Source organism: Micromonospora sp. RL09-050-HVF-A (genome assembly GCF_019374995.1).
GTDB classification, from domain to species: Bacteria; Actinomycetota; Actinomycetes; order Mycobacteriales; family Micromonosporaceae; genus Micromonospora; species Micromonospora antibiotica.
Map to the genome: position 1 here is coordinate 5425269 of NZ_JAGKQP010000002.1, position 114938 is coordinate 5540206.

The 114938-nt window shown below is 72.7% G+C and carries 101 protein-coding genes and 2 pseudogenes (2 of these 103 cut by a window edge); 53 read left to right on the forward strand and 50 right to left on the reverse strand.

The features are described 5' to 3' along the window. The 3 genes from J7462_RS24140 to J7462_RS24150 form a co-directional block, all read left to right on the forward strand. Positions 1–80 carry the 3' end of a cytidine deaminase gene (locus tag J7462_RS24140; protein WP_219466959.1) on the forward strand. 631 nt of this gene lie to the left of the window's left edge, so 80 of the gene's 711 nt are visible here — the last part of the coding sequence; its start codon lies off the left edge, out of view; its stop codon occupies positions 78–80. A 52-nt stretch (positions 81–132) separates the two neighbouring features. Continuing rightward, on the forward strand, positions 133–1413 hold the full coding sequence (locus J7462_RS24145) for a thymidine phosphorylase (RefSeq protein ID WP_219466964.1): 1281 nt from the start codon (positions 133–135) through the stop codon (positions 1411–1413). A 135-nt stretch (positions 1414–1548) separates the two neighbouring features. Beyond that, on the forward strand, positions 1549–2229 hold the full coding sequence (locus tag J7462_RS24150; RefSeq protein ID WP_208568640.1) for a DUF4272 domain-containing protein: 681 nt from the start codon (positions 1549–1551) through the stop codon (positions 2227–2229). Positions 2230–2324: 95 nt separating this feature from the next. Here J7462_RS24150 and J7462_RS24155 read toward each other — a convergent pair whose 3' ends face one another. Next, the gene (locus J7462_RS24155) at positions 2325–3386 is read right to left on the reverse strand and encodes a putative RNA methyltransferase (RefSeq protein WP_219470654.1); all 1062 of its coding nucleotides are present in this window, start codon (positions 3384–3386) and stop codon (positions 2325–2327) included. A gap of 215 nt (positions 3387–3601) precedes the next feature. Between J7462_RS24155 and J7462_RS24160 the strand changes: the two genes are divergently transcribed. Then, a complete protein-coding gene (locus J7462_RS24160; protein WP_208568638.1) occupies positions 3602–4678 on the forward strand; it encodes an adenosine deaminase in 1077 nt (358 codons plus the stop codon). Between the two features lies 1 nt (position 4679). Here J7462_RS24160 and J7462_RS24165 read toward each other — a convergent pair whose 3' ends face one another. Then, positions 4680–5090 (reverse strand): uridine kinase, encoded by a 411-nt coding sequence (locus J7462_RS24165; RefSeq protein WP_255597883.1) that lies wholly within the window; start codon positions 5088–5090, stop codon positions 4680–4682. A gap of 385 nt (positions 5091–5475) precedes the next feature. Here J7462_RS24165 and J7462_RS24170 point away from each other — a divergent pair, with 385 nt between their 5' ends. From J7462_RS24170 to J7462_RS33750, 5 genes are all read left to right on the forward strand, one after another. After that, positions 5476–9120: a nitrate- and nitrite sensing domain-containing protein gene (locus J7462_RS24170; protein WP_308291012.1), complete on the forward strand. Its 3645-nt coding sequence runs from the start codon at positions 5476–5478 to the stop codon at positions 9118–9120. Beyond that, positions 9117–9521 (forward strand): roadblock/LC7 domain-containing protein, encoded by a 405-nt coding sequence (locus J7462_RS24175; protein ID WP_067304724.1) that lies wholly within the window; start codon positions 9117–9119, stop codon positions 9519–9521. Before J7462_RS24170 ends, J7462_RS24175 begins: the two co-directional genes overlap by 4 nt. A gap of 96 nt (positions 9522–9617) precedes the next feature. Next, entirely contained in the window at positions 9618–9995 is a 378-nt protein-coding gene (locus tag J7462_RS24180) for a DUF742 domain-containing protein (RefSeq protein WP_088643989.1), read from the forward strand. A gap of 1 nt (position 9996) precedes the next feature. Further along, positions 9997–10590 (forward strand): ATP/GTP-binding protein, encoded by a 594-nt coding sequence (locus J7462_RS24185; RefSeq protein WP_088643912.1) that lies wholly within the window; start codon positions 9997–9999, stop codon positions 10588–10590. Positions 10591–11262: 672 nt separating this feature from the next. Next, positions 11263–13212: a DUF4573 domain-containing protein gene (locus J7462_RS33750; protein WP_374197589.1), complete on the forward strand. Its 1950-nt coding sequence runs from the start codon at positions 11263–11265 to the stop codon at positions 13210–13212. A 302-nt stretch (positions 13213–13514) separates the two neighbouring features. Here the strand turns inward: J7462_RS33750 and J7462_RS24195 are convergent, their stop codons facing one another. Beyond that, positions 13515–14516, reverse strand: a complete 1002-nt coding sequence (locus J7462_RS24195; RefSeq protein ID WP_219466972.1) for a DNA primase — start codon at positions 14514–14516, stop codon at positions 13515–13517. Between the two features lie 140 nt (positions 14517–14656). Between J7462_RS24195 and J7462_RS24200 the strand changes: the two genes are divergently transcribed. Then, a complete protein-coding gene (locus tag J7462_RS24200) occupies positions 14657–14998 on the forward strand; it encodes a PadR family transcriptional regulator (protein ID WP_208568633.1) in 342 nt (113 codons plus the stop codon). Positions 14999–15008: 10 nt separating this feature from the next. Here J7462_RS24200 and J7462_RS24205 read toward each other — a convergent pair whose 3' ends face one another. The 10 genes and pseudogenes from J7462_RS24205 to deoC form a co-directional block, all read right to left on the reverse strand. After that, positions 15009–15677, reverse strand: a complete 669-nt coding sequence (locus J7462_RS24205) for a permease prefix domain 1-containing protein (protein WP_219466975.1) — start codon at positions 15675–15677, stop codon at positions 15009–15011. A 103-nt stretch (positions 15678–15780) separates the two neighbouring features. Continuing rightward, positions 15781–17639, reverse strand: a pseudogene (gene cydC / locus J7462_RS24210) (thiol reductant ABC exporter subunit CydC). Positions 17640–17703: 64 nt separating this feature from the next. Continuing rightward, positions 17704–19425, reverse strand: a complete 1722-nt coding sequence (gene cydD, locus J7462_RS24215; RefSeq protein ID WP_219466981.1) for a thiol reductant ABC exporter subunit CydD — start codon at positions 19423–19425, stop codon at positions 17704–17706. Then, positions 19422–20429, reverse strand: a complete 1008-nt coding sequence (locus tag J7462_RS24220) for a cytochrome d ubiquinol oxidase subunit II (protein WP_219466984.1) — start codon at positions 20427–20429, stop codon at positions 19422–19424. Before J7462_RS24220 ends, cydD begins: the two co-directional genes overlap by 4 nt. Positions 20430–20439: 10 nt before the next feature. Beyond that, complete coding sequence (locus tag J7462_RS24225) at positions 20440–21693, reverse strand: cytochrome ubiquinol oxidase subunit I (RefSeq protein WP_219466987.1); 1254 nt, start codon at positions 21691–21693, stop codon at positions 20440–20442. 218 nt (positions 21694–21911) lie between these two features. After that, the gene (locus J7462_RS24230; protein ID WP_219466989.1) at positions 21912–22817 is read right to left on the reverse strand and encodes a M56 family metallopeptidase; all 906 of its coding nucleotides are present in this window, start codon (positions 22815–22817) and stop codon (positions 21912–21914) included. A 75-nt stretch (positions 22818–22892) separates the two neighbouring features. Next, positions 22893–23357: a BlaI/MecI/CopY family transcriptional regulator gene (locus tag J7462_RS24235; RefSeq protein ID WP_308291014.1), complete on the reverse strand. Its 465-nt coding sequence runs from the start codon at positions 23355–23357 to the stop codon at positions 22893–22895. 101 nt (positions 23358–23458) lie between these two features. Continuing rightward, positions 23459–24283 carry an aldehyde dehydrogenase family protein gene (locus tag J7462_RS24240; RefSeq protein ID WP_219466992.1) on the reverse strand — a complete coding sequence of 275 codons (825 nt, stop codon included), beginning with the start codon at positions 24281–24283 and terminating at the stop codon, positions 23459–23461. Further along, positions 24276–25700: an aldehyde dehydrogenase family protein gene (locus tag J7462_RS24245; protein ID WP_208568670.1), complete on the reverse strand. Its 1425-nt coding sequence runs from the start codon at positions 25698–25700 to the stop codon at positions 24276–24278. Before J7462_RS24245 ends, J7462_RS24240 begins: the two co-directional genes overlap by 8 nt. Before the next feature lie 5 nt (positions 25701–25705). Then, on the reverse strand, positions 25706–26665 hold the full coding sequence (deoC, locus tag J7462_RS24250) for a deoxyribose-phosphate aldolase (RefSeq protein WP_219466994.1): 960 nt from the start codon (positions 26663–26665) through the stop codon (positions 25706–25708). Positions 26666–26884: 219 nt separating this feature from the next. On the opposite strand from deoC, the gene upp reads away from it, so the two are divergent. Beyond that, on the forward strand, positions 26885–27517 hold the full coding sequence (gene upp / locus J7462_RS24255; protein ID WP_208568623.1) for a uracil phosphoribosyltransferase: 633 nt from the start codon (positions 26885–26887) through the stop codon (positions 27515–27517). 267 nt (positions 27518–27784) lie between these two features. Continuing rightward, complete coding sequence (locus J7462_RS24260; protein ID WP_208568622.1) at positions 27785–28468, forward strand: GPP34 family phosphoprotein; 684 nt, start codon at positions 27785–27787, stop codon at positions 28466–28468. A gap of 209 nt (positions 28469–28677) precedes the next feature. On the opposite strand, the gene J7462_RS24265 is transcribed toward J7462_RS24260, so the two are convergent. Both J7462_RS24265 and J7462_RS24270 read right to left on the reverse strand, forming a co-directional pair. Beyond that, positions 28678–30354, reverse strand: a complete 1677-nt coding sequence (locus J7462_RS24265; RefSeq protein ID WP_219467004.1) for a phospho-sugar mutase — start codon at positions 30352–30354, stop codon at positions 28678–28680. A 92-nt stretch (positions 30355–30446) separates the two neighbouring features. Further along, positions 30447–32588, reverse strand: coding sequence for a serine/threonine-protein kinase (locus tag J7462_RS24270; protein ID WP_219470661.1), 2142 nt, complete (start codon positions 32586–32588; stop codon positions 30447–30449). 230 nt (positions 32589–32818) lie between these two features. Between J7462_RS24270 and J7462_RS24275 the strand changes: the two genes are divergently transcribed. Next, complete coding sequence (locus J7462_RS24275; RefSeq protein WP_219467006.1) at positions 32819–34402, forward strand: methylmalonyl-CoA mutase; 1584 nt, start codon at positions 32819–32821, stop codon at positions 34400–34402. Positions 34403–35074: 672 nt separating this feature from the next. Then, entirely contained in the window at positions 35075–36337 is a 1263-nt protein-coding gene (locus J7462_RS24280) for an amidohydrolase (protein ID WP_208568617.1), read from the forward strand. Here the strand turns inward: J7462_RS24280 and J7462_RS24285 are convergent. Continuing rightward, positions 36294–37310, reverse strand: coding sequence for a DUF4349 domain-containing protein (locus J7462_RS24285; protein WP_219467009.1), 1017 nt, complete (start codon positions 37308–37310; stop codon positions 36294–36296). The genes J7462_RS24280 and J7462_RS24285 overlap by 44 nt on opposite strands. Before the next feature lie 121 nt (positions 37311–37431). Between J7462_RS24285 and J7462_RS24290 the strand changes: the two genes are divergently transcribed. The 4 genes and pseudogenes from J7462_RS24290 (at position 37432) to J7462_RS24305 (ending at position 41041) form a co-directional block, all read left to right on the forward strand. Continuing rightward, positions 37432–38061: an MBL fold metallo-hydrolase gene (locus J7462_RS24290; protein ID WP_219467010.1), complete on the forward strand. Its 630-nt coding sequence runs from the start codon at positions 37432–37434 to the stop codon at positions 38059–38061. A 3-nt stretch (positions 38062–38064) separates the two neighbouring features. Continuing rightward, positions 38065–39089: pseudogene (locus J7462_RS24295) on the forward strand (hypothetical protein). 31 nt (positions 39090–39120) lie between these two features. Beyond that, positions 39121–39870: a hypothetical protein gene (locus J7462_RS24300; RefSeq protein ID WP_208568668.1), complete on the forward strand. Its 750-nt coding sequence runs from the start codon at positions 39121–39123 to the stop codon at positions 39868–39870. Positions 39871–40084: 214 nt separating this feature from the next. After that, on the forward strand, positions 40085–41041 hold the full coding sequence (locus J7462_RS24305) for a GNAT family N-acetyltransferase (RefSeq protein ID WP_208568613.1): 957 nt from the start codon (positions 40085–40087) through the stop codon (positions 41039–41041). A 140-nt stretch (positions 41042–41181) separates the two neighbouring features. On the opposite strand, the gene J7462_RS24310 is transcribed toward J7462_RS24305, so the two are convergent. Beyond that, positions 41182–41637 (reverse strand): gamma-glutamylcyclotransferase, encoded by a 456-nt coding sequence (locus J7462_RS24310; RefSeq protein WP_208568612.1) that lies wholly within the window; start codon positions 41635–41637, stop codon positions 41182–41184. Positions 41638–41743: 106 nt separating this feature from the next. On the opposite strand from J7462_RS24310, the gene J7462_RS24315 reads away from it, so the two are divergent. Further along, positions 41744–43147, forward strand: coding sequence for an NAD(P)H-quinone dehydrogenase (locus J7462_RS24315; RefSeq protein ID WP_219467012.1), 1404 nt, complete (start codon positions 41744–41746; stop codon positions 43145–43147). Between the two features lie 120 nt (positions 43148–43267). On the opposite strand, the gene J7462_RS24320 is transcribed toward J7462_RS24315, so the two are convergent. After that, complete coding sequence (locus J7462_RS24320; RefSeq protein WP_219467021.1) at positions 43268–43600, reverse strand: helix-turn-helix domain-containing protein; 333 nt, start codon at positions 43598–43600, stop codon at positions 43268–43270. Between the two features lie 54 nt (positions 43601–43654). Beyond that, complete coding sequence (locus J7462_RS24325; RefSeq protein ID WP_219467023.1) at positions 43655–44290, reverse strand: DedA family protein; 636 nt, start codon at positions 44288–44290, stop codon at positions 43655–43657. Positions 44291–45117: 827 nt separating this feature from the next. On the opposite strand from J7462_RS24325, the gene J7462_RS24330 reads away from it, so the two are divergent. Continuing rightward, positions 45118–45396 carry an excalibur calcium-binding domain-containing protein gene (locus J7462_RS24330; protein WP_208568609.1) on the forward strand — a complete coding sequence of 93 codons (279 nt, stop codon included), beginning with the start codon at positions 45118–45120 and terminating at the stop codon, positions 45394–45396. Between the two features lie 319 nt (positions 45397–45715). Beyond that, the gene (gene thrS, locus J7462_RS24335) at positions 45716–46930 is read left to right on the forward strand and encodes a threonine--tRNA ligase (RefSeq protein WP_219467025.1); all 1215 of its coding nucleotides are present in this window, start codon (positions 45716–45718) and stop codon (positions 46928–46930) included. Between the two features lie 51 nt (positions 46931–46981). Here thrS and J7462_RS24340 read toward each other — a convergent pair whose 3' ends face one another. The 4 genes from J7462_RS24340 to J7462_RS24355 are packed head-to-tail and all read right to left on the reverse strand — an operon-like array spanning position 46982 to position 51741. After that, entirely contained in the window at positions 46982–49015 is a 2034-nt protein-coding gene (locus tag J7462_RS24340) for an ABC transporter ATP-binding protein (protein WP_219467027.1), read from the reverse strand. Next, a complete protein-coding gene (locus J7462_RS24345) occupies positions 49012–50745 on the reverse strand; it encodes an ABC transporter ATP-binding protein (protein ID WP_219467029.1) in 1734 nt (577 codons plus the stop codon). The genes J7462_RS24340 and J7462_RS24345 overlap by 4 nt, the downstream gene beginning before the upstream one ends. Further along, positions 50739–51263 (reverse strand): MarR family winged helix-turn-helix transcriptional regulator, encoded by a 525-nt coding sequence (locus J7462_RS24350; RefSeq protein ID WP_219470663.1) that lies wholly within the window; start codon positions 51261–51263, stop codon positions 50739–50741. Before J7462_RS24350 ends, J7462_RS24345 begins: the two co-directional genes overlap by 7 nt. Before the next feature lie 31 nt (positions 51264–51294). Next, complete coding sequence (locus J7462_RS24355) at positions 51295–51741, reverse strand: DoxX family membrane protein (protein WP_219467032.1); 447 nt, start codon at positions 51739–51741, stop codon at positions 51295–51297. 85 nt (positions 51742–51826) lie between these two features. On the opposite strand from J7462_RS24355, the gene J7462_RS24360 reads away from it, so the two are divergent. Next, positions 51827–52396 carry a TetR/AcrR family transcriptional regulator gene (locus J7462_RS24360; RefSeq protein WP_219467034.1) on the forward strand — a complete coding sequence of 190 codons (570 nt, stop codon included), beginning with the start codon at positions 51827–51829 and terminating at the stop codon, positions 52394–52396. Positions 52397–52740: 344 nt separating this feature from the next. Here J7462_RS24360 and J7462_RS24365 read toward each other — a convergent pair whose 3' ends face one another. Then, positions 52741–54180 (reverse strand): GuaB1 family IMP dehydrogenase-related protein, encoded by a 1440-nt coding sequence (locus J7462_RS24365; protein WP_219467038.1) that lies wholly within the window; start codon positions 54178–54180, stop codon positions 52741–52743. Between the two features lie 156 nt (positions 54181–54336). Then, a complete protein-coding gene (locus tag J7462_RS24370) occupies positions 54337–56088 on the reverse strand; it encodes a biotin carboxylase N-terminal domain-containing protein (protein WP_219467042.1) in 1752 nt (583 codons plus the stop codon). A 132-nt stretch (positions 56089–56220) separates the two neighbouring features. On the opposite strand from J7462_RS24370, the gene J7462_RS24375 reads away from it, so the two are divergent. The 3 genes from J7462_RS24375 to J7462_RS24385 all read left to right on the forward strand — a co-directional run bounded on the left by J7462_RS24375 (position 56221) and on the right by J7462_RS24385 (position 58785). Further along, positions 56221–56937 (forward strand): PadR family transcriptional regulator, encoded by a 717-nt coding sequence (locus J7462_RS24375; RefSeq protein ID WP_308291015.1) that lies wholly within the window; start codon positions 56221–56223, stop codon positions 56935–56937. Positions 56938–57052: 115 nt separating this feature from the next. Further along, positions 57053–58012 carry an ATP-binding cassette domain-containing protein gene (locus tag J7462_RS24380; protein WP_219467060.1) on the forward strand — a complete coding sequence of 320 codons (960 nt, stop codon included), beginning with the start codon at positions 57053–57055 and terminating at the stop codon, positions 58010–58012. A 17-nt stretch (positions 58013–58029) separates the two neighbouring features. After that, the gene (locus J7462_RS24385; RefSeq protein WP_208568600.1) at positions 58030–58785 is read left to right on the forward strand and encodes an ABC transporter permease; all 756 of its coding nucleotides are present in this window, start codon (positions 58030–58032) and stop codon (positions 58783–58785) included. Between the two features lie 216 nt (positions 58786–59001). On the opposite strand, the gene J7462_RS24390 is transcribed toward J7462_RS24385, so the two are convergent. From J7462_RS24390 to J7462_RS24400, 3 genes are read right to left on the reverse strand one after another with little or no spacing between them, the layout of a single operon-like run. Next, on the reverse strand, positions 59002–59655 hold the full coding sequence (locus J7462_RS24390; protein ID WP_219467063.1) for an O-methyltransferase: 654 nt from the start codon (positions 59653–59655) through the stop codon (positions 59002–59004). A 9-nt stretch (positions 59656–59664) separates the two neighbouring features. Further along, a complete protein-coding gene (locus J7462_RS24395; RefSeq protein WP_208568598.1) occupies positions 59665–60321 on the reverse strand; it encodes a nucleoside triphosphate pyrophosphatase in 657 nt (218 codons plus the stop codon). A gap of 9 nt (positions 60322–60330) precedes the next feature. Continuing rightward, positions 60331–61485 (reverse strand): S8 family serine peptidase, encoded by a 1155-nt coding sequence (locus J7462_RS24400; protein ID WP_219467066.1) that lies wholly within the window; start codon positions 61483–61485, stop codon positions 60331–60333. 974 nt (positions 61486–62459) lie between these two features. Here J7462_RS24400 and J7462_RS33435 point away from each other — a divergent pair. Beyond that, on the forward strand, positions 62460–62717 hold the full coding sequence (locus J7462_RS33435) for a hypothetical protein (RefSeq protein WP_219467069.1): 258 nt from the start codon (positions 62460–62462) through the stop codon (positions 62715–62717). A 148-nt stretch (positions 62718–62865) separates the two neighbouring features. On the opposite strand, the gene J7462_RS24410 is transcribed toward J7462_RS33435, so the two are convergent. Continuing rightward, entirely contained in the window at positions 62866–63333 is a 468-nt protein-coding gene (locus J7462_RS24410) for a hypothetical protein (RefSeq protein WP_219467072.1), read from the reverse strand. 209 nt (positions 63334–63542) lie between these two features. Continuing rightward, positions 63543–63755 carry an acyl-CoA carboxylase subunit epsilon gene (locus J7462_RS24415; RefSeq protein WP_219467074.1) on the reverse strand — a complete coding sequence of 71 codons (213 nt, stop codon included), beginning with the start codon at positions 63753–63755 and terminating at the stop codon, positions 63543–63545. A 91-nt stretch (positions 63756–63846) separates the two neighbouring features. On the opposite strand from J7462_RS24415, the gene J7462_RS24420 reads away from it, so the two are divergent. Next, entirely contained in the window at positions 63847–66045 is a 2199-nt protein-coding gene (locus J7462_RS24420) for a serine/threonine-protein kinase (RefSeq protein ID WP_219467077.1), read from the forward strand. Between the two features lie 91 nt (positions 66046–66136). Beyond that, positions 66137–66370 (forward strand): hypothetical protein, encoded by a 234-nt coding sequence (locus J7462_RS24425; RefSeq protein WP_219467080.1) that lies wholly within the window; start codon positions 66137–66139, stop codon positions 66368–66370. Positions 66371–66469: 99 nt separating this feature from the next. Here J7462_RS24425 and J7462_RS24430 read toward each other — a convergent pair whose 3' ends face one another. Continuing rightward, positions 66470–67222 carry a GH25 family lysozyme gene (locus J7462_RS24430; RefSeq protein WP_219467083.1) on the reverse strand — a complete coding sequence of 251 codons (753 nt, stop codon included), beginning with the start codon at positions 67220–67222 and terminating at the stop codon, positions 66470–66472. 163 nt (positions 67223–67385) lie between these two features. Next, positions 67386–67931 (reverse strand): Uma2 family endonuclease, encoded by a 546-nt coding sequence (locus tag J7462_RS24435; RefSeq protein WP_308291017.1) that lies wholly within the window; start codon positions 67929–67931, stop codon positions 67386–67388. Between the two features lie 101 nt (positions 67932–68032). Here J7462_RS24435 and J7462_RS24440 point away from each other — a divergent pair, with 101 nt between their 5' ends. The 4 genes from J7462_RS24440 to J7462_RS24455 all read left to right on the forward strand — a co-directional run bounded on the left by J7462_RS24440 (position 68033) and on the right by J7462_RS24455 (position 71384). Next, positions 68033–68776 carry a M50 family metallopeptidase gene (locus J7462_RS24440; protein ID WP_219467086.1) on the forward strand — a complete coding sequence of 248 codons (744 nt, stop codon included), beginning with the start codon at positions 68033–68035 and terminating at the stop codon, positions 68774–68776. Positions 68777–68915: 139 nt separating this feature from the next. Then, a complete protein-coding gene (locus tag J7462_RS24445) occupies positions 68916–69908 on the forward strand; it encodes a ketopantoate reductase family protein (protein ID WP_219467089.1) in 993 nt (330 codons plus the stop codon). A gap of 70 nt (positions 69909–69978) precedes the next feature. Then, complete coding sequence (locus J7462_RS24450) at positions 69979–70470, forward strand: SigE family RNA polymerase sigma factor (RefSeq protein ID WP_208568590.1); 492 nt, start codon at positions 69979–69981, stop codon at positions 70468–70470. Further along, positions 70470–71384 carry a hypothetical protein gene (locus tag J7462_RS24455; RefSeq protein ID WP_219467092.1) on the forward strand — a complete coding sequence of 305 codons (915 nt, stop codon included), beginning with the start codon at positions 70470–70472 and terminating at the stop codon, positions 71382–71384. Before J7462_RS24450 ends, J7462_RS24455 begins: the two co-directional genes overlap by 1 nt. A gap of 150 nt (positions 71385–71534) precedes the next feature. Here the strand turns inward: J7462_RS24455 and J7462_RS24460 are convergent, their stop codons facing one another. Continuing rightward, a complete protein-coding gene (locus J7462_RS24460) occupies positions 71535–73115 on the reverse strand; it encodes an acyl-CoA carboxylase subunit beta (RefSeq protein WP_219467094.1) in 1581 nt (526 codons plus the stop codon). 111 nt (positions 73116–73226) lie between these two features. Between J7462_RS24460 and J7462_RS24465 the strand changes: the two genes are divergently transcribed. Together J7462_RS24465 and J7462_RS24470 are read left to right on the forward strand one after the other, a co-directional pair. Beyond that, a complete protein-coding gene (locus J7462_RS24465; RefSeq protein ID WP_219467098.1) occupies positions 73227–74102 on the forward strand; it encodes a biotin--[acetyl-CoA-carboxylase] ligase in 876 nt (291 codons plus the stop codon). A gap of 116 nt (positions 74103–74218) precedes the next feature. Then, the gene (locus J7462_RS24470; RefSeq protein WP_208568586.1) at positions 74219–74791 is read left to right on the forward strand and encodes a PH domain-containing protein; all 573 of its coding nucleotides are present in this window, start codon (positions 74219–74221) and stop codon (positions 74789–74791) included. Positions 74792–74862: 71 nt separating this feature from the next. On the opposite strand, the gene J7462_RS24475 is transcribed toward J7462_RS24470, so the two are convergent. After that, positions 74863–75624, reverse strand: a complete 762-nt coding sequence (locus J7462_RS24475; RefSeq protein WP_219470669.1) for a GtrA family protein — start codon at positions 75622–75624, stop codon at positions 74863–74865. Between the two features lie 62 nt (positions 75625–75686). Beyond that, entirely contained in the window at positions 75687–76226 is a 540-nt protein-coding gene (locus tag J7462_RS24480; protein ID WP_208568665.1) for a GtrA family protein, read from the reverse strand. Between the two features lie 369 nt (positions 76227–76595). On the opposite strand from J7462_RS24480, the gene J7462_RS24485 reads away from it, so the two are divergent. From J7462_RS24485 to J7462_RS24495, 3 genes are all read left to right on the forward strand, one after another. Then, positions 76596–78437, forward strand: coding sequence for a phosphoenolpyruvate carboxykinase (GTP) (locus tag J7462_RS24485; protein WP_219467102.1), 1842 nt, complete (start codon positions 76596–76598; stop codon positions 78435–78437). A 78-nt stretch (positions 78438–78515) separates the two neighbouring features. Next, on the forward strand, positions 78516–79376 hold the full coding sequence (locus J7462_RS24490; protein WP_219467105.1) for a hypothetical protein: 861 nt from the start codon (positions 78516–78518) through the stop codon (positions 79374–79376). Between the two features lie 113 nt (positions 79377–79489). Beyond that, a complete protein-coding gene (locus J7462_RS24495) occupies positions 79490–80260 on the forward strand; it encodes an isoprenyl transferase (protein WP_208568582.1) in 771 nt (256 codons plus the stop codon). Positions 80261–80322: 62 nt separating this feature from the next. Here the strand turns inward: J7462_RS24495 and otsB are convergent, their stop codons facing one another. The 3 genes from otsB to J7462_RS24510 all read right to left on the reverse strand — a co-directional run bounded on the left by otsB (position 80323) and on the right by J7462_RS24510 (position 82193). Beyond that, positions 80323–81147, reverse strand: coding sequence for a trehalose-phosphatase (gene otsB / locus J7462_RS24500; RefSeq protein ID WP_208568581.1), 825 nt, complete (start codon positions 81145–81147; stop codon positions 80323–80325). Between the two features lie 89 nt (positions 81148–81236). Then, entirely contained in the window at positions 81237–81590 is a 354-nt protein-coding gene (locus tag J7462_RS24505; RefSeq protein ID WP_219467108.1) for a hypothetical protein, read from the reverse strand. Between the two features lie 162 nt (positions 81591–81752). After that, positions 81753–82193, reverse strand: a complete 441-nt coding sequence (locus J7462_RS24510) for an XRE family transcriptional regulator (protein WP_208568579.1) — start codon at positions 82191–82193, stop codon at positions 81753–81755. A 265-nt stretch (positions 82194–82458) separates the two neighbouring features. Here J7462_RS24510 and J7462_RS24515 point away from each other — a divergent pair, with 265 nt between their 5' ends. The 6 genes from J7462_RS24515 (at position 82459) to J7462_RS24540 (ending at position 87877) form a co-directional block, all read left to right on the forward strand. Beyond that, the gene (locus J7462_RS24515) at positions 82459–82803 is read left to right on the forward strand and encodes a hypothetical protein (protein ID WP_208568578.1); all 345 of its coding nucleotides are present in this window, start codon (positions 82459–82461) and stop codon (positions 82801–82803) included. A gap of 31 nt (positions 82804–82834) precedes the next feature. After that, positions 82835–83239 (forward strand): hypothetical protein, encoded by a 405-nt coding sequence (locus tag J7462_RS24520; protein WP_219467110.1) that lies wholly within the window; start codon positions 82835–82837, stop codon positions 83237–83239. 369 nt (positions 83240–83608) lie between these two features. Then, positions 83609–85024: a PhoH family protein gene (locus J7462_RS24525; RefSeq protein WP_219467112.1), complete on the forward strand. Its 1416-nt coding sequence runs from the start codon at positions 83609–83611 to the stop codon at positions 85022–85024. Between the two features lie 287 nt (positions 85025–85311). Next, positions 85312–86010, forward strand: a complete 699-nt coding sequence (locus tag J7462_RS24530) for a transglycosylase SLT domain-containing protein (protein WP_208568575.1) — start codon at positions 85312–85314, stop codon at positions 86008–86010. 111 nt (positions 86011–86121) lie between these two features. Continuing rightward, a complete protein-coding gene (locus J7462_RS24535) occupies positions 86122–86775 on the forward strand; it encodes a rhomboid family intramembrane serine protease (RefSeq protein ID WP_208568574.1) in 654 nt (217 codons plus the stop codon). Positions 86776–86908: 133 nt separating this feature from the next. After that, positions 86909–87877, forward strand: coding sequence for an NAD(P)/FAD-dependent oxidoreductase (locus tag J7462_RS24540; protein ID WP_208568573.1), 969 nt, complete (start codon positions 86909–86911; stop codon positions 87875–87877). A gap of 130 nt (positions 87878–88007) precedes the next feature. Here the strand turns inward: J7462_RS24540 and J7462_RS24545 are convergent, their stop codons facing one another. Continuing rightward, positions 88008–88694: a TetR/AcrR family transcriptional regulator gene (locus J7462_RS24545; protein WP_219467115.1), complete on the reverse strand. Its 687-nt coding sequence runs from the start codon at positions 88692–88694 to the stop codon at positions 88008–88010. A 141-nt stretch (positions 88695–88835) separates the two neighbouring features. On the opposite strand from J7462_RS24545, the gene J7462_RS24550 reads away from it, so the two are divergent. Then, positions 88836–89789, forward strand: coding sequence for an NAD-dependent epimerase/dehydratase family protein (locus J7462_RS24550; RefSeq protein ID WP_219467117.1), 954 nt, complete (start codon positions 88836–88838; stop codon positions 89787–89789). 75 nt (positions 89790–89864) lie between these two features. Here J7462_RS24550 and J7462_RS24555 read toward each other — a convergent pair whose 3' ends face one another. Beyond that, positions 89865–90836 carry a DMT family transporter gene (locus J7462_RS24555; protein ID WP_219467119.1) on the reverse strand — a complete coding sequence of 324 codons (972 nt, stop codon included), beginning with the start codon at positions 90834–90836 and terminating at the stop codon, positions 89865–89867. Continuing rightward, complete coding sequence (glpX, locus tag J7462_RS24560) at positions 90833–91864, reverse strand: class II fructose-bisphosphatase (protein ID WP_208568569.1); 1032 nt, start codon at positions 91862–91864, stop codon at positions 90833–90835. The genes J7462_RS24555 and glpX overlap by 4 nt, the downstream gene beginning before the upstream one ends. Positions 91865–92022: 158 nt before the next feature. On the opposite strand from glpX, the gene J7462_RS24565 reads away from it, so the two are divergent. Both J7462_RS24565 and J7462_RS24570 read left to right on the forward strand, forming a co-directional pair. Next, positions 92023–92733 carry a DUF4245 domain-containing protein gene (locus J7462_RS24565; RefSeq protein ID WP_219467123.1) on the forward strand — a complete coding sequence of 237 codons (711 nt, stop codon included), beginning with the start codon at positions 92023–92025 and terminating at the stop codon, positions 92731–92733. A 287-nt stretch (positions 92734–93020) separates the two neighbouring features. Then, positions 93021–93866, forward strand: coding sequence for a hypothetical protein (locus J7462_RS24570; protein WP_219467125.1), 846 nt, complete (start codon positions 93021–93023; stop codon positions 93864–93866). 87 nt (positions 93867–93953) lie between these two features. Here the strand turns inward: J7462_RS24570 and J7462_RS24575 are convergent, their stop codons facing one another. The 3 genes from J7462_RS24575 to J7462_RS24585 are packed head-to-tail and all read right to left on the reverse strand — an operon-like array spanning position 93954 to position 97257. Next, entirely contained in the window at positions 93954–94868 is a 915-nt protein-coding gene (locus tag J7462_RS24575) for a PLP-dependent cysteine synthase family protein (RefSeq protein WP_219467126.1), read from the reverse strand. Position 94869: 1 nt separating this feature from the next. After that, positions 94870–96273, reverse strand: a complete 1404-nt coding sequence (locus J7462_RS24580) for an EamA family transporter (RefSeq protein ID WP_219467128.1) — start codon at positions 96271–96273, stop codon at positions 94870–94872. 12 nt (positions 96274–96285) lie between these two features. Then, the gene (locus tag J7462_RS24585) at positions 96286–97257 is read right to left on the reverse strand and encodes a serine O-acetyltransferase (protein ID WP_219467131.1); all 972 of its coding nucleotides are present in this window, start codon (positions 97255–97257) and stop codon (positions 96286–96288) included. 333 nt (positions 97258–97590) lie between these two features. On the opposite strand from J7462_RS24585, the gene J7462_RS24590 reads away from it, so the two are divergent. Next, positions 97591–99009, forward strand: coding sequence for a PLP-dependent aminotransferase family protein (locus tag J7462_RS24590; protein ID WP_219467133.1), 1419 nt, complete (start codon positions 97591–97593; stop codon positions 99007–99009). Between the two features lie 39 nt (positions 99010–99048). Further along, on the forward strand, positions 99049–99786 hold the full coding sequence (locus tag J7462_RS24595; protein WP_219467136.1) for an alanyl-tRNA editing protein: 738 nt from the start codon (positions 99049–99051) through the stop codon (positions 99784–99786). Between the two features lie 7 nt (positions 99787–99793). Here J7462_RS24595 and J7462_RS24600 read toward each other — a convergent pair whose 3' ends face one another. Both J7462_RS24600 and xseA read right to left on the reverse strand, forming a co-directional pair. Beyond that, positions 99794–100006 carry an exodeoxyribonuclease VII small subunit gene (locus tag J7462_RS24600; RefSeq protein ID WP_219467138.1) on the reverse strand — a complete coding sequence of 71 codons (213 nt, stop codon included), beginning with the start codon at positions 100004–100006 and terminating at the stop codon, positions 99794–99796. Continuing rightward, positions 100003–101229, reverse strand: a complete 1227-nt coding sequence (gene xseA / locus J7462_RS24605; protein ID WP_219467152.1) for an exodeoxyribonuclease VII large subunit — start codon at positions 101227–101229, stop codon at positions 100003–100005. Before xseA ends, J7462_RS24600 begins: the two co-directional genes overlap by 4 nt. Positions 101230–101408: 179 nt before the next feature. On the opposite strand from xseA, the gene J7462_RS24610 reads away from it, so the two are divergent. Both J7462_RS24610 and J7462_RS24615 read left to right on the forward strand, forming a co-directional pair. Then, positions 101409–102395: a 4-hydroxy-3-methylbut-2-enyl diphosphate reductase gene (locus J7462_RS24610; protein ID WP_219467161.1), complete on the forward strand. Its 987-nt coding sequence runs from the start codon at positions 101409–101411 to the stop codon at positions 102393–102395. Positions 102396–102599: 204 nt separating this feature from the next. Then, positions 102600–103067, forward strand: a complete 468-nt coding sequence (locus J7462_RS24615; protein ID WP_208568558.1) for a hypothetical protein — start codon at positions 102600–102602, stop codon at positions 103065–103067. An 81-nt stretch (positions 103068–103148) separates the two neighbouring features. Here the strand turns inward: J7462_RS24615 and J7462_RS24620 are convergent, their stop codons facing one another. After that, positions 103149–104300, reverse strand: a complete 1152-nt coding sequence (locus tag J7462_RS24620) for a DNA recombination protein RmuC (RefSeq protein ID WP_219467163.1) — start codon at positions 104298–104300, stop codon at positions 103149–103151. Between the two features lie 53 nt (positions 104301–104353). Between J7462_RS24620 and J7462_RS24625 the strand changes: the two genes are divergently transcribed. Further along, positions 104354–105139: a hypothetical protein gene (locus J7462_RS24625; protein ID WP_219467166.1), complete on the forward strand. Its 786-nt coding sequence runs from the start codon at positions 104354–104356 to the stop codon at positions 105137–105139. Positions 105140–105294: 155 nt separating this feature from the next. On the opposite strand, the gene ppc is transcribed toward J7462_RS24625, so the two are convergent. Together ppc and J7462_RS24635 are read right to left on the reverse strand one after the other, a co-directional pair. Further along, complete coding sequence (ppc, locus tag J7462_RS24630) at positions 105295–108081, reverse strand: phosphoenolpyruvate carboxylase (RefSeq protein ID WP_219467167.1); 2787 nt, start codon at positions 108079–108081, stop codon at positions 105295–105297. Positions 108082–108245: 164 nt separating this feature from the next. Next, entirely contained in the window at positions 108246–109268 is a 1023-nt protein-coding gene (locus J7462_RS24635) for a hypothetical protein (RefSeq protein ID WP_219467169.1), read from the reverse strand. 83 nt (positions 109269–109351) lie between these two features. Here J7462_RS24635 and J7462_RS24640 point away from each other — a divergent pair, with 83 nt between their 5' ends. Further along, positions 109352–110392, forward strand: coding sequence for a S66 peptidase family protein (locus tag J7462_RS24640; protein ID WP_219467171.1), 1041 nt, complete (start codon positions 109352–109354; stop codon positions 110390–110392). Positions 110393–110667: 275 nt separating this feature from the next. Here J7462_RS24640 and J7462_RS24645 read toward each other — a convergent pair whose 3' ends face one another. Then, entirely contained in the window at positions 110668–111564 is an 897-nt protein-coding gene (locus tag J7462_RS24645) for an AraC family transcriptional regulator (RefSeq protein ID WP_219467173.1), read from the reverse strand. Between the two features lie 151 nt (positions 111565–111715). Between J7462_RS24645 and mfd the strand changes: the two genes are divergently transcribed. Beyond that, positions 111716–114938, forward strand: the 5' portion of a protein-coding gene (mfd, locus tag J7462_RS24650; RefSeq protein ID WP_219467176.1) for a transcription-repair coupling factor. 425 nt of this gene lie beyond the right edge of the window; only the first 3223 of its 3648 coding nucleotides appear in the window; it begins with the start codon at positions 111716–111718; its stop codon lies off the right edge, out of view.

Genomic DNA, 114938 nt, shown 5'->3' on the forward strand with positions numbered 1-114938 from the left:
TGGACGCGGAGGGCACCATCTTCTGGGCCGGCGAGGGTGAGCCGCCGCTGGAGATCCCGGCCCGTTGGGCCGCCTCCTGACCCGTCCGGCCCTCACGCCGGTTACTGCAACGACTTCAGAAGGAACTCAACGGTGAGTGCTTTTACCGCGGTCGACGTCATCCGGGCTAAGCGGGACGGGGGTGTGCTCAGCGACGGTCAGATCGACTGGGTGGTCGACGCGTACACCCGGGGGCTGGTGGCCGACGAGCAGATGTCGGCGCTGGCCATGGCGATCCTGCTGCGCGGCATGACGGCGGCGGAGATCGCCAGGTGGACCGCCGCGATGATCGCCAGCGGGGAGCGGCTGGACCTGTCGGCGGTGGCCCGGCCGACGGTCGACAAGCACTCCACCGGCGGCGTCGGCGACAAGATCACCCTGCCGCTCACCCCACTCGTCGCGGCCTGCGGCGGTGCGGTGCCGCAGCTCTCCGGCCGGGGGCTCGGGCACACCGGCGGCACGCTGGACAAGCTGGAGTCGATCCCCGGCTGGCGGGCGGCGCTGAGCAACGACGAGTTCATCGCCCAGCTCCGCGACGTCGGCGCGGTGATCTGCGCGGCCGGCGCCGCACTCGCCCCGGCCGACCGCAAGCTGTACGCGTTGCGCGACGTCACCGGCACCGTGGAGGCGATCCCGCTGATCGCCAGCTCGATCATGAGCAAGAAGATCGCCGAGGGCACCGGGGCGCTGGTCCTCGACGTCAAGGTCGGCTCCGGCGCGTTCATGAAGAACGTGGCCGACGCCCGCGAGCTGGCCCGGACCATGGTGGCGCTCGGGGACGCCCACGGGGTGCGCACGGTCGCCCTGCTCACCGACATGTCCACCCCGCTCGGTCTGACCGTCGGCAACGCGATCGAGGTGACCGAGTCGGTGCAGGTGCTCGCCGGTGGTGGCCCGGCCGACGTGGTGGAGCTGACCCTGGCGTTGGCCCGGGAGATGCTCGACGCGGCCGGTCTGCCCGACGCCGACCCGGCCGCCGCGCTGCGCGACGGGCGGGCGATGGACGCCTGGCGGGCGATGATCCGCGCCCAGGGTGGGGACCCCGACGCCCCGCTGCCGACGGCCCACGAGACCGAGGTGGTCCGGGCCGACACCGACGGCTACGTCGAGTCGGTCGACGCGTACGCCATCGGGGTGGCCGCGTGGCGGCTCGGCGCCGGCCGGGCCCGCAAGGAGGACCCGGTCAGTGCCGCCGCCGGGGTGGTGCTGCACAAGCGGCCCGGCGACCCGGTGCGGGTCGGCGAACCGCTGTACGAGCTGCGCGCCGACGATGCGACCCGACTGCCGGCGGCGGCTGCGGAGGCCGCCCGCGCGGTGCGGGTGTCGACCGTCGCGCCGACGACGTCGCCGCTGGTCATCGAGCGGATCGGCTGACAGGTCGTCACACCTGGCGGCCGGTCGACCGACAGGGGTCGGCCGGCATGGTGCCGGTCGCAACGGAACGCTATCCTCCCTGGTCAGGGGGACCGAACGGCGGTGACGCCGCGTGAGCAGACAGGGAATCCGATCGTGCTGGTAGCCGCGCCCGATCCCCGCGAGGTCCGCGAGGCGAGCCTCGACGAGTTGTCCCGGCTGCGCCTGCCCCTGCCACCGACCCAGTTTCCCCTGGTCTGGGAGCCGGGCGACGAGATCGAACTGCGTCCCACCGTGGAGATCGAGGCCCGCATCGCGGTGCTGCACCTGATCCTGGCCCGCTGCTTCGGGATGCCGGCGCAGACGGCGATGAGCTGGTTGCTCGACTCCCACCTGGTCGACATGGTCACCCCGCCCGAGTGGCAGTTCGTGGTGGGCGGCAAGGGCGACCACCGCTCGTTCGTCCTGCACCACGACGCGCTCTTCTCGCTGTCCTGGGTGCTGGGCCTGAGCAAGCAGCTCGACCCGACCATCCCGGTGGACGAACGGCTGGTGGAGCGGATGCCGTACCTGGCCGGGGGGGAGACCTTCGGCCAGTGGCGGGCCCGCATCCTGGCCGCCCCGCAGCACCCGGCGGACGCCGCCGCCCTGCTCGACCTGCACTACTGCCTGGACTGGGCGTACCTGGAGGTGGAGAAGTCGGGGCACCGGCTGCCCGGCCTGGTGGACGCGAACGCGATCGGCCAGCGCCGGTGGGCGTTGGAGTGGGCGGTGATGCTGCGCGGCCCGTACCACGACGAGCCGCCGGGCTGGGAAGAGGTCGACCTGTCCACCTGAGCCGGTGGCCCGCCAGGCCCCTCGTGGGCCAGTGGGCCGGCGGGTCCCCGGGCACGTCGTGGTCGACGGGGGCGGTTCCTCTGGTGACGTCGTGGTCAGCGGGGACGCCAGGTGGTCAGGCGTACCGACGCGGTCACCGTGACCGGGGTGGGCAGCGCGTCGATCGCGGCGGCGTGCCGCGCCGGGTCGGTGTGCCAGGCGCTCGGCCCCATCCCGACCAGGGTGGCCACCTCGGCCCGGTCGAGGGTGAGCCGGGCGGTGTGCACGGCGGTGTGCTCCGGGGTGAACCGCCCGGCGAGGCTGTCGGCGACCCGGTCGGCCTTGGCCGGGTCGACCCGCAGCAGCCCGAGCACGTCGACCAGCTCGGCGAGGTGGGCGTCGGTGGGGGTGACCACCAGCAGCACCCCGGCGGGGTGCAGCACCCGGTGGAACTCGTCGCCGTTGCGCGGGGCGAAGACGTCGAGCAGCACGGCCACCGACCGGTCGGCCAGCGGTAACCGCTGCCAGGTGTCGGCGAGCGCGGCGGCGGCCCGGGGGTGGGCGCGGGCGGCGCGGCGCAGCGCCGGCTTGGCGACGTCCAGGGCCAGACCCACGGCGTCGGGCAGCGCCGCCAGCACCGCCGCGAGGTGCCGCCCGGTGCCCGCCCCGGCCTCCACCACCAGCGGGTACGCCCCGAAGCCCACCCGCTCCGACCCGCCTGCCGCCCGGTCCACCTCCCCGCTCGCCTCGGCCGGTCCGCTCGCGGCTGCCGGCCCGGCCTGGGCTGCCGGTCCGCTGACCTGGGCCGGCCCATTTCCCGTTGCCGGGGTCGATGCTGGCAGCCTGTTCGCGGCTGCCGGTTCGGCCGGTTCGGCCGGTTCGCTGGCTTCGGCCGGTTCGCTCGCTTCGGCGGGGCCGGTGGGCGTTGACAGGGCGGATGCCGCCGCCTTGGCCAGGGTGGACGAGATCATGTCGTAGTGCCCGGCGGCCAGGAAGTCGGCGCGGGCGGCGACCATCTCGGCGGTGTCCCCGACGTGCGGGGCCCGGCCGGCGAGCAGGGTGACGTACCCCTGGCGGGCCAGGTCGAAGCTGTGCCGGCGGGGGCAGCGCAACGCGCGGGTGTCGGTGGCGGCGGCCAGCGGCTGGGTGCAGACCGGGCAGCGCAGCCGGGCGACGATCTGCGGGTGCGTCGCGTCGACGGGCTGCTCGAACGGGTGCGGCGCGGTCACCCGCAGCAGCCTACGGCGCACGGCCGGCCGGGCCGCCGGCATGTCTGCCCGATGCGCGGGTCCCGCGCCCGGGTCGGCGGGTCGGCGGGTCAGCGGGTCGGCGGGTCGGCGGGTCGGCGTGAGCCTGATCGCGGTCCGTTGGGGGGCGTGACTAGGGTCGGGGGATGGTCGCAATCCGATACGAGGACATCGTCAAGGTCCCGAAGGCGCTGCTGCACGATCATCTCGACGGCGGCCTGCGGCCGGCGACGGTCGTCGAGCTGGCCGCCGAGGTGGGGCACGAGCTGCCGAGCACCGATCCGGAGGCGCTCGGCCGGTGGTTCGCGGAGGCGGCGCACTCGGGTTCGCTGGAGCGCTACCTGGAGACGTTCGCGCACACCGTCGCGGTCATGCAGACCGCTGCGGCGCTGCGCCGGGTGGCCCGTGAGTGCGCGCTCGACCTGGCCGCCGACGGTGTGGTGTACGCCGAGGTCCGGTTCGCCCCCGAGCAGCACCTGGAGCAGAACCTCACCCTGGACGAGGTGGTCGAGGCGGTCGTCGCCGGGTTCGTGGAGGGCAGCGCGGAGGCCGCTGCGGCGGGCACCCCGATCCGGGTCGGCACCCTGCTCACCGCGATGCGGCACGCCGCCCGGTCGCAGGAGATCGCCGAGCTGGCCGTCCGGCACCGCGACGCCGGGGTGGTGGGCTTCGACATCGCGGGTGCCGAGGCCGGTTTCCCGCCCACCCGCCACCTGGACGCCTTCGAGTATCTCCAGCGGGAGAACTTCCACTTCACCATCCACGCCGGTGAGGCGTTCGGCCTGCCGTCGATCTGGCAGGCGATCCAGTGGTGCGGGGCGGACCGGCTCGGCCACGGGGTGCGGATCGTCGACGACATCACCCCGGGTCCGGTGCCGACGCTCGGCCGGCTGGCCGCGTACGTGCGGGACAAGCGGATCCCGCTGGAGCTGTGCCCGTCGTCGAACGTGCAGACCGGCGCGGTGGCGTCGATCGCCGAACACCCGATCGGGCTGCTGCGCGAGCTGCGGTTCCGGGTGACGGTGAACACCGACAACCGGCTGATGAGCGGCACGTCGATGTCGCGGGAGATGGCGCTGCTGGTGGAGAACTTCGGCTACGGCTGGAAGGAACTCCAGTGGTTCACGGTCAACGCGATGAAGAGCGCCTTCATCCCGTTCGACGAGCGGTTGGCGATCATCGACGAGGTGATCAAGCCGGCGTACGCGAAGCTGATCGGCTGACTCAGCGGTGCGGGTGGCCGGCGACCAGGTCGGCCACCCGGCGCAGGATCTCCCGCGCGTGGGCCGCCTCGGCGCCGAGGCCGGTCTGCCGGCGCAGCACCGCCGGTTCGGCGCGCAGCAGCGCCACCCCGCGCCGGATCAGCACCTTCGGTGCCTTGCGCTGCTCGGACAGGTCCCGGGCCAGCCGGCGGACGAAGGTCGCCCCGCGCGGTCGACGCAGCGCGTACGCCCCGGCGAGCAGCCCTCGTCGGCGGCACTCCTCGACGATGTCGGCGGCGAAAATCCCTTCGGCGATGAAAAGTGGCGATCCGGTCACGTCAAATGGCCGGGTGGCCACCCGGCGATCCGCACCGATCGCATAGACGGGCACTTCGGCCCGGCCCTGCTGGGCCAGTCGGTCAATTGTCTCCACGGCCGTTCCCGCGTCCCACGACTCGGGCGCGTCCCAGTCGACCAGTCCGTTTCGTCGCGGCAACGTAGGGTCATCACCGTTCTTGTAGAAGTCGTCCAGGCAGAGCACGGGAAGGCCGGTTCGTTGCGCTATGTACGACTTTCCGGACCCGGAGGGGCCGGCGAGGAGCACGACGCGGTGGCGATATTCCATTACTTTGGGTAACTCCGGAAAGACGGATTGCGATCAAATTGCATCAACATCTCATCACACCTCCGGCGACCGACAACCTGGGCTTTCTCTTTCAGGGGAGGCGTGATGGAATCTCGGAGGTCCGACCCGCCGGGTCGGCTGCTGGGCGTTGCCCGTGGCAACGCGGAGACGCTGTAATCGCGAGGGCGGTGACGTGAGCAAACGGCCAACGACGGCGAACTCCTTCCTGTCGCGTCTGCGTCGGCCGGCCGGCCGGCTCCGCGACATGCCGATCTGGTCCAAGCTCGGGCTGATCATGATCGTGCCGACCATCGCCACGGTCGTCGTGGGCACCAGCGGGCTGGTGGACCACCTGCAGACGCTCAACAACGCCAACCGGGCCGGCGACCTGGCCAACCTGGTGGGTTACTCCGGTGACCTCGTCAACACCCTCCAGGACGAGCGCACCAACGCCGTCCTCCTGCTCGGGTCGCCGAAGGGGCAGGCTCGCGCGCAATACCAGGAGGCGTACAACCGGGTCAACCAGCGGGTCGACCAGTCGAAGTCGCCCTACTCGCAACAGCGCGCCGAGATCGAGGGCCTGCCGGCGACCCTGGAGGCGCAGCTCGACCGGATCGACAGCGACCTGACGGAGATGCCCGGCATCCGCAGCCAGGTCTACAACGGCAAGCTCCGGCTCAGCGAGGCGGTCAGCCGGTACACCGGCCTGATCAACAATCTGATCACCATCCGTGACTCGGCCACCCAGCTCGCCGGTGACAACGACCTGAGCGACCAGATGCGCGCCGCCGCCGCGATGGCCCGCGCCAAGGAGTACGCCTCCGTCCGCCGGATCGCGGTGCACCAGGTGCTGCTCCAGAAGGCGTACACGCCCGCCCTGCGGGAGCTGTACATCTCCAGCAACACCGGTGAGCAGCAGGCCCTGCAGAGCTTCCAGGCGGTGGCCAGTCGCGCCGAGCGCGAGTTCCAGGACCAGACCATCTCCGGCTCCGACCGGCGTCAGGCGGACATCTACGCCGGCCAGGTCAGCGCGCTCAACAGCGACAAGCTCGACGGCCTCACCTTCAGCACCGACCAGTGGGACGCGGCCATGGTCGCGTACGCCCAGCTCAACCGGTCCGTGGAGGTACGCCTCGACAGCGACGTCGTCGCCAAGGCCGACGAGTTGCGCTCCGACGTCCAGCGTCAGGTCTTCCTGGAGACCGGCCTGCTGCTCAGCATGCTGCTGCTGGCGATCCTGTTCGCCTACCTGGTCGCCCGCTCGATGGCCCGCTCCCTGCGCGAGCTGCGTCAGGGTGCCCTGTCGATCGCCCAGTTCGGGCTGCCGCAGGCGGTGGCCCGGCTGCGGGACCCGCAGTTCACCGGGCAGCAGTCCCCGGCCCAGTTGGCCAACCAGATCGCCGAGCCGCTGCCGGTGCGCAGCCGCGACGAGTTCGGCCAGGTGACCGAGGCGTTCAACGCCGTCCACCTGGAGGCCGTCCGGACCGCCGCCGAGCAGGCCGCACTCCGCTCCTCGGTCGCGACGATGTTCGTCAACCTCGCCCGCCGCTCGCAGATCCTGGTCGACCGTCTGATCGGCCACCTGGACCGGCTGGAGCGCGGCGAGGAGGACCCGGACCGCCTGGCCGAGTTGTTCCAGCTCGACCACCTGGCCACCCGGATGCGCCGTAACGACGAGAACCTGCTGGTCCTCGCCGGTGCCGACTCCACCCGGGTGCAGCGCGAGCCGGCCGCCCTCATCGACGTGCTGCGTGCCGCCCAGTCCGAGGTCGAGCACTACACCCGGATCGAGTTCGGGGTCATCGACCGCGACATCGAGGTCTCCGCACACGCGGTCAACGACCTGGTCCACCTGGTCGCCGAGTTGTTCGACAACGCTACGGCGTTCTCCCCGCCGGACTCCCAGGTGATGGTCGAGGCCCGCCGGGTCGGTGACCGCGCGTCGCTCTACGTCGAGGACCGGGGCATCGGCATCAGCGCCGAGCAGTTGTCCGATCTCAACGAGCGGCTTGCCACCCCACCCCAGGTGGACGTGGCCGTCTCCCGGATGATGGGCCTGGTCGTGGTGGCCCGGTTGGCCTCCCGGCACGGCGTCAAGGTCGAGCTGCGGCCCGGCACCGACCGGGGCACCGTGGCCGAGGTCGTCCTGCCCACCTCGGTGCTCGTGCCGCGTGCCCTCACCGGCCGGGCCCCGGGCACCCCAGGACTGCCGGGCCCCGGCCCCCAGTTCGGCGGTGCCGCGCCGGCCTTCGGTGGTTCCGCCCCGACCCCGGCCTTCGGTGGCAACGGCACCTCGCCGGCCTTCGGCGGCAACGGCACGTCGCCGGCCTTCGGCGGTGCCGGTGCCCCGCCGGCCTTCGGTGCGCTGCCCGCGCTCGGCAACGGCCAACCGCCCGCCCCCCGACAGGGCGATTCCGGCAACCAGGTCACCCTCGGCGGCCGGCCCTTCGACCCGGCTCCGCGCAACGGCTCCGCCGCCCCGGCCAACGGCGGGCGCGGTCTGCCCGCCTGGTCGGACCTCACCGGTGCCAGCGGGATCAACGGCAGCGACGGGTTCACCCCGCGACCCACCAACGGGCAGTCGATCGATCCGCTGCCCCAACGGCGCAGCACCGACGACCCGGACAACACCGCCCAGCAGCCGGTCATCCCGCGTCAGCTGCCGAGCAGCCCGGAGGCCCGGCCGTACAGCTCTCCGCCGGTCCCGCCGGTGTCGGCACCGCCGCTGCCGCCGGCGTACCCGGTCGCACCGGTCTCCGCCCAGCCCGTGTCGGGCCAGCCCGTATCGGGTCACCCCGTGTCGGGCCAGCCGGTCTCCGGCTACCCGGTTTCCGGTCAGCCGATGTCCGGCTACCCGGTGTCGGCGTCCCCGTACGCCGGTCACCCCGGCCCGGCTGCGCCGGTGTCCGGTTCGCCCGGTGCCCCGCTGCCGTCCCGGCCCACCTCCGGCGGTGCTGCCCCGGGTGCCGGTGCCCCGCCGGCCTGGCCGCCGGTGGCCAATCCCGACCGGGACACGGCCACCCCGCCGGTCCCCGAACGGCTCTCCGCCGCCCTGGACATGACCACCGAGCTGCCCCGGGTGCCGCGCGCCGAGCCGACGCCGGCCCCCCGCCAGCCGACGCCGCCGCCGGTGCGGGCCGCGCAGCCGGCAGCCAACCGGCCGTCAGCGCCGCAGCAGGTCCCCCAGCAGCGGTACGCGGACGAGACGATGGAACTGCCGATCTTCCGGGAGCTGGAGTCGGCCTGGTTCCGCACCCGCAAGCCGGGTCCGGAGGAGTCAGCCGGTGCCCGACAGTCGTTGACCAATGGCGCGGGGACCTCGCAGTCCGCCGTCGACACCGCCATCCACCCGGCCCAGTACACCGCACCAGGGACGACAGGTAGCGCACCGATGGCAGACACCGCGCCGGCCGGGGGCGTGCCGCGTGACAACGGGTCGACAGCGAACGGGGGATTCGCCGGTCGCGGCGACGGCCCGCCGGCCCGCCGCCCCGCCCCTCAGCCCAACTCCTGGCAGACCGCCGCCGACGACGGTTGGCGGGCGGCGGTGGCCGCGACCGAGGCACCGGTGGCCGGGACCACCCAGACCGGCCTGCCGAAGCGGACGCCGATGGCGCAGCTGGTGCCAGGGGCGATCGAGAAGCCGGCCGCGTCGGTGCAGCGACGTACGCCGGAGGCAGTCAGGGGTCTGCTCTCGGCCTACCATCGAGGTGTGCAACGCGGCCGGACCACCTCGGACAACCCCACCAACCCGGACGCGACTCCGGGCGGGCAGCAATCCTCGCCGTCTGGCTTCGGCCCGGCGGGCGGGAGCGGGCAGAAGGAGCAAGAAGGATGACAACTACGCAGGATCTTGGTTGGCTGCTGGCCAACTTCGCCGACCGGGTGCCGGGTGTCGCGCACGCGGTCGCGGTATCCGCCGACGGCCTGCTCCTCGCTTCGTCGCGCGACCTGCCCCGGGACCGGGCCGACCAGTTGGCCGCGATCGCGTCCGGCCTGGTCAGCCTGACCCAGGGGGCGGCCCGCTGCTTCGAGGGCGGCGCGGTGTTGCAGACCGTCGTCGAGATGGACAACGGCTTCCTGTTCCTGATGTCCATCTCGGACGGCTCGTCGTTCGCCGTGCTGGCCGCCCGCAGCTGTGACGTCGGTCAGGTCGGTTACGAGATGGCGTTGCTGGTCGACCGGGTGGGCGACGCGCTCACCCCGCAGGCCCGTACGGCTGTCGGGATGATGGGCTGACCGGGCTGACCAGTTGGTCGGCACGGAACGACGACAACAACGACGGGTTCCACCGGGCGAGAGCCGGTGCCGGGGGCGAAGGAGGTGAGTGGCGAGATGGTCGATCGTGACGAACCGACAGGTGCGTTGGTCCGGCCGTACGCCGTGACCCGTGGTCGCACCCGTCCCCGGCTCGACATCGCCTTGGAGGCGCTCGTCGAGACGACGGTGCGCGGTCGCGCTGCTGCCGGTGGCAACGGCGGTCAGGGCCGGGAGCACCAGTACATCGCCGCGCTGTGTGACGGACGTGTGCAGTCGCTGGCCGAGATCGCGGCGCGGATGCAACTCCCGCTCGGTGTGGCCCGGGTGCTCATCGCCGACATGGCGACGGACGGCCTGGTCGCGGTCCACGAGCCGACCATTCTGGACGACTCGGACGACGCGGTGGGCACTGAACTGCTGGAGAGGGTGCTGAGTGGACTTCGCAGGCTCTGACATGTCGCAGCGGCCGCCTGCCCCGAACGGGCGCGTGACGTCGGCGAAGATCGTTATCGCCGGTGGGTTCGGCGTCGGCAAGACGACGCTGGTCGGCTCGGTCTCGGAGATCACGCCGCTGACCACCGAGGCCATCATGACCTCCGCCGGTGTGGGCGTCGACGACACCCGGCAGGTGCCGGGCAAGACGACGACCACGGTGGCGATGGACTTCGGCCGTATCTCGATCGACCGGGATCTGATCCTGTACCTGTTCGGTACGCCCGGTCAGACGCGGTTCTGGTTCATGTGGGACGAACTGGTCCGGGGTGCCATCGGTGCCGTGGTGCTGGTCGACACCCGCCGGTTGGCCGACTGCTTCGCGGCGATCGACTTCTTCGAGCACCGGCGGTTGCCGTACCTGGTGGCCATCAACTGCTTCGACGGGATGCAGTACCACGACCCGCAGGACGTCCGGGACGCGTTGGCGATCTCGACCGACGTCCCGGTGGTGGCCTGTGACGCCCGTAACCGGGAGTCGACCAAGCACGTGCTGATCTCGCTGGTCGAGTACGTCCTCACCATGCGGCGGTCGCGCGCGGTCGCGCCGGCCTGACCGACTCCGACGCGCCCGGTGGCGGCCCCTGGCCGTTACCGGGCGCGTTCGCGTTCCCGGCGGTCATCGCGGGCGGGTCGTGCGACCGCTGTGGGGCCACCTGGGCGACGTCGACGCCCTGGGGGTCACCGGGATGCGGACGCGGTGCCGCACGGTCGGTACGACGACGCTGGCCCGGCCGGAAGAATCGGGCCGGGCCAGGGTGGAACCATCAGACTGTCAGGACCGGTATCCGGCGGAGCGGAACTCGTACTCCCGATCGTCTTCCCGCTCGGTCGGGTCGCGGCTGAAGTCCCAGCCGCCGGCCGCCTCACGGCCCGGCCGGCCGCCGACGGCGAAACCGCCGATCTCCTGCCCACGACGCCAACCCCGGAAGTAGCCGGTGGTGTTCTCGGCGAGGCTCGCGGCGTCCCGGACGATCCGCAGCGGACGCTCCTCGCGCAGCGGCGAGCCGGGAACGAGGTTGGCCTGGGGGACCCGTTTGGGTAGCCCGGCCGAGGTTTCCGCACCCACCGCCGGCTGGGCGACCTTTTCGGCGGCCTGCCAGCCGGTGTCCGCGGTGGACGACCACTCCAGGTCGCTCTCGTCGCCGTGCCCGACGAACCACGCCGACTTCGCCTGGGCGAAGATCAACAGGTCGCCGTCGCCCTCGTCGGAGACCGGTGGCGGGCGGTGCTCCATCGGCGCGGGACGGCGTTCGACCGGCTCCGGTCGCCGCTCCAGGCCCGGCCGCTCGCTGCGTGCCGGCCGCTCGGGCCGGTCGAGAAGTTCCGGCCGCTCGGACCGCTCCGGCCGCTCCAACCGCTCGGGCCGGTCGAGACGCTCCGGCCGCTCGGACCGCTCCAACCGCTCCGGCCGGTCCAGGCGCTCGGCCCGCTCGGGCCGGTCCAGGCGTGCCGGACGGTCGACCCGGGTGGGGCGGTCCAGATGCTCCGGCCGGTCGAGGCGCTCGGCGCGGTCAACCCGGCTGGGCCGACCGGGACGGCCGGCCTCCTCCCGGTCGACCAACCGCAGCGGGGGAGTGTCCAGGTGCGGATCGGCGGGGGCGTCCAAGCCGTCCCGCAACGCCCGGTCGGCCAGCGGTGGCGGCTCCACCAGCCGCAACATCGGCGGCTCCGGGGGCAGGTCGTCGGCCAGCCAGGGCGGGGTGATCCGGCGTCCGGCACCCGGGTCGGCGGGGGCGTCGCCCGCCCGCCCGGCCCGCTCACCATAGGCCGGCACCACCGGGTTGTTGGCCGAGCTGTCGCCCGGATTCTCCGGGTTGTTGACCAGGGGCCAGTTCGCCCGCGAACCCGGCGCGGCGGTGGGCTCCGGCTCGGGGCGGGTGATCGGCACCGGGACGTTCAGGTCCGTCGCGCTGAACCCACCAGTGGGCGTCGAGAGGGCGCCGGTGGTCTTGGGCCGGGGTGGGATCACGGTGCGTTGCCGCTCGGCCCGTGCGTTGTTGATCGCGGCGGTGGTCAGCGTCGGCCGGAACGGCTCACCGGCCTCGGCGGGCGGCACGTTGCCGCGCTGTGCCGGGGCGATCGGGGTGATCCCCGGAGGAGGCGGTGGCGGAGCCGAGACGGGCCGGTTCGCCGGGGCGTCCATCCCGCGCCTGATCGGCGGAATCATGGTGGTCGGTGCGTCCGAACCCCCACGTCGGCCCGGCGGCATGCCCTGGTCCGTACGCGCGGGTGGTGCCGAGGTCGGCAGGTTGGCGGCGGCAGCCGGGGTCACCGGTTGGGGGGCCACCGGCGGTGGGGCGATCGGGGCGGGGGCCACCGGCGGCGGCCCGAGCGGTCGGGGCGTGGCCGGCATCGCTCCGCCGGGGACCGGCTCGGGACGGCTCCGCCGGCCGGTCGGTACCGGCGGGGCCGGCTCTGCGGTTCGGACCGGCCGCAGGCCGGGACCGGTGCCACTGATGCCGGTCAGCTCGCCGACCTGCTCGCCCCGGCGGGCGGCAGCCCGGCGGCCGGGCATGGGACTCGGGGCGCTGACCCGGGTGCTGAGCGCGCCCACCAAAGCCTCGCAGCCGGCGTCACAGGCGCGCACCGCAGCGACCGACTGCCGAACGGTCTCGGCGACGGCGGACGTGAGCGCCCGGTTGACGGTGGCCCGGCGCGGGGTCTCGGAGATGGCGACCCGCAGCGCGGTGACCGCCGCCTCGATCTCCCCGGCCTCGGCCACCCCGTCGGCGGTGAGGTGTGCGGTGACCGCCTCGGCGGCGACCGACATGTCGCGGCCCCGGGCCGCCGTGCCGGTGAGCATGTTCGGCTCGGGCAGCGCGTCGAGGACGGCCAACGCCACCGGATCAGCCGGGTCCGGGTACGCCCGCAGGGCGGCCGGATACAACTCGCGGAGCACCTCGCGCAGGGCCACGGCGGCGGAGTGCCGGCCGCTGGACAGGGCGGCGTGCGCGGCGAGGACCTGCTTGAAGCCGGCCAGGTCCCGGGGAGCCGGCAGGGTGACCGCGGAGAGCGCGCCGGCCTGGAGGGCGCGGGCCAGGCCCACCGCCCGCCGCTCGGCCGGCGCGGACTGCATCTCCTCCAAGGAGTCGTCGTCGGCGAACCGCTCGGCGAAGTCGTCGACCGAGTCGTCGTCGGCGATCGCCAGTGGACGGCCCGCCGCGCTCAGCAGTGAGGTGACCGTGTGGTCGTCGCTGTCGGCCGCGATCGCCACGCCGCTCGGCCCGCCCGACCGTTCCACGAGCAGCGTGACGAGCTGGGCGTAACCCGCCGCGTCGTCGCTGATCTCGTAGACGTGCAGCAGACGGCCTGCGTCGTCGACCACGGCGGACGTCAGCGTCGATCCGGCCGAGGCCGGTCGGTCGGCCGGATCTGCCGAGGCCAGACCGCAGTACACGCGCACGAGCGCCACGGCGTCGTCCTCCTCCCGGGACACAGGTCTATTCTCTGCCAGCCACTGATGCTCCCCGTTCGGGGTCAGTCGCGCCAGTCCACGACGGCAGAGATCTTGCCGACAATGGTGCGCCACCCCAAGCTTGCGGTCTGGGCACCGATTTTCTTCAGCCGCCTACGGCCGAGAAATCCACCGACTCCGCCGTTGACAGAAGCGCGCAGCGCCTCGTCGAGATCGTCCAGGCTGGAGCCGGCCGAGAGCATGTCCAGCACGGCGGGTAGCCGCAGCGCGTACGACAGGTCACGGGCGACCTCGCCGGCCTCGATCAGCAGGGTCGGGTCCCACGTGTCGTGCCCACCGCGCAGGTTCTCCACGACCAGGTCGAGTTCGTAGGTGTCCTCGTCGCGCGGGGCGATGTCGGCCGGCTCCACCCGTTCGGACAGTTCATTCCAACCGTCCAGTTGAGACAGGTCGTTGGGTGCCCCGGAGCGGATGAAACTGACGAGCGACTCGGGCGTCTTGAACAGCAGCAGCCGGCCCTTGTGGCTCAGGAAGACCGGCACCTCCTCGTCGCCGTCGGTGTCGTCGTCGGCGGCGTCCGCGTCCTCGTCGGCGTCCGAGGCGTCGGTGTCGTCGTCGGCGTCCGAGGCGTCGGCGTCGAGGGTGTCGGTGCCCTTGCCGCCGGCGCGCTTGCCGTCGCTCACGCCCTTACGGTCCGCGTCGTCCTCGTCCTCGGCGGAGAGTGCGGCGAACTCCTCGTCGAGGATCACCACCTCGTCGTCGTCCTCGGCCTCGACGACCTGGCGGCGGGCCAGGAAGGGGTCGTCCTCGTCGCGCTCGGCGACGTCCGTCGGGGTCAGCTCGCGTGCCGCCCGGTACGCCCGGAGGGTGAAACCGGTGCCGGCGGGCAGGGCGATCTCGACCGGATCGATGCTCAGCTCGTCCCAGAGCGAGCGGTCGGCCGGGCCGGACTCCACGTCGGGCCCGGTCGGCCCATCGGTGTCGCCGAGCTCGGGTTCGTCGGCGTCGGGCCGTTGGGGCGACTGGCGGGCCACGCTGACCTCCGTGTGCGTCGGGTTACCCACTCGGCGGCATGCGGTCGCCGAGTGACTCTGGGCACATACCCTAATGGGCGGCCGGCCGTGGGCCGACCCCGCACCCCGGCGAGGCCCGGGAACCCGTGCCTGCTGGCGGTCCGGGCGGCTGACAAGTAGCGTTGCTACGTATGAAGGCTCAGGCGTTGCACGGCCACCTCGACGCCCTGTTGCTGGCCGTGCTGGAGCAGGGCGAACTGCACGGCTACGCGGTCATCGAGGCGCTGCGCGCCCGCAGCGCGGGCCAGCTCGATCTGCCGACCGGCACCATCTATCCGGCGTTGCGTCGGTTGGAGCGGGCCGGTCACGTGGCCAGTTCCTGGAGCACGGTCAACGGTCGGGAGCGGCGGACGTACCGGCTCACCGACTCCGGTCGGGCGTCGCTGGCCGGCGAACGGGCCGGGTGGCGCGAGTTCAGTGCCACCGTCGGCCGGTTCCTCGACCCTGCCGGCCCGCCCGCCACGCCGGCCTGACCCCGCAGCGTCAGCGGGTGGCGACCAGCCAGAAGCGGGTGGCCCGGAAGAGCGCGAAGTGGGCGGCCCCGGCCAGCACCGCGCCGACGATCATCGGAGGCCAGGTCAGGGCGGCCTCCCACAGCGCGATCGACCAGCCGAAGAGGGCCACCCCGGCGACCGCGCCGAGGGTGAGGGTGCCGGTCAGTCCCCAGCCGAGCAGCCGGTTCACGGATGTGCCGGCCCGACCGCGACGGGCCGCCCAACGCCCGGACACCAGGGCGGCCAGCGCGACCGTGGCCACGGTCAGCCAGATGCCGTGCATCGATCCGGCGAGCACCTGGTAGCCGGCGGGCGGGGGCGGCCCACCGCTCCAGCTCGACCCCTGCCAGGTCAGGTCACCGCAGGCTACCAGCAGCACGGCGATCACCAGCGCCCGCCGGGCCAACCCGCGCAGCGTCCCGGCGGCCAACTCCGCCTGGTAGGCCGGAGCAAGTTCGGCAGGCGAGCCGAAGTCGACCACGGCCCGCCGTTCGGCCTCCCGCGCCGGCAGGCCACCGTCCCGGTACGCCTCGGCGGCGTCGTCCAGCGCGTCCCGTACCTCGCGGATCAGTTCGGTCCGTAGCCGCGTCGGACCGTGCAGCCGGGACTCCAGATCCCGCAGCCGCTCGTCGATTCCTACCTTGTCGCAGGCGCGCATGGCATCACCCTGCCACGACCGGGCGGGCCGCGCGTCGGGGAGATTCCCGGACCCGGGCTCCGGTGTGGGGCGGCTCCGGGACACGGGTCGGGGGTCGGCTCGTTCAGGGCGTCAGCGTCAGGTATCCGCGCTCTGCGGCCTCCTGGAGCACCCACTGGTCCCGGTACCAGCCGGCGGTGGTGACCAGATCGGCGTGCCGCCCCCGCTGGACGATCCGGCCGGCGTCCAGGACCACGACCTCGTCCATCCCGGACAGGCCGCTGAGCCGGTGGCTGATCAGCAGCACGGAGTGCCCGGCGGGGGTGGCTGCCAGCACTCCGGCGAGTACCGCGTCGGCGGCGACCGGGTCGAGACCCTCGGTCGGTTCGTCCAGCACCAGGACGCCGGGCGCGGCGAGCAGTGCCCGGGCCAGCGCGAGCCGCTGCCGCTGCCCGCCGGAGAGCTGACCGCCCTCCTCGCCGACCATGGTGTCCCAACCGTCGGGCTGTTCCGTCACCCAGTCCAGCAGGCCGGCGGCGCGGGTCGCCGCGGCCAGCTCGGCCTCGTCCGCGTCGGGCCGGCCCAGCAGCAGGTTCTCCCGCACCGACGCGTGGAAGACGTACGCCTCGGCGAACAGGCCGCCGATCGCCCGGGGCAGTTCCTCGGGCGGGTACGCCGACACGTCCCGACCGGCCAGGGTGACCCGGCCGGTGTCGGGTCGTACCGCCCCGGTCAGCACCGCGGCCAGGGTGCTCTTGCCGGCGCCGCTCGGCCCGACGACCGCGATCCGGCGGCCGGCGGGCAGGTCGAGGTCGAATCCGGCGAGGGCGGGCGCGGCCCCCTCCCGGTACCGGACGACGACCCCGTCGAACCGCACGTCGCGCGCCGCCGCCCCCACGCCCCCCGGGCCATCGGCGGCCACCAGGCCGCCGTCCCCCGGAGCACCGGCGACTGCCGGGCCACCGGCGACTGCCGGGCCACCGGCGGCTCCCGGGTCACCGGCGGCCCCGGGCCGGCCGCGCCGGTGGGGTCGTCGAGCAGGGCGGCGACCCGGGACAGGCCCGCGCGGAGCTGGGTCCACTGTCGGGCCGCGCCGACCAGCGCCAACGTGATCTCCACCGCGGCGAGGGTGCCGACGGCGAGCACCCCCACCAGCACCCCGGCCACGTCGGCGCGGAGGGCGGCGAGCACCACCCCGGCGGCGGTCAGTCCGGCCACCAGCACCCCGGCCGCGTCCACCGCGAATCCGGTCGCGGCGAGCCGGCGCTCCAGCCGGGCCAGCCGGTCGGCGCGGCGGGTCGCGGCCCGCAGCGCCTGGCCGGTGGCCCCGAAGGCGGCCAGGTCGGCGGCACCGTGGGTGAGGTCGACGGCGTCGGTGGCGAGCGCCCCGCGCAGCGGTGCCACCTCGTCGGCGGCCCGACGGGTCAGCGCGGTGGCCAGCACCGGCAGTGCCACCCCGGTGACCAGCAGCCCGACCGCGAGCACCCCGGCCGAGGGCAGCGAGATCAGGGCGGCCCCACCGACGGCGAGCACCCCGACCAGGGCGGCTGCCGCCCCGGGCACGAGCACCCGGAGCAGCAGGTCCTGCACCGCCTCGACGTCGGAGACCAGCCGGCTCAGAGCGTCCCCGGTGCGCTGGCCGGCCGGGGTGGGCCGGGCGGCGAGGGTGGCGAAGACCCGGGCCCGGACGTCGGTGACCAGGCGGAGCACGGCGTCGTGCCCGGCGAGCCGTTCGGTGTAGCGCAGCACGCCCCGGCTGACCGCCAGCGCCCGGACGGCCACGATGGCGACCGTCAGCCGGTCCAGCGGTGGCTGGCCGGCGGCGCTCATCAGCAGCCAGGTGGCGGTGGCCATCAGGGCCAGTCCGGCGAGTTCGGTGGCCGAGGCGAGGAGTCCGGCCCCGAGCAGTCGGCCCAGGTACGGCCGGGCCAGCCGCAGCACCACCCGTTCGGGCCGCGCGGCGGGGACGGGTCCGGGGTTCATCGGCGGGCCTCCCGCGCCAGGGAAGGGGCGGGTCGGGTCGGCGTGACGGAGGCGGGTCGGGCGCTCATCGGCCGGCCTCTGCGGCCGGGGTCAGCTCGGTCACCCGCCCGGCGGCGACGTGCAGGACCCGGTCGGCGTCCGCCAGGAGGGCCGGCCGGTGCGCCACCAGCAGGGCGGTGCGACCGGCCACCAGCCGCCGGGTGGCCGCCAGGACGATGGTCTCGCTGGCGGTGTCCAGCCGGGCGGTCGGCTCGTCGAGCAGCACGAGCGGGGCGTCCCGGAGGAAGGCGCGGGCCAGGGCGACCCGCTGCCGTTGACCGCTGGACAGCCCGTGGCCGCGCTCGCCGAGCAGGGTGCCCAGCCCGTCGGGCAGGGCCGTCACCACGTCGTCCAGCGCGGCGTCGGTGACCGCGCGGGTCAGGGTGGCGTCCGGGGTGTCGGGGGAGCCCAGCCGGATGTTGTCGGCAAGCGTGGCGGCGAAGAGGTGGGCCCGCTGCGGCACCCAGGCGATCTGCCGACGCCAGTCGTCGGGGTCGACGTCGGCCAGGTCGACCCCGGCGACGGTGATCCGGCCGGCGGTGGGCGTGACGAAGCCGAGCAGCAGGCCGAGCAGGGTGCTCTTGCCGGCGCCGCTCGGCCCGACGACGGCGATCCGTTCGCCCGGTCGGATGGTGAGCGTGACGTCCCGCAACGCGGTGGTCCGCTCGTAGGCGACGGTGACGTCGGTGAACACGATCTCGCCCGCCCCGGACGGCGTACCGACGCGTGCCCCGACCCCCGCCGGGCCGGCCGGCACGCCGGCGGCGGGGCCCTCGGTCGCCGCACCGGCCGGGCCGGTGGTGACGGCGGAGACGGTCAGCGCCTCGTCCAGCGCGGTGAGCCCTTCCATGCTGGCGTGGAAGCGGCTGCCGGCGGCCCGCAACGGCAGGTACGCCTCCGGCGTGAGCAGCAGCACCAGCAGCGCGGTGGCCAGGGTGATGCCGCCGTCGAGCAGCCGGATGCCGACCGGCACCGCGACCAGCGCCACCGACAGGGTGGCGACCAGTTCCAGCACCAGCGCGGAGAGGAAGGCGATCCGCAGGGTCTTCATGGTGGCGATCCGGTGCCCGTCGGCCATCCGGCGGACCACCTCGGTCTGTGTCCGGGCCCGGCCGAACGCGCGCAGGGTGGGCAGCCCGGCCACCATGTCGAGGAAGTGCCCGCCGAGCATCGACAGCCGCCGCCACTGCCGTTCGGTGGCGGCCTGGGCCTGCCAGCCGAGCAGCGCGCCGAAGACCGGGATCAGCGGGATGGTGAGCACGATGATCAGGGCCGAGCTCCAGTCGGCGAAGACCAGCCGGGCCAGCACGGCGGCCGGCACGGTGACGCTGAGCACGAGCTGGGGGAGGTAGCCGGTGAAGTAGGCGTCCAGCGCGTCGAGGCCGCGCCCGGTGAGTGTGGCGAGCTGGCCGGCCCGCTGGCCGGCGACCCAGCCGGGCCCGTGCCGGCCGACGGCGGCCAGCAGGTCGGCGCGGAGGGTGGCCTTCACGGTGGCGGCGGCCCGTGCGGCGGCGGTGCCCTGCCCCCAGGTGACCAGGGCCCGACCGCCGACGGCGGCGACGAAACCGGCCAGCGCGGTGGTGTCCAGCCGGCCGTCGATGGCGGTCGCGAGCACCGTGGCCAGGGCGGTGGCCTGCGCGACGACCAGCAGCGCGGTGAGCCCGCCGAGGGCGGCGAGCACGGCGAGGTCGCGCCGGGCCGCGGGGACCCGGCGCAGCAGACGCGGGTCGAAGGGACGGCGGTTCACCAGTACACCGGTGCCCTGCCGTCGGTCCGTCCCCGGAACACCCACCAGCACATTGCCTGGAAGCCTAGTAGGGCCGGCAGGAGGGGCAGCAGCAGCCAGCCCAGCAGCTGCAACGTCGGCCCGCTGGCCGCCGCGTCGGTGACGCCGACGGTGGCCGCCGGGTCGACCGTGGAGACCAGCACGGCCGGCCAACGGGCCACCCCGACCAGCGCCACCGGCAGCGCCAGGGCCGTGCCGGTAGCGGCCAGGGCCACCCCGGGCCGGCCCCGGTGCAGCGCCGCGCGGGCCGCAACCAGCGCCCCGACCAGCGCCACCAGCAGCAGTACGGCGGGAAGCGGCTGGCTGGTCGCTGCGCGTACCCGGTCGGAGAGCAGGCCCAGCGCGGCGGCCGTGGTGACGGCGGCGAGCGACCCGACGAGCAGCCGGCGGGCCAGCCGGGCGGTCACCGGGGCGTCGGCGGTCGGCAGCCGCAGGGTGAGGAAGGTCGCACCGTGCGCGGCGACGAGGACGAGCAGGGCGAGCCCGGTGGCGGCGACGAACGGGGTGGCCAGGTGGCTCTGCCCGGCGACGTGACCGTAGGTGTCGATCGGCAGGCCCTGGAGCAGCCCGGCGAGCAGGGCACCCCAGCCGAACACGGCGAGTGCGCTGCCGACCACGACCACCCGGTCCCAGTGCCGGCGGGCGGCCGGCCCGGTCGGCCGACTGCGCTGCTGCACCCCGGCCGTGACCAGGATCACCCCGGCCAGCGCTCCGGCCACGGCGGGGTAGTAGCCGGAGAGGAGTTCGCCCTCCAGGGTGGGGAAGACGCCGAAGAGGATGCCGACGGCGGCCACCAGCCACACCTCGTTGCCGAGGAAGAAGGGGCCGAGCGCGGTGAGCCCGGCGCGGTGGGCGGCCGGGGTGTCGCGCCGGGCGAGCAGCAGCCCGACGCCGTAGTCGTAGCCGGCGAGGACGAGGTAGCCGGCGAAGAGGAGACCGAGCAGGGCGTACCAGAGGAGGGGCATCGGGGTCCTCTCAGGCGAAGGTGCGGGCTGGCCGGGGTTCGTCGTCGTCGAGGACGCCGGGCGGGCGGCCGAGCGCCGGGTCGGTGGCGCCCCGGGCGGCGTGCCGGGCGAGCAGCGTCCAGTTGGTGACGGCGAGGGTGCCGAGCAGCAGGCTGAAACCGATCAGCGAGGCGAGCATCAGGCCCGGGTCGACGTCGGAGACGGCCCGGTCGGTGGGGAGCAACCCGTACGCGGCCCAGGGCTGCCGGCCGACCTCCCGGGCGAGCCAGCCGAGGATGACCGCGACGAAGGGCAGTGGCAGGGCGCACAGGGTCAGCCAGAGCGGGAAGCGCAGCCGGATCACCAGGTCCCGCCAGAGCAGCGGCAGCAGCAGCCAGACGCAGCCCAGGGTGAACCCGATGAGGATCATGAAGCCGAGCCCGACGTTGGACAGCACCGGCGGGGTGTAGTCACCGGGGCCGAACCGGGTGGTCCACTCGGCGATCCGGGCGTCGGCGGTCGGGCCGGCGTCGAACTTGGTGGGTTGCAGCTCGCCGACCGGGCCGAACTGGGCGAAGCCGAACCCCTGCACCAGGCTGACCGACAGGGCGGCGGTGACCAGCCCGATCCGCAGCGAGGTGCGGTGCAGGGCGAAGTCGGCGGTCCGTCGGATCAGGTGCCAGGCGCTGACCGAGGCCATCAGCATGCCGCCGGTGAGCAGGCTGGCGGCGATCACGTGGCCCAGCGCCATGCCGAGGGTGGGGTTGGTGAGCAACGCTCCGAAGTCGGTCAGGTGGGCGACCCCGTCACGCACCCGGTAGCCGACCGGGTGCTGGAGCCAGGCGTTCGCCACCATGATCCAGAAGGCCGAGGCGTACGCGGTGAGCGCGACCCCCCAGAGCAGCGCCAGGTGTACGCCGCGCCGCAGCCGGTGCCAGCCGAAGATCCACATGCCGAGGAACGTCGACTCCAGGAAGAACGCCACGAGCGTCTCGATCGCCAGCGGGGCCCCGAAGACGTTGCCGACGTAGCGCGACAGCCCGCTCCAGTTCAGCCCGAACTGGAACTCCAGCAGGATGCCGCTGGCGATGCCGAGCACGTAGTTGATCACGTAGAGCTGGCCCCAGAACCGGGTCAGCCGTTCCCACTGCGGGTTGCCGGTGACGAACCAGGCGGTCTGCATGCCGACCAGCAGGGTGACCAGCCCGAGGGTGACCGCCACGAAGAGGAAGTGGATCGAGGTGGTGGTGGCGAACTGGAGGCGCGCGAGGAGCAGGGTGTCCATGACCGCTCTCTAAACGTAGTCCCGCTTGTCGTAGGAAGCCTACACGTAGCCTCGCTACCTATGCATCCGCGCGGCATCGCCGCCGACTCCGGCGGACGGGACGGATCAGGCAGGCAGGGCGCGGTCGGCGGGGCAGGGCGCAGCCGATCCAGCCGGGTGGCCGTGGTCCGGCGGCGTGCGGCGGTCCGGCGGCGTGCGGTCGGTCCGGCCGGCTGCGGTCAGCTCAGGAAGAGGGAGATCGGGAGGGCGGCCAGGGTGGTGGTCACCGCCAGCGCGGCGGCCCCGAGCAGCCGGGGCGGCCGGTCGGCGACCAGCAGCCGCTGCATCCGGACGTCGAGGTCGCGGTCGCCCATGCCGAGCGCGCCGGCCGGGGTGACCCGGTGCCCGGCGGCGGCGAACCGGCGCAGCGCACCCGCCAGTGGGGCGTCGGCGTGCAGCTCACGGGCCTTGTCGTCGGCCCGCATCTCGACCAGCAGGGCCACCCGCTCGTGGGCGGCGCGGACCCACCGGAACCACGGCAACGCCCGGCACAGCGCGGTGAACGGCAACAGCACCAGGTCGTGGCGCTCCTGGGCGTGCGCCCGCTCGTGGGCGAGCACCGCCGCCAGCTCGGCCCGGTCCAGCAGGCTGAGCGTGCCGGCGCTGACCACCACCCGGGGGCGCACCCCGGGCAGGCAGTACGCGGCGGCGCCGGGGTGGTCGAGGACCAGTGCGCCGGGAATCGTCGGGTCCCGGCGGGCGACCAGGGTGAGCAGGTCCCGGTGCCGACGCTGGGCGGTCACGGCGGCGTGCACGCTACGGACGGTGGTGCCGAGCAGCACCGCGCCGATGCCGAAGCCGACCCCGACCAGACCCAGGTGGACGGCGGTCACCCCGGCCGGCAGGGTGCCGTGGAGCAGGTCGTCGGCGAGGGCCAGCAACGCCCCGCCGGTCGGCCGGTCGTACGCGGTCAGCCCGAGCGCCATCGGCAGGCCCATCGCGGACAGGCCGAGGGCCAGCCCGACCGCCTGCCAGCAGACGATCGCGACCCGGGGGGCCCGCCACGTCCAGGTGGAGCCGGCCAACACCTGCGCGGTCAGCCAGCAGGCCAGGATCGCCCCGGCGAAGTGCACGGCGTACGCCATGGTGGCCGCCCTACCGGTCCGTCGCCTCGTCGGCGGTCCGGGCCCGGCCGGTGCGGGGGTCCCCGACCCGGTCGGTCAGCCCGGCCTCGTGCCGACCCGTCGTGGAGCTGGTCGGCCGGGGTGGCGGTCCGGAGCCGGTCGCACCGGCGTCGGGTCCGGCCGGGGCGGGCCGGTCAGCCCCGCCTCCACGCCGAGCGCCGCCCGCAGCACCTCGGCCTCGGTGCCGGTCACCGAACGGGCGAAGCGCACCAGCGCGGCGTCCCGGCTGCCGCCGAGGTCGAGGGCGTCGAGCATGAGCCGGGCGATGTGCGCCTCCCGGCTGGCGGCGGCCCGGTAGCGCCAGGCCCGCCCCTCGCGTTCCCGCTGCACCATGCCCTTGCCGGCGAGCCGGTCCAGCACGGTCATCACCGTCGTGTACGCCAACTCGCGCCCGTCCAGCGCCTCGGCGACCTCCCGCACGGTCACCCCGTCCGACGTGCCCGGGACCACGTCCCACAGCACGTCCATCACCGCCCGCTCAAGATCACCCAACCGCGTCACCAGGCAATCCTACCCCCGGTAGTACGACCGGCTGTCGGACCATCGGGCGGGCCGACGCCCCGGCCGCCCATGCCGCCCCGGCCCACCGGCGACCCGGCCGGTCAGACCCCCTTGGGGTGCCAGACCGTCTTGGTCTCCAGCAGCGCGGTCATCCGGCCCAGGCCCGGGTCGCCCGCCCAGTCGTGGTCGGCCGGGACCGGCCGGAGCACCCGCTTGAGGTTCTCCGCCGCCCCGGCCTCCAGCTCGGTCGCCAACTCCCGGTCGGTCACCCCGGCCAGGTCGATCGCGTTGACGTCCAGGTGCGCGGCGAGCGTCGGCGCGGTCTCGGTGATCCGGCCGGTGAGCAGGTTGACCACCCCACCCGGCAGGTCCGAGGTGGCCAGCACCTCGGCCAGGGTCACCGCCGCCAACGGGGCCGACGGGGAGGCCGCCACCACCACCGTGTTGCCGGTGACGATGGCCGGGGCGATCACGCCGACCAGACCGAGCAGCGCCGGGGACTCGGGTGCCACCACGGCCACCACCCCCGTCGGCTCGGGCGCGGACAGGTTGAAGTAGGGCCCGGCCACCGGGTTCGCGCCGCCGTACACCTGGGGGAGCTTGTCGGCCCAGCCGGCGTACCAGACCCAGCGGTCGACCGCCGCGTCCACCTCGCCGCCGGGGACGCCGAGCGCCACGAACTGCTCGCGGCGGCCCTCCAGCATCTCGGCCACCCGGTAGAGGATCTGACCCCGGTTGTACGCGGTCGCCCCGGACCACCCCTTGACGGCGGCGCGGGCGGCGACCACGGCGTCCCGCGCGTCCTTGCGGGAGGCCAGTGACACGTTCGAGTCCTGCACGAGATACGACCGTCCCGACTCGCTGCGCGGGAACTTCCCGCCGATGAAGAGCTTGTACGTCTTGCGTACCGCGACCCGCTCAGACATTGAGGTACCCCTCCAGCCCGTGCCGGCCACCCTCGCGGCCGTAGCCCGACTCCTTGTAGCCGCCGAACGGCGAGGTCGGGTCGAACTTGTTGAACGTGTTGGCCCAGACCACCCCGGCGCGCAGCCGGTCGGCGGTCCACAGGATGCGCGAGCCCTTGTCGGTCCAGATCCCGGCCGACAGCCCGTACGGCGTGTTGTTGGCCTTCTCCACGGCCTCGGCCGGGGTGCGGAAGGTCAGCACCGACAGCACCGGGCCGAAGATCTCCTCGCGGGCCACCCGGTGCGCCTGGGTGACCCCGGTGAAGATCGTCGGCGCGAACCAGAACCCCCGCTCGGGCAGCTCACACGGCGGCGACCAGCGCTGCGCCCCCTCGGCCGCCCCGGCGTCGGACAGCTCCCGGATGCGGGCCAGCTGGGCGGCCGAGTTGATCGCCCCGACGTCGGTGTTCTTGTCCAGCGGGTCACCGACGCGCAGCAGCGCCATCCGCCGCTTGAGCGCGTCGAGCACCTGCTCGGCGACGTTCTCCTGGACCAGCAGCCGGGAACCGGCGCAGCAGACGTGACCCTGGTTGAAGAAGATGCCGTTGACGATCCCCTCGACGGCCTGGTCGACCGGCGCGTCGTCGTAGACGATGTTGGCGGCCTTGCCGCCCAGCTCCAGGGTGACCTTCTTGCCGGTGCCGGCCACCGACCGGGCGATGGCCTTGCCGACCTCGGTGGAGCCGGTGAAGGCGACCTTGTCCACGCCCGGGTGTTCCACCAGCGCCCGGCCGGTGTCGCCCGCGCCGGTGACGATGTTGACCACGCCGGCCGGCAGGTCGGCCTGCTGGCAGATCTCGGCGAACAGCAGCGCCGTCAGCGGGGTGGTCTCGGCGGGTTTGAGCACCACCGTGTTGCCGGCGGCGAGCGCCGGGGCGACCTTCCAGGCGAGCATGAGCAGCGGGAAGTTCCACGGGATGACCTGCGCGGCCACCCCGAGCGGTCGCGGGTCCGCGCCAAAGCCCGCGTACGGCAGCTTGTCGGCCCAGCCGGCGTAGTAGAAGAAGTGGGCGGCGACCAGCGGCAGGTCGACGTCCCGGGACTCCCGGATCGGCTTGCCGTTGTCCAGCGACTCCAGCACCGCCAGCTCACGGGAGCGTTCCTGGATGAGCCGGGCGATCCGGTACAGGTACTTGGCCCGGTCCCGGCCGGGCATCGGACCCCACACCTTGTCGTACGCCTTGCGGGCGGCGCGGACCGCGCGGTCGACGTCCTGGGCGCCGGCCCAGGTGACCTCGGCGAGCACCTCCTCGGTGGCCGGGTTGACCGTCTTGTCGAGGTTCTCGCCGTCGACGAACCTGCCGTCGATGAACAGACCGTAGGACGACCTGATGTCGACGATCGCGCGCGACTCGGGCGCAGGGGCGTATTCGAACATCATGCTCAGTCCAGGGTGAAGTAGTCGGGACCGGAGTAAATGCCGGTCGTCAGCTTGGTGCGCTGCATGAGCAGGTCGTTGAGCAGGCTGGACGCGCCGAACCGGAACCAGTCCGGGCTCAGCCAGTCGCCGCCGACGGTCTCGTTGACCATGACCAGGTACTTGATCGCGTCCTTGGTGTTCTTGATCCCGCCGGCCGGCTTGACGCCTACCTGCCGCCCGGTGGCGGCCCGGAAGTCGCGGACCGCCTCCAGCATCACCAGGGTCACCGGCAGGGTCGCGGCGACCGGGACCTTGCCGGTGGAGGTCTTGATGAAGTCGCCGCCGGCCAGCATCCCCAGCCAGGAGGCCCGCCGGACGTTGTCGTAGGTGGCCAGTTCGCCGGTCTCCAGGATCACCTTGAGGTGGGCGTCCCCGCAGGCCTCCTTGGTGGCGACGATCTCGTCGTAGACCTCCTGGTAACGACCGGCCAGGAACGCGCCCCGGTTGATCACCATGTCGATCTCGTCCGCACCGGCGGCGACGGCCGCCCGGGTGTCGGCGAGCTTGACGTCCAGCGGCGCCTGCCCGGACGGGAACGCGGTCGCCACGCTGGCCAGGTGCACGGCGCTGCCGCGCAGCACCTCCGCCACGTGCGGCACCATCGCCGGGTAGACGCAGACCGCGCCGACGTGCGGGCAGGTCGGGTCGGCCGGGTCCGGGCGCAGCGCCTTGGCGGCCAGGGCGCGCACCTTGCCCGGGGTGTCGGCCCCCTCCAGGGTGGTCAGGTCGACCATCCGGATGGCCAGGTCGATCGCCTGCGCCTTGGCGGTGGTCTTGATCGAGCGGGTGCCGAGCTGTGCCGCCCGCTGCTCCGCGCCGACCTGGTCCACCCCGGGCAGGCCGTGCAGGAAGGTCCGCAACGCGGTCTCGGATCGCCCCAGCTCGGACAGGTCCGACCGGGCCGACGTCGTTGTCGCCGTCATGCCCCGAATACTACGCAGCCACGAGTCCGGTGATCCTGGTCACAGCAGCCCGGGTCGGGGGCGGTCGGGTAGCCCGGCGTCGCCGCAGGGCCCGGTGGGCCGGGGTGCCCCGGTTGGCTGCGGGTAAGACGCCCCGGCCCGTCGGCCCCGGGTGAGCCGCGTCGCCGCCCGCCGCGCACCCGTACTGCCGGCGGGCCGGGACCGGTAGGTTGAGCGATCGTGGACGTACACGTCATTGACCACCCGCTCGCCCAGTCCCGGCTGACCGCCATGCGGGACGCCCGGACCGACTCGTCGTCGTTCCGGGCCGCGCTGCACGAACTCACCACCATGCTGGTGTACGAGGCCGCGCGCACCTTCCCCGTCGAGAAGTACCCGGTGCAGACCCCGGTCACCGGTGCCGAGGGCACCCGGTTGGCGAACCCGCCGCTGCTGGTGCCGGTGCTGCGGGCCGGCCTCGGGATGGCCGACGCGGCGCTCGGGCTGCTGCCGGAGTCGTCGATGGGCTTCGTCGGCCTGGCCCGCGACGAGGAGACGTACGAGCCGCGCGCCTACATGGAGTCGCTGCCCCGGGACCTCGCCGGCCTGCCGGTGCTGGTGCTCGACCCGATGCTGGCCACCGGCGGTTCGCTGGAGCACTGCTGCCGGCTGCTCGCCGACCGGGGCTGCACCGACATCACCGTGCTCTGCGTGCTCGCCGCGCCGGTCGGCATCGCCCGGCTGGAGCGGTCGGGGCTGCCGTTGCGCCTGGTCACCGCGTCGATCGACGAGGGGCTGAACGACAACATGTTCATCGTGCCGGGCCTTGGCGACGCCGGTGACCGCCAGTTCGGCGGCATGCCCCGGTTCTGACCGGCCCATCTCGCGGCGGCATGCCCCGCTCCCGGCTCGCCCCGGCGTGCGGCCGGCATGCCTCGCCCCGGCGTGCGGCCGGCATGCCCCGCTCAGCTCGTGGTGGCATGCTCCATTTCCGGCCCGCCCAGCTCCGGTGTCTCCGGGCTGAGCTGGCGGGTGGTCGGCAGGTCGCGGGCGGGTGGTCGGGTCGGTCGCGGGGGTTGCCTTCCCACCCAGAGCGAGTCGGTGAGCGCGGGGTGCGTTCAGGCGCTACCGTCTCGGGCCATGACTGGTGTTGCGCTGGCCGAGGAGTTGCTGCTCCTCGCGTATGACGATGAATCCGGCAAGGCGACCATGCCCCGGATCAGTCTTGACCTGGGGATGGCCGCCGCCGTCCTGGTCGAGCTGGCCCTTGCCGGCCGGATCGCGTACGTCGACGGGAACCTGGTGGTGACCGACCCGACGCCGGTCGGCGAGCCGATCCTGGACGGGGTGCTGGGCCGGATGGCCGCCGACACCCCGCACAGCCCGTCCTCCTGGGTGCAGCGGCTGCGGCACGGCCTGCGCGACCGCATCCTCGGCGACCTGGTCGACCGTGGCGTGGTGCGTGACGTCGAGGAGACCGAGCTGGACTTCATCGTGGTGCACCGCTACCCGACCACCGACCCGTCCGTGGAGCAGGACAGCCGGCGGCGGCTGGCCGAGGCGCTGGCCGGCGAGCAGTTGCCCGACGAGCGGACGGCGGCGCTGGCCACGCTGGTTGCGGTGCTGCGGATGGAACCGGCGCTCGGCCTGACCGGCAGCGCGGCGCAGGACGCCCGGCGTCGGCTGGAGGAGATCGCGGGCGGGGCCGGTTTCTCCGGCACGATCAGCCTGGAGGAGTCGGTGGTCCGCCCCTCGGTGGCCCTGGTCGTCACCGCCCTCGGTCAGGCCGTCGACCACGCACTCGGCAAGCGCGCCGTGAGCTGACCGCCACCACCGCACGCGACCCCGCTGGTCGCGGAGGAGCCTCGCAGTTTCCTGGTTGTAGTGGCATCCATCCCGCTCGGATGCCACTACAACCAGGAAACTGAGTCGATCATGCAGTGCGGTGCGTGGCGGGCAATGCGGTGCGGTGCGTGGCGGGAATGCAGCGCAGTGCGTGGCGGAGAATGCGGCGCGGCGCGTGGTGGGCGGGGTCAGATGCCGAGGGCGGTGGCGATCTCGGTGCGTAGCGTGGTGAGCGCCGCCGCCGCCCGGGTGCGGGCCGCCGGCACGTCCCCGTCCGCGACCGGCTCCACCACCTCCAGGTACGCCTTGAGCTTCGGCTCGGTGCCCGAGGGGCGGATCACCACCCGGGCGGCGGCGGTACGCAGGATCACCACGTCGGCGGCGGGCAGCAGATCCTGCGCCTCGGTGACCGGTGCACCGAGCAGCGTGGTCGGGGTGGCCGCCCGGACCCGGGCCATCACGTCGGCGATGATCCGCAGGTCGTCCACCCGGACCGACAACTGGTCGGTCTGGTGCACGCCGAACTCGGCAGCCAGCTCGTCCAGCCGGTCGGTCAGGGTGCGCCCCTGCGCCTTCAGCCCGGCGGCCAGCTCGGCGACGGTCAGCGCGGCGGTGATGCCGTCCTTGTCGCGTACGTGCTCGGGGGCCACGCAGTAGCCGAGCGCCTCCTCGTAGCCGTACGCCAGCGGCGGCGTCCCACCCCCGGCCCGGACGATCCACTTGAACCCGGTCAACGTCTCGTCGTACGCCCGGCCCCGGGCCGCGCACATCGCCCGGAGCAGGGACGACGACACGATCGTGGTCGCGTACAGGCCGTCGACGCCGCGCCGCATCAGGTGGTCGGCGAGCAGCACCCCCACCTCGTCCCCGCGCAACATCCGCCACCCCGTCCCGGTGCCGGCCGGCTCGCGGACCACCACCGCGCAGCGGTCGGCGTCCGGGTCGTTGGCGATCGCCAGGTCGGCGTCGGTGGCGTCGGCGAGGGCCACCAACCGGTCCACCGCGCCGGGCTCCTCCGGGTTGGGGAAGCTGACGGTGGGGAAGTCCGGGTCCGGTTCCGCCTGGTCGGGCACCACCCCCGGGGTCGGAAAACCCGCCCGGGCGAAGGTCGCGGTCAGCACCGCCGCCCCCACCCCGTGCAATGGCGTGTACGCCACCCGCAGGTCACGTGGTCCGCCCGCTTCGATCACCGCGACGGCCCGTTCCACGTACGCGGCGACCAGGTCGTCGCCGAGCACCTGGCCGGGCGGCCCCAACGGCACCTGCGCCAGCGAGCCGACCGCCCGGATGGCCGCCTCGATACCGGCGTCGGCGGGCGGCACGATCTGCGCCCCCGCGCCGAGCGCCCCACCGAGCTGGGCACCCAGATAGACCTTGTAGCCGTTGTCCTGCGGCGGGTTGTGGCTGGCCGTCACCATCACCCCGGCCACCCCGCCGAGCCTGCGCACCGCGTACGCCAGCACGGGGGTGGGCAGCGGCCGGGGCAGCAGCAGCGCCGGCCGGCCCGCGCCGGTGGCGACCTGGGCGGTGCGCTCGGCGAACTCCCGGGAACCGTGCCGGGCGTCGTACCCGATCACCAGCGGACCCTCGCCGCCCTCGGCGGCGAGCCAGCCGACCAGCCCGGCCGCCGCCCGGGTGACCACCGCGAGGTTCATGCCGTTCGGCCCGGCGCGCAGCGGGCCGCGCAGCCCGGCCGTGCCGAAGGTCAGCGGGCCGGCGAACCGGTCGGCCAGCTCCGGCGCGCTGGCCGGCAGCCGGTCGAGCACGGCCCGCAGCTCGTCCCGGCTGGCCGGGTCGGGGTCGTCGTCGAGCCAGCGTCGAGCCTGGTCGCGCATCCGGTCGAGGTCAGTGCTTTCCGCCACCATTGCCTCTTGATAGCACGACGGCGGATCACCGCGTCCGGTCGACCCGGATCACCTTGCCGGGCGGGCCGGTCCGGCCCGCCCCACGAGCCGGCTCAGCTGGAGCCGGTGAGCTGGAACGACTTGACCATCTCGTCGAAGATCGGCTTGCTCTCGGCGAACTTGGCGTCGTTGGCGGTGAGATAGAACGAGTAGACCTTCCCCTCGTGCACCACCCCACGCCACACCCCGTGCCGCTTGTCGCCGCCGTCGCCGCAGGTGTACTCGAACTCGGCGGCCGACTTGCCGGCCAGGTTCTTCTCGCCCATCGCCAGCTGCTCGTAGGGCCTGGCGCAGGAACTCGTCCGCTTGCGGAGGCCGTCCGCTGCCACTTCGACCCAGCGGCTCGAGGAGCCGCCGAACTTCTCGGTGAGGATGCGCACCTTGCGCCCCTTGTCCTGCGGGTCGACGTAGTCGATGTAGACCCCGCCGGTCGCCCGCTGCCAGCCCTTCGGCACGTTCACCCGGATGCCCCGGGCGCTGTGCTCCTGCATCGGCGGCAGCTCGCCGCCACCCGCAGCCGGTGCGCTCGGGCCGGCCTGCGGGGGTGGGGTCGACTCCGGGTCGCCGCCGCTGAACAGCGCCACCGCTCCGATCAGCAACACCACGGCCAGGCCGCCGGCCGCCGCGAGCTGGAGCTTGCGCGGCCAGCCCTTGACCGTGCCGACGAGTCGACCGCCGGCACCCTTCGCCCGGCCGAGCGCGCCACCGTCGGCCCCGCCCGGCGGCGCGGGTGGCGACGTCCACGACTGGCCGGTGCCGGGGATGGACCACTGTCCGCCGTACACCGCCTGGGTCTGCTCGGAGTTGCCGCCACCGCCGTAGATGGCCTGGGTCGGCTCCGCCGTCCCGTAGCCGGCCCGGGCCGGCTCGGGGCCCCCGCCGATGCGCTGGGTGGCGTCGGTGGTGCCGCCACCGATGCGCTGGGTGGCCTCCGGGGCGGCGCTCGGGGTGATCCGCTGGGTGGCCTCCGGCCGGCCGTACGTCCCGGCGGTCGGGCGGGTCGGCAGCGGGTCGACGGTGGGCCCGCCCGATGCCGGCATCGCATCGGTCGGGGTGTGCAGCGGGCCGGCGAACGCGTCGGCGCTGGTGTCGTCGAGGGTGGCGGCCGAGGTCGCCACCGGCTCGGGGCGTTCACCCCGGCGCAGCTTCGCCAGCCGGTCGGTCAGCGACTCACCGGCGGCCAGCATCGCCCGGCCACCGATCTGCCCGCTCGGCTTCGACTCGGCGGGCGGCGCGGTGACGGCCGGCGGCCCCGACGGGCGCTGCACCGGCACCACCGAGTACGGGTCGGTGATCGAGTTGACCGCCGTCGCCGTGCTGGTCAGCGGGCCGGCGAGCAACTCGCGCAGCATCGCCCGCGCAGTGTGCACGTCGAGCCGGCGGGCCGGGTCCTTCTCCAGCAGGCCCATCAGCACCCGGGTCAGCGGGCCGCTGCGCTGCGGGGTGGCCGGCGGGTCCTCGACGACCGCGTGCATGGTCTCGATCGGGTCGCCCTTGTCGAACGGGGGCCGCCCCTCGACCGCCGTGTAGAGGGTCACACCGAGCGAGAACAGGTCGCTGGGCGGGCCGAAATCCTGCCCCATGGCGCGCTCGGGGGAGATGAAGTGCGGCGAGCCGAGCACCATCCCGGGGGTGGTGAGCTGGACGTCGGTGGGCATCCGGGCCACCCCGAAGTCGGTCAGCACACAGCGGCCGTCGGTGCAGATCAGCACGTTCGCCGGCTTGACGTCACGGTGCAGCACCCCGTTGGCGTGCGCCACCTCCAGCGCGCCGAGCAGCGCGATGCCGATCTTGGCGACCGCGCGTCCGGCCACCGGGCCGTCCTCGATCACCATGTCGGCGAGGCTGCGGGCGTCCAGCAGCTCCATCACGATCCACGGCCGGCCACCCTCGGTGACCACGTCGTAGACCTGGACCACGGCCGGGTGCTGGATCGCGGCGGCGGCACGCGCCTCGCGCAGGGTGCGTTCGTACATCGCGTCCCGGTCGCTGGGGGCCAGCCCGGGCGGCAGGACGACCTCCTTGACCGCCACGTCGCGCCGCAGCAGGGTGTCTGTCGCGCGCCAGACCGTGCCCATGCCGCCGTTGCCCACCGAGGAGCGCAACTCGTACCGGCCGCCGATGATGGTGCCGGGTGCTGCGCGTCCGTTGGGAGGACTCACTGGTCCGCCGCTCCACGTCGGGATCTGAGTCACAGGAAAAGCCACCGGGAAAGTCGAGGGGGCTGGGACACAACGTCTCTATCTTGCTGGTTCCGACGCCCGATGCGAAACCCGACGCGGCGGACCTTTGTCCTATCCGACGCTACCGACCGCCATGCCGAACGGTGTGTACCTGGCCGTTCACCTGCCGTCGACCGATGCCGAACCGAGATGTGCGCCATCCCTCACCCCACCGATGCCGCCGGGCGTCCTACCATCCCTGGATGAGTGAAGCGCGGGCGAGCGAGTCGGGGTTCCCCATCAAGGGCGTCTACACGGCTGCGGACCTCCCCCCGGAGCTGGACTCCCGCCTCGGCGAACCGGGCCAGTACCCGTACGCCCGGGGGGTCTACCCGACGATGTACACCTCCCGGCCGTGGACGATGCGCCAGTACGCCGGCTTCGGCACCGCCACCGAGTCCAACGCGCGCTACCACCAGCTGCTGAAGGCCGGCACGATGGGCCTGTCGGTCGCCTTCGACCTGCCCACCCAGATGGGGTACGACTCCGACGACGCCATCGCGAGCGGCGAGGTGGGCAAGGTCGGGGTGGCGATCGACTCCATCGAGGACATGCGGCTGCTCTTCGCCGGCATCCCGCTGGACAAGGTCTCCACCTCGATGACCATCAACGCGCCCGGCTCGGTGCTGCTGCTGCTCTACCAGCTCGTCGCCGAGGAGAACGGCCTGTCCGGCTCGGCGCTCAACGGCACCATCCAGAACGACATCCTCAAGGAGTACATCGCCCGGGGGACGTACATCTTCCCGCCGAAGCCGTCGCTGCGGCTGGTCGCCGACACCTTCGCGTACTGCCGCAAGGAGGTGCCGAAGTGGAACACCATCTCCATCTCCGGCTACCACATGGCGGAGGCCGGGGCGACGCCCGCGCAGGAGATCGCGTTCACCCTGGCCAACGGGGTCGAGTACGTCCGGGCGGCGCTGGCCGCCGGGCTGGCGGTCGACGATTTCGCCCCCCGGTTGTCGTTCTTCTTCGTGGCCCGCACCACCCTGCTGGAGGAGGTCGCGAAGTTCCGCGCCGCCCGGCGGATCTGGGCCCGGCTGCTGCGTGACGACTTCGGCGCGAAGGACCCGAAGTCGATGATGCTGCGGTTCCACACCCAGACGGCGGGGGTGCAGCTGACCGCCCAGCAGCCCGAGGTGAACCTGGTCCGGGTGGCGGTGCAGGGGCTCGCCGCGGTGCTCGGCGGCACCCAGTCGCTGCACACCAACAGCTTCGACGAGGCGATCGCGCTGCCCACCGAGAAGGCCGCCCGGCTGGCGCTGCGTACCCAGCAGGTGCTGGCGTACGAGACGGACCTGACCGCCACCGTCGACCCGTTCGCCGGGTCGTACGTGGTGGAGGCGATGACCGCCGAGATCGAGGCGGCGGTCAACGACCTGATGGACCGGGTCTTCGACCACGGTTCGGCGGTGGACGCGATCGAGGCCGGGTTCCAGAAGCGGGAGATCGAGCAGTCGGCCTACCGGTTCGCCCAGCAGATCGACGCGGGGGAGCGGGTGGTGGTCGGGTTGAACCGCTTCCAGATCGACACCGAGGAGCCGTACGAGCCGCTGCGGGTGGACCCGACGATCGAGGCGACCCAGGCGGAACGGCTGGCCCGGCTGCGGGCCGAGCGGGACGCCGGGGCGGTCGAGCGGGCGCTGGCCGAGCTGCGGGCCGCCGCCGAGGGGGACGAGAACGTGCTCTACCCGATGAAGGAGGCGCTGCGGGCCCGGGCCACGGTGGGTGAGGTCTGCGGGCTGCTGCGCCAGGTCTGGGGGACGTACCGCCCGAGCGACCGTTTCTGACCCCGGTCCGACCGCTGCGGTCCCGGCCGGTGTGCCGCCCGCGACCCGGCGGGTGGGCCGAGCCCCACGTTGATCCGCACGGCGACCTCCGCCGGCAGTCCGCTGCCGGCAGGGGTCGCCGTCGTCGTCCGGTCTGGGCCGCTAGGGGGCGCCAGGCCGACGCGCCCGGGGCTACCGTCGGTGACAGCCTGCGGTGGTGTGCCAGGTCGGCCCGGCAGGCGGCGGGGCGGCTCGGGTGGCCGGGGCGTGCGGTGCGGGGTTCGTGGGTAAACCCGGACGGGTGGACGGGGCGGACAGCATGTCCGCGCGGGCCCGGAGACGCCGTGTCACCGTCGGGCACCGGCTGCTCACCCGGCGGCGTCGGCTAATTGTCGGACCGGCGGCCGACCGGGGCGACCAATGCGACAATTCGGGTACGACGGCCCCGGATCGACGCCGATTTCGCGACCGCCCAATCGGTTACGCGTTGTAGGAGGTGGGGGGCAGATGACGGCGTCCGACCGCGATCTACCTGCTGTCCCGCAGATATTTGACCCCTCCCACCAGGGCTTACGTGACGCTGTGCGCTCCGATCACTACCGTAACGAGGTTGCGCAGCGTCACCGTCGGAGGTCTAGGCTGTCTGCTGTCCTCCCCGATGATCCATCCATTTCTAGTGATCGAGAATTCGACGTGACGAGTGCGTTGACGCTGCCGAACGGCAGCCAGCTGGCGTCGTCCTGGGCGGAGGCGCCGTCCGGGTCCCAGCCCCTGCCCCACGATCTGGATCACCTGCTCGCGCTGCGGGTACCCGGCCTGATCGCCACCCGCCGCCACCTCCACTCCCACCCGGAACTCTCCGGTGAGGAGTTCGAGACGGCGGCGCTGATCGCCCGGGAACTCACCCTCGCCGGGCTGCATCCCCGACTGCTGCCCAAGGGCAACGGGGTGATCTGCGACATCGACGGGCGGCCCGACGGCCCGGTCGTGGCGCTCCGCGCCGATATCGACGCCCTGCCGCTGACCGACGTCAAGGACGTCTCCTACCGGTCCACGGTGGACGGGGTGTGCCACGCCTGCGGCCATGACGTGCACACGGCCGTGCTGCTCGGCGTCGGCATGCTGCTGGCCCAGCTCGCCGACGCCGGCCAGCTCGACGGCCGGGTCCGGATGATCTTCCAGCCGGCGGAGGAGATCCTGCCCTGCGGCTCCCTGGAGGTCATCGAGGCCGGCGGCCTGGACGACGTGGTGCAGATCTTCGCCCTGCACTGTGACCCCAACCAGCCGGTGGGCCGGGTGGGGTTGCGGGTCGGTCCGATCACCGCGGCGGCCGACAACGTCACCGTCAAGCTCACCGGGCCGGGCGGGCACACCGCCCGCCCCCACCTGACCGTCGACCTGGTCGACGCGCTCGGCCGGCTGGTCACCGAGGTCCCGGCCCTGGTCACCCGCCGGGTGCCGGCCAACAGCGGGCTGCTGCTGGTGTTCGGCCACGCCTCGGCCGGCACCCGGTACAACGTCATCCCGTCCGAGGCGTGCGCGGCCGGCACCCTGCGGGTGATGGACCGCGACACCTGGGAACGGGCCCCGGAGATCGTCGCTCAGGTCGTCCGGGACGTCCTCGCGCCCACCGGCGCCACCGTCGACCTGGAATACCTGCGCGGCCGGCCACCCGTCAGCAACGACGCCCGCGCCATCGGCATCCTCACCGCCGCCACCGCCGCCGCGCTCGGCCCGGAGGGGATCGCGGAAACCCCGCAGAGCATGGGCGGCGAGGACTTCTCCTGGTATCTCGAACACGTCCCCGGTGCGCTGGCCCGGCTCGGCGTGGGCCGCGCCGGGGGCCCCACCATGGACCTGCACCGGGCGTCCTTCGACGTCGACGAGCGGGCCATCCCGGTCGGCGTGCGCGTCATGGTGCAGACCGCGCTGCGGGCACTGGCGGCGGCCCGGTAGGAGCCGGCGGGTGACCCCCGCCGCCCGGTCCACCAGGCATCGGTGCGCGTCCCCCGCCGACCGGCCCCGCCGGCGGCGGGGGCTGCCGCCGCCGGCCCCGCCGCCGCAGCACCACCACGAGCGCCGTCACGGGCACCCCGATGATCAGCAGCCAGGGCAGCAGCGCCCCGAGCACAGTGAGCAGTACGCCCATCGAGGCGAGGAAGACGGTCCAGCCGCCGCGCAGGCCCACCATGAACCCGGTCCGGTCCGCCGGTTCGTCGTCGGCCGTCGAGGCGTCCCGGCCGACGAAGGTCACCGTGATCGTGGAGAGCGCGGTCAGGTCGGCCAGCCGACGCTTCTTCGCCTCCAGCGAGGCCAGGTCCGCCTCCCGGCGGGTCACCTCGTTCTCCAACGAGACCAGCTCCGCCACCGTGTCGGCCCGGGCCAGCAGCCGGCGGGCGCTGTCCACCCGGGCCCGCTGGGTGACGATCCGGGCGTCCAGGTCGACGGTCTCCTCGGTGACGTCCTGGGTACGGATCTCCCGGCGCTGCTGCCGACCGTAGGTGGCCAACTCGTCGACGAGCGCGGTGAACTTCGCCGCCGGCACCCGCAGTTGCAGCTCCGCCTGGGCGGACGCGTCGACACTGCGACGCTGGTCGCCGCCGACGAACCCGCCGGTGGCGGTGACCGCGTCCACCGCCCGCCGGGCGGCAGCCTCCACGTCGTCCACCTGCACCCGCATCGTTCCGGTGTAGATGATCGCGCGCTGGTCGACCCGCAGGTCGGCCGCGCCCGTACCGGCCTGTCCGTTCGCCGCGTCGCGGTCCGGCGCCGCGCCGCCCGGTGCCCCCTGCGCCGGCGCCTTCTCCTGCGGCGCGGAACCGGCCGAACTGCCGTCGCGGTCGCCCGCCCCGCACCCGGCCAGCAGCAGCGCCGCCAACCCGATCGCCGCCAGGGCCCGTGCCCCACCGGCCGCTGTCCCCAGTGTCATCCCCGCTCCCGTCGTCGTCCGTCCCCCGGTTCCGGGGCGATAGCTCGGACGCGGCGCACGGCCGCCCCGGTTCCGGCAGACTGCGCTGAGGACATCACGATTCGATAAGCGAGGAGTCACGATGCGGCTCACCAAGTTCTCGCACTCCTGTCTGCGCATCGAACGCGACGGGGCGGTGCTGGTCGTCGATCCGGGCGTGTTCAGCGAGGCGGCGGCGCTGGACGGGGCGGACGCGGTGCTGGTCACCCACGAACACCCCGACCACCTCGACACGGCGGCGCTCGCCCGCCGGCTGGACCGGGAACCCGTCCCGGTGTACGGCCCGGCGGCGCTCGGTGCCGTCCTCGGCGACGCCGCGGCGGCCCTCACCCCGGTCACCCCGGGTGACACGTTCACCGCCGCCGGCATCCCGGTGAGCGCCGTCGGTGGCCGGCACGCCGTGATCCACCCCGACATCCCGGTGGTGGACAACATCGGTTACCTGATCGACGGCACGGTCTACCACCCCGGCGACGCGCTGTACGTCCCCGAGGGGGTCGAGGTGGACACGCTCTTCGCCCCGATCCACGCACCCTGGTCGAAGTTCTCCGAGGTCGTCGACTTCATCCGGGCGGTCGCCCCGCGCCGGGCGTACGCCCTGCACGACGCGCTGCTCAACGACAACGGGTACGGCGTGCTCGACCGGCAGTACACCGCGCTGTCCCGCACCGACTACCAGCGGCTGGAGCCGGGCAGCCGGATCGACGCCTGAGCCGTGGCCGTCGACGAGTCCACGCTGGCCCGGCAGCTCTACCGCACCCCGCCCGACCGGTTCGTGGCCGCCCGGGACGCCGCCGTCGCCGAGGCCCGCCGGGTCGGGGACGTCGCCACCGCCCGGCGGATCGCCGGATGGAAGCGGCCCACGGTGGCGGCCTGGCTGGTGAACCTGCTCGCCCTGGACCGGCCCGAGCTGGTCGCCGACCTCGGGCCGCTGGCCGAGGCGCTGCGCACCGCCCAACGCGATCTCGAGGGTGCCCGGCTGCGGGAGTTGTCCGCCCAGCGGCGGGAACTGGTCGCCGCGCTGGTCACCGAGGTACGCCGGATCGTCGCCGACATTCCCGACGCACCGCCGGCCACCCGACTACCACTGGCCGAGGTCGAGGCCACCCTGCACGCCGCGCTCGCCGACACCGGGGTGGCCGGGCAGGTCCGGTCCGGACGGCTGCTGCGGGCGGTGCACCACTCCGGGTTCGGCGAGGTGCCCCGCCCCCAGCTGCGGCTGGTCACCGGCGGCGTCGCCGAGGAGGCGACCGGTGGCAGGGCGGCGGCTGGTGGTGGCGCGCGGGCGGCCGGGGTGGGACGGCGGCCGGTGGTGCCGGGACGGCGGCTGGCCGCGTACCGGCGCGGGAGGCGGACCGGGGCGGTGCGCGACGGGCCCGTGACGAGCGGGTGGCGGCGCGGGCCGCCCAGGCCGAACGGGCCAGGCGTCGCCGCGCGTTGGACCGGGAGTTGGCGGCGGCACGGGCCGCCCAGCGGCAGGCGGAGCAGGACCTGGACGGTGCGGCAACGGCCGAGCGGGCGGGTGCCGACGCGCTCGACCGGATCGAGGGGGAACTGGCCGAACTGGAACGCCGCCGGGCCGCCGCCGAACAGGAGCTGAGCCGGGCCAAACTGGCCCGTCGGGCGGCTGAGCGGGCACTCACCGCCGCCCGCCGCCGCACCGGGGAGGTCGAGGGGGTGATCGAGGCGGCGGACGCCGAGGAGGCGGACCCCACGGCGGACGCTGAGGGGGCAGACTGAACACGATGAATGCGTGCATCGGGCGGTCGGGATGACGCCGGAACAGGTCGCCGCCGGCAGCAAACCCGCCGTGCTGGAGCTGGGGGAGCTGTTCAGCCGCTGCCCGGGGACCCTGCGGCGGGCCAGGACGATGGGCATTCCCGGCTGGGCGTTCTATGTCACCGGGCGGGCCGGCGCGTTGGGTGACATCCGCGCCGAGACGGTGGCGGCGGCGCTGGGGTTCCTCGCCCCGGAGGCCGTCGCCGACGGGTGGGACACCGCCGTGCGGGTGGTCCGACCGTTGGAGGTGGCCACCGCGAACCTGACCGAGTGCTGCCGGTGGGGTGCCCAGCACCTCGACGACCTGCCCGACACACCCCGGCTGACGGCCCTGCTGGAACGGGTGGTGGCCGCCGCCGACGCGACCGGCATGCCGCTCTTCGCGGCCTGGCGGGCCATGCCGCTGCCCGAGCACACCGAGGGGGCCCGCGCTGCCGTGGCACTGCTGCTGTTGCGGGAACACTTCGTCGGGGCCTACCTGCTGGCGGTCCGGGCGGCCGGGATGACACCGCTGGAGGCCGTACTGGCCGGGCCGGAGGGGGAGGCCGGGGCGGCGGCGTGCGGGTGGTCTCCGCCGTACCCGCCGGTCGGGCCGTTGGTGCGGCGTCGGCTCTGGGCCGAGGCGGTGACCGACCGGTTGGCCTCGGCCGGGTTCCGGGCGCTCCCCCCGGCCGAGGGCCGGGAGCTGATCGAGTTGCTCACCGACGTGCGGGCCCGGCTCCGCGCCGAAGCGGACGGCTGACCGATCCCGGCCGGCCCGGCGCGACCGGTCCCGGCGCGGCCCGGTGCGGCCGGTCCCAGCCGGCCCGGTGCGGCCGGTCCCAGCCGGCCCGGTGCGGCGCGGCCGGTCCCAGCCCGGTCCGGCCCGGCCCGGTGCGACCGGCAGTTCGGTGCGACCGGTCGGCGACCCGAAAAATCAGCGGCGGGGTGGCGGGCTGGCTGCCAGGATCTGCGGCGTGACGCTCCCCGCCGGCTGGACCGCCCGCCGCCCCACCCTGGACGACGTGCCCGCGCTGCTCGCCGTGGTGCACGCCGCCGACACGTTCGCCATCGGCCACCCCGACTTCGACGCCGACGACGTCCGGGCCGCGCTGACCGCGCCGTTCTTCGACCCGCAGCACGACTCCTGGGTCCTGACCGATCCTGATCAGCAGGTGGTCGGCTGGACCCTTGTCGACAACCCGACCGGGGTGGGCCGCGAATACCTCGACGTCTTCGTCGATCCGGAGCGCGCGACGGAGCAGCGGGCCGTGCTGCTCGACCGGATGCTGCGCCGGATCGCCGAACGCGCCACCGAGCGGGGCCGGCCCGCGCTGACCGTCCGCGCCGCCGCCTGCCCGCCGGAGACCCGCTGGGCCGGTGAGCTGACCGCCGCCGGTTTCACCCGGGCCAAACGGTACCTGCGGATGAGCCGGTCGCTGGCCGACCTGCCCGCCGAGCCGCCACCTCCACCCGGGGTGACCGTCCGGCCGCTGCGCCCCGACGACGAGGCCGACCTACGGCTGTTCCACCGGATCCACGACACGGCGTTCCGGGACACCCCGGACTACGAGCCGATCGGCTTCGAGGGCTGGCGGGACCGGCTCACCGACGGCGGGCGGGTCTGGGACGAGTGGTTCCTCGCCGAGGTCGACGGCGAGCCGGCGGGCGCGCTCAACTCGTCCGACCAGGCGCTGGAACAGGACATGGGCTGGGTGCGCACGCTGTCGGTGCTGCCCGCGTACCGGCGGCGCGGGGTGGGGGCGGCGCTGCTGCGGCGGGCGTTCGCCGTCTACGCGGCCAAGGGCCGGGGTCACGCCGGGCTGGGGTTCGACCTGGCCAACCCCACGACGCCGGTCACCCTCTACCGCGCGGTGGGGCTACGCGAGACCCGCTGGATCGATCTGTACGAGCGGAGCGTGCCCGCCACCTGACCGGCCCCCGGCACGCGCCGGCCGCCCCGGTGCGTGCCCGGCTGTCCCGGCCGGCCCGGTGTGTGCCGGAGCTGACGCCCGACGGGGTCGCCGTCGGGCGTCAGCGACGCCGGTAGCACACTGGACGGGTGCGACACGCGTTACGCCGAGGCGGTGCCGGTGGGGCGGGACCGCAGCTCGGAGACGTAGTCGTCGGGTGCGCCCGCCTTCTCGGCGGCGTTGGCGATCTCCGACAGGTACCAGGCGGTCGGCAGGCCGCCCTCGTAGCCGTCGAAGACGTACACCCAGGCGGTCACGTCACCGTCCAGCGTCAAGACCCGCACGGTGAGTTTGCGGTACGTGCCGGCGGTGACGCCCTCCAACTCGTCGAGCTGGGCGGCGTCGTACGGGTCGATGTCGTAGAGCGCCACGAAGACCCGGTCGCCCGGGGACTCGACCACGGTGCTGACGGACCCCTCCCAGCCGATCACGTCCTCGCCCGCGAAGGTCAGCCGCCACCCCTCCAGCCAGCCGACGCCCACCATCGGCGAATGCGGACAGTAGGCACGCATCCGGGCAGGGTCCAGGTTTGAGCCGTAGGCCGCGTAGTGACGCACGGCGATGACGATAGCCCGGCAGACGGGTGGGGGAGAATACGACGGTGCGTGTCGCACGGGTTCGGGAGAAGAAAGTCACTGTGAACACCGAGAGAGGGCGAGGGCTGTGAGCCACATCGTGATCATCGGCGGGGGGCCGGCCGGCTACGAGGCGGCCCTGGTCGCCGCCCAGCTGGACGCCGACGTCACCGTGGTGGAGGCCGACGGCGCCGGAGGTGCCTGCGTACTCTCCGACTGTGTCCCGTCGAAGACCTTCATCGCCAGCTCGGAGGTGGTGACCGGCTACCGGGACACCGAGGCGTTCGGCATCCACTCCGACGGCCTGGAGGCGGTCACGGTCGACGCCCGGGCCGTGCACGAGCGGGTGAAGCGGCTCGCCCTGGCCCAGTCCGCCGACATCCACGCCAAGCTGATCAAGGCCGGGGTGACCTTCGTCGCGGGCACCGCCCGACTCGGCGAGGACACCCTGGGTCACACCCACCGGGTCGTCGTCACCCCGACCGACGGTGGCGAGGAATACTCGATCGCCGCGTCCACCGTGCTGGTCGCGACCGGCGCCACCCCGCGTCAGCTGCCCACCGCGTTGCCCGACGGGGAGCGCATCCTCACCTGGCGGCAGGTGTACGACCTGCCCGAGTTGCCCAGCCACCTGATCGTGGTGGGGTCCGGCGTCACCGGTGCCGAGTTCGCCAGCGCCTACCAGGCGATGGGGGTCGAGGTGACGTTGGTCTCCAGCCGGGACCGGGTGATGCCGCACGAGGACGCCGACGCGGCGATGGCCATCGAGCAGGTCTTCCGCAGCCGGGGCATGAGCATCCTCAACAACTCCCGGGCGGACGCGGTCCGGCGTACCGACGACGGGGTGGAGGTGGTCCTCTCCGACGGGCGGGTGGTGACCGGTTCGCACGCCCTGATCGCCGTCGGCTCGATCCCGAACACCGCCGGCCTCGGCCTGGCCGAGTACGGCGTCGAGCTGGCCAAGGGCGGTTACGTCACGGTCGACCGGGTGTCGCGTACCAACGTCCCCGGCATCTACGCCGCCGGCGACTGCACCGGCGTGCTGCCGCTGGCCAGCGTGGCCGCCATGCAGGGCCGGATCGCGATGTGGCACGCCCTCGGCGAGGCGGTCCGGCCGCTGCGGCTGCGGACCGTCGCCGCGAACGTCTTCACCGACCCGGAGCTGGCCACCGTGGGTGTCTCGCAGGACGAGGCGGACGCCGGCCGGACCCTGGCCCGTCAGGTGATGCTGCCGCTGACCGGCAACGCCCGGGCGAAGATGGACGACCTGGCCGACGGCTTCGTCAAACTGTTCTGCCGTCCGTCGACCGGTCAGGTGATCGGCGGGGTGGTGGTGGCCCCCAAGGCCAGCGAGCTGATCCTGCCGATCACGATGGCGATCGAGAACAACCTCACCGTCAACGAGTTGGCCCAGACCATCACCATCTATCCGAGCCTGTCCGGTTCGATCACCGAGGCGGCCCGCCAGCTGATGCTGCACGAACTCGAATGACCCGGTGACCTCGGCGGGCGTCGGTCGAGCAGCTGACCGACGCCCGACCGTGCGACGTCAGCCGCAGTGGAGGCTGACGTGCGTTGCCGGTCGACCGACAAGCCGACCGGCGGTGGCATCTCAGGCCACGTTGAGTTGGATGTTCCCGATGCGGACGACCACGTCCACCTGGCCGCCAAGTCCGGTGACGTACGCGCGAAGGGTCTCCAGGCTGGTGTGTTCGCCGGTCTCGATCTGGCTGATCCTGGCCTGGGACAGGCCGGATGCTTCGGCGAGTTGCTGCTGGGTCATGCCGAGCTGCCGGCGGATCTCGGCCAGTTGCGCGCCGCTCACCGAGGCGAGCATCTTTTCGCGGAACCGGCTGCGCCGGGCGATCCGCTCGGGGTCCTCCCAGGAGGGGTCCAGCTCGCGGGCCTTGGCTTTGACCTCACGCCAGTCGGATCCGTTGCTCATCGTCCACCTCAGGATGCAGTCTGATGTCCCACACCCCGTCAATATAAGCAAACCTTATGCCGGTGGGGATGTGGACGCGCTCAGGTCGGTGCGGGTGTCCCGGCTGGCGGCGCGGGCGCTGAGCAGGGTCATCGTCCAGCCGGCCGCCCCGAACCCGACCGCCGCTGCTGCCGCGACCAGCCCCAACCGCCAGGCCGATCCGGTGAGCGCGGTGCCACCGAGGTGGCCCACCATGGCCCCGTAACTGGCCCAGCCGACGGCGGCCAGCGCCTCGTAGCAGAGGAACAGCCGGTAGGGGTAGCGGCTGCGGCCGGCGGAGAAGCAGGCCGCCATCCGGCCGCCGGGCACGAACCGGCAGAGCAGGATGGTCAGCGGTCCGGGGCGGCGCAGCCCCCGGGTGACCCGACCGGCGACCCGACGGGCCCGACCGGGTGCGACGTGCCGGGCCTGTCGCCGGTCCGGGGCGCTGCGGCCGAGCAGGTAGCAGGCGAGGTCGCCGACGAAGACGCCGAGCGCCCCGACGCCGATGGTCAACGGCAGGCTCAGCCCACCCACCACGGTGAGCGCACCGCCGGTGATCATGACGGCCTGGGTGGGGATGACCGGCACGAAGGCGTCCGCGACGAGCAGGCCCATCAGCAGCAGGTACGCCAGCAGGGGCGATGCGACGTCAGTGAGTAGCTCGGGCACGACTGCCACCTCGCCGGTCAGGGCCGATTCCAGGCACCGAGCCTCCCGGTGGCTTCGCCCGCACCGGCGACCGGACCGGCCGGTGGTGACCACGGACACCACCGGTGCCTGCTGGGGAGACCGCGCGACTGCGCGCCGTGTGCCACCGGTAGCAGCGGGGAGGGCCGCCTGCCGTCTGCCGCTCGCGGTCCGCCGTTCGCCGCTCGCCGCCCGGAGGGGGTCGGCGGATCGTCGGTCGTCGGCGTACCGTTGGGTACGCGGCCCCCCACCCGTCGGGTCCCCCGTTCCTGACGAGCGGGCCGCCGTGGGTCGCCGGCAGGTCCCGTGCCGGCGACCCTCCTAATCTCCGCCCCGGTGAACCCGGACAGCCGCGTGCTGACCAGCGGGAACGCCACACCGGTGAGCGTCGGATCCGGTCCGGTCCCCCGCTCTGCGCCGGCCACGGATGATGATCGTTGATCATGACGGCTGTCGATTCTGACGATGGCAACTGAGCCAACCGTATCGCCGTCACCGGCCCGGACCCGGTGATTGACCCCAGCCGCGCGGCGACGACCCGGCGGGTCGGACCGGTGCCGCCGGCCCGGCCCCGGCTGCGCCGGTCACCCGCACCCGGTCGAGCCGGGCACCCTCCCCCTTCCCGGCGGTCGGCCGCGCGGGTCGTACGACGTCTCACGGCCGTCACAGCGGCGTCGCGCCGCTACCGGCCGACCGGTGATCATCGTTCGGACACACCGGCTGTCGGCCCGGGGACACGACGCCCCACCCGCCGGTGTCGCCCGGATAGCGTTCCGGGCTCAACCGACATTCCTTTCGGAGGCTCGTAGATGGTTTCCATCCTGGTGCGGGGCGCGCTCGCCGTGACCCTGGCGCTCGGCAGCACCCTCGTCGTCGTGACCGGCCCGGCCGAGGCGGCGGCGACGAAGTACAAGAACTGCACCGAACTGAACAAGAAGTACAAGCACGGGGTGGGCAAGAAGGGCGCGAAGGACAAGGTCCGGGGCAGCACCAAGCCGGTCACGAACTTCACCGTGTCGGATTCGGTCTACGCGAAGAACACCCACCTGGACCGGGACAAGGACAAGGTCGCCTGCGAGAAGCGCTGACCGTGCCGCAGCGGATCGCAGGGCCGGACCGCAGCGCCGGACCGCAGCGCCGGACCGCGCCGCGCCGCGCGCCGTGCCGGACAGCGCGGGGCCGGGGGGACCGCGCGCCGCAGGCCGGTCGGCCGTAAAGCGTTCGCCCCGGGCGTCGCCGGGCTCGTACGGTGACGGTATGCGCAGTGCTGTGGTGACCACGACGCCGGGAGATCCCGGCGTGCCGCACTGACGTTCACCGTCGACGAGGCCCCGGGCGATCCGCCCGGGGCCTCGTGGCGTCGCGGGCACGGTCGCCTCCGGGTCGTACCCGATCAAGGAGCGCGACATGATCGACCACCGTAGGCTCGGCCGCGAACTGGACCTGTTCGTCTCCGATCCGCTCGCGGGGGCCGGGCTGCCGATCTGGCTGCCGGCCGGCGCGGCGGCCCGGCACGCCGTCGAGGAGTACGTCCGCGAGCTGGAACGCCGGGCCGGCTACCAGCACGTCTACTCGCCACCGCTGGGCCGGCGCGAGTTGTTCGCGCTGTCCGGGCACCTCGGCCACTTCGCCGACGAGATGTTCCCACCGATGCGGATGGGTGACGACGAGTTGCTGCTCCGGCCGGCGCTCTGCCCGCACCACGCACTGGTCTACCGGGCCCGGGGCCGCTCCTACCGGGAGTTGCCGCTGCGCGTCGGCGAGCTGGGCGGGATGTACCGGGCGGAACGGTCCGGGGTGCTCGGTGGGCTGTCCCGGGTGCGGGCGATCTCGCTCAACGACGCGCACAACTTCTGCACCCTGGAGCAGGTCGGCGACGAGGTGCGGGAGATCCTGCGGCTGATCCACCAGGCGCACGCGGCGCTCGGTGTCCGCCCGGCCGGGTTCCGGTTGTCGCTGCGCGGGCCGGGCGCGAAGTACGTCGGGGACGACGCGTCCTGGGCGCGCGCCGAGGAGCTGCTCCGGGCCGCCCTCGACGGGGTGGACCACGTGGAGGTCCCCGGTGAGGCCGCCTTCTACGGCCCGAAGATCGACATCCAGATCATCGACGCGGCCGGCCGGGAGTCGACCATCTCCACCGTGCAGATCGACTTCGACAAGCCGGAGAAGTTCGACCTGTCGTACACCGATGCGGCCGGTGCCCGGCGACGACCGGTGCTGGTGCACCGCAGCCTGGTCGGGAGCATGGAGCGGCTGTTCGCCTACCTGATCGAGGCGCACGAGGGCGCCTTCCCGCCCTGGTACGCCCCGGTGCAGCTGCTGCTCCTGCCGGTCGACGCCGGGCAGGCCGACGCGGTGGACCGGGTGGCCCGCCGGGCGGTCGACGCCGGGCTGCGGGTCGAGGTGGACGCGGGCGGTTCGCTGGGTGCCCGGGTCCGCGACGCGGCCCGCCGCCGGGCGCCGTACGTCGGGGTGGTCGGGGCCCGCGAGGCCGCCGACGACGCGGTGGCCCTGCGGCTGCGCGACGGTCGCAGCCTCGACCCGATGCCGGCGGCGGACGCGGTGCGGCTGATCGGCGCGGTGGTCGCGGCCCGCTCGGCGCAACTGCTCCCCGCCGGCTGACGGTGCGGGGGCCGGAGGGTCGTCCCCCCGGCCCCCGCACCGGTCTGTCACTCAGCCCCGGGCCGGTGCCGGTGCCGCCGCTGCCGGCGCAACCTCGTCGTCGACCACCGCCGCGGCGAACTGCGCCTGGTAGAGCCGGTGGTACGCCCCCCGCGCGGCGAGCAGTTGCTGGTGGGTGCCCTGCTCGACGATCCGCCCGTCCTCCATCATCAGGATCAGGTGGGCGTCGCGGATCGTGGACAGCCGGTGCGCGATGACGAAGCTGGTCCGGTCGGAGCGCAGCGCCGCCATCGCCCGTTGCAGCAGCACCTCGGTACGGGTGTCCACCGAGCTGGTCGCCTCGTCCAGGATCAGCAGCGACGGCTCCGCCAGGAACGCCCGCGCGATGGTGATGAGCTGCTTCTCCCCGGCGCTGACGTTGCTGCCCTCCTCGTCGATGACGGTGTCGTACCCGTCGGGGAGGCTACGGACGAACCGGTCCACGAAGGTGGCCCGCGCGGCGGCGAGGATCTCCTCCTCGGTGGCGTCCGGCCGGCCGTAGGCGATGTTGTCCCGGATGGTGCCGCCGAACAGCCAGGTGTCCTGGAGCACCATGCCGATCCGGCCGCGCAGGTCGTCGCGGCGCAGCGTGGTGATGTCCACCCCGTCGAGGGTGATCCGCCCGGCGTCCAGTTCGTAGAAGCGCATCACCAGGTTGACCAGGGTGGTCTTGCCGGCGCCGGTGGGGCCGACGATGGCGACGGTGTGGCCGGGCTCGGCGACCAGCGACAGGTCGTCGATCAGCGGCTTGTCCGGGTCGTACCGGAAGGAGATGTTCTCGAACTCGACCCGGCCGTGCGGTTCGACGACCCGGGCCGGCGTGGCCGGGTCGGGGCTCTGCTCGTCGGCGTCGAGGACGGCGAACACCCGTTCGGCGGAGGCCACCCCGGACTGGAGCAGGTTCGCCATCGAGGCGAGCTGGGTGAGCGGCTGGGTGAACTGCCGCGAGTACTGGATGAACGCCTGCACGTCACCGAGGCTCATCGACCCGGAGGCCACCCGCAGCCCGCCGACCACGGCGATCGCCACGTAGCTGAGGTTCCCGACGAACATCATCGCCGGCATGATGATCCCGGAGATGAACTGGGCGCCGAAGCTGGCCCGGAACAACTCCTCGTTCTTGGCGTGGAAGGTGGCCTCCACCTCCGGGGAGCGACCGAAGACCTTGACCAGTTCGTGGCCGGTGAACGCCTCCTCGATCTGACCGTTCAGCTCGCCGGTGTGGGTCCACTGGGCGATGAACTTCTGCTGCGACCGCTTGGCGATCTGCTGCGTCACGATCACCGACAGCGGCACCGCGACCAGCGCGACCAGCGCCAGCAGCGGCGAGATCCAGAACATCATCGCCAGTACGCCGACCACGGTCAGCAGCGAGGTGAGCAGTTGGCTCAGCGTCTGCGACAGGGTCTGCGAGATGTTGTCGATGTCGTTGGTGACCCGGCTGAGCAGCTCGCCGCGCGGCTGCCGGTCGAAGTAGGGCAGCGGCAGCCGGTTGAGTTTCTCCTCCACCTCGGCACGCAACCGCAGCACGGTGGCCTGCACCACCCCGTTGAGCAGCCAGCCCTGCCACCACATCAGCAGGCTGGCGGCGACATAGAGGCCGAGGGCGAACAGCAGCGTCCGGCCGAGGGCGTCGAAGTCGATGCCGGCCCCGGGGACCACGTCCATCCGGGCGACCATGTCGGCGAGGTTGTCGTTGCCGGCGGCCCGCATCCCGGACACCGCCTGGTCGACGGTGGTGCCCGCAGGCAACTGCCGGCCGATCACCCCGGCGAAGATGATGTCGGTGGCGTGGCCGAGGATCTTCGGCCCGATCACGCTGAACCCGACGCTGGTCACCGCCAGGGCGATGATGCCGGTCAGCGTCACCCGGTGCGGTCGCAGCCGGCCGAGCAGCCGGCGGGCCGACGGCCCGAAGTTCATCGACTTCTCCGCCGGCATGCCGGCGCTCATCCACGGCGGTCCGCCGGTGCGCCGGCCGGCCGCCGGCAGCCGCTTCGGCGTGGTCTCCTCCGGGGCCTTCTTCTGCTCGGGTACGGCGGTCATGCCGGCACCCCCGTCGTCTGCTGGGACGCCACGATCTCGGCGTACGTGGGACAGTCGTCGAGTAGTTCGTCGTGGCGGCCCATCCCGACCACGCCTCCGTCCTCCAGCACGATGATCTGGTCGGCGTCGATGATCGTGGAGACCCGCTGGGCGACGATCACCACTGCGGCGTCGGCGGTGACCGGGCGCAGCGCGGCCCGCAGCCGGGCGTCGGTGCCCAGGTCGAGGGCCGAGAACGAGTCGTCGAACAGGTAGATCTCCGGCTTGCGGACGAGCGCCCGCGCGATGGCGAGCCGTTGCCGCTGCCCGCCGGAGACGTTCGTGCCGCCCTGCGTGATCGGGGCGTCCAGCCCGCCGGTCATCTGGGCCACGAAGTCCCGGGCCTGGGCGATCTCCAACGCCGTCCACAGCTCGTCGTCGGTGGCGTCCGGGTTGCCGTAGCGCAGGTTGCTGGCCACCGTGCCGGTGAACAGGTAGGGCTTCTGCGGCACCAGGCCGATCCGCCGCCACAGCTCCTCGGGGGCCAGTTCGCGGACGTCGACCCCGTCGACCAGCACCGTGCCGGCGGTCGGGTCGACCAGCCGGGGGATCAGGGTCAGCAGGGTGGTCTTGCCGGCGCCGGTCGACCCGATCACGGCGGTGGTCCGCCCCGGGGTGGCCCGGAACGAGATGTCGTGCAGCACCGGCGCGCTGGCCCCCGGGTACTGGAAGGCCACACCGCGCAGCTCCAGCTCACCGTGGCCGTCGACCCGGGTGACCGGGTCGGCCGGTGGCACCACAGTGGACTCGGTGTCCAGCACCTCGGTGACGCGTTCGGCGCAGACCGCCGCGCGCGGCACCATCATCAGCATGAAAGTGGCCATCATGACGGCCATCAGGATCTGCATCAGGTACGCCAGGAAGGCGGTCAGCGCGCCGATCTGGATCTGCCCGGAGTCGACCCGCTGCGCCCCGAACCACAGCACGGCGACGCTGGAGACGTTGAGCACCAGCATCACCACCGGGAAGATCAGCGCCATCAGCCGACCGACCCGCAGGGCGGTGGCGGTCAGGTCGGCGTTGGCCACCCCGAACCGCTGCGTCTCGTACGGCTCGCGGACGAACGCCCGGACCACCCGGATGCCGGTGATCTGCTCGCGGAGCACCCGGTTGACCGTGTCGATGCGGGTCTGCATGAGCCGGAACCCGGGCACCATCTGGCGGATGACCAGGCCCAGCGCGATGGCGAGCACCGGCACGCTGACCAGCATCAGCCAGGACAGGCCGATGTCCTCCCGCAGCGCCATCACCACCCCGCCGACGCTCATGATCGGCGCGGCGACCAGCATGGTGCAGCTCATCAGCACGAGCATCTGCACCTGTTGCACGTCGTTGGTGTTGCGGGTGATCAGCGAGGGTGCGCCGAAGCGGGCCACCTCGCGGGCGGAGAACCGGTTGACCTGCCTGAAGATCGCCGCGCGGACGTCCCGGCCGAAGGCCATCGCGGTACGCGCGCCGAAGTAGACCGCCGTCACCGCGCAGGCGATCTGGAGCAGGCTGACCAGCAGCATCCAACCGCCGGTACGGATGATGTAGTCGGTGTCGCCCCGGGCCACCCCCAGGTCGATGATGTCGGCGTTGAGGCTCGGCAGGTAGAGCGAGGCCATCGTGCCGACGAACTGGAGCAGCACCACCGCGCCCAGCGGCCGGTGGTAGGGCCGCAGGTAGCGGCGCAGCAGACTGATCAGCACGGATGGCTCCCGGGCCTCGGGTCGTCGGTCGTGTCCTGGTGCTGTGTTGTCAACCTCTTGTCCTCCCCGTCGGACATGGTCGTGATGACCTCGATCAGAAAATCCCGGATCACCGCGCGTCGGGCCGGGTCGGCGTCGACGGAGGTGAGCGGGGTGTCGGTGCGCATCCGGTCGACCAGGGAGCGGGTGTGTTCCCGCCCCTTGTCGGTCAGCGCCAGTCGGACGGTCCGCCGGTCGGCGTCGTCGCGGCGGCGCTCGACGAAGCCGTCCCGTTCGAGGGTGTCGACGATCCCGGTGAGGGTGGCGGGCCGGACGAAGCAGCGGTCGGCGACGTCCCGGTGGGTGGCGTCGTCGAGATGGGTCAGGGTGAACAGCACCCGCATCCCGGCCGGGGTGAGGCCGTGGTGTTCGGCCAGGTAACGACCCCAGTGCTGGTCGACGAGGTGGCCGGCGACCGACAGCAGCCGCCCGAGCGGCACGCTGCGGAGCACGTCGGGATAGGCAGCCAGTGGTTCCATCTGCACGCTGAGTATGTTAGCCCCCAGACCGTCAGGGGCCAAACGAAATGGCCAGGGCTGCTCCGACGTACAGGATCTGGAGCGCCGTACGCGGACCGAGCGGGGTGACGGGTCGACCGGCGAGGGTCAGGCCGCGTCGGGCCGCCGAGACGTTCGCGGGGAACATCGCCACCATCATCAGGGCCAGGCCGGCGGCGACCGGGCGGGCGGTGACCGGGATCAGCAGGCCCACCGCGCCCGCCAGCTCCAGCACTCCGGTCATGGTGGCCAGAGCGCCGGGGAAGGGCAGGCGGGGTGGGACCATGGCGATCAGACCCTCCCGGCGGGGCGAGGTGAAGTGGGCGAAACCGGTCAGCATGAAAAGTAGTGCCAGGCCGACGCGGAGCGCGGGGTGCCAGCCGTCGAGCGCGTCCACGCCCGCCAGGCCGACCAGGCGTGCGACGGCGGTGCCGACGAGCAGAGCGATGAACGGAACCATGCGAACCTCCTGAGGCGCAAATCTTTATATTGCCAAGATAGCCGCCCCGATCGCTTTCTTGTCAACGTAAAGATACGATCGTGTCATGACCGTCACCCGCGCCTACCACCACGGAGATCTGCCTCGCGCCCTGCTCACGGCGGCGGTGGCGGCGATCGAAGAATCCGGCCCGGCGGCGCTCAGCCTGCGCGACCTCGCCCGCCGCGCGGGCGTCTCGCACGCCGCCCCGACCCACCACTTCGGTGACAAGGCCGGGTTGCTCACCGCCCTCGCCGTCGAGGGGTTCGACCTGCTGGCCGCCGCGCTGACCGCAGCCGGTGGCGACCTGCTCGACGTCGGGGTGGCCTACGTGGACTTCGCCGTCAGTCACCGGGCGCACTTCGAGGTGATGTTCCGACCCGACCTGTACCGGGCCGACGCCCCCGAGGTGCGGGCCGCCCGGGAGCGCGCGGGTGCGGCGCTGCACCTCGGCGTGGCGGCCCTGCCACCGCACCGGGCCGAGCCGGGCGAGTCACGGACGGACGCGTTGGCCGCCTGGTCGATCGTGCACGGCTTCGCCACGCTCTGGCTCTCCGGCGCGCTACCCCCCGACGTCGACGCCGACCCCCGCGCCGCCGCCCGCACCGTAATCCGCCACCTAATCCCCCCACCCTGACCCACCCACCCCCACCCCCGCCCCCACCCCGCCCCCGCCCCGCCCCCGCCCCCGCCCCCGCCCCCGGGCGAGTTGATCAAGAGGTTTACGTCACCCCGTCCACCCCAGCTGACGCAAACCTCTTGATCACCCCACCGTCTGAGTGCCTGAGTCGGTGATCAAGAGATTCGCGTCAGGAATTCCGTTGCCGGTGACGTAAACCTCTTGATCACCCGAGCAGAGCGGGTTGGTGAGGTGGTGATCAAGAGGTTTGCGTCGGGAATCTGGCGGTGGGTGACGCAAACCTCTTGATCAACTCGCCCGGGGGCGGGGCGGGGGTGGGGGTGGGTGGGAGGGGGAGGGGGTTACCAGCTGGTGGGGAGGGGCATGCCTTCGGTGTAGCCGGCGTGGCTCTGGACGCCGACCAGGGCGCGTTCGTGGAACTCGTCGAGGGTGCGGGCGCCGGCGTAGGTGCAGGCGCTGCGTACCCCGGAGATGATCTCGTCGATCAGGTCCTCGACACCGGGGCGGGCCGGGTCCAGGTACATCCGGGCGGTGGAGATGCCCTCCTCGAAGATCGCCTTACGGGCCCGGTCGAAGGCGCTGTCCTCGGCGGTCCGGGCGCTGACCGCGCGCGACGAGGCCATCCCGAAGCTCTCCTTGTAGCGTCGCCCGTCGGGCTCGGTGTAGAGGTCACCCGGTGACTCGTAGGTGCCGGCGAACCAGGAGCCCACCATCACGTTGGACGCCCCGGCGGCCAGCGCCAGCGCCACGTCCCGGGGGTGGCGTACCCCGCCGTCGGCCCAGACGTGCCGGCCGAGGGCGCGGGCCGCCGCCGCGCAGTCCAGCACGGCGGAGAACTGGGGTCGGCCGACCCCGGTCATCATCCGGGTGGTGCACATCGCGCCCGGCCCCACCCCGACCTTGATGATGTCCGCGCCCGCCTCGACCAGGTCGCGTACCCCCTCGGAGGTGACCACGTTGCCGGCGGCCACCGGGACCGGGGGGTCGAGTTTGCGGACCGCCCGCAACGCGGACATCATCCGTTCCTGGTGCCCGTGCGCGGTGTCCACCACGAGGGTGTCGACGCCCGCCGCGAGCAGCGCCTCGGCCTTTCCGGTGACGTCACCGTTGATGCCGACCGCCGCCGCGATGCGCAGCCGCCCCCGGTCGTCGACGGCCGGCCGGTAGAGGGTGGCCCGCAGCGCGCCCTGCCGGGTGAGCACCCCGACCAGGCGACCGTCGTCGTCGACCACCGGGGCCAGTCGCCGCCGTCCCGCGTTGAGCCGTTCGAATCCGGTACGCGGGTCCGCGTCGGCCGGCACCGTGTGCAGCTCGGTCGACATCACGTGTTGGAGCTGGGCGAACCGGTCCACCTCGTGGGTGTCCGCCTCGGTGACCACCCCCACCGGCCGACCGGCCTCGTCGACCACCACCACCGCGCCGTGGGACTTCTTGGGCAGCAGGTGGATGGCGTCGCCGACGGTGTCGGTCGGGCCGAGCGTGATCGGGGTGTCGTGCACCAGGTGCCGCTGCTTGACCCAGTCGACCACGGTGGCGACCACCTCGATCGGGATGTCCTGCGGGATGACCGCGATCGCGCCGCGCCGGGCCACCGTCTCGGCCATCCGCCGGCCGGCCACCGCCGTCATGTTCGCCACCACCAGCGGGATGGTGGTGCCGGTGCCGTCACCGGTGGACAGGTCGACGTCGAGCCGCGAACCGACCTCGGACCGGGCCGGGGCCATGAAGACGTCGTTGTAGGTCAGGTCGTGCGCGGGCACCGCGCCATGAAGGAACCTCACCCCGCCATCATTCCCGCTTCCGCCCCGTCCCGCCGCCGTCGGTGGCCCAGACCACCCCACCGCTGCGGGGGCCGTCCGGCGGCGGGGGGCCGGGGATCTGCCGGCCCACCGGGGGTACGGCCGGAAGGCGGAACAGGCGGCGGGCCGTGGAGCGGGTCAGGCGATGGTGCAGATCGCCGCGCCGGCGGTGAGCACCGCACCGACCTCGGCGGCGAGCCCCGCGACCGTGCCCGCCTTGTGCGCGTGCAACGGCTGCTCCATCTTCATCGCCTCCAGGACGACGACCAGGTCCCCCTCGGCGACGGTGTCCCCGTCCGCGACGGCGATCTTGACGATGGTGCCCTGCATGGGGGAGGTGAGCGCGTCGCCGCTGACCGCCGTACCCGTGCCGGTGCCGCCACCGCGACGGGCCGGCCGGCGGGCGGCGGGGGCGGCGGTGGTCGTACCCCCGGTGAGGCCGGCGGGGAGGGTGACCTCCAGCCGCTTGCCGCCCACCTCGACCACGACGGTCTCGCGTGCCGCCGCCGTCTCGGCGGGGCCGGCGGTCGGGGTGAACGCCGGGACGGTGTTGTCGAACTCGGTCTCGATCCATCGGGTGTGCACGGTGAACGGCTCGGTGGTGAACGCCGGGTCGCGGACGACGAGGCGGTGGAACGGCAGCGCGGTGGCCATCCCCTCGACGACCATCTCGTCGAGCACCCGGCGGGCCCGTTCGATCGCCTCGGCGCGGGTCTCGCCGGTGACGATCACCTTGGCCAGCAGCGAGTCGAAGTTGCCGCCGATCACGTCGCCGGCGCTGACCCCGGTGTCGACCCGGACGCCGGGGCCGGTGGGCAGCCGCAGCGCGGTGATGGTGCCGGGGGCGGGCAGGAAGTTGCGGCCCGGGTCCTCGCCGTTGATCCGGAACTCGATGGCGTGCCCGCGCGGGGTCGGGTCCGCGGTGAACCGCAGTTTCTCGCCGTCGGCGATCCGGAACTGTTCGCGGACCAGGTCGACGCCGGCGGTCTCCTCGGTTACCGGGTGCTCCACCTGGAGCCGGGTGTTGACCTCCAGGAAGGAGACGGTGCCGTCGCCGCCGACCAGGTATTCGACCGTGCCGGCACCGTGGTAGCCGGCCTCCCGGCAGATCGCCTTGGCGCTGTCGTGGATCTGGTTGCGCTGCGCGTCGGTGAGGAACGGCGCGGGGGCCTCCTCGACCAGCTTCTGGTGCCGGCGTTGCAGGGAGCAGTCCCGGGTGCCGACCACGACGACGTTGCCGTGCCGGTCGGCCAGCACCTGCGCCTCGACGTGCCGGGGCTGGTCGAGGTAGCGCTCGACGAAGCACTCGCCCCGGCCGAACGCGGCGACTGCCTCCCGGGTGGCCGACTCGAACAGGTGGGGGATCTCCTCCAGGGTGCGGGCCACCTTGAGGCCCCGCCCGCCCCCGCCGAAGGCGGCCTTGATGGCGACCGGCAGGCCGTGTTCGACGGCGAAGGCGGTCACCTCGTCGGCGTCGGCGACCGGGTCGGCGGTGCCGGGGACCAGGGGTGCACCGGCCCGTTGGGCGAGGTGCCGGGCAGTGACCTTGTCACCGAGGTCGCGGATCGCCTGCGGGGTCGGACCGATCCAGGTCAGGCCCGCGTCCAGCACGGCCTGGGCGAAGTCGGCGTTCTCGGAGAGGAAGCCGTAACCCGGGTGTACGGCGTCCGCGCCGGCCCGCCGGGCCACCTCGATCAGCTTGTCGATGCGCAGGTAGCTGTCGGCGGCGGTGTCGCCACCGAGGGCGTACGCCTCGTCGGCGAGGGTGGTGTGCAGGGCGTCCCGGTCGGAGTCCGCGTAGACGGCGACGCTGCCCAGACCCGCGTCGCGGCAGGCCCGGATGACGCGGACGGCGATCTCTCCACGGTTGGCGATGAGTACCTTGCGCACCTTGGTGCTCCTCCCGGGGTCGTTGCCTCGGGAGTGTATCGGCAGCCCGGAGGCCCCCTAACGATCATTCAGTGTGGGATGCCGCACTGTGGTCGCGGTCGACTAGTCAAACTTGGTTATTACGCTTGTACGGTGTCTGCGACTCGGTTGATGATCCTGGGGCTGGTTCGGTGGATGCAGCCCGTGCACGGCTACGACGTACGCCGCGAGCTGTTGAGCTGGGGTGCCGACAAGTGGGCGAACGTGCAGCCCGGCTCGATCTACCACGCGTTGCGCAAGCTGACCGAGGAGGGCCTGTTGCGGGCGGTCGCCACCGAGCAGGTCGGTGCCCGTCCGGCGCGCACCACCTACGAGGTGACGCCCAAGGGGGGCGAGGAGTTCGAGACGTTGCTGCGGGCGCAGTGGTGGCAGCTGCACGAGGTGCCGGACCCGTTCGCGGCGGCCTTCTCGTTCCTGCCGGCGATGCCCCGCGAGGAGGCGGCGGCGGCGCTGCGCAACCGGGCGAACCTGCTGCGCGCCGGTGTCGAGTCGATGCGTGCCTCGTTGGACTCCGACTGGGTGCGCGACAGCAAGCCGGTGCACGTGACCTGGATGTTCGAGCTGTGGCTGGCCCGGGCCGAGGCGGAGATGGCGTGGTGCGGGCGGATCGCCGAGCGGATCGACTCCGGGGTGTCGTACCTGCCTGCTGGGCTGACGGGGGAGGGCGTCTGGCCCGGCTGGACCGACGGCGCTCCGCAGCGCGGCACGGCCGAGGGTGCTCTGCCGCCCGGCACGACCGACGGTGCTCTGCCGCCCGGCACGACCGACGGTGCTCCGCCGCCCGTCGAGAAAAGTAATAATCAACGTTGACCATAGAAGCTATATCGCGTTAGCCTGCTTCCGGCCCGTTGCGGGAGTGCGCCGCATGGCGTCACGGGGGCAGACGACGGCCGGCACCACCCGGCCCGGACGACCAGGAGCAGAGATGATCGAGACCAGAGGGCTGCGGAAGTCGTTCCGCTCCCGGCAGGGTCGGGAGACGAAAACGGTCGACGCCGTCCGGGGGGTGAACCTCCAGGTCCCGGCGGGAGAGATCTTCGGTTTCCTCGGCCCCAACGGCGCCGGCAAGACCACCACCCTGCGGATGCTCGCCACGCTCATCGAGCCGGACGGCGGCGAGGCCACCATCGCCGGTGCCGACCTGCGCAAGGACCCGGCCGAGGTACGCCGCCGGATCGGCTACGTCGCCCAGGGCGGCAGCACCTGGGACGAGAGCACCGCCCGCGAGGAACTCGTCCTGCACGCCCGGATGTACGGCATCGGCAAGGCCGACGCGCACCGCCGCGCGGTCCGCGCCCTGGAGGCCTTCCAGCTCACCGAGTACGCGGACCGCAAGTGCAAGACCTACTCGGGCGGCCAGCGGCGACGGGTGGAGATCGCCCTCGGCATCATCCACGAGCCGAAGATCGTCTTTCTCGACGAGCCGACCACCGGCCTCGACCCGCAGAGCCGCGCGCACATGTGGGACGAGATCCGCCGGCTGCGTACCGAGGGGATGACCGTCTTCATCACCACGCACTACCTCGACGAGGCCGACGCGCTCTGCGACCGGATCGCGATCATGGACCACGGCGAGGTGGTCGCCGAGGGCACCCCGGCCGAGCTGAAGCGGGAGATCTCCGGCGACGTCGTGCTCGTCGGACTCGACGTGGCGAGCACCCCGCAGGCCGCCGAACTCCTCGACAGCGAGGAATACCTCAACAAGCTGGAGACCGTCAACGAGGGCGGACTGCGCCTCTACGTCGACGAGGGCACCACCGCCATCCCGCAGGTCCTGCGCCGGCTCGACCACGCCGGGCTGGTCATGAGCTCCATCGAGCTGCACCGCCCCAGCCTCGACGACGTCTTCCTCACCAAGACCGGCCGCTCGCTGCGCGAGTCCTGAGACACCGGAGACCACGGATGAAATTCGCCCGCGACACCTGGCTGATCTTCCAACGCCAACTTCAACTGCTGCTGCGCAACCCGGTCTGGGTCTTCGTCGGCGTCTTCCAGCCGGTGATGTACCTGCTGCTCTTCGCCCCGCTGCTCAAGCCGGCGCTGAACGCGCCCACCCAGGCCGCCGCCTACAAGATCTTCGTACCGGGCCTGCTGGTGCTGCTGGCCATCTTCGGCGGACTGTTCCAGGGCTTCGGCCTGATCGCCGAACTGCGCGCCGGGGTCATCGAGCGGTCCCGGGTCACCCCGATCAGCCGGCTCGCCCTGCTGCTCGGCCGCTCCCTGCGCGACGTCGTCTCGCTGATCGTGCAGGCGATCATCATCACCCTGCTGGCGCTCCTGTTCGACCTGCGGGTCTTCATCGGGGACCTGCTGCTGGCGTACCTGATGCTGGCCCTGATCGCGCTGATGACCTCGGCCGTCTCGTACGGCGTCGCACTCAAGGTCAAGAGCGAGGACGCGCTCGCCCCGTTGATGAACACCGTGGCCCAGCCGGTGCTGCTGCTCTCCGGCATCCTGCTGCCGCTCACCTTCGCCCCCGGCTGGCTCCAGGGGGTCGCCGAGTGGAACCCGTTCTCCTGGGCGGTCGACGGCACCCGGGCGTTGTTCGCCGGTGACCTCGCCAACGACAAGGTGTGGCAGGGGCTGGGCATCATCGCGGTGCTCGCCGCCGCCGGGGTCTTCTGGGCGGCCCGACAGTTCGCCCGCAGCGTCCGCTGACGATCCCCACCCCGGGCGAGGCCCGGTCACGGGCTCGTCGCGTCAGACCGTCGCCCCACCTCCCCACGACTCCCCACCTCCCCACGGCATCCCGGCTTCCCGGCCGGATGCCGTGGGGAGGTGATCGACTGTGTGCCGCCGAGCGGTATCGGTGCGAGGTGGACACCGCAACATCGGCCCAGGGGAGCCGAACTCGCCATTCCCCCGGCCGGCCGGTCAGTGCACCCGGGCGAGGGTGACGCCGTCGGCCAGGGGGAGCAGCACCGCGTCGACGCGTACGTCGGCGAGCACCTCGTCGTTGAAAGCGGCGATCGCCCGGTCGGCGGCGTCACGGGGGGCGAGCACCCGGCCGCCGCGCAGGGTGTTGTCGACCGCGATGACCGCGCCGGGCCGCATCCTCGGCACCAACTCCGCCCAGTACACCGGGTAGCCGGTCTTGTCGGCGTCGATGAAGGCGAAGTCCAGGTAACGCTCGTGCGGCAACTCCCGCAGCGTCTCCGCAGCCGGGCCGATGCGCAACTCGATCCGGTCGGCCACTCCGGCGCGCTGCCAGTAGGACCGGGCGATACCGGTGAACTCCTCCGAAATGTCGAAGCAGGTGAGCCGACCGTCCTCGGGCAGCCCACGGGCGATCGCCAGCGACGACAGCCCGGTGAACGTGCCCACCTCGACGGCCTGCCGGGCACCCAGCAGCCGGGTCAGGAAGGTGAGGAACGCCGCCTGCTCCGGCGCCACCTGCATCTCGGCGTGCGCCGGCAGCACCGCGCGGGTCTCCTCAGCCAGATCGCGGATGATCTCGTCCGGCGGAGACCCGTGGGCGACGAGGTAGGCGTGCAGTTCCGGCGTCAGCGGCAGCGACTTCGTGGTCATGACCGGACGTTAGCCCAGCGGCTCGATCTCCTGGGCGCCCGGCGCGACCTTCGACCACAGGTCGGTGATGCTCAGCTCCAGATCGCGCAACAACCCACGGAGCAGCGGCAACGACAACCCGACCACCGTTCCCGGATCACCCTCGATCCCGTTCAGGAACGCCCCGCCCAACCCGTCGATGGTGAACGCCCCCGCCACCGCCAACGGTTCACCCGTGGCCACGTACGCGGCGATCTCCGCATCGGTGACGTCCGCGAAGTGCACGACCGTCGAGGCCACCGCCTCCGCGCGGGACTCACGCACCACGTCGAGCAGACAGTGCCCGGTGTGCAACACCCCGCTGCGCCCACGCATCCGCTCCCACCGTCGGGTGGCGTCGGCCGCATCCGCCGGCTTGCCGAGAATCTCACCGTCGAACGCGAGCACCGAGTCGCACCCCAACACCAGAGTCCGCTCGTCCGCAGTGGTACGCAGCCGGTCGGACACCGCCTGCGCCTTCAGCCGGGCCAACTCCAGGCAGAGATCCTCGGCCCGATCCGCGACCACCTGGGACTCGTCGACCCCACTCACCAGTACGTCCGGCTCGATCCCGGCGGCCTGGAGCAACTTGCGGCGGGCGGGGCTCTGCGAGGCGAGTACGAGGCGCAGCGGCAAAGAATTGGACACGGGCCGACGCTACCGGCTGATCCGTGGTGGCGGGTCGTCGGCACGTCGGCGACGACGCCACACCAGGAACCCGCACCCGGCAGCCACGATCACCCCCAACGTCGCCCACCCCCGTGCGGCGGCACCGCCATCGTCGTTCCCACCGGACGATGACGTGGCTGCGCTCGTCGTCCCTGCCTGCGGGGGAGCGGCGGTGACGCTCTCGAAGCCGAGGGGTGGGACATCGGCGGTGAGCGCGGCCACCAGGTCGATGACGCCATAGCCGTACTCGTCGTCCCGGCCGGGAGGACCTTTGTCGACAGCTGTGGCCGTCAGCCGGTGTACGACCTCGGCGGCGGGAAGGTAGGGGTACTTCGAGCGGACCAGCGCCGCCGCCCCGGCAACAATGGCCGTCGCATCGGACGTACCGGTGCTCTTGCGGTAACGACCACCAAGACTGGGGCAGTAAATGTCAATCGCGGGCGCAACCAAATCTACCTCCGGTCCAGTCACTGATACCGGGAGGTGCCTTCCATTGCGATCTATTCCTCCAACTGCCAATACGCCTTCTGTTGAAGCTGGGTAGCTAGCGCGGCTTTCTCTTGGCGCATTGCCAACGCCTGCCACGATTAGTATATCTGCATTTTGTGCGCTAGATATTGCTTGTTGTAATTCTTTGGTGGGCGAACTGGCGGCCGATATACTTATTATGTCGGCACCGCTTCGCGCAGCAAAATCGATGCTGGCTGCTAAGTCGTCTGGATTTCCCATGCCGCTTGGTGGGGTATCAAAAATGGGTAAGATTTTAGCTTCGGGTGCCACTCCCAAGGCGCCTATCCGGTTCGGTCTGCCATGTGCGGCGATGAGGCCCGCCATGCACGTACCGTGGCTGTTGCGATCTTCTTGGCCGTCCCCGCGGCCTCCGGGGATCATGTCTGATCCTGGAAGTAGATTTCTGCGCAAATCGACGTGGGGGTCTACCCCTGTGTCGGGAACTGCTACGACTACACCCTTGCCGCGAGCAACTGCATGTGCAGCCTTCACATTTAAGTAGTCTAGATGCCACTGGTCATTCCGTACGCGCTCTGATCCATCGGGGCGCGGGGTTCCTGCAATGGCGGTCGAAGTTGGGATTGAAATGATACAGATTAGCGAAGTGATTGTAATTGTGAAGGCTTTTCTCATGGGCGATTCACCGAGGAAAGCCGATTGCTGGCCCTGGGTCGATGGGGCCACCCTCGTCGGGAGGGTTGACGATTGGAGCTACTCCATGGTCCGTTTCCCACGGGTTGTCCGGATCCCAACGCCGGCTTTCTGTATCGAATCGGCTTTTCGGGAATTGTGTGGGCGTGCCGCTCAAACCCGAGAAAGATCCCTGTCCGGGCCCACCGCCTATGGGTGGAAGGCCGTGTACGGAGGAGTATTGCGAACCTCGTCCAGCGCCTGGTCGAGATCCGGCGGCGCCGGTTGGCGCGGTGCCGGCGGATCCTCCGCCGATTACTCCGCCGATGGGATTGACCCTGCGAGTTGGGGGCCCTCCTGGTTGCCCGGCACCATAGGCTGGCGCGCCCCCTATTAATCCACCAGGCAAATTTGGGCGGGCTGCATTTGTGGGGGGATGGATATTTGCTTCGGCGCTCTGGCCCTGGTTTGGCCGAATTGGCGGATTGGATATTCGCGCTATGGGTGTTGGCGGCGGAAGGTGTGGCATTTTAGTTCCGGCGGCAGTCGTAGTGTTCAGAGAGTTTGTAGGTGTTGTCGGTGAGGTGGCAGTGGGTGGCGGTGGATTCGATGCGATTCCTCCGAGGGTTGGACCATCTCCGATGACTGATCCAACCGATGGCGACTTCAGCGTCGGAGGCAACTGCGGCTTTTGGACTGGTTTCTTCGGGCTAGGCGGATGTGCTATGGGTATAGGTGTGATTGGTGGAATAATCGGAACTGCACTGACGGCGCTGTAGGGGTCGGTACCGAGTTGCTCGATCCGAGGACTTGGTCGTGTGACTGGAGGTTTTTGGAGCATTGCTTGGGCTTGTTGGAGTTCACCACTGAGCCCGAACATGATCCCGCGTGCCTGCACGTTCAACCGCTCCAGGTCGCCATCGCTCACCGGTGGGTCCACCACCCGGCTGCCCATCGCCGCCTTGGGGTCGGCCAGTGTGGCTTCGTACCCCCGCTTCTGCTGGAGCTTCGTCGCGTACTCGTCGTGCAGCCGCTTCAGTTGCGGTCTGGTGCTGTCGATGGCGCGGGCGGCGGCGGCGAGGGCGTCGTGGTTGGCGGCGGCGGTGTCGTGGGTGTGCTGGACCCTGCTGATCAGCTCGTCCAGTTCACCGAGGTACGCCTTGGCGGCGTCGTTGGTGGCGGGTGGCCATGCCTCGGCGAGGCCGCTGCGGTACTGCTGGAGTCTCCGCAGATGAGCCTGGGCGAGGTCGCAGACCTTGCGCCATCCCGCGACGTGTTTCCAGTGCCCCTGGGTCTCCTGGTCCTGGAGGCAGGCCCACATGCTGAGCACGTCCATGAGTTGCCAGTCGGTGAGGCCGGAGGTGCGGCCGCTGCCCCGTTCGATCACGGCAGCACCACCGGGCCCGGATTTTCGGGGCTGTTGGGCGCGGGAGCGGTCCACGAGGAACGGCCGGTGAGAGTGGATGCGGTGACCTGCGCGCCGTGCAGGGCGCGTTCGACGTCGGTCAGCCGGGCGTTGGCGAAGGCGTCGGCACCCTGGTAGTCGGTGGCGATCCGGTTGGCGGCGGTCGCCAGCCGGCCGGTGGCGCCGGCCAGGCCGTGCACCAGGTCGGAGGTGGCCTGCTGGGTCTCCCAGTGCGCTTGGAGGAAGTGCACCAGCTCGATGAACGCGTCGCACGGGTTGGGTACGGCGGCGGTCATGTCGTCGGCGATGTAGCGCAGGTGTGGCGTGTAGTTCCGTTCGACCTCGGCCTGGAGTTGGTCGGCGAACTCCCGCATCTGTCGGATGTCGGCCTCGATGCCGCCGTAGTTGCCCAGCCAAGAAGCTGGGCGGCCCTCCTCAGGGATCACTGGTCCTCCCGAACGTCACGACACCGTCTCCCAGAGTGAGGCTAGTGGCTGTTCGGCGATCCCGGCAGCCCCGGCACTGGCCCCGGCCGCCCTCCGCCAGTCAGCAGCCCGGCACTGGCTCCGGCCGTCCTCGGCCAGTCAGCAGCCCCGGACGGCCGCCGTCGGCCGCCGGCCGTCGGCCGGCAAGCCTGGCCCGGTGGCGTCGGCTGTCAGCGGGGCAGGCCGGAGGTGCGCCAGGCGTCACGACCGGGCACCGGGACCACGCCGACCGGACGGGCGCTACGGGCCCACGTGGACCCTGCGGCGGGCCTGGGTGTGCCGGCCGGCCGGGAACGGAGGGTGATCGCGCCCACGAGCGCGGCCAGTTCCTCGGCGGTGGGAACCCCCCGGACTACCCGGAACAGCGGCTCTTCGGCAGACATGTCGCCAGGGTACGCGTCGACAAGTTGACCCACGTCGCACAGTGGCGTGCCGGCGGTGTGCGCGTTGGTGCGGCCGGGTACCGTCTCACCGATGTCTGACGTGCCTTCCCAACTCGTCGCTGACCGGTACCGGCTGCTCGCGCCGCTCGGTCAGGGTGGCATGGGCCGGGTCTGGAGGGCACGTGACGAGGTGCTGCACCGGGACGTCGCCATCAAGGAGTTGGTCCCGCCGCCCAGCCTGACCGACGACGAGCGGCGCGAGATGCGGGAGCGGTCGCTGCGTGAGGCGCGGGCGATCGCCCGGCTCAACCACGTCAACGTGGTGCGCATCTTCGACGTGCTGCGTACCGACGGTGACCCGTGGATCGTCATGGAGTACGTGGCGTCGAGGTCGTTGCAGGACACCCTCGCCGAGGACGGCCCGGTGCCCCCGGCCCGCGCGGTGGAGATCGGCCTGGGCGTGCTGGGCGCGCTGAAGTCCGCCCACAAGGCCGGGGTGATGCACCGGGACGTCAAGCCGGGCAACGTGCTGCTCGGCACCGACGGTCGGGTGGTGCTGACCGATTTCGGACTGGCCACCATTCCCGGCGACCCGAACGTCACCCGGACGGGAATGGTGCTGGGCTCGCCCGCGTACATCGCGCCGGAGCGGGCCCGCGACGGCACCGCCGGGCCGGAGGCGGACCTCTGGTCGTTGGGGGCGACGCTCTACGCGGCCGTGGAGGGCAAGTCGCCGTACGCCCGGCCGTCGGCGATCGGCACCCTGGCCGCGCTGGCCACGGAGCCGCTGCCGCCGGCCAGGAACGCCGGCCCGTTGAAGCCGGTGCTGACCGGCCTGCTCCGCAAGGACCCGACCGAGCGGATCACCGCCGAGGTCGCGGAGCGCATGCTGCGCCGGGCCGCCGGCAAGCGCGCCAGGGGCATCTCACTGCTCGACGGGGTACGCCGGCCGGGGCCGAACGGCCCACGTGAGCCGCGTACGCCGGTGGTGCCGGCACCCCGCCCGGCGCAGGGCGGGGGCGCGAAGACCTCGTCGTCCCTGGCCGCCGCGGCGGGGGCCGCCACCGGCACCGCGGCGGCGAAGGCGGCGTCGGACAGTGCCGCCGCGCGGGCCACGGCGGGTGGTGCCACCGCTACGGGTGGCGCTGCGGAGGCGACTGTCGTCACCGGGGCGTCGACCACGGGTGCGGACGTCACCACGAAGATGTCGGCCGGTGCGGACGCCGGGCCCACCACGAAGGTCACCCCACCGGGTGGTGTCGACGACGCGCCGACCAGCATGGTGGAGTCGGCCGGGACTACGCCCACCGGTGGGGCTGCCGCGTCGGTGGCTGCGGATGCCGCACCGACCGGTGGGGTCGTCCCGTCGAGCGACGCGGACGCCGCACCGACCACCCGGGTCCCCGGGTCGACGCCTGCGGAAACCGCGCCGACCGGGAAGGCCGGTGTCCCGACCGATGCCGGGCCGTCGGGCGCGGTCGCCCCGGCGGCCCGCGCCGGTCTCGACCCGGCCCCGCCGGCCAACCCCACCGCCGTGCTGGACACGCCGGTCAGCCCGTCCGCCGGGTCCGCCGGAGTCGCCTCCGTCCCGGTGTACGACGAGACGCCACCGGACCACAAGCGACGTAACCTGCTGATCGGCGCGCTGGTCGCGGTGCTGCTGGTGGGATTGGCGCTGGCCGTCCCATTGCTGACCAGCTCCGACGAGCCGGGGGACGGCACCCCGCAGGCCGACCCGACGAGCGTCGCCGCGTCCTCCGCCGCCCCGACGTCGGCTCCGGCGGCTCCGCCCCCGACCAGCGCCGCGCCCAGCCCGACGCCGTCGGCCACCCCTTCCACCGACCCGAACGCGCTGCCTGAGGGTTGGGAGATGTACCAGGGGCCGACGTTCAAGGTCCCGGTGCCGAAGGGCTGGCGGCGCAGCGTCCGTTCCGACTCGGTCGTCATCACCGAGCCGAACGGGGTGCGGGAACTGCTCATCCAGTGGACGTCCAGCCCGCTCAAGGACGCGGTCGCCGACTGGAAGAACAAGGAACCGGCCCGGAAGAACATCGTCAACAACTACCAGTATCTCGACATCAAGGCGTGCGGCGGTTACCGCACCTGCGCCGACTGGGACTGGTTGGAAACCCGGGACAACACCCTCATCCACGTCCGCAACCGGGGGTTCGTCACCGCCACCAACCGGGGCTACGCCATCCGGTGGGAGGTGGCGGCGAAGGACTGGAACGCCAACCTGGACAACTTCGCCCTGATCACCAGCCGGTTCGTGCCGGACCGGAATAACTGACCCGGGGGATTCCCGCCGGGGGTGAAATCGTTTCGCATGACTTTCCGTCATCCGGGGTATCTGACCCGGGACGACGGAAGGAGGTAGCGAGATGAGTTACCGACGCAGGGATGCCCGGCCGAGACTGGCACTGTGGATGCTCGTCGCCCTCGGCGATGTCGTCCTGCTGCTGTTGAGCGCCGGCGTGGCCGCGCTGGTCGTGTCGATCGCCGTCGTGACGGTCGCCGCCGCCGGGGTCGCCGCCTGGCGGCTGAGCCGACGGACCGCGACGCCCGCCGCCACGGATGCCGTGACCATGCCGTTGACCAGCCGGAAGAGCGCCTGACCCGACGGGGTCCACGAACCGCGACGGCGGCAGCCGGACCAGCCATCGACCCTACGGTGATGACCGGTCCCGCTGCCGCCGAGCCGGCTGCGGGGGCGGTCAGGTGTTGTTCGCGAGCGCGACCAGCCGGGACCGGGTGCCGTTCCAGTAGTTGCGGTCGACGTTGCCGCTGATCCCGGAGACGCTGCCGGTGCTGGTGTACTGCCAGAAGCTCCAGACCGAGGCGCCGGCCGGCAGGGTGCCGGGCGCGCTCGCCCAGCGGGCCACCCAGAGCGGGTGGTTGGCCCACGGGGCCGTCCAACTGCCGGTGCACTGGTTCCACCAGCTCGTGGTGGTGTAGATGACCGCGTACCGGCCGGTGCGGGAGCGGTAGGTGTTGAGGAAGTCCTGGATCCAGTTGCGCATCCCGGTGGTGGACAGCCCGTAGCAGGTGCCGCCGCTGTACGGGTTGGCCTCGACGTCGAGCGCGGCCGGCAGGGTGCGGCTGTCCGCCGACCAGGCCCCGCCGTTGCTGGCGAGGTAGTTGGCCTGGGTGGCGCCGGAGGAGATGTTCGGCCGGGCGAAGTGGTACGCGCCCCGGATCACCCCGGCGTTGTAGGCGTTGACGTAGTTGGTGTTGAAGTCCGGGTCCTTGTAGCTCGTACCCTCGGTGGCCTTGATGAAGGCGAACTCGATTCCGGCGTTGCGGGCGCTGCTCCAGTTGATGGAGCCCTGGTAGTGGGAGACGTCGACGCCGGCGGTGGTGGCGGCGGCCGCGGGTGCGGCCGTGACGACGAGGGCCGCGGCCGCGGTGGCGGCGACGGTGAGACCGGCGGCGAACAGCCGGCGCAACGACAATCTGGTACGGGTCATGGATTCCTCCAGGGACGCCAATCGATTGACGCCAATCTTTGGAGATTCCTGCCCTTGATCGCAAGAGGTCCTAAGGAAACTTTCATCGACAACGGTCGAGTCGATCTGCGGTGATCCGAAGCGGTCAGGGCAGGCCAGGGGCGGTATCAGGCAGCGGGCCGGCTCAGCGCAGCGCGGCCGGGTCGAGCTGCCACCGGAACGGCTCGGCCAGGGTCAGCGTCTCGCCGGCCTTCGCCACCTGGTCCTCCACGTAGTGCCTGCCGTCGAGCCGGTGGAGTCGCAACGAGTGGGCGTCGCCGTCCTGCTCGACCAGCAAATACCACGGGATGCCGGCGAGCGCGTAGAGCTGCATCTTGACCAGACGGTCGGCGGCGGCGTTGCCCGGGGAGACGATCTCGCAGACCAGCGCGACCTCACCGGCCTCGACCACCGTGCCCTCGTCGTCGGTGTCGGCGACCACCACGTCGGGAATGATGATCCGGTCCACCCCGAGCCGCACGTTCACCGCCTTGAACACCAGCAGCCGACCCGCCGCAGCCTCGGCGCTGTTGGCCAGCAAGCGGGACACCCGCTGGTGCCGCTTGCTCGGAGCAGGGCTCACGATCAGGCTCCCGTCGAGCAGTTCGATCCGGTTCGGGGTGTCGCCCATGGCGAGGTAGTCGGCCTCGGTCCAGAGGCCGACGTGGTGTTCCAGGGGAGCCGCGCTCACCGGCCCTCACCTCCCGTTCCGCTCGCCGCCCGGTCAGTCTCACACGATACGAGGCGACGAGCGTCGAGCGACATGAACCGGGCCGGGTAGGCTCCCCGGCCATGGTGTCGATCGACGGGCTGGGCGACCTCTGGGACCGGCTGTTCAGCGCCCAACCCGACCCGCCGCCCCTGCTGGTGGTGCTCACCGCCCTGGCCGCGCTGGCGGTCGTCGCGGTCCGGTCGTCCTGGCGGGTCGCCCGCAACGCGGTGACCATCGCCCACGAGGGGGGTCACGCCCTGGCGGCGCTGCTCACCGGGCGGCGGCTGCACGGCATCCGGCTGCACTCGGACACCTCCGGCCTCACCCTCAGCGCCGGCCGCCCCACCGGCCCCGGCATGATCCTCACCCTGCTCGCCGGGTACGTCGCGCCGTCGCTGGTCGGCCTGGGTGGTGCCTGGCTGCTCGGTGGCAACCGGATCACCCTGCTGCTCTGGGTCGCGGTGGCACTGCTGCTCGCCATGCTGCTGCTGGTCCGCAACGTCTTCGGGATGCTCTCCCTGCTGGTCACCGGCGGGGTAGTGCTCGTCGTCTCCTGGTACGCCACCCCGCAGGTGCAGGCCGTGTTCGCCTGGACCTCGGTCTGGTTCCTGCTGATCGGCGGCGTCCGGCCGGTCTTCGAGCTGCAACGGCTGCGCAGCCGGGGCCGGATGCCCGAGTCCGACGCCGACCAGCTGGCCCACCTGACGCCCTTCCCGGCGTTGCTCTGGGTGGTCGTCTTCGGGCTGGTCAACCTGTTCGCCCTCGCCGTCGGCGCGGTCCTGCTCGCCGGGCCGCTGCTCACCAGGGCCGGCATTCCGCTCTGAGGCCGTCCACCCGGGCCGCTCCACCGCGACCGCACCTCCAGCGGCACCCCGCGTCGAGCCGTCGGGCGTCCGTGCGGTGCGCGCACCTGCGGGCGACGCCGGGTCGCCGACCTGGCCGGATGCGGGCAGAATCGGTCCGATGCGATACGTGATCATCGGAGCGGGCGCGGTCGGCGGCACCATCGGCGTACTGCTGGGAGAGGCCGGGCGCGACGTCACACTGGTGGCTCGGGGCGCGCACCTGGACGCGATCCGCCGCCGGGGGCTCACGCTGCGTACCCCCGACCGGTCGCTGACCTGGCGTGGGCCGGCCACCGGCGGGCCGGGCCCGGAGCCGCTGCCGGCCGACACCGCCCTGGTACTGACCGTCAAGTCGCAGCACACCTGGGCCGCCCTGGACGCCTGGGCGGACACCCCGGTCGTCGGCGGTGGCACGGCCGGGCAACGGTTGCCACTGTTCACCGCGCAGAACGGGGTGGCGAACGAGCCGACCGCGCTGCGCCTGTTCGCCCATGTCCACCCGGTCTGCGTGTGGTTGCCGGCGACCCATCTCGACCCGGGACGGGTGATCGCCAGTGGTCACCCGTACCCGGGGATGTTGCACCTGGGCCGCTATCCGGCCGGTGCCGACGAGACCGACGTGGCGGTGTCGGCGGACCTGACCGCCGCCGGCTTCGTCGCCCCGGTGCGGCCCGACGTGATGCGGTGGAAGTACGGCAAGCTGTTGAACAACCTCGGCAACGGGGTGCAGGCCCTGCTCGGTGGCGACCTTCCCGGCTGGCTGCTCGACCGGGTCCGGGCCGAGGGCGTCGCCGTGCTCGCCGCCGCCGGCATCGCGCACTCCAGCGAGGACGAGGAACGGACCGAGCGGGGTGACCGGGTCGGCACCCGGCCGGTCGACGGGCAACCCCGCAGCGGCAGCTCGACCTGGCAGAGCCTGACCCGGGCGGCGGGTTCCACCGAGGCCGACCACCTCAACGGTGAGATCGTGCAGCTCGGCCGCCGGCACGGGGTGCCCACGCCGGCCAACACCGCCGTGCAGATCGCGGTCCGCCGGCTGGCGCGGGAACGACTGCCCGCCGGCACCTTCCCGCTGGCCGAACTGACCGACCTGGTGCAGCGACCAGAATGATCGGCTGACCACGCAACCCACCGGTGTGCGGCGCGCGTGTCACCTGCGACCGCCACGGGGAGGTACCAGGGTGCCGGACGTCGACGGGTTCGACGAGTTCTACCGGGGCAGCCGACACCGGCTGCTCGGCTTCGTCTGCGCGCTCACCGGCAACCTGGCCGAGGCGCAGGACGCCGTGCAGGAGGCGTACGTGCGGGCCTGGCAACGCTGGTCGACGGTGAGCGGGTACGACGACCCGGAAGCCTGGGTACGGGTGGTGGCCTCCAGGATCGCGGTCAGCCGTTGGCGCAGCCTGCGCAGTCGGGCCCGCGCCTACCTGCGGCACGGGGCGACCGAGAGCGTGCCCGGCCCCGGCACCGACACCCTGGAAGTGGTCGCCGCCCTGCGGCAACTGCCCGAGGAACAGCGCATCGCGCTCGCCCTGTACTACCTGGTCGGCATGCCCGTCGCCGAGGTGGCCCGGCAGACCGCAGCCCCGGTGGGCACGGTCAAGGCCCGGCTCTCCCGGGGGCGTGCCGCGCTCGCCGGGCTGCTCACCGTTGCTGACCTGGAGGAGGTCTGATGGCTGAGGATCCGACCTTCGTCGACCGGCTGCACCGGGACCTGCGTACGGTTCACTGGCCCGAGCCGGCGGAGATCCGGGCCCGCGCCCGTCGCCGGGCCCGTCGGACGGCGGGGCTGTCGGCGGTGACGGTGCTCGTGGTGCTGGCCGGCTCCGCCGCGCTGGTGACCGGGCGGTCCGCCGGGCTGCCGTCACCCACCGCCCCGGTGGCGGCCTCGGACTCCGCACCGGTCGTCTACCCGGCCCGGACGGAGATCCCCCTCGCCGCCCTGCTGACCCCCGCCGACCTGCCCGTGCGGACCGGGGCCCGGCTGGGCGGGACGGGGCTGGCCGAGACCGTCCAGGTCGACCCGCTGCTCGAATCGTGCGGGCGGGAACGTGCGGTCGCCGCCCAACTGCCGGTGTCCCGCGCCTCCCGTTCACAGACCCTGCTGCGTCCCGGAGCCCGCACCGACGTCCCGGTCGCCCAGGTGCTGAGCCAGGACGTCTACCGGATCGACCCACCCCGGGGCCGGTGGCTGTTCGGGGAGATCTACCGGCTGCTCGACGCCTGCGCGACGTGGACCCTCGGCGCGTCCCTGCTGACCGCCGATCAGCAGCCGGCCCGCACCGGGCAGGAGCACCGCTGGGAGCCCGCGGCGAGAGACTTCGCCGGTGACCAGTCGGTGCTGCTGCGGCACGTGACGTCGCAGCCCCGGGCGCAGGCCGACGGGGAGCCGGCCGGCCGGCCGGCAGCCGTCGAGGCGACCCTGGTGGTCCGGGTCGGTGACCTGGTGACCGTGGTCGCGCCCGCCCCGGAAACGGTCGCCGACCGGGTCGACGGCACCGGTCCGGAGCTGACCCAGGCCGCCCTCGTCGCGTTGGGCGGGAGAGCCGCGAAACGCCTCTGCCCGGCCACCGACTCGCCCTGCTGACCGGCCCGGGTTCCCCCGGCCCTGCTGACTGGCCTGCGGGCTGCCGGCCCTTACCGGCTCGCTTGCCCCCGGCGGGGGTCCTGCTCTGCTGCCCGGTGCGCGCCAGGGCGGCTGCCCGGTCCACCGTCGGCACGTCCGGGGCCGGGTCGGCTACAGCGGGATGTTGCCGTGCTTCTTCGGCGGCAACGTCTCCCGCTTGGTCCGCAGCACCCGCAGCGCCCGGACGATCTGGGTCCGGGTCTCGTGCGGCGGGATCACCGCGTCGACGTACCCGCGCTCGGCGGCGACGTACGGGTTGGCCAGGGTGTCCTCGTACTCGGCGATCCGCTCGGCCCGGACGGCGGCGGGGTCCTCGGCGGCGGCCAGCTCCTGCCGGTAGAGGATGTTCACCGCGCCCTGCGCACCCATCACCGCGATCTGCGCCGTCGGCCAGGCGAAGTTCAGGTCCGCCCCGAGATGCTTGGAGCCCATCACGTCGTACGCCCCGCCGTACGCCTTGCGGGTGATCACGGTGACCTTCGGCACGGTCGCCTCGGCGTACGCGTAGAGCAGCTTCGCGCCCCGGCGGATGATGCCATCCCACTCCTGGCCGGTGCCGGGCAGGAACCCGGGAACGTCCACGAAGGTCAGCACCGGGATGTTGAACGCGTCGCAGGTACGCACGAACCGGGCCGCCTTCTCCGAGGCGGCGATGTCGAGGGTGCCGGCGAAGTGCATCGGCTGGTTGGCGACCACCCCCACCGGGCGGCCCTCCACCCGGCCGTAGCCGACCACGATGTTCTGCGCGTAGAGCGGCTGCACCTCCAGGAACTCGCCGTCGTCGAGGACGTGCTCGACGACCCGGTGCATGTCGTACGGCTGGTTGGCCGAGTCGGGGACCAGGGTGTCCAGTTCCCGGTCGGCGTCGGTGACGTCGAGGTCGGCCGGCGCGTCGAGGACCACCGGTTCGTCCAGGTTGTTCGACGGCAGGTAGGACAGCAGCGCCTTGACGTAGTCGATCGCGTCGTCCTCGTCGGTGGCCAGGTAGTGCGCGTTGCCGCTGCGCGTGTTGTGGGTACGCGCGCCACCCAGCTCCTCCATCGCCACGTCCTCGCCGGTGACCGTCTTGATGACGTCCGGGCCGGTGATGAACATGTGCGAGGTCTGGTCGACCATCACGGTGAAGTCGGTGACCGCCGGGGAGTAGACGGCGCCACCCGCGCACGGACCCATGATCAGCGAAACCTGGGGGATGACCCCGCTGGCCCGTACGTTGCGGAAGAAGATCTCGCCGTAGAGGCCGAGCGAGACGACGCCCTCCTGGATGCGCGCGCCACCGGAGTCGTTGATCCCGACCACCGGGCAGCCGATCTTCATGGCCAGGTCCATCACCTTGACGATCTTTTCGCCGAAGACCTCGCCGAGGGAGCCGCCGAAGACGGTGAAGTCCTGCGCGAAGACGCAGACCTGCCGGCCGTCCACGGTGCCGTAACCGGTGACCACCCCGTCGCCGTACGGGCGGGTGCGGTCCAGGCCGAAATTGGTGGACCGGTGCCGGGCGAACTCGTCCAGCTCGACGAAGGAGCCCTCGTCGAGCAGCAGCTCGATCCGCTCCCGGGCGGTCTTCTTGCCCCGCGCGTGCTGCTTCTCCACCCCGCGCGCGCCCGCGTGGACCGCCTCGTCGACCCGTCGCTCCAGGTCCGCCAGCTTGCCCGCGGTGCTGTGGATGTTGGTCCCGGTCTCGGTAGTCACCCTGGGAATATAACGATGGTTCAGGCCGACGCCGCTGTGCAGTACGCCTCAGTAGCTTCCGGCGGAGGCTGGCCGGGCGGCGGCGTCGGCCCCGGCCCGTAGGCTGGCGGGATGCCGGGTTCGCCGTACACCGATCTGGATCGACCGCCGCTGTCGGCGGCGCGGCTGTCCCGGGCGTTGACCGCGCCGCTGGGCCCCTGGCGGCGGCTGGACCTGCGGTCGGAGACCGGCTCGACCAACGCCGACGTGGCCGACGCCGCGCGGGCCGGCGAGCCGGAGGGCCTGGTCGTGGTCGCCGAGCGGCAGACCGCCGGCCGGGGCCGACGCGGTCGGGTCTGGCAGTCACCGCCGCGGGCGGGCCTCGCGACCAGCGTCCTGCTGCGGCCCGGAGAGGCCGTCACCGAGCGCGACTGGCCGCCCGCGCCCCCGACCGGGTACGGCTGGCTGCCGCTGCTCGCCGGTGTCGCGCTGGTCGAGGCGGTGTCCCGGCTGGCCGAGCTGGACGCCGGGTTGAAGTGGCCCAACGACCTGCTGGTCGGCGAGGCCAAGTGCGCCGGCATCCTGGCCGAGGCGGTGCCGGCGGCCGGGTCGGCCGAGCCACCCGCGATCGTGCTCGGCATCGGCCTGAACGTGACGCTGCGCGCCGACGAACTGCCGGAGAACCCCACCGGCCTGCCGGCCACCTCGCTGCAACTGGCCGGGGCCACCGCGACCGACCGTGATCCGCTGCTACGGGCCCTGCTGCGCGGCCTCGCCGACTGGTACGACAGGTGGCGGGCGGCCGGCGGTGACGCCGACGCGTGCGGCCTGCGGGAGGCGTACCTGGTCTCCTGCGCCACGGTGGGCCGGCAGGTGCGGGTGCTGCTGCCCGACGGTTCCGCGTTGACCGGGCTCGCCACCGGGGTGGATCCCGACGGGCACCTGCTGGTCGACACCGCTGCCGGTCAGCGGCGGCTGGCCGCCGGGGACGTGCTGCACCTGCGCTGACCGGGCCGTCTGCGGTCGGTTCGTGCGTGGGGTGCACGGCGGGCCGCCCGGCTGATCCGGCGGGTCGTGTCGACCGGTTACGGTCAGCGCGTCCGGTTGTCGGCTAGGAGGTTCCCGTGGCGTTCCCCGAAGACGTGCTCACCGAGGACGAGCACGTCGTCCTGCACCTGCACCCGCACTGGAAGGCGCTGCTGCGGCCGGTCCTGGTGCTGGTCATCGGTGTCGCGGCGGTGGTGGCGGGCTGGCTCCTGCTGCCCGACGGCGACGGTGGCGCGCTGGTGCTCGCCGTGGTCGCCGGTCTGTTCCTGATCGCGGTGCTCTGGCTGGGGTTGTGGCCGTTCCTGGTCTGGCGCAGCACGCACTACCTGTTCACCAACGAGCGGGTGCTGCTCCAGGAGGGGGTCTTCTCCCGGCACCGGCGGGACCTGCCGCTGGCCCGGATCAACGACCACTCGATGACCCAGCGGTTCACCGAACGGCTGCTGGGGTGCGGCACGCTCACCATCGAGTCGGCCGGCGAGCGGGGGCAGTCGGTGCTCGTCGACGTGCCCCGGGTCGACCGGGTGCAGACCACCCTCTACGAGCTGGTGGAGGCGCAGCACGACAAGCACACGCTTGGCGACGGGGAGATGCGCGACATCCTGGCCGACATGCGGGAGGGCAAGCCGCTGCGCGACACCACCGGCTGACCCGGGCGGGGGTGCGCGACGGCCCCGGGGCGTTCCCGGGCCGTACCGGTCGGATCGCGGGACCGGGTCGGTCAGGCGCGTGGCGCGCGGTTGGTGCCGGCGTGCAGCTCGGTGGGCAGTTTCGCGTTCAGGTCACCGCCGGCCGCCGTCCGGCCGACGCCGCTGCTTCCGCCCCGGGCCTGTGTGAACACCGTTTCGGTGGCCGGCGCGGGGGTGCGCGGCGGTTCGGCGGCGGGTCGGAGCGTGGGGCCGGTGGTCGGGCCGGGTCGTGGTTCCGGCTGGGCCTGGGCCTCCTCCAGCTCGCTGACCGATTCGGCCAGTTCGGCCACCGGGTCCAGTTCGGCCATGGTGTCCCACTCGTCCCGCTTGATGGCGTGCCAGCTCTCCTCGGCGTGCCGGGGGACCGGCTGGAAGACGAAGGTCCGGTAGGACCAGAACCGGAACAGGGTGGCGAGCAGTACGCCGCCGGTCTTCGCCACGTTGAGCGCGAGCAGGCTGTTGAACCCCAGGCCGTACTTGGCGGCGGCGAGCACGCCCAGTTCGATGATCAGGCCGGCGCCGTTGAACAGAAAGAAAAGGGCGTATTCGCGCTTAAGTGCTGATTTGGGACGATCCCGGTACGTCCAGTGACGATTCATCAGATACGACGTGATAGTCGCCACGATGGTGGCGATGACCGTCGCCTTCAGTTGACCGTCGACAAAGACCGTGAGTGCCAGGGCATTGAACACCGCGTAATTGATGACGGTGTTGACGCCCCCGACGATGCCGAATTTGAGCGCCTCGCGGATGAACTTCTGCCAGCGCTCGGGCAGCAGACGGACAAGACGCATGCGCAACACCTTAGGGCAGTGGACGATGCCGGAGGCTCCGGCTGGACGGGGAGGGCGACCGCTCACGACCCGGGCGACGGGTCGTCGGTGGTCGCCTCCGGAAGCGGGGGAGTTCCCGCTTCGACGAAGACGAACCGTCGGTACGACCAGAACCGGAACAGCGTGCCGAGCGCGGTGCCGACCACGTAGCTGGCGATGTTGTCGGCCAACGGGGTGCGGAAGACGTCGGGCCAGATGCTGCCCAGGCCGTAGCGGCTGCCCGCCAGGCAGGCCACCGCGATGCCCAGGCCGACCGCGTTGAAGAAGAAGAACAGCGCGTACTCGCGGGCCGGGTTGGAGCGGACCCGGTGCCGCCAGGTCCAGAACCGGTTGCCGACGAACGCGACAGTCGCCGCGATCACCGTGGAGATGACCCGGGCGGTCACCGGCTCCATCCCGCGGGCCAGCGTGAGGAAGTTGAACAGCGCGAAGTCGACCAGGAAGGCCACCCCGCCCACGGTGGCGAACTTGCTCAACTCGCGGATGAGGTGACCGAACCGGTCCAGCAGCGAACGGACCAGACCCGGGCGGGTCTGTGGGGTCCCCGGTTGGTCCCCGGTCATCGTCGCGGCCACCTCGCGAGCGTACCGGTTGCCGGCTGATCGGACGGGGCACCACCGGCGACCTGTCGCGCGCCGCGCGCCGATCCGCCCGGACGCCCGGTTTCTCCGTCGCCGGCCGTCCGTTCTCGCGGTCACCGGCAGTTCGCCTGAGGATTTGCGTGAAACTGCGCGTGAAAGCGGGTATCAGCTCGTGTTACCGCAGCCGGGCGGCACCTTGTGCAGTTGTTCACAACCAGTCCCACTGACTCGCGGGTCCGCCCGGTTTACGCTGAGGCCAATCCCAGGTTTCCACGAAGGCGACGCGGCCCGCGTCCGCCGAGACTCGTGCATCCCATAAATCGGTCAGCGTCGACCACAAGGAGATGAGTCATGGTTGCTCCGGCTACTGTGCGGGGGATCGATCAGGCCCCCACGACCCACCCCAAGCTGCTCGCCTGGGTCCGGGAGATCGCGGAACTGACGACCCCGGACCGGGTGGTCTGGGTGGACGGAACCGACGAGGAGTGGCGGCGTCTCACCGACGAACTCGTCGACAGCGGGACCCTGATCCGGCTCAACCCGGAAAAGAAGCCGAACTCCTTCTACGCCCGCACCGACCCCACGGACGTCGCCCGGGTCGAGGAGCGCACCTTCATCTGCTCGGTGGACGAAGCGGACGCCGGCCCCACCAACAACTGGATGGCGCCGGCCGAGATGAAGCGGACGATGACCGAGTTGTACCGGGGTGCGATGCGCGGCCGGACGATGTACGTCATCCCGTTCTGCATGGGCCCGGTCGAGGCCGAGAACCCGATGTTCGGCGTCGAGATCACCGACAGCCCGTACGTGGTCGCCTCGATGCGGATCATGACCCGGATGGGTGCCGCCGTGCTGGAGGCGATGGGCGACGACGCCGACTTCGTGCACGCGCTGCACTCCATCGGCGCCCCGCTCGCCCCCGGCCAGTCCGACGTGGCCTGGCCGTGCAACGAGACGAAGTACATCTCGCACTTCCCGGAGAGCCGGGAGATCTGGTCCTACGGCTCCGGCTACGGCGGCAACTCGCTGCTGGGCAAGAAGTGCTACTCGCTGCGGATCGCCAGCGTGATGGGGCGGGACGAGGGCTGGCTCGCCGAGCACATGCTGATCCTCAAGATCACCTCGCCGGAGGGGAAGGTCTACCACGTGGCGGGCGCGTTCCCGTCCGCCTGCGGCAAGACCAACCTGGCCATGCTGGAGCCGACCATCCCCGGTTGGAAGGTCGAGACCATCGGCGACGACATCGCCTGGATGCGGTTCGGCCCCGACGGTCGCCTCTACGCGGTCAACCCGGAGTACGGCCTGTTCGGCGTCGCCCCGGGCACCGACTGGAAGACCAACGCCAACGCGATGCGCACGCTGGACCGGGGCAACTCCGTGTTCACCAACGTCGCCCTCACCGACGACGGTGACATCTGGTGGGAGGGCATGGGTGAGCCGCCGGCCCACCTGACCGACTGGAAGGGCAACGACTGGACGCCGGAGAGCGAGCAGCTCTCCTCCCACGCGAACAGCCGGTTCTGCACCCCGATCACCCAGTGCCCGATCCTGGCCGACGACTACTTCGACCCCAACGGGGTACCGATCGACGCGATCCTGTTCGGCGGGCGTCGCCGGGACACCATCCCGCTGGTCACCGAGGCCCGCGACTGGGTGCACGGGGTCTACCTGGGGGCGACGCTCTCCTCGGAGACCACCGCCGCCGCGTCCGGCGCGGTCGGCGTGGTGCGCCGCGACCCGATGGCGATGCTGCCGTTCATCGGCTACCACGCCGGTGACTACTTCAACCACTGGATCGAGATGGGCAAGGGCGTCGACGGGGACGCCGCCAAGCTGCCGAAGATCTACTACGTGAACTGGTTCCGCAAGGACGCCGAGGGCAACTTCCTCTGGCCCGGCTTCGGCGAGAACTCGCGCGTGCTGAAGTGGGTCGTCGAGCGGCTCGAGGGCACCGCCGCCGCGGTGGAGACCCCGATCGGCATGGTGCCGACCGCCGACGCGCTGGACGTCGAGGGGCTCGACATGACCCCCGAGGACGTCCGGATCGCCCTGAAGGTCGACCCCGAGGAGTGGCGCAACGAGTTGCCGCTGGTCACCGAGTGGTTCGAGAAGTTCGGTGACAAGCTGCCCGCCGTCCTGTGGTCGGAGCTGGACGCGCTGCGCGCCCGGCTCGACGCGGAGCAGCCGCGGTAACCAGACACCGGGCAGCCTCCGTCGCGGCGCAGCGGTGACAGGTGTGCCGGAGGCCCGTTGCGGGCAACATCACCAACCATGAGGACGGCCGCCGTGACCCCGCAGGTCCGGCGGCCGTCCGCCGTCCGGGTGTTGACCGTCCTGCTGGCGTCGACCGCCGCCGCCACCGTCGTGGTCGAGCTGCTCAACTGGTGGTACGCCCCGGAGCAGGAGTTCGGCCTCGCGGTACGCACCGGCTGGGCGATGCTGCGCTCGTTGGGTTTCCTGGTGCTGATCGGGCAGGTGAACCGGGGACGGGCCGGGGCGAAGCCGTTCGGGCTGATCCTCGCCGTGACCACCGTCTTCGCGGTCGGCCGGCTGGTGGTGCCCCGGCAGGGCGTGCCGCCGCTGCCCGGCCTGCTCGGCTTCGCCGTGCTCACCGCGCTCTGCGTCGCCGTGGTCGTGCTGCTCTACCGCTGCGACGCGGTCACCGGGCATCTGGTGCGCCACCGCCGGGGCCTGGTGGTCGAGGACGGGACGATCGCCTGGCGGGAGGTCGCCCCGAAACGCCCCCAGGTCACCGGTTGGCTGCTCACCGCCCGGGTGGCCGCCTTCACCTACAGTCCGCTGATGCTGGTGCCCGCCCTGGTGGCCGGCGGCGCGGTGCTGGACGGCCGGCTCGCCGCCGTACCGGTGGTGCTGCTCTGGTTCGGTGGCGGCATCGTGGTCAGCTATCTGGTGCTGTTCTGTACGGCGTTCCTGATGCGTGGCCGACCCTGGGCCCGCCGCCTGCTGGTGACGGTCACCCTGGGCGTCCTCGCGGTCAACGTCCCCCTGTGCTGGTGGCTCCTCGGCCTGGACGGCCTGGTCCGCGACGGCGCCCCCCTCCTGGCGGCGGCCTCCCTCACCCTCTATTCCCTCCACCGCGCCACCCCCGCCCCCGAGGGCCCGCCCGGGTGATCAAGAGGTTTCGGTCAGCGGCAGGCGGTGGGATGGCGTATTTCTCTTGATCACGCCCGTAGTGCGCCCACCGAGGCACTGATATTCGGTGCGGGTCGCTACGCTGCAGGGTGATGACTCTGCGGAACCTTATCTACTCCGTCTACGAGCGCCGGTTGACGGCCAGGCTCGCAGGTCGGCCGGTGCCCCGGCACGTGGGCGTGATGTGCGACGGCAATCGTCGGTGGGCGCGGGAGATGGGCCTCGTCGATCCGAACGACGGGCACCGGATGGGTGCCGAGCGGATCAAGGAGTTGCTGCGCTGGTGTGACGCGGCCGGGGTGGGTCACGTCACCCTCTGGTTGCTCTCCACCGACAACCTGTCCAGGCCGGCGGAGGAACTCGACCCGCTGCTCCAGATCATCGAGGATCTGACCACCGAGCTGGCCGAGGAGGGCAACCCCTGGCGGCTGCGGATGGTCGGCGCGCTCGACGTGCTGCCGACCCAGCACGCCCAGGCGCTCAAGGCCGCCGAGGAACGCACCCGGGAGCGCAGCGGCGGCGCCCAGGTCAACATCGCCGTCGGGTACGGCGGCCGGCGCGAGATCGCCGACGCGGTCCGTTCGCTGCTGGTGGAGCACGCCGCCAAGGGCGGCACCATCGAGGAACTGGCCAACTCGTTGGACGTGGACCACATCTCGGAGCACCTCTACACCCGGGGCCTGCCCGACCCGGATCTGATCATCCGGACCAGCGGCGAGCAGCGCCTGTCGGGCTTCATGCTCTGGCAGTCGGCGCACTCGGAGTTCTACTTCTGCGAGCTGAACTGGCCGGACTTCCGGCGGGTCGACTTCCTCCGCGCCCTGCGCTCCTACGGCACCCGGCAACGCCGCTACGGCACCTGACCCACCGACGCGACCGGGCGGGCCGTCCATGGCACCCCCGGAGAACGCCCGCGCGGCTGCGGTCAGGTCAGGTGGTGTACGGCCCGGGTGAGGAAGTCGCCCAGCGCGGCGGGCGAGTCGATGGTGAGGTCGGCGGCCTCGGCGACCTCACGGCCGGTCTCCGGATTGGCCACCGCCACGCAGACGCCGAGGAAACCGGGGTCGGCGGCGGACCGGGCGCGCAGTGCCGCGAACGCCTTGATGTCGGAGACGTCGTCGCCGAAGTACCAGGCGCCACCGGCGTCCCGGACCACCTCGCCGATGACCAGCCCCTTGTCCCGGTCGACGGGGGGCTTGAGCTCCAGCACCATCCGGCCCGCCTGCACCCGCAGCCCGAGCCGTTCGGCCTGGGCCCGGCCCCACTGCTCGACCGTCGGGCCGAGCTGCTGGGCGGTACGCCAGTGCAGCGCGACGCTCAGCCGCTTGAACTCCACCAGCGCTCCGGCGGGCAGTTCGGCGCGGGCCAGGTCGGCCAGTTCGGCCATGGTGGGCACCCAGGGCAGCGCGGCGGGTTCGGTGACCGTCTCGCCGCCGGAGTGGCTGTGCTCCAGGCCGTAGAGGCCGTAGAGGTCGATCCCGCTGAGGCCACCGAGGTGGTCGCGAAGGAAGTCGACGGGGCGGGCGGAGACGATCGCCACCCGCTGCACCACCGGGGCCAGCGCCTCCAACGCGGCGAGCACCTTGGGGGCGGGGCGTACCGCGGTGGGATCGTCGTCGACCGGCGCGAGGGTGCCGTCGAAGTCGAAGAAGAGGACGGTGTCGGCGGCCCGCTCGGCGGTGGTACGCCAGGCGTGCTCAGCATCCAGCGGAATCGGTGGCTGCTGGTTACCCAGATTCAACGACGGCACGCGCGACAGCGTACCCCGGGGGTGGTGGCTGATTCGTGGCTTCGGAGTGGCTTCTTGACACCGGCGGGATGGGCTGATCGTGGTGCGCCTCAGCGCTCGGCGGCTCCCCGGCCGCGTCGTCCCAACGGCACCACTGTGGCCTGCCGGCCCTGGTTGAGCAGGTAACCCTCGACGAAACCGGTGTTCCGGTCGCCGGTGCGGGCCTCGATCTCGTTGAGCCGCGCCACCATGAAGTCGGTGAGCGCGCTGACCCGGTCGTCGAGTCGGTCGTGCAGTTCGGCGACCACCGCCAGGACGACGGCGGTGCCGGCGGCGGTGAGGGCGAAGAGGTTGACGACCAGCGGAATCTGCCCGCCGGGGCCCAGGCCGACCACCAGGTTCGCGGTCACGCACGCGGTCAGGGAGACTGCCGCGACCACGACTGCCCACCATTTCAGGGTCATGGACAGACCCCTCCTTCTGTCCCGCAGGGCTGAGTTCGGCCTTGTCCCGTCCCCCCGCCGACGACGAGCCCAAGCAGTACGGATACGGACGCTAGCGTGCCCGTTGCGGCCCCGGAGCGAAACGGTCGGGTCTGCTCAGGCGTTCTTTCGCCATCTGAGGAACTACCCGGCCTGCTCGCCTCCATTTCGGACATCGAGGGGGAGCGTAGGGCGGTATGCGAGATAACGAATGGTTTCCCGGATGTGGAACTTCTCCGCGTCCGACACGGCGGGATCGACCAGCCGGCGCAGCAACGCCTCGACGTCCGGGTCCATCGGAGGGGTGTTCGCCGCACCCCGGGGAGCGGCGGCCCGGTCCCAGCCGAGGGCGGTGAAGGCGGCGGCGGGGTTGAGGCCGAGCCCCTCACAGAACGCCACCACCCGTTCGGCCTCCGGGTCGCTGGCCCAGTCGCCGCGGACCCACCGGTTGATCGTCTGGCGGGAGACGCCGGTGCGGCGGGAGACCTCGGTGCCGGTCCAGGCCCGCATGGCCCGGGCGTCGTCGAGCGCCCGGCGAACGAAGGTGGCGAATGCGATCTTCCGGGCGGGGGCGGTCTCGGTCACCCCGTGACGGTACGGCCGTAACGCCCGTCCGGGGTGCCCGGGGCGGATCTTTGTCACGCATGTGAGACGCACTCATCGTGCGGCCCGACGCCTGCCGATTCCTCGCTTCATGGGTGTTTACCTGGGCATAATAGCTGCGTTGCGGGTCGGGGGGAACCGGGCAAAAAGCTGATACTGTCACGCTCATGGGACATTCTACGGTTTGTCACGTGCTTGAGACGATCACTGCTCACATGCGTCACGCGTCCGGTGCCAGGGGGGCGCGGTGACCGAACTCACGACCCGCGCCCAGGCGTTCGGCCTGATCGCGGAGGGGGTCGCCGCAGGACTCAGCGCACCCTGGCGGCTCTACCTGGCCCGCGGTTGCCGCTACCTGTCCCTGAGCGTCGGCGACCGGGACGAGTGGAACGCCTGGCGGACCCATCTGGGCTGCCCGGAGATGAGCGTCCGGGTCTACGACGCCGGGGGCGAGATCCGACGGTCCTCAATGGCCGAGGTCGTCCTGGACGGCTGCCGGATCAGCGTGGAGCTGGTCGAGGAGGTCAGCACCGAGGACCTGGAACGGTTGCTGGTCGTCGATCCGAGCCCGGCCGAGCCGGAGGACCGGTGATCCGGCCGACGCGGCCCACCGGAGCCGCCCGATGAGCCCGCTTCTCGCCGTGTTCCTCGTCCTCGTGCTGGGTGCGACCAGTTACGCCGCCGGTCGGTTGCACGGCCAGCTGAGCTATCGGATCGGCTACCGCTTCGGCTATCGGCAGGGCTACTTCGACGGGGACCGGGGCGCCTGGAACCGGCGTCGGCGTGACGCCCAGGCGGTGCTCGCCTCGGCGCTCGCCGTCCCAGCTGGGACGGCTGCGGCTGCGGGACCGTCCGCCCCGGCGGTCCGCCAGGGCACCACCTACGCCGGCTCCTCGTTCACCGCCCCGCCGGGCCCGGTCGCCGTCCGTCCTGCCCCGATGGCCGCCCCGCCGGGGCCGGTCGCTGCCCGTCCGGGGCCGGTCACCGGTCGGCACCCGACCGGCACGCTGGTTCGCCGGACCGGCTGAACCGCAGGGGCCACCTTCGTCGGTCACGGCGGACGCGGCCCAGCAGTTGGCTCGTCACCCTCCACGGCGTCGTCGACGATGTCGACCGCGTCGGACGGGTGACGCGGTTCCACCGGCCGGGATGCGCGCAGGGGGCTGGCATCCCGGCCGGTCCGCCGTCGGCCACCGCACCGGGGGCGGATCCTCGTCTGCCTCTAGCCGAGGCGGCCCGACGCCGCTAGCGTCTAGGCATGACCCGGGGTTTTCCCGGGTCAGCCGGCCGCCCGGATCTGCGACCTCGCGCACGGGGTTCCGCATCCGACCCCGTGTCCCCGGGCACCGGAGGAGGCGGAACGCGGATGGCGGATGCCCGTCCGTCGGAGCAGGCCTGTGACGACTCGCCGTACGCCCGCCGGTGTCGACCAGATCCCGGCCGCGACTGCCACGACCCGCCGATCCACCCGGAGCCGCCGTACGACGGCCGCTGCTCCGCCCGGCCCCGAGGAGCCCGGACCAAGCGGCCAGGTGTTCGTCCTGGACACGTCGGTGCTCCTGTCCGACCCGGCGGCCTTCCACCGCTTCGCCGAGCACGAGGTGGTCCTGCCCCTCGTGGTGATCTCGGAGCTGGAGGGCAAGCGGCACCACCCGGAGCTGGGTTGGTTCGCCCGCCAGTCCCTGCGGATGCTCGACGAGCTGCGGGTCCGGCACGGTCGGCTGGACCGCCCGGTGCCCGCCAACGAGTCCGGCGGCACGCTCACGGTGGAGCTGAACCACTCGGACGGCGGCGTCCTCCCCCCGGGCTTCCGCAACGAGTCCAACGACGCCCGCATCCTGTCGGTGGCGCTGAACCTGGCCGCCGAGGGGCGGGAGGTGACCCTGGTCAGCAAGGACATGCCGTTGCGGGTCAAGGCCGCCGCGGTGGGCCTGCGGGCCGACGAGTACCGGCACGGCCAGGCCAGCGATCCGACCTGGACGGGGATGGCCGAGCTGGAGCTGGGTGAGGACGAGATCGGCCGGCTCTACGCCGGGGACTGCCTCGACCTGGACGCCGCCGCCGGGCTGTCCTGCCACACCGGCCTGGTGCTGCACTCCACCCGGGGGTCGGCCCTGGGTCGGGTGCTGCCCGACAAGACGGTCCGGCTGGTCCGGGGCGACCGGGAGGCGTTCGGGGTGCACGGGCGGTCGGCCGAGCAGCGGATCGCGCTGGACCTGCTGCTGGACGAGTCGATCGGGATCGTGTCGCTGGGCGGTCGGGCCGGCACCGGCAAGTCGGCGTTGGCGCTCTGCGCCGGGCTGGAGGCGGTGATGGAACGCCGCCGGCACAAGAAGGTGGTGGTCTTCCGCCCGCTCTATGCCGTCGGCGGTCAGGAGTTGGGCTACCTGCCGGGCTCGGAGTCGGAGAAGATGTCGCCCTGGGCGCAGGCCGTCTTCGACACCCTCGGCGCGGTGGTGCACGAGAACGTGCTGGAGGAGGTCACCTCCCGGGGCATTCTGGAGGTCCTCCCGCTGACCCACATCCGGGGCCGGAGCCTGCACGACGCCTTCGTCATCGTCGACGAGGCGCAGTCGCTGGAGCGGGGGGTGCTGCTCACCGTGCTGTCCCGGATCGGGCAGGGCTCGCGGGTGGTGCTGACCCACGACGTCGCCCAGCGGGACAACCTGCGGGTGGGCCGGCACGACGGGGTGACGGCGGTGATCGAGGCGCTGAAGGGACATCCGCTCTTCGCGCACGTCACGCTGAACCGGTCCGAGCGTTCCCCGATCGCGGCGATGGTGACCGATCTGTTGGAGGACATCCCGGGCTGAGTCCTGCGAGGGGTGGGGTCGCCCCCCATCGTCCGCATTCACTTTGTGGCACAGGTCACAATTCGCGCGCCGGGTTTCCCATCAGCCTCACTGTGCGCGATGGTGTCCCACGAGCGCCCACGTCCCGGTGGGGGTCATTGGTGAACGTTCGTCCCATCCGTGGACGAGCCGCCACCGCCCGCCGGTACGTCGGCGGCGACCGGCTGAGGTCGGGGCGCTCGTGGTGCGACCACGCCCGGCACGGGCTGGTCCGCGCCGCGCCATTGCCCCCGACGAAGGGATACTTCGTGAGTCGGCTGTGGAGCCGGTTCGGTGCCCGTACGGCCGCTGTCGCACTGCTCTCCGTGGGCGTTGCCGGCGGTTTCTACCTGGGCGAAGACCGGGAAACCCAGCAACAGGGCCTGACCGCACAGGTCGGCCTCCAGGTCGACCAGGCCGAGTACGACTACCAGCGTGACCGGCAGGCCGACCACCGGCGGGAGTCCGCCAAGCAGCGGTCCGCCGAGTACCAGGCGCGGCAGCGGGCCGCCGCAGCGGCCAAGGAGGCCGCCCAGCGGGCCAAGGCCGCCGAGGCCGCGGCGGCGTCGCGCAAGAAGGAACGTGATGAGGCCGAGGCCAAGGCCAAGTCGGAGGACGGGAAGATCAAGCCCTTCGCCGGCCCGGTCCCGGCCTCGTGCAGTTCCTACAGCGGGCACCGCAAGACCGGTTGCGCGATGCTCCTCCAGGCGGGCTTCAAGATCGACCAGATGCCCTGCCTGGACAAGCTCTGGAACAAGGAGAGCGGCTGGAACCCCAAGGCCAGCAACTCCTCGTCCGGCGCGTACGGCATCCCGCAGGCCGTGCCCGGCAACAAGATGAGCTCGGTCGCCAGCGACTGGCGGACCAATCCGGTCACCCAGATCAAGTGGGGCCTCGGCTACATCGAGGGCCGGTACGACAGCCCCTGCGGGGCCTGGGCCAAGAGCCAGAGTTCCGGCTGGTACTGATCGACGGGTACGACGGCGGGGCGGGTGGGCGACCACCCGCCCCGCCGTCGTACCCCCGGTGGCGCGGGACCCGGGTGGCGGTCGGCGAAGAATGCTGATAGCCATGGTGGGGTGACCCTGCACCCGACGGGCGGCGACCCCGACCGGTTCGGCACCGAGGCGTTCTACGCGTCGCTCGGCCGGGCCTTCGTCGCCATGTGCGCGGTGGTGCCGTTCCTCTTCCTCATCGAGGCCCTCGACCAGGGGCTCGGCTTCGGGCTCGACGTGGCCGCCGGGATCATCCCGCAGCGCATCCAGGGGCTCGACGGGGTGTTCTTCTCGCCGTTCCTGCACCACGGCTTCGACCACCTCTACAGCAACAGCATCCCGCTGATCCTGCTCGGCACCTTCGTGCTGGCCGCCGGTAGCCGCCGGTTCCTCTGGTCCACCCTGGTCATCATCCTGGTCAGCGGCCTCGGCGTCTGGTTCACCGGCTCGCCCAACTCGGTGGTCGTCGGCGCGAGCGGGGTGATCTTCGGCTACCTGGGCCTGCTGTTCACCCGGGGCGTCGTCGAGCGGAGCTGGTGGAACTTCGGGGTGGTGCTGCTGGTCGGCCTGCTCTACGGCTGGCAGCTGCTCGGCATCCTGCCCACCGACGAGCGGATCTCCTGGCAGGGGCACCTGTTCGGGCTGCTCGGCGGGGTGGTCGCGGCGATCCTGTTCCGGCGTCGCCGCCCGTACGACCCGTACGGGGAGTACCGGGTCGAGTCCACGCTGAGGTCCTGAGCGGGGCGCGACCCGCCCGGCACGCGGTACGGCCGGGAGATGCTTGCCCGGACGGGGTGGCGGGCCTACCGTCGGCAGCAGCACGCGTTGATCCAACTGTGTGTGCCCGCCAGCGGAAAGCGACGGTACGCCCATGCGCGAGGTCGATGTCGCCGTGATCGGAGCCGGTCCGACGGGGCTGTTCGCCGCGTACTACGCGGGTTTCCGGGGCCTGTCGGTGGCGGTGGTCGACGCGCTGCCCGAGCCGGGCGGGCAGATCACCGCCATGTACCCGGAGAAACTGATCCTCGACGTCGCCGGTTTCCCCGCCGTCAAGGGCCGGGAGCTGGTGGCCAACCTGGTCGCTCAGGCCGCGCCCTACCACCCGGAATACCTGTTGGGCACCCGGGCCGAGAAGCTCGCCCACCTCGACGGCCGACCGGTGCTGGGCCTGGCCGGCGGCGAGCAGCTGCGCTGCGGTGCGGTGGTGGTCACCGGGGGGTTGGGCAGCTTCACCCCGCGTCCGCTGCCGGTGGCGGACAGCTTCCTCGGTGGCGGGATCGTCTACTTCGTACCGGAGCCGGCCGCGCTCGCCGACCGGGACGTGCTGATCGTGGGCGGCGGTGACTCCGCGTTCGACTGGGCGGCGACCCTGCAACCGTTGGCCCGTTCGGTGACCCTGGTGCACCGCCGGGAACGGTTCCGGGCGCACGCCGGCACGGTGGCCCGGGTGCTGTCCCTGCCGGTGCGGGTCGTCGTCAACGCCGAGGTGACCCGGCTGTACGGCGACGACACGGTGACCGCCGCCGAGATCACCGTACGGGGTGGCGCGGCGGAGACCCTGCCGGTCGACACGGTGGTCGCGGCGCTCGGTTTCACCGCCGACCTGGGGCCGCTGGCCGAGTGGGGGCTGCGGCTGGACCGGCGGCACATCGTGGTGGACAGCGCGATGGCGACCAACCTGCCCCGGGTCTTCGCCGCCGGGGACATCACCGAGTACCCGGGCAAGGTGCGGCTGATCGCCACCGGTTTCGGTGAGGCCGCCACCGCCGTCAACAACGCCGCCGTGGCCATCGACCCGGCGGCGCATCTCTTCCCCGGCCACTCCTCCGACGCCGGCTGACCCGGCGGCCACGGCCGGGCCGAGCCGGTGCCGGCCGGTCTGCAGGTGAGACCTGCGCCGTTCGGTGCGCTGCGGGAGGCCGGTGCCGGGCGGTCCGGCGCGGTGGCGGTCGGCCCTCGCCCGCCCCGGGTCAGGGCAGGCCGACGAGGTCGGCCATCAGGGCGGTCTGGTGGTCGAAGTAGGCGTCCCGGTGGGGCAGGGCCGGGCCGAGGCGGCCGAAGAGGTCGAAGCTGATCAGCCCGAAGAGCTGGGTCCAGCCGGCCATGCCCCGGGCCAGCAGGGCCTCGGGCAGGCCGGGGAAGAGGCCGGTGGCGATCTCGGCGAGGTCGGAGCGGACCGGTTCGGGCAGGTCGTCGTCGGGTGGGGCGAGCCGGCCGTCGGCCACCCCGTCGCGGAGGATGCCGATCAGGGTCCGTGGCGGGCGCTGGGCGGGGAGCACGGTGTCGACCGGGGCGGCGTACCCGGGGACCGGGCTGCCGTAGAGCAGGGCGTACTCGGCGGGGTGCGCCAGCGCCCAGGCGCGGGCGGCCCGGCACGCGGCGTGCCAGCGTCCGCGCAGGTCGGCCCGGTCGACGGCGGCGTCGGCGGACTCCACTGCTTCGCCGAGTGCGTGGTACGCCTCGATGATCAGCGCGGTGAGCAGGTCGTCGCGGCTGGGGAAGTAGCGGTAGATCGCGGACGAGACCATGCCCATGTCCCGGGCGACCGCCCGTAGGGAGAGGTCGGCACCGTCGGTGGCGAGGTGGCGGCGGGCGGTCGCCTTGATCTCGTCGATCATCTCGGCGCGGACCCGGGCGCGGATCGAGGAAGCCGGCATGGCTCCACTCTGCCACGGTCCAGAGCGGCAATCAAAATAGAGAGCACTGCTCTTGACGGGGGGCGGCTGGTCGGACATGCTGAACACGGTTCAACGAGAGCACTGCTCTCTATCCAGCCTTCCGCTCTGAAGGGTTCTCCCATGTCACTGCACGTGATCGTCGGCGCCGGTCCGGTCGGCACCGCCGCCGCCCGCCACCTCGCCGAGCGGGGCGAGCAGGTCCGGCTCGTCACCCGACGGGGCACCGGCCCCGTCGACCCGGCCATCGAGCGGATCGCCGCCGACGCCGCCGACACCGACCGGCTGACCGCCCTCACCGGCGGGGCGGTCGCGCTCTACAACTGCGCCAACCCCGCCTACCACCGGTGGGCCACCGACTGGCCGCCGCTGGCCGGCGCACTGCTCACCACCGCCGAGCGCACCGGCGCGGTGCTCGCCACCGTCGGCTGCCTCTACGGCTACGGCCCGGTCGACGCGCCGATGACCGAGGACACCCCGCTCGCCGCCACCGGCACCAAGGGGCAGGTCCGCAACCGGATGTGGACCGAGGCGCTCGCCGCCCACCACGCCGGCCGGGCCCGGATCACCGAGGTGCGCGGCTCGGACTACCTCGGTGCCGAAGGCAACTCCCTGCTGCCGTTGGTGCTGCCGAAGGTGCTCGCCGGGCAACGGGTCTTCCTGCCGGTGAACTGGGACGCCCCGCACAGCTGGACGTACGTCGGGGACGTGGTGCGCACCCTGGTCGCCGCCGCCACCGACGAGCGGGCCTGGGGACGGGCCTGGCACGTGCCGAGCAACCCGGCCGTCAGCGCCCGCGAGCTGGCCGGACGGGTGGCGCAACTGGCCGGCGCCCCGGCGCCGAGGCTGGTCCGGATGCCCTACCCGTTGCTCTGGCTCGGTGGCCTGAACGACCCGTTCGCCCGCGAGCTGCGGGAGACCGCACACCAGTTCGCCCGGCCCTTCGTGCTGGACTCGACCCGGGCCACCGAAACCCTGGGCATCACGCCGACCCCGCTGGACGAGGCGCTGGCCGACACCGTCCGGATCCTCGCCGCCACCATCCGGACGCCCACCCCGGCGGGCGGGGCGCACTGACCGCCGCCCGACGGTCGGGCCGCGCGGACGCTCGACCGGCCGACGGCCCGCCCGACGGCAGGTCCGGTGCGCAGGTCAGCGACGGTGCACCGGGCCGAGCGCCGCGACCAGCACCGCGACCAGGGTGAGTGCCGCGCCCGCCAGGGTGGCCGGGCCCGGGTGCGACGCCGCCGTCGGGAGCACCACGTCCAGGACGACGGCCCCGACGACCTGACCGGCGATGGTGGCGAGCCCCAGCAGCAGCACCCCGGTGAACCGGACGAGTGCCGCCGCGACCGCGATGAAGACGATGCCGATCGGGCCACCCAGATAGAGCCACGGCTCGGTCGGCAACCGGCCGGCGGGGCCACCCCGGATGGCCACGTCCACGCCGAAGGCGACCAGCAGGGCCGCCGTACCGACGGCGAAGTTGACTCCGGTGGCGGTCAGCGCGCTGCCCGCGGCCGCGCGGACCAGGCCGTTGACCGCCTGCTGCCAGGCCAGGCCCAACCCGGCCAGCAGGGGCAGCAGAGCCAGCGCCAGGGTGCCCGGGTTACCCAGCCGGTCACCGACCGCCAGCAGGACGGCCAGCACGGTCAGCACCGCGCCGGCCAACCGGGCCACGGTCACCGGCTGACGCCCACCCGGCCCGATACCCGCCCGGTCCACGGCCAGGCTGCTGGCCGACTGCCCGGCGACCACCGCCACCGTGAAGACCGCCACGCCGAGCACGCCGATGGTGAGGCCCTGGGTGGCGACCAGGAACGCCCCGCACACCCCGCCCAGCATCTGCCAGGGGCGCAACGTGCCGGAGCGCAGCGCGGCACGCAGGTCGGCCAGCCCGCGTCGCCCACCGGGCAGCGCGGGGACCAGCACCAGCAGCACCACCAGGCCGAGACCGAAGGAGACCACCGCCGCGGCGATCCCGTCGGCCAGGCGTACGCCCAGCTCGCCGTTGATCCGGGACTGGACGGCCACCCCGACCCCGGCGGCGGTCGCCAGCCCGATCCCGGCGATCCGGCGGGAGGTGGGCAGGACGGCGGGAACCGCCGTGCCGGTCGCGGTCACTCCTGCTCTGCCAGGGGCCTGCCGTCGAAGTCCACCGCCGAGTAGAGGGCCAGCTTCTCCAACCGGTGGTACGAGTCGATCACCCGGATCGTGCCGCTCTTGGACCGCATCACGATCGACTGGGTGTACGCCCCACCGGCCTGGTACCGCACCCCGCGCAGCAGGTCACCGGAGGTGACCCCGGTCGCCACGAAGAAGCAGTTGTCCCCGGTGACCAGGTCGTCGGTGCCCAGCACCCGGTCCAGGTCGTGCCCGGCGGCGAGCGCTTTCTCCCGCTCCTGTGCGTCCTGCGGCCAGAGCTTGGCCTGCATCGCCCCACCCATGCACTTGAGCGCGCACGCGGAGATGATCCCCTCCGGGGTGCCGCCGACGCCCATCAGCACGTCGACGCCCGACTCGCCCCGGGCGGCGGCGATCGACCCGGCGATGTCGCCGTCGGAGATGAACCGGATGCCCGCCCCGGTCCGCCGGATCTCGTCCACCAGGTCCGCGTGCCGGGGACGGTCCAGCACGCAGACGGTGACCTCGGCGACGTCGGTGCCCTTGACCTTGGCGATCCGTCGGATGTTCTCCGCCGGCCCGGCCTCGATGTCGACCACGTCGGCGTACTCCGGGCCGACGGCCAGCTTCTCCATGTAGAACACGGCGCTCGGGTCGAACATCGCCCCCCGCTCCGAGACGGCCAGCACCGCGAGCGCGTTGGGCATGCCCTTGCTCATCAGCGTGGTGCCGTCGACCGGGTCCACCGCCACGTCCACCTCGGGGCCGGTGCCGTCACCCACCTGCTCGCCGTTGAACAGCATCGGGGCGTTGTCCTTCTCGCCCTCGCCGATCACCACGACGCCGCGCATCTGGATCGAGTTGATCAGCTTACGCATCGCGTCGACGGCTGCCCCGTCGCCGCCCTCCTTGTCGCCCCGGCCGACCCACCGACCGGCGGCCATCGCCGCGGCCTCGGTGACCCGGACCAGGTCGAGGGCGAGGTTGCGGTCGAGATCCTGTGGGACCCGCGTCCTGGTGTTCGTCATGGCGGCTTTCCTCCTCGCGACGGTGCGGGGTGGACCGGCAGGGGCTGCGCTCGCCACTGCCAGCTTTGTCGCTGATCCTCACACGATGCCAGGTCCGGCGGCGGGGCGGGGCGATGGTGGGCGGGATCGCCCCACCGGGCGGCTGCCAGAATGGGCCGGTGGAGCCCGCACAGCCTGCCGACCGCGTACCCGCCGATCCGACCCCGCCGGACGGCCAGCCGCCGCTGCCCCCGGGTGACGGGCCGGTGACCGGTGCCGCCCCCGCCGGGCCCGCCCCCGCCGCCGAACCGGCGCTGGTCGCGGCGGCGGACGACCGGGCGGGCGAGCCGGTGCCGGTCCGCTCCGGCCGGGCGGAGAAGTCCCGCTCCGAGCGCTCGCCGAAGGACATGGCGTTGTCGCTGCTGGTGCTGCTGGTGCCGATCGCCCTGCTACTCGCCTTCTACCGGGGCTTCCTCGGTGGCGAGCAGCCCACCACCGTCGACGCCGCCCCCGCCTACGAGCAGGCCCGCGCCGCGAACGTCTTCCCCGTCACCGAGCCGTCCGGGCTGGGCTCCGGCTGGCGTACGGTCAGCGCGAGCTTCCGCACCGTGGACGACGGGGCGAACCTGCGGGTGGGCTATCTCACCCCGGAGGGGCGGGGCGCCCAACTGGTGCAGAGCAACGTGCCGCCGGAGCGGTTGCTGCCCGCCGAGCTGACCGCCGAGGGGCAGCCGCAGGGGCCGGCCGACCTGGGCGGGGCGAACTGGCAGCGGTACACCGGGCGGGGCAACGAGCAGGCCCTGGTGCTGCTCGAACCGGGCCGTACGGTGATCGTGGTCGGCGACGCCCGGGACAACGAGCTGCGCGAACTGGCCGGCGCACTACGCTGACCGGCCGCGTGACCCTGGTCGGCGCGGTGCTGCGGACGGTCGGCGCGGTCCTGCGGACGGTCGACGCGGTGCTGATCGTGGTCGGGCCAAGCGGCGTCGGTCAGGAAGTCCGCGGCAGTTGCGGGCGGGTGGATTGCGGAAGGCGACGCGCGGGAACAGAAGGGACGCGACCCCCGGGGTCCGGCGCGACCGGGCGGGGATCGCGCGCCACGCGGGAAGCGTCACGCCCGCGACGCCACGCCCCCGACGCCCGCCGGGGGTCGGACGACCCGACTGGAGAGCCTGACGTGACCATTCGACGTTTCAGCGCGGCGGTCTTCGCCGCAGCGCTGCTCACCCCCGGCCTGGCCGCCTGCAACAACGCCGGGAGCGGCGAGGCGGGGGCCTCCGCATCCCCGACGGTCTCCGGCGGCGCCGCCTCGGGCAGCGCCTCGCCGGGCACCTCCGAGGCCAAGCAGGCCCTGCTGAACTCCACCAACGAGATCCGCAACGGCAATTTCCGGTTCACCATGACCGGGGTGGGCTCCACCGCCGAGGGGCAGGTGCACCAGCCCAGCCAGAGCGCCCAGATGAAGCTGAGCATCGGTGACGCGTCCTCGGACCTGATGATGAACCTGGACCTGATCCACGCCAAGCCGGACAGCTGGGTGAAGCTGGACCTGGGCGGCAAGTCCGCCAGCAGCATCCCCGGCGCGCAGAAGCTCAGCCTCGGCAAGTACCAGCACCTCGACCAGACCCGGATCAAGGGCAACAAGTCGCTCGGCTTCGACTTCGAGAAGGTCGACCCGGCCGGCAGCGCCGTGCTGACCCAGGGCATCACCGAGGTCCGGCAGACCGGCGAGGGCGCCTACGCCGGCACCCTGGACGTGTCGAAGGCCGCCGAGGCCGGTTCCGTCGACCAGACGGTGATCACCGCGTTGGGCGCCCAGGCGCAGTCGGTGCCGTTCACCGCGAAGCTGGACCCGCAGGGCCGGCTCAGCGAGCTGGTGGTGCAGATCCCGGCCGCCGGCCAGGTCGCCGCGCAGGACATCAAGATCACCTACTCCGACTACGGCAACGCCACCGCCGCCCAGAAGCCCGCCGCCGACCAGGTGGTCGAGGCACCGCAGGAGCTGTACAACCTGTTCAGCTGAGCGTGTGTACCGACGGCGGGGTGGCCCCGGGGCCACCCCGCCGTCGGCGTGTCCGCCTCAGCACCCGGTGGTGCGGTCAGCCCCGGTTCAGAGCAGTTCCAGGTAGTCGTTGACCCGGTCGTAGGCCACCGTCAGCAGGGTCAGCGGCTCGTCCGAGGCGGCCAGCAGCCGGCGGCACGCGGCGATGTTCGCCCCGGTCGACGGCCCCGCGCCGATGCCCTCGCACTCCATCAGCCGACGCATCCCGTCGATGGCGTCCGCCTCGCTCACCGTGACCATCTCGTCGATGATCTCGGTGTTGAGCACCGGCGGGATCATGCCGATGGACAGCCCCTGGATGCGGTGCGGGACGAACACGTCGGCGAACATGTCGCAGCCCTCCGGCTGCACGCCGAGGATGCGCAGCCCGCCCTGGTGCTGCCGGAGCACCTCACCGATGCCGGTCAGGTGACCGCCGGTGCCGATGCCGGCCACGTAGGTGTCCACCCGGGTGCCGTCCAGGTCGGCGATGATCTCGCGGACGGTGGTCAACCGGTGGATCTCCGGGTTGGCCGGATTGGCCGCCTGGTTGAGCATCACGTACTCGGGGTGCTCGAACTGGATCTCGGTGGCCAGCTCGCCGTGCGAGTTGTTGCCCCGGGTGCTGTCCGAGAGCCGGACGTCCACCCCGAAACTGGCCAGCAGGCGACGCTTCGACTCGCTGTAGTTGTCCGGAATGACCAGCACCACCCGGTAGCCGAGGACCGCGGCGGCGATCGCGATCCCCATCCCGGTGTTGCCCCCGGTGGGCTCCAGGATGGTCTGCCCGGAGCCCGGCTTGAGCAGGCCGTCCCGCTCCGCCGCCCGGATCATGTTCAACGCGATGCGCATCTTGTGGCTGCCGCCCGGGTTGTTCAGCTCCAGCTTGAGCAGGATCTCCCCGGGCAGGTCGGCGGTGAGCCGGCTGAGCCGCACCAGCGGGGTGCCGCCCACCGTGTCCAGGATCGAGTCACGAATGCCCATCTCAGCCCACCTCCGCCGTACGCCGGTCCGGGCCGGGCAGGAAGCGCAGCTCGGTGTAGTCGCCTTCGACACACCGGAACAACCGCGCCTCCCGGACGCCGGTGTCGTCGATGCCGACCACCAACTGCGTAAGCGTGGGATAGAGCGGCGCCCCGTCGACAAGCGCGTTGCGCCGGTCCTCGTCACTGAAGTAGGCCCGGCCGTTGGGATGCGAGTGGTAGAGCACCACCACCGGGTCGTCCCCGTCGAGGTTGTCCTCCAGATAGATCAGGTCGGCGGGGGCCAGCACGTAACCGGTGGTGGCGGTGCGGGGGAACCGGACCGGGTCCTGCCGGTGCATCTCGTCGGCCATGTTGCGCGCCTCGTGCACCCGTCCACTGGCGTGCACGAACCCGCACGCCTCCCCGGGGTAGGCGGTCCGCGCGTGCTCGTAGACCGCGTCGAGGGTGGACTCGTCGAGCGTCGCCCCGTCGTCCACGGGCACCGGTGCGGGCGTCGCCGCCGACCCGCCCCCGGTCGCCTTCTTGGTCAGACCGAACGCGGCGAGCATGACCACCGCCAGGACCACCGCCAGGGCCGGCAGCGCCGAGTTCTCCAGCACCGCCGAGCCGAACAGCGCCACCACCGGGAAGAGCACGAAGACGTACGACACCAGCACCGCGTCGACGTGCTGGAGCAGGTAGAAGTAGGCGGCGAAGCCGATCACCGAACCGACCAGCCCGAGATAGAGCACGCCGGTGAGGGACCGGCCGGAGACCGCGCCGAGGTCGGGCTGCTCGACGGTCACGCCGAGGACCACCAAGCCCAGCGCGCCGAGCCCGATCGGGAGGGTCTCCTGGGTGAGCACGTGCACCGTGCCGCCGTAGCGGGCCATCACCGCGTACGTCAGGGCGTGCATAACCGCGGCCAGGAGCACGGCGGCCGGCGCGAGGACGCCCCGGGCGCTGATCCCGGCGGTCAGCTGGACGATGCCGACCAGGCAGCCGAGGCCGACCACCACGCCGGCCCACTGCATCCAGCTCACCGAGATCCGTGAGATCAGCACGGAGAACAGCAGCAGGAAGACCACGACCGACGAGAAGATCAACGCGGCCAGGCCGGAGCTGATGTGCTGCTCACCGTAGTTGATCAGGGCGTACGGGACGGCGACGTAGACCACCGCGATGAACGGCACCACCCAGCGTCGCCCCGGCGGCGGCAGCAACGACACCCCGGGTGTGGCGAGACAGACGGCGAGCAGGAACGGGAAGGCCACCAGGAAGCGCAGCCCGGCCGCGGTGATCGGGGGCAGGGTCTCCACACTCATCTTCATGCCGTACCAGGTGGTGCCCCAGATCAGGCACACCAGCAGATAGAGCAGCCCGAGCTGCCAGCGGCCGGCACGCCGGCCGGTGTCGTTCGTCATGTCATCTCCTGGTCACGCGAAGCCGAACTCGTCGAGCGCTCGCCAGAGTTGCTGGAGGTTGTAGAGGACCGTCTCGTTCCCGCAGGTGTCGATGATCCGGAGCCGCTCGTCGGTGCCGGGACGGTTCACCGCGCACCGGACCCGCCGGTCGTCGCGTTCGAGGACCACCACCGGGCGGTGCTGGCCGGTGCTGGTCACCAGGTCGACCTCGATCGCGGCGAGACCGGTGCCGTGCACCTCGACCACGCCCTCGCAGACCGGTACGACGCCGAAGACCCGGACGTTGCACTCGCCGGAGGTGCCCTGGTACTGGTTGAGCAGCCGGACCCGGCGGTGGCTCGGCACGTCGGTGGTGACGATGATCCCGGGCCCGATCAGCACGTCGTCGCCGACCGTCACCGCACCGAGGATGCGGGCGAACGCCCCCACCTCGACCCGGTCCCCGAGCCGGGGGTGCCGCCTGCCGTTGGGGTTGTCGGCGATGCCCCGGGCACCGAGCACCACACCCTGGAGGATGTACGCGTCGTCGCCGATCACCGTGGTCTCGCCGATCACCGTGCCGAGCCCGTGGTCGATGATCAGCCGTCGTCCGATGCGGGCGGCGGGGTGGATCTCCACGCCGGTGCGGACCTTGGCGACCTCGGAGACCCGACGGGCCACGGCGAGCCGGACGTCCTGACCCAGCGGGGTGTCCTCGGCCTGGTGGATGGCGTGCGCCACCCGGTAGGCGAGGGTGGCCCGGTAGGCGATGTAGCTGTCCCAGACGTACCGCCACGAACTGCCGGCGGCCGGGTCCCGGCGGGCCAGCGCGAGCAGGTCCTCCATGGCGTGCGCGCAGATGGTGCGCAGTCGTTGCGGGGACAGCAGCACCTGGGTCACCGACGAGGACGCCTCGGCCTCGGTGATGCGCACGATCTCCTGCCGCAGCAGCGGCTCCAGGGCGTCGGTCGACTCCTGGGCGACGTCTGCCGCCCGGGAGGTCACCGGTGACGGCCTGTCGTCCGGCCCCGGGGGCGGTGTGGAGCCGGTACGGGGGCCGGGCACGCGCTGCCCGGTGCCGGTCGAGCCTGCGGTTTCGTGCAACGACGACTCCATGCGGCTCCTGCTCCCCGTTCTGCTGTGAACCGTCTCCTTTGGCGGCTCGAGTGAGGTGACACTCGCTGCGGTGTCACGACCCGGGAAGCTGGCAATGGCCGCCGAGCGGGCACGGGGCGTTACCAGGTGGTAGTCACAGCCCCCCGCTAACGTGACGATGGAATATTGCTCAAGTCAGTGGCTGAGGGAAATAGCCAATCCTCAGTCCATTGGGGGGAGAGCATGAACGCGGAAGAGTTGGCGGCTCAGCTCGGTGCGTGGAAGCAGGACCAGACCCGGCTCTACCGGGGGCTGGCCGAGCAGCTGCGGCTGCTGATCCGCCTCGGCTCGCTGCCCCCGGGCAGCGAGCTGCCCCCGGAACGCCGGCTCGCCGTGGTGCTGTCCGTCAGCCGGACGACCATCGCCCAGGCGTACAGCCTGTTGAAGGACGAGGGTTGGCTGGTCAGCCTCCAGGGCAGCGGCACCCGGGTCGCGCACGCCCAACCCGCCGTCCTGCCGCCCGCCGACTACGGTGCCGCGGCGAGCGGTTTCATCGCCGACGTCGTCCGCGACCGGGTGCGTACCGTCGACCTGACGGTCCCGGCGCCACCGCCCGGCCCATGGCTGATGACGGCGATGTCCCGGCTGCCCGCCCTGGCCGCCGCGGCACTGCCCGGCCGGGTGTACGAACCGGCCGGCTACCCCGCGCTGCGGGACCGGATCGCCGGCAAGCTGACCGCCGACGGCCGGGTCACCGCCGCCGAGGAGGTGATCGTCACCAACGGCGCGACCCAGGCGCTGTCCCTGCTGGCCGGGGTGTTGACCCGCCGGGGCGACACCGTGCTGGTGGAGGAGCTGACCTGCCCGACCGTGCTGGCGTCGCTGCGTACCGCCGGACTACGGCTGGTCGTGGTGCCGATCGAGCGGGAGGGGGCCGACCCGCAGGCGGTCGAGGCAGCCGTCCGCCGGTACGAACCCTCCTTCATCTATGTCATCCCGACATACCACAACCCGACCGGGTGGACGATGACCGAGCAGCGCCGCGCAGCGGTCGCCGCCATCGCCCGCCGGTACGGGGTCCCGCTGGTGGAGGACCTCACCCTCGCCGACACCCGGATCGACGGCCCCCTCCCGCCGCCCCCGATCGCCGCGTACGCCCCCGGCGCGCAGATCTACACGGTGGGCAGCCTCAGCAAGGTCTGCTGGCCGGGGCTGCGGATCGGCTGGCTGGTCGGGCCCCGCCGGGAGCTGCAACGGATCGTGCACCTGCGGGCCATGTACGACCTGGGCTGCCCGCTGCCCACCCAGTTGCTCGCCGTCGAACTCCTCGACGACCTGCCGCAGATCCGGCTCGAACGGCAACGGGACCTCCTCCTCCGTCGCGACACCCTGCTCGCCGCGCTCGCCGAGCACCTGCCGCAGTGGCGGTACGAGTCACCGCACGGCGGGCTCAGCGTCTGGTGCGCGACCCCCCGACCGCTGCAACAGCTCAACCACGTCGCCCAGCACCACGGCATGCAGTTGATGCTGGGTGCGCACTTCGCCGTGGGGGCGCGCTCCTACCTGGACCATGTCCGGCTTCCCTTCACCCTCGACGAGGGGGAGCTGGTCGAGGTGGTCAAACGGCTGGCCGGCTACTGGGCCGAGGCCGGGCGTGGCTAGGCTCACGATGCGCGACGATCGGTAGTACGCTGCGCCCCCATGGGCATCTCCCACCACGGACGCACCGAACGTCTCGACCTCGCCGACCCGTCCCTGCGCGAGTGGACCTGCCGGGTCGTGCACGTCGACCCCGAGCGCGGCATCGTGCTGGACCGGTCCGCTTTCTACCCCGGCGGCGGCGGACAGCCACCGGACCACGGCGTCCTGCTGTGGCAGGGGGTGCAGACCCGGATCGTCGGCACCCACAAGGGTGACGACCTCTACCTGATCCCCGCCGAGGGCGACCCGACGCCGCCGGTCGACGCCGAGGTCCAGGGCGCGATCGAGGACGAACGCCGGTTCACGCTGATGCGTACCCACTCGGGGCTGCACGTGCTCTGCGGGGTGGTGTTCCGCGACTTCGGCGCGCTGGTGACCGGCGGCAACATGGAGCCGGGCGAGGCCCGGATGGACTTCAACCTGCCGCAGCCCCCCGAGGGCTTCAAGGGGCTGCTGGAGGAGGCGGTCAACAAGGAGTTGGCCACCGACCGGCGGATCTCCGTGCGGGTGCTGCCCCGAGACGAGGCGTTGGCCATCCCCGACATCGTGCGCACCCAGACCAACCTCATCCCCCCGGACGAGCAGGAGGTCCGCATCGTCGACATCGAAGGGCTCGACGTGCAGGCCGACGGCGGCACCCACGTCGCGTCCATCGGGCAGGTCGGGCGGCTCCAGGTGGTCAAGGTGGAGAGCAAGGGCAAGCAGAACCGTCGGGTCCGCATCCGCCTGGTCGGCTGACGCCGGATCAGGCGTCGGTGGCCGACCGGGCGGCGTCGATCCGGGCCCGCGCGCCGTCGAGGGAGCGTTGGCAGGCGGCGGCCAGCCGCTCGCCGCGCTCCCACAACGCCAGCGACTCCTCCAACGAGGTGCCACCCGCCTCCAGCCGCTCCACCACCTGGGCCAGTTCGGCCCGGGCCTGCTCGTAGCTGAGCTGCTCGTCGGCTTTCCGGTCGCTCATCTCGTCCTCGTCTCCTCGACGGTCGTGGTCAGTTCGCCCTCGGCGAGGCGTACCCGCAGCGGATCGCCCGTGGCCACCTCGCCGGCCGCCCGGACCACGTGCCCGTCGGCCCGTTGCACGATGGCGTAACCCCGGTCGAGGGTGGCGGCGGGGGAGAGCGCCCGCAACCGGGCCAGGGTGTGCCGCAGGTCGCCGGTGGCCGCGTCGAGCCGGTGGTGCAGGTTGCGCCCCGCCCGGTCCCGCAACGCCGACACCTCGGCCGCGCGCTGCTCGACCATCACCTGCGGGCGGGCCAGCACCGGCCGGGAGCGCAGCAGGGTCAGCCGGTGCGACTCCCGGTCGACCAGGTTGCGGACCGCCCGCTCCAGCCGGGACCGGGCCTGGCCGATCAGGCGTACCTCGTCGGCCAGGTCGGGGACGACCCGCTTGGCGGCGTCCGTCGGGGTGGAGGCGCGCACGTCGGCGACGTAGTCGACAAGCGGGGCGTCCGTCTCGTGGCCGATCGCGCTGACCACCGGGGTACGGCAGGCGAAGACCGCCCGGCACAGCGCCTCGTCGGAGAAGGGCAGCAGATCCTCGATGCCGCCGCCGCCCCGGGCCAGGATGATCACGTCGATGGTCTCGTCGGCGTCGAGGACCCGCAACGCGTCGACGATCTGCGACACCGCACCCGGCCCCTGCACCGCCACGTTGACGGTGCGGAACTCCACCGCCGGCCAGCGTCGCCGGGCGTTGGTCAACACGTCCCGCTCGGCGGCCGACGCCCGGCCGGTGACCAGGCCGATCCGCTGTGGCAGGAACGGCGGCCGGCGCTTGCGGGCCCGGTCGAACAACCCCTCGGCGGCGAGCAGCTTCTTGAGCTTCTCCAGCCGGGCCAGCAGCTCACCGAGCCCCACCTGGCGGATCTCGTCGGCGCGCAGGCTCAGCGTGCCCCGGGCGGCATAGAACTCCGGCTTGGCGTGCAGCACCACCCGGGCGCCCTCGCGCAGCTCCGGTGCACCGGCGTCCAGGACGTCCCGGTTGGTGGTGACGGTGAGGCTGAGGTCGGCCGACGGGTCGCGCAGGGTGAGGAAGACCGTGCCCGCCCCCGGCCGGCGGCTGATCTGCGCCACCTGCCCGTCGACCCAGACCCAGCCGAGCTTGGCGATCCAGGCGCCGACCTTCTGGCTGACCACCCGGACCGGCCAGGGTTCCTCGGGGGTGCTGCGGGGGGCGTCGGTCACCCGCCCACCCTACGGTCCGCCTCCGACGACCCGGGGCAGCCCCGACCGCCCGCGCCACGCGTCCCGGCCGGGTCCCGGGAGCTGCCGCGTGAGCACGCCACGGGACGGGACGGCGTACCCCCGCTGTGGTACGGGTCGCAGCTCCTGCCGGTGGGGATGCCGGCACGTACGATGGGCGGGTGACCGAGGCTGAGGCGACCCCCAAGACCGGCAAGCGCGTGCTCCTGGCCAAGCCCCGCGGCTACTGCGCGGGGGTGGACCGGGCGGTGCAGACCGTCGAGGAGGCGCTGAAGCTCTACGGTGCCCCGATCTACGTCCGCAAGCAGATCGTGCACAACAAGCACGTGGTGCAGACCCTGGAGGCCCAGGGCGCGATCTTCGTGGAGGAGAACGAGGAGGTGCCCGAGGGCGCCACCGTCATCTTCTCCGCGCACGGTGTCGCCCCCGAGGTCTACGAGCAGGCCAAGGCCCGGTCGCTCAAGGCGATCGACGCGACCTGCCCGCTGGTGACCAAGGTGCACCAGGAGGCCAAGCGGTTCGCCGCCGAGGACTACGACATCCTGCTGATCGGCCACGAGGGGCACGAAGAGGTCATCGGCACCGCCGGGGAGGCTCCCGCCCACATCCAGCTGGTCGACGGCCCCGACGACGCCGACACGATCACCGTGCGGGACCCGAGCAAGGTCGTCTGGCTCTCCCAGACCACCCTGTCGGTCGACGAGACGCTGGAGACGGTGGCCCGGCTCAAGACCCGGCTGCCGCTGCTCCAGTCGCCGCCCAGCGACGACATCTGCTACGCCACCTCCAACCGGCAGCACGTGGTCAAGGAGATCGCCCCCGACTGCGACGTGGTGATCGTGGTCGGCTCGCGCAACTCCTCCAACTCGGTACGCCTGGTCGAGGTGGCCCTGGACGCCGGGGCCCGCGCGGGGCACCTGGTCGACTTCGCCCACGAGATCGACGACGCCTGGCTGACCGGTGCCGCCACCGTCGGGCTGACCTCCGGTGCGAGCGTGCCCGACGAGCTGGTCCAGGAGGTGCTGGCCCACCTGGCCGAGCGGGGCTTCACCGACGTCGACGAGGTGGTCACCGCCAACGAGCGGCTGACCTTCTCACTGCCCCAGGAACTCAAGCGCGACATGAAGGCCGCCGCCGCCCGCGGCTGACGGTCCGCCGCGTCCTGGGCTGACGGGCCGCCGCTGCGCTGCGCTGACGGTCCGCCGCGTTGGGCTGGGTGACCGCCGCCCGCTGGGCTGTCGGGCCTTTCGTGCCCGGGGTCGTCGGGGCCCGTGGCCGGGACCGACGGGTTTCCCCGGGGATCGATGCCGGTCCCACGGAACGGAACGCGGAAGGGGTGCGTCCCAGTGGGTATGAGAACTCCTCGGATGGCGTTGGTCGTGCTGCTGGCCGCCGGTGTGGCGCTCACCGGCTGTGGCGGGGACGATGCCGACGTCACCGGCCCCCCGGCCGTGCCGACCAGCTCCCCGACGGACCCGGCCACCCCGTCGCCGTCCGCGTCGCCGGCCTCGGTGGCCCCGTCCACGTCACCCGCAGGCCCGGTGCCACCCGGCGCGTCGGTGCCACCCGGCGGGCCCAAGTTGCCCGGTGGCGGGCCGAAGGTGCCGCCCGGTCCGGGCGCGACCGAGCTGACCGGCACGGTCGAGTCGGGGGTCGAGCCGGGCTGCCTGCTGCTCGACGGGCACCAACTCGTCGGCGGCCCCAAGGACGTGCTCGTCGTGGGGGCCCGGGTCAGCGTCACCGGCCGGGCCCAGCCCGACCTGATGAGCACCTGCCAGCAGGGTGTCCCGTTCGTGGTGGAATCCGCCCGCCGCTCCTGACCCGCCCGGCCCGGTGCCCACGCCTGCGGCCGTGCCCGGGGCCTGCGGGCCGGACCGGTAGGTGGAGCGGGTGGGGGCGGCCTAGGAGCGGTCGTCGGTGGGGAGCAGCTCGGGGGCCTGGGGCTGGCGGGGGGCCAGCTCGACCTGGGCGGGGACGGCCAGCTCCTGGTCGGAGACGCCCAGCTCGGCCAGCTTGCGCGCACTGACCAGCACCCGTGCCTCCAACGAACCGACCGCCCGGTTGTACGCCGTCACCGCGCCACCGAGCGAGGTGCCGAGCTTGCCGACGTGATCGCCCAGGGTGGACAGTCGGCCGTACAGCTCGCGGGCCAGCGAGTGCACCGCCACCGCGTTGCGGGCCAGCGCCTCCTGCCGCCACGAGTAGGCCACCGTACGCAGCAGCGCGACCAGGGTGGCCGGGGTGGCCAGCACCACGTTGCGGGCGAACGCGTGCTCCAGCAGCGTCGGGTCGCGCTGCAACGCCACGTCCAGGAACGGGTCGGCCGGCACGAACAGCACCACGAACTCGGGGGTGTCGTCGAACGCCGCCCAGTAGGTCTTCGCGGCCAGCGCGTCGACGTGCCCGCGCAGGTGCTTGGCGTGCCGGTCGAGGTGGGTGTCGCGGCCGTGCTCGTCGCGCGCCTCCATCGCCGTCAGGTAGGCGTCGAAGGGTGCCTTGGCGTCCACCACCACCGTGCGCCCGCCGTGCAACCGGACCACCAGGTCGGGGCGGACCCCCTGGTGGTCGGTCGTGGCGGTGACCTGTTCGCTGAAGTCGCAGTGCTCCAGCATGCCGGCCGCCTCGACGATCCGACGGAGCTGGTGCTCGCCCCAACGCCCGCGTACCTGCGGGGCGCGCAGCGCGGCGACCAGCTGTTTGGTCTCGGTGCTCAGCTCGCTGGAGACCGCCCCCATGGAGCGGACCTGTTCGCGCAGCTCGGCGTAGGCGTCGACCCGGTCGCGTTCCAGCTCGCCGACCCGGGTCTCGTAGCGGCGCAGGGTGTCGTGCAGCGGGGCCACCGCGCGGGCCACCGCCTCCTGGGACTGGGCGGTCGCCTCGTAGCTGAGCGCCCGCATCGACTGCTCCAACCGGCCCTCGCCTTCCCGGGTGGCGGCGAGGGTGGCCTCCAGCCGGGCGATCTCGGTGGCCGACCGGGAGCGGGCGGCGTACCAGCCGAGGGCTCCACCGGCGGCGAGACAGACCACCACCACGGCCAGCGTCGAGAAGTCCATCACCAGAGCTTGCCAAACGGGTACGACTCGACGCCCCCGGGTACGTTCGTAGGATGGAATTTCTGCTCGTGGCGATCCTGATCGCCCTGCTGGTCGGTGGTTTCGTCTGGTGGCGGCGGGAGAAGGCGGCCCGGGAGGCGCGCAGCCTCGCGGACGTGCGGGCCGACGCCCAACGGTGGTACGAACGCCTCGGCGGTCAGGTGATGAACCTGCACGGCGACGACCCGGCGGTGCGTCAGGCCCTGGTCGACGCGGGTGAGCGGTACAACGCGGCGGGCAGCCAGTTGGAGCAGGCCCGGACGGTGCACCAGTTCCGGCTGGCCCGGGAGACCGCGTTGGAGGGGCTCGCCTACGCGCGGGCGGCCCGGGTGGCGCTCGGCCTGGACCCGGGCCCGGAGCTGCCCCCGCTCGCCGCCGCGCAGGGGGCCGGGGAGATCACCCGGGAGCGTCAGGTGGACGTGCAGGGGCAGACGTTCAGGGCCGGCCCGCAGCCCGGCCGGGACACCCCGTACTACTACCCGGGCGGGCGCTACCAGGGGCGGCCGGTGCCGGCCGGCTGGTACTCGACGCCCTGGTGGAAGACCGCGTTGGGGGCGGGCGTCGGTGTGGTCGGCGGGATGCTGATCGCCGACGCGCTCTTCTCGCCGGCGTTCGCCGACCCGGGTTACGACGCCGGCTACCAGGAGGGCTTCGGCGACGGCGCGGACTTCGGCGGTGATTTCGGCACCGCCGGGGACGCCGGCGGCGGTGACTTCGGCACCGCCGGGGACTTCGGCGGCGGTGGGTTCGGCGGCGGCGACTTCGGGGGTGGCGACTTCGGCGGTGGTGGCGACTTCTGACGTCAGGGCTCACGCTGTGGGCCCCGACCGGTCCCTACCCGCCGCGCACCTACCGCGATCCGGGCCGGCCCGGATCGCTTCGGCCGGCCTGGATCGCTGCGGCCGGGCCGAGCGGGCCCCTGCGGTAGCCGTGGCGTCGGCAGGGGCCCGGCGCGTCAGCCGGTGTTGCGCATCCCGGCCGCGATGCCGTTGACCGTGGTGAGCAGGGCACGCTCCAGGGCCGTACCGTCGCTGGGGGCGCGTCGGCCGCCCGGCGCGGTGGCCACCGCCCGGCCGGCGGCGCCGGAGTCCCGGTACTGCCGCAGCAACGCCACCTGGAGGTGGTGCAGCGGCTCCAGGTAGGTGTCGCGCACCGCGAGGGTGCGTTGGAGCACCGGTGAGTTCTCCAGCAGGGCCGGCGACGAGGTGACCGCCAGCACCTCCTGCTTGGTCAGCTCGTACTCCTGCTCGATCTTGTCGAAGATCGGGTGCAGCTGCTCCGGAACCAGCGTCTCGACGTACCGGCGGGCGATGCTGAGGTCGGTCTTGGTCAGCATCATCTCCACGTTGGACAGGAACGTGCGGAAGAAGTGCCAGTTGCGGTTCATCTCGGCCAGCACGTCCTCCAGGCCGGCGGCGCGGGCGGCGGCGAGGCCGGAGCCGACCCCGAACCAGCCGGGCACGATCTGCCGGGTCTGCGTCCAGCCGAACACCCACGGGATGGCCCGCAGGCCGCCCAGACCGGCCCCGGTGTTGGGCCGCTTCGCCGGCCGGGAGCCGATGTTGAGCGCACCGAGCAGCTCGGTCGGCGTGGACGCCCAGAAGTACGCCGGCAGGTCCGGGTCCTCCACCAGCCCACGGTAGGACCGGAAGGCCGACTCGGAGACCACGTCCATCGCCGCGTCCCAGGTCTCCAACTGCTCGGCGGGTTGCCGGGGTGCGGTGTGCAGCAGCGTGGCCTGGAGCACCGCGGCCACGGTCAGTTCCAGGTTCTCCCGGGCCAGCGCCGGCAGGGTGTACTTGTCGGAGATGACCTCACCCTGCTCGGTCACCTTGATCGCGCCGTCCAGGGTGCCGTACGGCTGGGCCAGGATCGCCTCGTGGGTGGGGCCGCCGCCGCGCCCGACCGTGCCGCCCCGGCCGTGGAACAACCGCAGGTGCACGCCGTGCTGGGCGGCCACGTCCCGCAGCGCCCGCTGGGCCCGGTGGATCGACCACTGGCTGGTGGTGATGCCGGCCTCCTTGTTGGAGTCGGAGTAGCCCAGCATCACCTCCTGCACGTCGCCCCGGGCCGCGACCAGCGCCCGGTAGGCCGGCAGGGAGAGCAGTTCGTTGAGCATCTCGCCGCCGGCGTTCAGCTCGGCCGGGGTCTCCAGCAGCGGCACGAAGCCGATCCGGGCCCGCCCGGTGTGCACGTCGACCAGGCCGGCCTCCCGGGCCAACACCACCGCCGCGAGGACGTCGTCCACGCCGAGGGTCATCGAGATGATGTACGACTCGATGACCTCGCCACCGAACCGGTCCTGCGCCTCGCGGATGGTCCCGAACACGTCGAACGTCTTGCGCGCCCCCTCGGTCAGCGGGGTGTCCAGGGCGGACAGCGGCCGGCGGCCGGTCAGCTCGTCGGCGAGCAGCTTGGTGCGCTCCAGCCGGGTCAGCGACGGGTAGTCCGACACCTCGCCGACCGCCGCGTAGAGCTGGGTGAGCACCTCGTGGTGCTTCTCGGCGTGCTCCCGTACGTCCATGGTGGCCAGGTGCAGGCCGAACGCGGAGACGGTACGGATGGTCGAGGCGAGCCGGCCGACGGCGGTGAGCTGCCCGGAGTTGCGGGCCAGCGAGGCGCGCAGCAGCTCCAGGTCGGCGATCAGCTCGCCGGAGCCCTGGTAGTCGCGGCCCGGCACGTGCGGGGTGCCGGCGCGCAGCCGCTCCCGGGTGTTGGCCAGCTTCGCCTTCACGCAGCGGGCCTTGAGCCGGTAGGGCTCCTCGGCGTTGACCCGGCGGAACCGGGGGGCCACCTCGGGCAGCGCGTCCAGGTCGGCGGCGAGGCTGGCCGACAGGTCCAGCGACACGGCGCGTAGCCGGCGGGAGACGGAGACCTCGTTGACCAGGTGCTCCATCGCCGCCTCGGTGGCGGTGATGCCGTGCTCGTGCTGGATGCGCAGCACCTCCCGGGTGACCACGGGGGTGACGAACGGGTTGCCGTCCCGGTCGCCGCCGATCCAGGTGCCGAAGGTCAGCGGGCGCGACGTCGGCGAGGTCTCCACGCCGAGGGTGCGCAGCGTGTCGGCCAGGTCGTCGAGCACCTGCGGGGCGGCCTCGGCGTACAGGTCGCGCAGGTAGTAGATGGCGTTGCGGGCCTCGTCGGTCGGGTCGGGCCGGTCGAGGCGCAGCTCGTCGGTCTGCCACATCAGGTCGAGCAGTTCGGCGAGGCGGCGGTTGGCCGGGCCCTCGTCGCTCGCACCGTAGAGGATGGCGTTGGCGGTCTCGGTGTCCAGTTCGTCGGCGATGGCGCGCAGCTTGGACAGGATCGACCGGCGGGCCGCCTCGGTGGGGTGGGCGGTGAAGACGGGGCGTACCGCGAGGCGGCGGGCGGCGGCGGCGATCTCCTCGGCCGGCACCCCGCGCTCGGCGATCATCTTGGCGGCCTGATCGAGCCAGCCGCCCTGGATCGCCCGACGGCGGCGCAGGTCCCGGGCCCGGTGCACCTGCTCGGTGATGTTGGCCAGGTGGAAGTAGGTGGAGAAGGCGCGGGCCAGCTTGGTGCCGGTGGTCACGTCCAGCCCGCCGAGGCGCTGCGCGGCGGCCGGCGCGTCGGAGCGGACCTGGGCGCGGATCTCCTCGACCAGGTCGAGCAGCGGCCGACCCTCCTGCCGGGCCAGGGTCTGGCCGAGCAGGGTGCCGAGCCGGCGGATGTCGGCCCGCAGGGCGGCGTCGGGCCCGTCGTGATCATGCTGGTCGGTCACCGTGCGCTCCTTACGTGAGTACGAAGGACAGCGCTGTCCGACTCCCTGGATGGTATCTGCGCGGCCCGGTCGGCGAGGAAGGGGTTCGGTGTGTCACCTTCCCCACGATCGCCGTGTCCCACCCCCGCCCGGTGGATTCGACCCCGCCCGCCGGCGGTCCGGCCTCACCCGTCCGGTCGGGTGTCGACCCGGTGGGTGGTGGTCCGGCGGGCCCGGAACCGGGCGGCGGTGAGCAGGCCGAGCAGCCCCAGAACGGCCCAGGTCAGCAGCCCTGCCAGGGGCCAGCGGGCCGACCGCCAGTCGAAGTAGACGGCCGACTTGAGCAGGTCGGTGGCGAGGCCGGGGACGTTCCAGCGGTGCATCCCGCGCAGCGCGGCGGGCAGGAACTCCGGGGCGTAGATGCCGCCCGAGCCGGGGTTGCCGAGCACCACCAGCAGCAGGATCACCAGCCCGGTGCCGAGCAGTCCCAGCCAGCCCTGCACGGCGGCGGCGACCATCGCGGCGGTGAAGACGGTGAGCGTGCCGACCGCCGCCACCGTGACCAGGTCGTGGTCCCAGACGTCGAGGACCGGGCCGACCAGCACCGCGCCGATGGTCCCGAGCAGCACCGCGTGCACGGCCAGCGAGCCGATCCGCAGTCCGGCCCGGCGCAGCCCGCGTGGGGCGGTGCCGAGCGAGACGCCGAGCGCGGTCGAGGCCAGGTAGCCGCCGAGCACCAGCCCGACGGCCAGGTAGAACGGCACCAGACCGCGCGGGTCGTCGGGGGAGACCGGCACCTGGTCGGTGACGGTGAGCGGCAGTCCGGCCTGCTGGGCGGCCGGGGTGAGGACCCCGGTGACCAGTTCGGTGGCGGCCGGGGCGGAGGCGCTGGCGGTGGCGAGGGTGAGCGTGCCGTCGGGGGCCGAGGTGAGCACGGCGTACACCTGGCGGGCGGTGAGGGCGTCGTCGGCCGCGCCCGGGTCGGCGTACCCGATGGGCTCGATGGTGTCGGTGCGGGCCCGCACGGCGGTCAGCAGCGCCTCGGCGCGCTGGTCGCCGGTCACCACCCCGACCGGCACGTCCCGGGGGTGCGGCTGGTGCAGCGCGCCGACGTAGGCCGCGATGAACGCGCTGGCCAGCACCAGCGTGCCGAACAGCAGCGCCGCCGTGCGGGGCAGCCAGGCCCGGGTCCGCGGCTCCTCGTCCACCGGCTCAGCCTATGGCCCGTAATGCCCGGCCTGTGGGGTTTCGTCAGGCGAAAACCGCTGGTGACGGGCGGTAGGTTCCGACCGTGAGCCGTCCCGCGTACCCCGCCAAACCGAAACCGGGCGACCGGGTCGCCGTCGTCTCCCCCTCCGCCGGCCTGCCGGGTCTGTTCCCGCACGTGTACGAGCTGGGCCTGCACCGGCTGCGCGAGGAGTTCGGCCTGGTGCCGGTGGAGTACCCGACCACCAGGCAGACCCGGGCCGACCCCCGGGACCGCGCGCGGGACCTGACCGCCGCCTTCGCCGACCCGACGGTCACCGCCGTGCTCGCCACCGTCGGCGGCGACGACCTGATCACCGTCACCCCGCACCTCGACGACGCGGTGCTGCGGGCCAACCCGAAGCCCTACTTCGGCTACTCGGACAACACCAACGTCCTCAACCACCTCTACCGGCTGGGGATGGTGGCCTACCACGGCGGCTCGGTGCTGGTGCACCTCGGCCGACCCGGTGCGCCGCACCCGCTGACCCTCGACTCGCTGCGTGCCGCCCTGTTCACCTCCGACTGGTACGAGCTGACCCCCGCGCCGCAGTGGGGTGACGAACCGGGCGACTGGCGGGACCCCGCCACGCTCACGGTCGAACCGCCGATGCTGCCCGGCGAGGGCTGGCGCTGGCGGGGACCGTCGACGGTCGTCGAGGGCCGGACCTGGGGCGGTTGCCTGGAGATCCTGCACTGGCTGATGGCCGCCGACCGGGTCCCGTCGGCCGCCGAACTGGCCGGCTCGGTGCTCGTCGTCGAGACCTCCAACGAGCTGCCCGACGCGCAGGAGGTGTTCCGGATCGTGCGGAACATGGGGGAGCGGGGACTGCTCGCCGCCTTCCCGGCGATCATCGTCGGCCGGCCCAAGGCGTGGGACTTCGCACGACCGCTGCCGGTGGCGCAACGGCTGGCGTGGGCCGCCGCCCAACGGGGTGCCATCGTCCGGGCGCTGAGCGCGTACCGCCCGGACGCGGTGGTGGTCTTCGACGTCGACCTGGGCCACACCGACCCGCAGTTGATCATCCCGTACGGCGGGGAGATCCGGGTCGACGCGGTCGAACGACGCATCGCCGTGCGCTACTGAACGGGACGCGGCCGGGTGTGGAGGTGCCGCACCGGGGTACGGCACCTCCACCGGGCGCCGGACGGCATCCCCGGTCAGCCCGACTGGGGGGTACGCGGGCCTCCCCGAACAGGTCCGCGTCTCCCTCGGCCGTCGCAACGTCGACCGACCGGGCTGGCTGTTCCATCCTCGGTTGGCACGGGGGTCGAAATCTTGAAGATTCGTGCGCGGTTCGGTTCGACCGGCGGCCCCGCCACGACGAGCGCCCCGCGGCCCGGGTGCCGGGCAGCGGGCCGTCAGTCGGCGGGTGCGAGCAGTCGACGCAGGCGGGCGGGCGGATGGCCGACCCGCTCCCGGACCACCCGGCTCAGGTGCGCCTGGTCGGCGAAGCCGTACTCGGCGGCGATCGTCACCAGCCGGGGCGGATCGGAGCGGCCCAACAGATCCAGCACCGCCCGGACCCGCAGCTCGTTGCGGTAGGCGGTGAGGCTGCGCCCGGTGACCCGCTGGAACACCCGGCTCAGGTGGTGCGGTGAGCAGCCGACCAGCCGGGCGACCTCGGTGAGCCCCAGGGTGAAACCCGACGCGGCGAGCACCTGGCGGGCCTGGTCGGCGAGGCGTCGATGGGCGGCCAGGGTGGCCGGTCGCCGCCCCACCGCACGGTCCAGGTCCGCGCCCGGGGCACCCCGGCCCAGCGGGCTGCCACTGAGCAGGGTGGCCAGGAACTGGTGGGTGTGCTCGGTCAGCTCGAAGCCGTCCAGACCCCGCCGGCTGCGGGCCACCAGCATCCGGTGCTCCAGGTCCAACGCGGCGTCGAGCTGACCGTCCCAGCTGCGCCGGGTGAACCAGTCGCGGGCGTCCGGGCGTTCCTCGAGGACCTCGGGGCGGATCTCCAGGCACGAGTAGACGTCGCCGCAGCCGAGCGGATGGGCCACGCTCATCTCGTCGCCGGGTCGGGTCAGCAGCACCGACGTCGCATCGGCGAACGCGATCTCACCGTTGAGCCGGCGCAGGTATCCGCCGGAGCGCCCCAGGTAGACCCGGTAGCCGAGGTTGGGCACCGGGCCCACCCAGCCCGGCTCGTCGATCAGGCAGCGCACCTCGTAGAAGGTCATCCCGTCGGGCAGGCCCAGACCCCGCCACCGTCCCTGGGTGGTCTGTTGGCGTGGGTCCGCGCCCCACTGCTGTGGCATTGGTCCTCCCCCGTTCCGGCACCGCCGCTGCGGGCTCGATTGTCTCCCTCGCGAGATAGGCTGGCGGCCGTGCACCCCCCGGCCCGGCCGGGCGTGGGGGCATCTTCGCGCGCCCCGGGCCGACCGGCGGCTTTCCTGGAAGTGATCACTGATGCTCACCGGACTCTTCTCCGCCGCCCTGGCCGACCCCGGGCTGGCCCGTGCTCGTGACCTGGCGCGCTCCGGTGCCGCCCAGGTCGACGGGCTGGACCTGACCGCCCCGGCCGCGCTGCGCCCGTTCGCCGTGGCCGCCGTCGCCGCCGACGAGCCGGTCGGCGGGGCCGGCCGGCCGGTGCTCGCGGTGACCGCCACCAGCCGGGAGGCCGACGACCTGGCCGCCGCGCTGGGCAGCCTGCTCCCGGCCGGGCAGGTGGCGGTCTTCCCGTCCTGGGAGACGCTGCCGCACGAGCGGCTCTCACCCCGTTCCGACACCGTCGGCCGGCGACTGGCCGTGCTGCGCCGCCTCGCCCACCCCGACACCGCCGACGCGCAGGGGGTGACCGGCCCGCTGCGGGTGGTGGTGGCCCCGGTGCGCTCGCTGCTGCAACCACAGCTCAAGGGCCTCGGCGACCTGGACCCGGTGCAGCTCGCCGCCGGGGAGGAGGCCGACCTGGAGCAGGTCGCCCGCCGGCTCACCGACCTGGCGTACGCCCGGGTCGACCTGGTCACCAAACGCGGCGAGTTCGCCGTGCGCGGCGGCATCCTGGACGTCTTCCCACCCACCGACGAGCACCCGTCCCGGGTCGAGTTCTGGGGTGACGAGGTGGAGGAGATCCGCACCTTCGCCGTCGCCGACCAGCGCACCATCGAAGGCGTACCGCAGCTGTGGGCCCCGCCGTGCCGGGAGCTGCTGCTGACCCCGGCGGTGCGCCGGCGGGCCGCCGCGCTCGCCGGGGAGCACCCGGAACTGGCCGAGATCCTCGACAAGCTGGCCGAGGGCATCCCCGTCGAGGGGATGGAGTCGCTGGTGCCGGCGCTGCTCGGCAGCGAGAGCCTGGAGCTGCTGGTCGACACCATGCCGGCCGGCACCCACGTGCTGCTCTGCGACCCGGAGCGGATCCGCACCCGGGCCCACGACCTGGTGCGTACCTCGGAGGAGTTCCTCCAGGCGAGCTGGGCCGCGGCCGCCGTCGGTGGCCAGGCCCCGGTCGACCTCGGCGCCGCCGCCTTCAAGTCCCTGGCCGAGGTACGCGCCACCGCCCGCGCCCTGCGCCAGCCCTGGTGGACCCTCGCCCCGTTCGGGCTGGTCGAGGCGGACGCCGCCACCCCCACCCGGCAGCCCTGGGAGGATGCGCCGGGCGGGGGAGACGTGACCCCCGACGACGCGATCACGGTGACCCTGGCCGCCCAGCCGGCCCCGCTCTACCACGGTGAGACCGGCCGGGTGGTCGACGACATCAAGCGCTGGACCGGCGAGGGCTGGGCGGTCGCGTTGGTCTTCGAGGGGCACGGTCCCGCCCAGCGGGCCGTCGAGGTGCTCCGCGACGCGGGCCTGGGCGCCCGGCTCACCGAGCAGGTGCCGGCCGCGCCCGCCCCCGGCGAGGTGCTGGTCACCTGCGGCTGCCTGACCGCCGGCTTCGTCGACGAGGCGTCGAGGTTCGTGCTGCTCACCGGCAACGACGTCACCGGTGGCCGGGGCACCTCCACCCGGGACATGCGCAAGATGCCGAGCCGGCGGCGCAACACCATCGACCCGCTGGAGCTGAAGGCCGGCGACTTCGTCGTGCACGAGCAGCACGGCATCGGCCGGTACGTCGAGCTGGTGCAGCGCACCGTCAACGGCGCGTCCCGCGAATACCTGGTCATCGAGTACGCGGCCAGCAAGCGCGGCCAGCCCGGCGACCGGCTCTTCGTCCCCACCGACCAGCTCGACCAGCTCTCCCGCTACGTCGGCGGCGAGCAGCCCACCCTGCACAAGATGGGCGGCTCGGACTGGCAGAAGTCCAAGGCCCGCGCCCGCAAGGCGGTCCGGGAGATCGCCGCCCAGCTGATCCAGCTCTACGCCGCCCGCAAGGCGTCCAAGGGGCACGCGTTCGCCCCGGACTCCCCGTGGCAGCGGGAGCTGGAGGACGCCTTCCCGTGGCAGGAGACGCCCGACCAGTTGGCCGCCATCGAGGAGGTCAAGCGGGACATGGAACAGACCGTCCCGATGGACCGGCTGATCTGCGGTGACGTCGGGTACGGCAAGACCGAGATCGCCGTCCGGGCGGCGTTCAAGGCGGTGCAGGACGGTAAGCAGGTGGCGGTGCTGGTGCCGACGACGTTGCTGGTGCAGCAGCACTACAACACGTTCGCCGAACGGATGAACCAGTTCCCGGTGACCATCCGGCAGCTGTCCCGCTTCCAGACCGCCAAGGAGAGCGAACGGACGTTGGAGATGGTCGCCGACGGCACCGTCGACATCGTCATCGGCACCCACCGGCTGCTCCAGACGGCCACCCGGTTCAAGCAACTCGGCATGGTGGTCATCGACGAGGAGCAGCGCTTCGGCGTCGAGCACAAGGAGCACCTCAAGACGCTGCGCGCCTCGGTCGACGTGCTGAGCATGTCGGCCACCCCGATCCCGCGGACGCTGGAGATGGCGATCACCGGCATCCGCGAGATGTCGACCATCGCCACCCCGCCGGAGGAGCGGCACCCGGTGCTGACCTTCGTCGGGTCGTACGACGACCGGCAGGTGGCCGCGTCCATCCACCGTGAGTTGCTCCGCGACGGGCAGGTCTTCTACCTGCACAACCGGGTGGAGTCGATCGACCGGACGGCGCGGAGGCTGCGCGAGCTGGTGCCCGAGGCGCGGGTGGCGGTGGCCCACGGGCAGATGGGCGAGGAGGCCCTGGAGAAGGTGATGGTCGGCTTCTGGGAGAAGGAGTTCGACGTCCTGGTCTGCACCACCATCGTGGAGTCCGGCATCGACATCCCGAACGCCAACACCCTCATCGTGGAGCGGGCCGACCTGCTCGGCCTGGCCCAGCTGCACCAGATCCGGGGCAGGGTGGGTCGGGGCCGGGAGCGGGCGTACGCGTACTTCCTCTATCCGCCGGAGAAGCCGCTCACCGAGCACGCGCACGAGCGGTTGGCCACCATCGCCCAGCACACCGAGCTGGGCGCGGGCATGTACGTGGCGATGAAGGACCTGGAGATCCGGGGCGCCGGCAACCTGCTCGGCGGCGAGCAGTCCGGACACATCGAGGGCGTCGGGTTCGACCTGTACGTCCGGATGGTCGGCGAGGCGGTGTCGGCGTTCAAGGGGGAGAGCACCGAGTCCGACGAGCTGGCGACCGACGTCCGCATCGATCTTCCGGTCGACGCGCACCTGCCGCTGGACTACGTGGGGG

What these genes read in the sequence shown, in the direction of transcription:
- J7462_RS24180 (WP_088643989.1), top strand. Translation starts at nt 9,618, where the DNA reads ATGGTCGATCGTGACGAACCGACAGGTGCGTTGGTCCGGCCGTACGCC.
- J7462_RS24350 (WP_219470663.1), bottom strand. Translation starts at nt 51,263, where the DNA reads ATGGAACCACTGGCTGCCTATCCCGACGTGCTCCGCAGCGTGCCGCTC.
- thrS (WP_219467025.1), top strand. Translation starts at nt 45,716, where the DNA reads ATGATCGACCACCGTAGGCTCGGCCGCGAACTGGACCTGTTCGTCTCC.
- J7462_RS24380 (WP_219467060.1), top strand. Translation starts at nt 57,053, where the DNA reads ATGATCGAGACCAGAGGGCTGCGGAAGTCGTTCCGCTCCCGGCAGGGT.
- J7462_RS24400 (WP_219467066.1), bottom strand. Translation starts at nt 61,485, where the DNA reads ATGAGAAAAGCCTTCACAATTACAATCACTTCGCTAATCTGTATCATT.
- J7462_RS24330 (WP_208568609.1), top strand. Translation starts at nt 45,118, where the DNA reads ATGGTTTCCATCCTGGTGCGGGGCGCGCTCGCCGTGACCCTGGCGCTC.
- J7462_RS24355 (WP_219467032.1), bottom strand. Translation starts at nt 51,741, where the DNA reads ATGGTTCCGTTCATCGCTCTGCTCGTCGGCACCGCCGTCGCACGCCTG.
- J7462_RS24285 (WP_219467009.1), bottom strand. Translation starts at nt 37,310, where the DNA reads ATGACACTGGGGACAGCGGCCGGTGGGGCACGGGCCCTGGCGGCGATC.
- J7462_RS24430 (WP_219467083.1), bottom strand. Translation starts at nt 67,222, where the DNA reads ATGACCCGTACCAGATTGTCGTTGCGCCGGCTGTTCGCCGCCGGTCTC.
- J7462_RS24580 (WP_219467128.1), bottom strand. Translation starts at nt 96,273, where the DNA reads ATGACGAACGACACCGGCCGGCGTGCCGGCCGCTGGCAGCTCGGGCTG.
- J7462_RS24620 (WP_219467163.1), bottom strand. Translation starts at nt 104,300, where the DNA reads ATGGACTTCTCGACGCTGGCCGTGGTGGTGGTCTGTCTCGCCGCCGGT.
- J7462_RS24520 (WP_219467110.1), top strand. Translation starts at nt 82,835, where the DNA reads ATGAGCCCGCTTCTCGCCGTGTTCCTCGTCCTCGTGCTGGGTGCGACC.
- J7462_RS24495 (WP_208568582.1), top strand. Translation starts at nt 79,490, where the DNA reads ATGACTCTGCGGAACCTTATCTACTCCGTCTACGAGCGCCGGTTGACG.
- J7462_RS24320 (WP_219467021.1), bottom strand. Translation starts at nt 43,600, where the DNA reads ATGAGCAACGGATCCGACTGGCGTGAGGTCAAAGCCAAGGCCCGCGAG.
- J7462_RS24600 (WP_219467138.1), bottom strand. Translation starts at nt 100,006, where the DNA reads ATGAGCGACCGGAAAGCCGACGAGCAGCTCAGCTACGAGCAGGCCCGG.
- J7462_RS24595 (WP_219467136.1), top strand. Translation starts at nt 99,049, where the DNA reads ATGGGCATCTCCCACCACGGACGCACCGAACGTCTCGACCTCGCCGAC.
- J7462_RS24415 (WP_219467074.1), bottom strand. Translation starts at nt 63,755, where the DNA reads ATGTCTGCCGAAGAGCCGCTGTTCCGGGTAGTCCGGGGGGTTCCCACC.
- J7462_RS24205 (WP_219466975.1), bottom strand. Translation starts at nt 15,677, where the DNA reads ATGCGCGCCTGCGACAAGGTAGGAATCGACGAGCGGCTGCGGGATCTG.
- J7462_RS24445 (WP_219467089.1), top strand. Translation starts at nt 68,916, where the DNA reads ATGCGATACGTGATCATCGGAGCGGGCGCGGTCGGCGGCACCATCGGC.
- J7462_RS24275 (WP_219467006.1), top strand. Translation starts at nt 32,819, where the DNA reads ATGAGTGAAGCGCGGGCGAGCGAGTCGGGGTTCCCCATCAAGGGCGTC.
- J7462_RS24550 (WP_219467117.1), top strand. Translation starts at nt 88,836, where the DNA reads ATGTCACTGCACGTGATCGTCGGCGCCGGTCCGGTCGGCACCGCCGCC.
- J7462_RS24575 (WP_219467126.1), bottom strand. Translation starts at nt 94,868, where the DNA reads ATGGGCATTCGTGACTCGATCCTGGACACGGTGGGCGGCACCCCGCTG.
- J7462_RS24290 (WP_219467010.1), top strand. Translation starts at nt 37,432, where the DNA reads ATGCGGCTCACCAAGTTCTCGCACTCCTGTCTGCGCATCGAACGCGAC.
- J7462_RS24385 (WP_208568600.1), top strand. Translation starts at nt 58,030, where the DNA reads ATGAAATTCGCCCGCGACACCTGGCTGATCTTCCAACGCCAACTTCAA.
- J7462_RS24245 (WP_208568670.1), bottom strand. Translation starts at nt 25,700, where the DNA reads ATGTTCGAATACGCCCCTGCGCCCGAGTCGCGCGCGATCGTCGACATC.
- J7462_RS24540 (WP_208568573.1), top strand. Translation starts at nt 86,909, where the DNA reads ATGCGCGAGGTCGATGTCGCCGTGATCGGAGCCGGTCCGACGGGGCTG.
- J7462_RS24420 (WP_219467077.1), top strand. Translation starts at nt 63,847, where the DNA reads ATGTCTGACGTGCCTTCCCAACTCGTCGCTGACCGGTACCGGCTGCTC.
- J7462_RS24225 (WP_219466987.1), bottom strand. Translation starts at nt 21,693, where the DNA reads ATGGACACCCTGCTCCTCGCGCGCCTCCAGTTCGCCACCACCACCTCG.
- J7462_RS24490 (WP_219467105.1), top strand. Translation starts at nt 78,516, where the DNA reads ATGAGGACGGCCGCCGTGACCCCGCAGGTCCGGCGGCCGTCCGCCGTC.
- J7462_RS24200 (WP_208568633.1), top strand. Translation starts at nt 14,657, where the DNA reads ATGAAGGCTCAGGCGTTGCACGGCCACCTCGACGCCCTGTTGCTGGCC.
- J7462_RS24475 (WP_219470669.1), bottom strand. Translation starts at nt 75,624, where the DNA reads ATGCGTCTTGTCCGTCTGCTGCCCGAGCGCTGGCAGAAGTTCATCCGC.
- J7462_RS24625 (WP_219467166.1), top strand. Translation starts at nt 104,354, where the DNA reads ATGGAATTTCTGCTCGTGGCGATCCTGATCGCCCTGCTGGTCGGTGGT.
- J7462_RS24465 (WP_219467098.1), top strand. Translation starts at nt 73,227, where the DNA reads ATGCCGGGTTCGCCGTACACCGATCTGGATCGACCGCCGCTGTCGGCG.
- glpX (WP_208568569.1), bottom strand. Translation starts at nt 91,864, where the DNA reads ATGACGAACACCAGGACGCGGGTCCCACAGGATCTCGACCGCAACCTC.
- J7462_RS24480 (WP_208568665.1), bottom strand. Translation starts at nt 76,226, where the DNA reads ATGACCGGGGACCAACCGGGGACCCCACAGACCCGCCCGGGTCTGGTC.
- J7462_RS24545 (WP_219467115.1), bottom strand. Translation starts at nt 88,694, where the DNA reads ATGCCGGCTTCCTCGATCCGCGCCCGGGTCCGCGCCGAGATGATCGAC.
- J7462_RS24175 (WP_067304724.1), top strand. Translation starts at nt 9,117, where the DNA reads ATGACAACTACGCAGGATCTTGGTTGGCTGCTGGCCAACTTCGCCGAC.
- J7462_RS24265 (WP_219467004.1), bottom strand. Translation starts at nt 30,354, where the DNA reads ATGGTGGCGGAAAGCACTGACCTCGACCGGATGCGCGACCAGGCTCGA.
- J7462_RS24360 (WP_219467034.1), top strand. Translation starts at nt 51,827, where the DNA reads ATGACCGTCACCCGCGCCTACCACCACGGAGATCTGCCTCGCGCCCTG.
- J7462_RS24260 (WP_208568622.1), top strand. Translation starts at nt 27,785, where the DNA reads ATGACTGGTGTTGCGCTGGCCGAGGAGTTGCTGCTCCTCGCGTATGAC.
- J7462_RS24160 (WP_208568638.1), top strand. Translation starts at nt 3,602, where the DNA reads ATGGTCGCAATCCGATACGAGGACATCGTCAAGGTCCCGAAGGCGCTG.
- deoC (WP_219466994.1), bottom strand. Translation starts at nt 26,665, where the DNA reads ATGACGGCGACAACGACGTCGGCCCGGTCGGACCTGTCCGAGCTGGGG.
- J7462_RS24590 (WP_219467133.1), top strand. Translation starts at nt 97,591, where the DNA reads ATGAACGCGGAAGAGTTGGCGGCTCAGCTCGGTGCGTGGAAGCAGGAC.
- J7462_RS24390 (WP_219467063.1), bottom strand. Translation starts at nt 59,655, where the DNA reads ATGACCACGAAGTCGCTGCCGCTGACGCCGGAACTGCACGCCTACCTC.
- J7462_RS24340 (WP_219467027.1), bottom strand. Translation starts at nt 49,015, where the DNA reads ATGACCGCCGTACCCGAGCAGAAGAAGGCCCCGGAGGAGACCACGCCG.
- J7462_RS24220 (WP_219466984.1), bottom strand. Translation starts at nt 20,429, where the DNA reads ATGCCCCTCCTCTGGTACGCCCTGCTCGGTCTCCTCTTCGCCGGCTAC.
- J7462_RS24440 (WP_219467086.1), top strand. Translation starts at nt 68,033, where the DNA reads ATGGTGTCGATCGACGGGCTGGGCGACCTCTGGGACCGGCTGTTCAGC.
- J7462_RS24645 (WP_219467173.1), bottom strand. Translation starts at nt 111,564, where the DNA reads ATGCCACAGCAGTGGGGCGCGGACCCACGCCAACAGACCACCCAGGGA.
- J7462_RS24455 (WP_219467092.1), top strand. Translation starts at nt 70,470, where the DNA reads ATGGCTGAGGATCCGACCTTCGTCGACCGGCTGCACCGGGACCTGCGT.
- J7462_RS24615 (WP_208568558.1), top strand. Translation starts at nt 102,600, where the DNA reads ATGAGAACTCCTCGGATGGCGTTGGTCGTGCTGCTGGCCGCCGGTGTG.
- J7462_RS24505 (WP_219467108.1), bottom strand. Translation starts at nt 81,590, where the DNA reads ATGACCCTGAAATGGTGGGCAGTCGTGGTCGCGGCAGTCTCCCTGACC.
- J7462_RS24300 (WP_208568668.1), top strand. Translation starts at nt 39,121, where the DNA reads ATGACGCCGGAACAGGTCGCCGCCGGCAGCAAACCCGCCGTGCTGGAG.
- J7462_RS24485 (WP_219467102.1), top strand. Translation starts at nt 76,596, where the DNA reads ATGGTTGCTCCGGCTACTGTGCGGGGGATCGATCAGGCCCCCACGACC.
- J7462_RS24185 (WP_088643912.1), top strand. Translation starts at nt 9,997, where the DNA reads ATGTCGCAGCGGCCGCCTGCCCCGAACGGGCGCGTGACGTCGGCGAAG.
- J7462_RS24240 (WP_219466992.1), bottom strand. Translation starts at nt 24,283, where the DNA reads ATGTCTGAGCGGGTCGCGGTACGCAAGACGTACAAGCTCTTCATCGGC.
- J7462_RS24425 (WP_219467080.1), top strand. Translation starts at nt 66,137, where the DNA reads ATGAGTTACCGACGCAGGGATGCCCGGCCGAGACTGGCACTGTGGATG.
- J7462_RS24230 (WP_219466989.1), bottom strand. Translation starts at nt 22,817, where the DNA reads ATGGCGTACGCCGTGCACTTCGCCGGGGCGATCCTGGCCTGCTGGCTG.